Below are 115,343 nucleotides of genomic sequence, written 5' to 3' on the forward strand. Positions count from 1 at the left end.
TCGAAGATCTCGTCGTTGCGCAGCCCCTGGGACTGCAGCTCGCGATGGCGCCGGCGGACGAAGTCGCCGGTCGTCTCGTCGAAGTACGCCAGCACGTCGAGCACCACCCTGGCGGCCTCGCCGCGCTGCAGCGGTGTGCTGCGCACAAGGTGGTCCACCAGGTCTTCGTGGGGCGCGTGCGCCGGGTCGGCGCTGCGGGTAGGACGTTCGAGCACCCGTCGATACTGCGTGGCGGCGGAGACTTTCGCAAGAAACCTGCCCGATATCGGGCAAGCCCACCGGATGGCGGCCGGAAAGTGGTCTAAACCTTGACCGGATCCGAGGCGCACGGTACCCATGGTCACCGTTCGGTCGCTCCATGCCATGCCGTAGGGCTGACCCTGAAGACACGCCCTAGGTGTCCACCACCCGTGCCTCGCACGGTGCTCGCCGAAGGGACCGTCGATGAGACGACGCAGACTCCTCTTTTCGCTGCTGCTGGTCGCGGCGGCGGGGATGGGAACCGCCGCCGTACCCCCGCAGCCCGCCGCCGCCCCGGCCGCCACGCTGGACCGGGTGGTCCCCGCGCCCGCATCCGTGGTCCCGGGCGGCGCCGCGTACACGCTCGGCGAGGGCACCCGTATCCGGGTGCCCGGCAATTCGGGCGAGGCCAGGAAGGTCGCCGGCTACCTCGCGGGGCTGCTGCGGCCCGCCACCGGTTTCGATCTCCCGGTGACCACCAAGGACGGCCGGGACGGCATCGTCCTCCAGCTCGGCGGACGGGGTACCGGGAAGCTCGGCGCGGAGGGCTACCGGCTGACCTCGGGCGGCCGCTCGGTCACCATCAGCGCCGCCCGCCCGGCCGGCCTCTTCCACGGCGTGCAGACGCTGCGCCAGCTGCTGCCCGCGAGCGCCGAGCGGCGCACCGAGCAGCGCGGCCCCTGGACGATCGCCGGCGGCACGATCACCGACACCCCGCGCTACGGCCACCGCGGCGCGATGCTGGACGTCTCGCGGCACTTCTTCACCGTCGAGCAGGTCAAGCGCTACATCGACCAGCTGTCCCTCTACAAGATCAACAAGCTGCATCTGCATCTCTCCGACGACCAGGGCTGGCGGATCGCCATCAAGTCCTGGCCGAAGCTTGCGACCTACGGGGGCAGCACCCAGGTCGGCGGCGGCAAGGGCGGCTTCTACACGCAGGACGACTACCGCGAGATCATCCGCTATGCCTCCAGCCGCTATCTGACCGTCGTCCCCGAGATCGACATGCCGGGCCACACCAACGCCGCGCTGGCCTCGTACGCCGAACTCAACTGCAACGGCCAGGCCCCGCCGCTCTACACCGGCACCGAGGTCGGCTTCAGCTCGCTGTGCGTGCCCAAGCAGCGGACGTACGACTTCGTCGACGACGTCATCCGCGAGCTGGCCGCCATGACGCCGGGCCGCTACCTCCACATCGGCGGCGACGAGGCGCACTCCACCAGCCACGACGACTATGTGGCGTTCATGGACCGGGTACAGCCGGTGGTCGCCAAATACGGCAAGACGGCGATCGGCTGGCACCAGCTGACCGGCGCACACCCGGCGAAGGGCAACGTCGCCCAGTACTGGGGCTATGACAAGACCTCCGCCGCCGAACGCGCACAGGTCGCCACCGCGGCCCAGAACGGCACCCCGGTCATCCTCTCGCCCGCCGACCGCGCCTACCTCGACATGAAGTACGACAAGAACACGCCGCTGGGCCTGTCCTGGGCCGGCTACGTCAGTGTCCGGCGCTCCTACGACTGGGACCCGGGAACGTATCTGGAGGGCGCGCCCGCCTCGTCCGTTCTCGGCGTCGAGGCGCCCCTGTGGGCCGAGACGCTGTCGACGTCCGCGCACATCGAGTACATGGCCTTCCCCCGGCTGCCCGGCATCGCCGAGCTGGGCTGGTCGCCGGCGTCCACGCACGACTGGGACGCGTACAAGAAGCGGCTGGCGGCCCAGGGACCCCGATGGGACGCGATGGGCATCGGGTACTACCGCTCGCCCGAGGTGCCGTGGCCCGCGAAGTGATCTGAACCGACCGGCGCCGGACGGCGCCGGTCAGCTCCGCGCCCGGCTGACCGGCGGGCCGTGCGCGTCGGCCCGCCCGTCAGTTCGCGGGGGCAGGGGGCAGGGGGCAGGGGGCAGGGGGCGTACGTGGACGGCCGCTGCCCGGCCGGCCCGGGCGCCCCGAGCCGGCCGCGGGCGGGCGCGGGGCCCGCCCGGCCCGTCAGACGCCCAACTCCCGGGCGATCAGCATCCGCTGGACCTCGCTGGTGCCCTCGCCGATCTCCAGGATCTTGGAGTCGCGCCACATGCGGGCGACCGGGTACTCGTTCATGAAGCCGTAGCCGCCGTGGATCTGGGTGGCCTCCCGGGCGTTGGTGACGGCGATCTCCGAGGAGTAGAGCTTGGCGATCGCGGCCTCCTTCTTGAACGGCTCGCCGTGCACCAGCCGGGAGGCCGCGTCCCGCCAGGCCAGCCGCGAGGTGTGGGCGCGCATCTCCATGTCGGCGAGCTTGAACTGGATCGCCTGGTTGGCGCCGATCGGCTTGCCGAAGGCGTGCCGCTCCCCGGCGTACTTCACCGACTCGTCGACACAGCCCTGCGCCAGGCCGGTGGCCAGCGCCGCGATGGCGATCCGGCCCTCGTCGAGGATGCGCAGGAACTGCGCGTAGCCGCGGCCCTCCTCGCCCACCAGGTTGGCGACCGGCACGCGGACGTCGGAGAAGGACAGCTCGCGGGTGTCGGAGGCGTTCCAGCCGACCTTGGAATACGGGGCGGCGACGGTGAAGCCCGGGGTGCCGGACGGCACGATGATCGCGGAGATCAGCGGGCGGCCGTCGTCCTTGCGCCCGGTCACGGCGGTGACGGTGACCAGTCCGGTGATGTCCGTACCGGAGTTGGTGATGAAGCACTTGCTGCCGTTGATCACCCACTCGTCGCCGTCGCGCACGGCGGTGGTGCGGGTGCCGCCGGCGTCCGAGCCGCCGTCCGGCTCGGTGAGGCCGAACGCGCCGAGCACCTCGCCCGCGCACATCCGGGGCAGCCACTCGCGCTTCTGCTCCTCGGTGCCGAAGTGGTAGAGCGGCATGGCCCCGAGGGAGACGCCGGCCTCCAGGGTGATGGCCACCGAGGAGTCGACCCGGGCCAGCTCCTCCAGGGCGATGCCCAGCGCGAGATAGTCGCCGCCCATGCCGCCGTACTCCTCGGGGAACGGCAGGCCGAACAGGCCCATCCGGCCCATCTCCTGCACGATCTCGTAGGGGAAGGCGTGCTGTTCGTAGTACTCGCCGATCTTGGGCGCGACGACGTCGTGCGCGAACGCCTCGACCGTACGCCGGAGTTCTTCCAGCTCGGAGGGGAGACGGTGGTCCAGGGACATGGAGGTCACTCCTTGTGGGAGAGGGCGCGGACGGTGCGGGAGGGGCTCGGGCGGCCCAGGACATCGGCCATCCACACGCTGGTGGCGGTCAGCCGGCCGAGGTCGACGCCGGTCTCGATGCCGAGGCCGTGCAGCATCCACACGAGGTCTTCGGTGGCGAGGTTGCCGGTGGCGCTCCTGGCATACGGGCAGCCGCCGAGGCCGCCCGCCGAGGCGTCGACGGTGGTGACGCCGTGCCGGAGCGCGGCGAGGGTGTTCGCGAGGGCCTGGCCGTAGGTGTCGTGGAAGTGCACACCGAGCCGGGACGTGGCCACCCCCGCGTCGTTCAGCGAGGTCAGCAGGGTCTGGACGTGGCCGGGGGTGGCGACGCCGATGGTGTCGCCCAGGCTCAGTTCGTCGCAGCCCAGGTCCGTCAGCGCGCGGCACACCCGCACCACCTGGTCGACGGGCACCGGACCCTCCCAGGGGTCGCCGAAGCACATCGAGAGATAGCCGCGGACGTGCACCCCGGCGTCCTTCGCCCGCGCCACGACGGGCGCGAACATCGCCAGCGCCTCGTCGACCGTGCGGTTGAGGTTGGCCTTGGCGAAGGACTCGGTGGCGCTGCCGAACACCGCGATCCGGCGGGCGCCCAGCGCGAGCGCCCGGTCCAGGCCGCGTTCGTTGGGCACCAGGACCGGCAGCAGATCCGGGTCGAGGTCGCCCAGCTGCGGGAACAGCTGCTCGGCGTCCGCGAGTTGGGGCACCCACTTGGGGTGCACGAAACTGGTGGCCTCGACGGCCGGCAGTCCCGCGTCCGCGAGCCGGTGGATGAACTCGGCCTTGATCTCCGTGGGGACGACGGCCTTCTCGTTCTGCAGGCCGTCGCGCGCGCCGACCTCGTGGATGCGCACCCGGGAGGGCAGGCCCTCGGCGGGCATCCGCATCGGCAGTCCGGCTGCGGTCATGATGCCTTCTCCTGCTCGTCGGCGGGGCGTGCCCCGTTGTCGCCGTCGGCGCTCTCCTCGGGGGTGACGACGGCCAGGATCTGGTCCATGGCGACGGCCGTGCCCGGGGTGACGTCCAGCTCGGCGACGGTCCCGGCGTGCGGTGCGGCGATGACGTGCTCCATCTTCATCGCCTCCACCACCAACAGCCCCTGACCTGCGGCGACTTCATCGCCCACGGCCACCTTGACGACGGTGACGGTGCCGGGCATGGGGGCGGTCAGCGCGTCCACGCCGTGCGCACCGGCGGCCCCGCTCAGCGTCGCCGCCACCGGGTCGTGGTCCTGGACGTGCCAGGAGTCGCCGTCCCTGCCGAGCCAGTCGCCGCTGCGGTGGAAGGTGTGCAGCACGCCGTCCACGGTGACGCGTACGCGGTCCGCTTCGAGCTGCCCCGCCGTGCTTCCGGGCCGCACGTCGTACGCCACCGGGTCGTGGCCCGGCACCCGCAACCAGTGGCGGACGGGGGCGGGCTCGCCACCGAGCCGGAAACCGGTCGGCGCCGCGAAGGGGTCGCGCCAGCCGCCGTCGGCCACCGGCCGCTCCAGGGCGGCCTGCCGGACCGCGGCGGCCGCGGCGTACACCTCGTCCGGCACGGAGCCGTCCAGCAGCCCCGCCGCCTCCCGCTCGACCAGGCCGGTGTCCAGCTCGCCGGACACCACATCGGGGTGCGCCAGCAGCCGCCGCAGGAAACCGGCGTTGGTGGTCACGCCGAGGGTGACGGTCGAGGCCAGCGCCGCGCGCAGGGTGCGCAGCGCGCTCGCCCGGTCCGGGCCGTAGGCGATCACCTTGGAGAGCATCGGGTCGTAGAGGCTGCCGACCTCCGCGCCCTGCGACAGGCCGGAGTCGGTGCGCACCCCGCCGCCCCGGGGCTCGTGCAGTTCCAGGACCGTGCCGCCGGTCGGCAGGAAGTCGCGGGACGGGTCCTCGGCGCAGATCCGGGCCTCGATGGCGTGCCCGGTGAGGGTGATGTCCTCCTGGGCGCAGGGGAGATGCTCGCCGGCCGCCACCCGCAGCTGCCATTCCACCAGGTCGAGGCCGGTGACCAGTTCGGTGACCGGGTGCTCGACCTGGAGGCGGGTGTTCATCTCCATGAAGTAGTACGAGGCCGGGTCCTTGCCGGGGACGATGAACTCGACGGTGCCGGCGCCGCGGTAGCCGCAGGAGCGGGCCGCCTGCACGGCCGCCTCGCCCATCGCGGCCCGGGTCGCCTCGTCCAGCAGGACCGACGGCGCCTCCTCGATCACCTTCTGGTGGCGGCGCTGGAGCGAGCACTCCCGCTCGCCGAGGTGCAGGACGGTGCCGTGGCCGTCGGCCAGGATCTGGATCTCGATGTGCCGCGGGCGGTCGATCCAGCGCTCGACGAGCAGCGTGTCGTCGCCGAAGGAGCCGCGGGCCTCGCGGCGGGCGGCGGCGATCTCATCGGCGAGCAGCGCCTCCTCGCGCACCAGCCGCATGCCCTTGCCGCCGCCGCCCGCGGACGGTTTGAGCAGCACCGGCATGCCGATCTCGCGGGCGGCGGCGGCCAGTTGGTCGTCGCTCAGGCCGCTGCCGGACGAGCCGGGGACGACCGGGACGCCGGCCGTGCGGACCGTCTCCTTGGCGCGGATCTTGTCGCCCATGAGGTCGATGGCCTCGGCGGACGGGCCGATGAAGACCAGTCCGGCGTCCGCACAGGCCCGTGCGAAGCCGGCGTTCTCGGCGAGGAAGCCGTAGCCGGGGTGCACGGCCTGCGCGCCGCTGCGTGCGGCGGCCTCCAGCAGGCGCGGGACGGACAGATAGCTCTCGCCGGCCGGGGCGGGCCCGATCCGCACGGCGGTGTCGGCCTCACGGACGTGGCGGGCGTCGGCGTCCGCGTCGCTGAAGACGGCGACCGAGCGGATGCCGAGCTCGCGCAGCGTACGGATGACGCGGACGGCGATCTCGCCGCGGTTGGCGACCAGGACGGTGTCGAACATGGTGGTGGGCATTCCTTCTGTGCGCCTTCCCTCGGAGGGCTCTCTCGTGTCCGGCATCGCGCTCACATCCGGAAGACGCCGTAGCCGGGCGTGCCCAGCGGCGCGTTGGCACAGGCGGTCAGCGCCAGGCCCAGCACCTGCCGGGTCTCCAGCGGGTCGATGACGCCGTCGTCCCACAGCCGGGCGGTGGCGTAGTAGGCGTTGCCCTGGGTGTCGTACTGCTCGCGGATCGGGGCCTTGAAGGTGTCCTCGTCCGCGGCGCTCCACTCCTCGCCGCGCGCTTCGAGCTGGTCGCGTTTGACGGTCGCGAGGACGGAGGCGGCCTGTTCGCCGCCCATCACCGAGATCTTGGCGTTCGGCCACATCCACAGGAAGCGGGGGGAGTAGGCCCGGCCGCACATGGAGTAGTTGCCCGCGCCGTAGGAGCCGCCGATGACGACGGTCAGCTTGGGGACGCGGGTGCAGGCGACCGCGGTCACCATCTTCGCGCCGTGTTTGGCGATGCCGCCCGCCTCGTACTGCCGGCCGACCATGAAGCCGGAGATGTTCTGGAGGAAGAGCAGCGGGATGCCGCGCTGGTCGCACAGCTCGATGAAGTGGGCGCCCTTCTGGGCGGATTCGGAGAACAGGATGCCGTTGTTGGCGACGATGCCGACCGGGTGGCCGTGCAGGTGCGCGAAGCCGGTCACCAGCGTCTGGCCGTATTCGGCCTTGAACTCCGCGAAGCGCGAGCCGTCGACGAGCCGCGCGATGACCTCGCGGACGTCGTAGGGCGTACGGGAGTCGGCGGGCACCGCGCCGTAGAGCCCGGCCGGGTCGACCTTGGGCTCCTCGACCGGGCGCACCGTCCAGGGAAGCGGTTCGCGGTCGCCGAGGGTGCCGACGATGGTGCGCACGATCCGCAGGGCGTGCGCGTCGTCCTCGGCGAGGTGGTCGGTGACGCCGGAGGTCTTGGCGTGCACCTCGCCGCCGCCCAGCTCCTCGGCGGTGACGACCTCGCCGGTGGCGGCCTTCACCAGCGGCGGCCCGCCGAGGAAGATCGTGCCCTGGTCGCGGACGATGACGGCCTCGTCGCTCATCGCCGGGACGTACGCGCCGCCGGCGGTGCAGGAGCCGAGGACCGCCGCGATCTGCGGGATGCCGGCGCCCGACATCCGCGCCTGGTTGTAGAAGATCCGCCCGAAGTGCTCGCGGTCGGGGAAGACCTCGTCCTGCATGGGCAGGAAGGCGCCGCCGGAGTCGACGAGATACAGGCACGGCAGGCGGTTCTCCAGGGCGATCTCCTGGGCCCGCAGATGCTTCTTGACCGTCATCGGGTAGTACGTGCCGCCCTTGACCGTGGCGTCATTGGCGACGATCACCGTCTCGCGGCCGGAGACCCGGCCGATACCGGCGATCACCCCGGCGGCCGGTGCGGCGCCGCCGTACATCCCGTCGGCGGCGAGCGGGGCCAGCTCCAGGAACGGCGATCCCGGGTCCAGGACGGCGTCCACCCGCTCCCTGGGCAGCAGCTTGCCGCGTGCGGTGTGGCGTGCCCTGGCCTTCTCGCCGCCGCCCAGCCGGGCCGCCGCGAGCTTGTCGCGCAGCCGTGCCGTGAGCTCGCGGTGCGCGGCCTCATTGGCCCGCCAGGAGTCGGACGCCGGGTCGGCGGTACTCCCCAGCACCGGTGCCTGCTCCATCAGTAAGAGCCCCCTTGCTCGGTCGCCTGCCCGCGCGCCGCGGTCGGCGGCCGGGCGGGCATGCGGTTAATGGGCGTTAACTCGTTTCCTCCAGGTTAACGAGCACTAACCCGGCTGTCTACAATTGGCGGCATGAGCAATACGCACGCCCCCGCCCCGACCAGCCGCCGCGAACAGATCCTCAAGGAGGCGGCCCGGCTCTTCGCCGAGCGCGGGTTCCACGGCGTGGGCGTGGACGAGATAGGGGCGGCCGTGGGCATCTCGGGCCCCGGCCTCTACCGGCACTTCGCCGGCAAGGACGCGATGCTCGCCGAGCTGCTGGTCGGGATCAGCGAGCGGCTGCTGGCGGGCGGCCGGATGCGGATCGCCGAGGGCGGCGAGAGCCCCGAGGCGGTGCTGGACGCGCTGATCGACGGCCATATCGACTTCGCGCTGGACGACCGCCCGCTGATCACCGTCCACGACCGTGAGCTGGACCGGCTGCGCGAGGCCGACCGCAAGCGGGTCCGCCAGCTGCAGCGCCAGTACGTCGAGCTGTGGGTGGAGGTCGTGCGCCAGGTGCACGCCGGTGCCTCCGAAGCGCAGGCCCGCGCCTGCGTGCACGCCGTCTTCGGCCTGCTGAACTCCACCCCGCACCTCGGCAGGCCCGGCGCCCTCCCCGGCCGTACGGAGATGTCCCAGCTGCTGCACCGGCTGGCGCTGGGGGCCTTCGGGGCGGTGGCGGAGGTCGAGCCGGCGGGCGCCTGAAGGGGGGCGGCGGGGTGGCGCAGCTCGCACCCGCGGGCGTCCGTGACCTCTGGACAGCCATGCTGACCGGCCGGTAGCTTTCGCTGAGCAAGCGCTTAGCCGGTGCTTGGTCAGCTACCTGGAGGAGGGCGGCCCGATGCGCCGTACGGTGTTCAACGAAGATCACGAGGCGTTCCGCGAGACCATCCGGGCCTTCATAGAGGCCGAGGTCGTCCCCGTGTACGACGACTGGTACGCCGCCGGCCAGGCGCCCCGCGACTTCTACTACAAGCTCGGCGAGCTGGGCGTCTTCGGTATCCGGGTCCCCGAGGAGTACGGCGGCGCCGGTATCGAATCGCACAAGTTCGAGGCCGTGATGTACGAGGAGACCTCCCGCGCGGGCGTGTCCTTCGGCGGTTCCGGCGTGCACGTGCTGCTCGGTCTGCCGTACATCGAGATGCTCGCCACCGACGACCAGAAGAAGCGCTTCCTGCCGAAGTTCGTCACCGGCGAGGAGATGTGGGCGCTGGCGATGACCGAGCCGGGCACCGGCTCCGACGTCGCGGGCATGAAGACCACCGCGAAGCTCTCCGAGGACGGAACGCACTACGTCCTCAACGGCGCCAAGACCTTCATCACCGGCGGCGTGCACGCCGACCGCGTCATCGTCTGCGCCCGCACCGCGCCCCCGAAGGAGGACGACCGCCGCTTCGGCATCTCCCTCTTCGCCGTGGACACCAAGGCGCCGGGCTACTCCGTCGGCCGCAAGCTGGACAAGCTCGGCCTGAAGGTCTCCGACACCGCCGAGCTGGCGTTCGTCGACGTGCAGGTGCCGGTGGAGGACCTGCTCGGCGAGGAGAACAAGGGCTTCGGCTACCTGGGCCACAACCTCGCCTCCGAGCGCTGGGGCATCGCCTTCGGCGCCTACGCGCAGGCCAAGGCCGCCGTCCGGTTCGCCAAGGAATACGTCCAGGAGCGCACCGTCTTCGGCAAGCCCGTCGCCGCCTTCCAGAACACCAAGTTCGAGCTGGCCGCCTGCCAGGCCGAGGTGGACGCCGCCGAAGCCGTCGCCGACCGCGCCCTCGAAGCCCTCGACGCGGGCGAGCTGACCCCGGCCGAGGCCGCCTCCGCGAAGCTCTTCACCACCGAGGTCGCGCACCGCGTCATCGACAAGTGCCTCCAGCTGCACGGCGGTTACGGCTACATGAACGAGTACCCGATCGCCCGCCTCTACGCCGACAACCGCGTCAACCGCATTTACGGCGGCACCAGCGAGGTCATGAAGTCGATCATCGCCAAGTCCATGGGACTGTGAGCCGCCTCCGCCCCTGAGCGAAAGCACACGTACGTGAACGACGCCCTGCGGTCCCTGCTCGATCTGCTCGACCTGGAGCGGATCGAGCAGGACATCTTCCGCGGTCAGAGCCGCGCCTCGGTCGTGCCCCGCGTCTTCGGCGGCCAGGTCGCGGCCCAGGCGCTGGTCGCGGCCGGCCGGACGGTCCCCGCCGACCGGCCGCCGCACTCCCTGCACGCGTACTTCCTGCGGCCCGGCGACCCCGGCGCGCCGATCGTCTACACCGTCGACCGGATCCGCGACGGACGGTCCTTCACCACCCGCCGGGTGGTCGCCGTCCAGCACGGCCAGCCGATCTTCCACCTCTCGGCGTCCTTCCACGCCGACGAGGACGGGCTCGAACACCAGGAGCCCATGCCGAAGGCCCCCGACCCGCTGACGCTGCCCACCGCCGCCGAGATGCTGCCCCGCTACGCCGACCGGTTCGTCGAACCGGGCGTCACCACGCGGCTGCTGGAGGCCCGCGCCGCGGTCGATCTGCGCTACGTCGACGAGCCGCCGTTCGGCAGCGTCGGGCAGCCCCGCGAGCCGCGCTCCCAGGTCTGGTTCCGCACCAACGGCACCCTGGACGGCCCGGCCCCCATCGAGCGGCCGCTGCTGGACATCTGCCTGGTCACCTACGTGTCCGACATGACCCTGCTGGACTCGGTGCTGCTCGCGCACGGCCGGGGCGGCTGGGCGGTCGGGGACGTGGTCGGCGCCAGCCTCGACCACGCGATGTGGTTCCACCGCCCGCTGCGCGCCGACGACTGGCTGCTCTACGACCAGGAGTCACCCACCGCCCAGGGCGGCCGGGGCCTGGGCAAGGGCCGCATCTTCACGGCCGACGGGCACCTGGCGGTCTCGGTGATCCAGGAGGGCGTGATCCGGGTCCCGCGCGACGAGGGCTGAGGGACCCGCCAGGGGCCCGCGAGGCGCCCGCGAGGCGCCGGACGACCGCTGCGCACGCGGCTCCCGACTCTCCGTGAGGCCTTGCGCGGCCCGGCCCCGGGCTCGGGCCGGCGCGGGCGAGGCGGGGCGGCCTGACCGGGCCTGACCGGCGGGCCTGCGGGGGCGCCGGGGCCTGCGCGGGCGGCCGGCTCCGTCAGGCCAGGCCGGCGGCGTCGAGCAGGTAGGCGGTCAGCGGGTCGTAGTGGCGCGGGCTCAGGACGTGGTCGTCCAGCGGGATGGTCACCTGGAGGGTGCCCTCGGCCTCGCCCAGGAACAGCGCCGGGTCGTTGCAGTCGGCGAATCCCACCGCTTCGATGCCCCGTTGGCCCGCGCAGCCGGCCCAGCCGTGGTCAGCCATCACCAGCTCCGGCAGCGGCCGCCCCTCGCGCGCCAGACCGTCCAGGATCGCGGCCATCGGCTCGGGGGAGTGGGTGTGCCACAGCGTCGCCCCGCGCTCCAGCATCGCGACATCGGCGAACTGGAAGACCATGCCGTCGTCCGCCCGGAGCCCCTCGGGGATCACCACGATCTCGCAGCCCTTGGCGCGCAGCGCGTCCGCGGTGGCGCGGTGCACATCCAGCAGCCCGCCCGGGTGGCCGGTCGCGAAGAGCACCCGCTGCCGGTCGGCGGCGGCCTTGCGCAGCACCCCCGCCGCACGCTCCAGGGCGTCCACGGTCAGCTCGGGGTCGATGGTGTCCTGGCCCTGACGGTGGTGCGGATCGTCGTTGACGCCGCAGCGCTCGGCCATCACCGCGAGCACGTCCTGCTCGTCCGACCACCGGTCGCCGAGCTCCAGGCCGAGCCAGTAGTGGCGGTCACCGTTGGCGAGCTTGCGGTAGTGGGAGAGATTGTTCTCGCGAGGGGTGGCGACGTCACCGGCGATCCGGGTCCGCACGAGGTGGTCGACGAGTTCGGCGCGCGTGGGGGCTGCGGGTGCAGAGGCTATCGGCATAGCGCCATTGTGCCCGCCCGGATCCCCCGGGGCGCCGGAGTTCCGGAGCGCGGACACCTCCAGGAGCGGTCCTGACGGCGAGGCGGGCCCGCGTGCGGCGCGGGCGGGCACGGCAGCGAGGGCGCGGACCGGAACGGCCGCGGGGCGCGGACCGGGCCTGCGGCGGCCGGGGAGGAACGGGCGTGCGGCGGCCGGGGAGGACCTACGATCGCCGGTGAATCCCGCGGACCGGGCGCCCGCCATGGCCGCGCCGGCCCGCCGGTGATGCCGCAGCCCGCGGAGGAACCGGCGACCCGCGGATGATCCGTACGGCGCAGAGGGGGGCCGACCGGTGGGCCGCAAGGCAGCGAAGCCGCCGTGGCAGGTGCGTATCAGGGCCGCGCGAGGCGGCACGGTCACCGGAGGCGGCATTCTCTGCGCCAACGGCACCGTGCTGACCTGCGCACATGTCGTCCGGCAGTGCGCGGGGGCGGACGGCAGGGGCGGTGTGCTGGCCGACTTCCCGTTCCTGGAACGCGGCAGCGCCATCCCCGCCCGGCTCGTCCTCGCCCGCGAAGGGGCCGAGGCCGGCGCCCGGGACGACATCGCCGTGCTGCGGCCCGAACGCGTCCCGCACGGCGCCGAGCCCGCACCGTTCGCGGAGCGCCCCGCACCGGTCGGCCACACCCTCGGCGCGTACGGCTTCCCAGACGGCCACCCCGACGGGGTGTGGTCCGGCGGGCGGCTCGCTGGCCACACCGCGGGCGGTCTGCTCCAGTTCGCCGCCACCGGCCCCGAAGGCCATCCGCCGGCCCGCGGCTTCAGCGGCTCGCCCGTATGGGACGAGGACCTCCAGGCCGTCATCGGCATGGTCACCGCCGTCGACCGCCGGCCGGCACTGCGCACCGCCTACGCCGTCCCCGTCGACGAACTCCGCCGGTACTGGCCGGAGCTGGCCGACCCGTACCCGGTACGCCTGTGGGTGCACGATCCGCACGGCGGGCCGCCGCGGATGATCCCGCTGCCCACCAGGGGCCCCGGGCGCCACGAATTCTGGGTCGGCCGAGGCGACGGCACCCCCGCCGAGCCGGACATCCTGCTCGCCTCCCGGCCGCCGCATGTCGTCAGCCGCTGGCACTGCCGGCTGGCCTGCGAATTCGGCCATTGGTACGTGGAGAGCCCGGTGCCGCAGGTGACCACGTTCGTCCGGCACCGCGGCGACGACGGCCTGCGGCAGGTCCCCGAAGAGGGGCAGCTGCGGCTCCATCACGGCGACCGGGTGGCCATCCGCGCCGTCCTCTCCGCCGTCGCCGCCGCGCCCGACCGGGCTGCGGACGCGGCGCCCCGAAGGACGCTCGGCTACTGGGAGTTGGAGTTCGTCGACGACCGCCACACGATGCGGTGAGGCACGAAACGCACCCGCCGCCACCGGGGCGCGCCGACGGCGCATGTCACCTCAACCCCGCCCGAATCTCCCCTGGCCGCCCCTGAATCCACCTCGTACGGGTGACTTGGGGAACCCCGCACCGTGATCAACTCGTCATCGACGGTGACGGGACGTCGCTGCGGTGGCTTGCGCGCCGCACAGGGGAGGCGGGGAAGATGGCAAAACTGCGATCGGCATTCATCTGGTGCGGAGTGGCGGGGGTGGTCTTCGCCGTGCTCCTGGTCGCCTCGGGCGCCACCGCGATCGTGCCGCCCCTGCACCGTCTCATCGAGCACGGTGGCGCCTCTCAACTCCTCGCCACCGCGGTGCTCGCGCTCAACGGCTGGGTGCTGCTGATGCTGGCGTCGCTGGCCGTCCGCAACGGCCGGGAAGCGGGCGCCCTCGCCGTCGAGAAGGGGACGCGCTCACGCCACACCACTCCGCGCAGCGCCCGGACCGAGGTGTTCCGGACGATGGAGCAGACCCGGGATTTCCTGAGCGGCGTGACCCACCCGCTGCCGGACGCCTCGCTCGACGCGGCGGCCCGGACGCGGGCCCGGCAGTCCCTGCGGGCCCGTGTCGGCGGCCCGCCCGACCCGGCGCAGGCCGAATCGCTGCTGGCCGGCCGCTCCGCGGTCCGCGGGGCGCGCGCCGAGACCCCGTACTCCGTCATCCGCGCGCTGGTCTGGGCGCTGCCCGCACTCGGATTCATCGGCACCGCGGCCGAGATGTCGACGTCGATCCGCGGCCTGAGCGGCGCCATGCAGGGCACCTCCTCCTACGCCCAGCTGAGCGGCGTGCTGGTCTCCGACGTGATCAGACCGCTGGCCCAGGCCTTCGGCATCACGCTGTTCGCCCTCGGCAGCAGCGTCGTCTGCCATCTGCTGGTCACCTTCGTGCACACCCGCGAGGAGCGGCTGCTGCTCGAACTCGACGAGCTGGTCCTCGGCCGGCTGGCGGAGCACACCGCGCCGGCGAACCGCTCGCCGCTCGCCGACCGCGACACGGCAGCCGAAGCCGAAGCCGCGGCCGCCATGACCGCGGCCATGCGCGCCGCCACCGAGGGGATCGGGGCGATGAACACCGAGCTGGCCCGGCTCACCGCCGAGGCCGCCAAGGCCCGCCTCGAACTGAACACCGCCAAGCCCGACCGCGCCGAGGACGTCGTCCGCCGGCTCGACGTCATCGGCTCCCAACTGGCCGCCATCAACGAGGGGCTGGACCGCGAGATGGTCCTGATGCCGATGCGCCCCGGAGGCCGGGTGCCCGGCCAGGGCCCGCGGTCCGGCGGCCTGCCCGGCGGCCCCGGTGACGGAGGGCTGTGATGCGCGGCTTCGGGGGAGCCGGCGGATTCGCCGGACGGCGCGGCGGCGGCGACGGCGCGCCGGTGGAGCTGCGCTTCATCGACCTGCTGCTCATCATCATCGCCACCTTGATGTTCCTGGCCGTGCTGCTCAGCCTCGTCAGCGCCCACAATCCGGCCGGCGAGAGCCAGGCCGCCATACCGCCCGCGGTCGAAGTCGCCACCGCCAAGGCCCCGGACGCGTTGGCCGGCACCCCCTACGAACTGACGCTGGCTGCCGTCGGCGGCGTCGCTCCCTACCGCTGGGAGCGCACGTCGGGTGACCTCCCCAAAGGGCTGAGGCTGACCGAGGGCGGCGTCCTCACCGGCGAGGCCGAGCAGCCCACCGGCGCGCCCGGCACCCTCCGCACCACCGTCCGGGTGGAGGACTCCCAGGGGCGACGAGCCGAACGCACCCTGTCGTTGACGGTCCGCAGGGCCGCCGACGAGGGCGCCGAGCGGCCGCACCTGCGGGTGATCTCCAAGACCGTCGCGGTGCCCGTGGGCAAGAAGGATGAGGACTATCCCGCGCACCGCTTCGCCGCGGAGTCGGGCAGCGGCCCGTACACCTGGGCGCCCGCCGAAGCCCTTCCGGCCGGCATGAAGCTCTCCGGTGGTGGCGAGCTGACCGGCAGGCCCACCAAGGAAGGCACCTTCGACTTCGCCGTACGTGTCGAGGACTCCACCGGCCTCCAGGCCCGCCAGCAGGTGCGGCTGGTGGTCGGCCAGGTGCACCCGGAGAAGGACGACGGCCTGTGGGACGCGCCCTGGTACCTGCTCGCCCTGGCCGGCATCGGCGCCCTGGTGATCCTGCAACTGCTGAAGCTGCTGTTCTTCGGCCGTCCGTCGATGGTGACGCCGACGGTGCCGGGGGTGCTGCGACGGTGAGCGAAACGGAGCGGGACGGCACGGAGCGGACGGGCCGGTGGCCGGGCGGGAATCCGCTTCGCCGGTGTGGCCCGGCATTGCCGGTGTGGCTCCGCGCCGCGGCGCCCCGGTGAACAATGGGCGCTAGCACGGGAGTTGAGGATGGTTACGCGGGTCGGCGCGGCGACGGGCCGGGACGGGAGCGGGAGATGGGCGGCCAGTCGGGCGATCAGGCGGGCCCGCACGCGCAGTTGCGGGCAGGGGCGCGGCTGAGCACCGGCCACGAAGTGCGCGAGGTGCGCCGCGGCGGGTTCTCCGAGGTGGCCATCGTCGAGGGACGGTACGGCGAGCGGCTCGCGGTGAAGCGGATCCGCGGTGAGGTGCGCGAACGGCTGGGCAGCGCGGCCGAACAGGCATTTCTCCATGAGTGCGAGGTCGCGGTGGCCCGCCTCGGCCAGGCGCCGTGCACCGCCCGCCCCGTCCTGGCCATGCCGGCTCTCGAACAGACCGAGGAGACCGGGCCGGACCATCGGGACCAGCAGGCCGGGGACGGTGTGGTGCGGGTGTCCCTGGGGCCTGCGCTCTTCATGGACTACGTCGACGGGCCCGCGCTCACCGACCTCCTCGCCGCCGGGAGGCTGTCGCTCAGCCAGTCGGCCCTGGTGTGCGGCGGCGTCGCCGCGGCGCTCGCGCACGCCCATGCCGCGTCGGTCTGCCACCGCGACATCAAGCCCAGCAACATCCTGCTGACCAGCGCGAACGAGGTACGCCTCATCGACTGGGGCCTCAGCGGCGCCGGCGACCTCTCGGATGCCAGCACCCGCATCGAATACCTCTCCCCGCAGCGCTTCGAGCGGATGGACCTGGCCGCCCCGTCGGACGACGTCTACGCCCTCGGCATGGTCTTCCACCAGTGCCTCACCGGGCGCCTCACCGGCGGCCAGTGGCCGGTCGGCGAACCCTCCGTCCTGCGACGGGAGTTGGCCGAACGCTGCCCGGACGTCCCGGAGGGCCTCGCGCACATCGTCGTATCGATGCTCGCCCCACGCCCCGAGGACCGCCCCACCGCTCAGGCCATCGCCGGCACCCTGCTGCACGACGACATGGCCGCCACCCTGGCGGAACAGGACCTGTACCGGCCGTTCTGCGAGGGGTGCGGCTTCATCGCACCGGGTGCGGGGGCGCGTACGTCGGGCGGGGCAGGCAGGGCGGACGGCCGGGCAGGCGGCACGAACGGTGCCGTCGGCGTCTCCGCTCCGGGCACCTGCCCGGTCTGCGAGGGCGGCCTGCTACGGCGGGTGGAGCGTGATCCCCATCCGGACATGGTCCGGATCTCCGCGGGCCCCTTCCTGCACGGCCTCAGCGATTCACAGGCCCGGCATGCCCTGATCACCGCCCGGATGGCGCCGGACGACGACCAGGTACGCCAACTCACCCTCGACGGCGGCCCCCGGAAGGTGTTCTGCCGGGTCTTCGACATCGACCGCACGCCCGTCACCAACGCGCAGTACGCGGCCTTCACCGAAGCCGTGAACTACCCCGAACCGAACGGCTTCAAGGAGGTCTTGGCCGAGGCCCCCGACCACCCGGTCACCTCCGTGAGCTGGCGCGACGCGCTCTGCTACGCCCTGTGGAGCGGCAAACGGCTGCCCACCCCGCTCGAATGGGAGAAGGCCGCCCGCGGCCCCGACGACGACCGGATGTACCCCTGGGGCAACACCTTCGACCGGGCGCGCTGCTACGGCCCGCCCGGCGGCTCACGCCTGCGCGACGTTCCCACGTCCCCGGTCGGCGCCGTCCCCGAGGGCCGGTCCCCCTGGGGCGTGCTCGACATGAGCGGCAACGTCAACGAGTGGGTGGCGTCCGGCACCGTACGCGACTTCCGGGGGGTGCGGGGCGGCGCCGCCGGCGAACTGCTGGAGGTGTACGGCCTGGTCTCGTACCAGTCCCAGGCCCGCGTCGACCACGCGGCGCCCTCCATCGGCTTCCGCTGCGCCTCGGACGTCGCGCACGACACCGTGCCGTACGAGGGCCACGAGTCGTGTGAGCCCTCCGCGCCGCGCGAGCCGCCGGCGCCGCCGGCACCGTACGCGCCGGACCTCCGCCTCGTCCGGCAGTACCCCGACCCCACGCCGTACCCGGACCCCACGCCGTACCCGGGCCCCCGCCCGTACCCGGACCCCACCCCGTACTCCGGCCCGGACCCGTATCCCGGACCCGACCCTGAAAGGTATCGGCCACGATGACCGACGAGCTGCTCCGCTTCCCGCTGGACGGCGGCGGGGAGGTGACGGTGGAGGCCCGCGCGGACGAAGCGGGCATGGTGGGCGCCTCCCGCGGCGACGGCGCGATCGCCACCGGCACGTCGACCTTCAACCGCGCGCTGGACGGCGTCCGCGACGCGGCCGATGCCGCACTGCGCAGCTTCAGCACGCTCGCCCAGCGCCCGGACGAGGTGCAGATCCAGTTCGGCGTACGGCTCACCGCCGAGGCGGGCGCGGTGATCACCAAGACCGGCGTGGAAGGGCACCTCCAGGTCACGGTCACCTGGTCCGGCGGCCACCCCGGGCACCGCGGGCACGGCGAGCGCGAGCGTGCACGCGAGCGCCGGCGCCGGGGCGAGGGGGAGCCCGCGGGAGAGGAAGCAGCGGAGGACGAAGGCGACGGCGCAGGCGACGGGCAAGGAGGCGGTGCCGGCCCGGCGACGGACGAGGGCCCGCCCCCCGCCCCGACGGATGGCTGACCTCCGCTACACCCACCCCGGCCACCCCACCCCACCTCAGACGCCCTGGCCAAAGTGTCGAACGCCATCACGCCCCCACACAGAAATGTCCATGGGCGGATGCGGCCGCTGTCCCTACCCTCAGCGTCATGACCACCGCATCCAGTGAGCCCGTGGGCCCCGTCGACTCCTCCCGTATCCCGCGCTACGCCGGTCCGGCGACCTTCGCGCGGCTGCCGCGCCTCGACGAGGTGACCCGGGCCGATGTGGCCGTCGTCGGAGTCCCCTTCGACACCGGCGTCTCCTACCGCCCCGGCGCCCGCTTCGGCGGCAACGCCATCCGCGAGGCGTCCCGGCTGCTGCGCCCGTACAACCCGGCCCAGGACGCGTCCCCGTTCGCCCTCGCCCAGGTCGCGGATGCCGGTGACATCGCCGCCAACCCGTTCAACATCGACGAGGCCGTGGAGACCGTCGAGGCGTCCGCCGACGCGCTGCTCGACACCGGCGCCCGCCTGATGACCCTCGGCGGCGACCACACCATCGCCCTCCCGCTCCTGCGCTCCATGGCGAAGAAGCACGGCCCGGTCGCCCTGCTCCACTTCGACGCCCACCTGGACACCTGGGACACGTACTTCGGCGCCGAATACACCCACGGCACCCCCTTCCGCCGCGCCGTCGAGGAAGGCATCCTCGACACCTCCGCGCTCTCCCACGTCGGCACCCGCGGCCCGCTCTACGGCAAGAAGGACCTCGACGACGACGAGAAGATGGGCTTCGGCATCGTCACCTCCGCGGACGTCATGCGCCGCGGCGTCGACGAGGTCACCGACCAGCTGCGCCAGCGCATCGGCGACCGCCCGCTCTACATCTCCATCGACATCGACGTCCTGGACCCGGCCCACGCCCCCGGCACCGGCACCCCCGAGGCCGGCGGCCTCACCTCCCGCGAACTGCTGGAGATCCTGCGGGGGTTGGCGTCCTGCAACCTCATCTCCGCCGACCTGGTCGAGGTCGCCCCCGCCTACGACCACGCGGAGATCACGTCGGTCGCCGCCTCCCACACGGCATACGAGCTGACGACGATCATGGCCCGCCAGATCGCGGCGGCGCGGGGCTGACACCGGACGGGCCCCCGCCGCCGCGCCGACGGCCGTGGGGGCTCGGGGCGGTCATCTCACAGCGGGGGCCGGCCGTTGCGGGAGACGAGGTCCCAGGTGCCGTCCTCGAACTCGGTGCCGCCCAGGACGGTGTCCCATGTCTCGCTGCCGGAGGCCACCGGGTCGATGCGCGCACACCAGGAGGCCAGGACGGCCTGGGCGTCGCGGCGGTCGGCGGGTGACGGGTAGAACGTTCTGCGGAACGTGTCGAAGAGCCGCACCATGACGAAGAAGCCGGGCAGACTCCCGCCGACGAGCTCCGGCTCGGTGCCCGGGCCGGTCCGGAACAGCTCACCGGTCGTTCCGTCCAGCAGCAGCTCCGCATGCATCCAGGAGCCGACGGCGTACCGCACGGGGGTCTCGCCGTCCGGGCTGCCGAACTCCCCGCCGGCCGGGGACAGGCCGCCGGTCGTCCGGAGATGCAGAAACCCCTCGACGTCCGGCAGCCCCACCGCGGCAAGAAAGCGCCGCGCCCGCGGGTCCGTCACGCCGTCCGGGATGTCCCCCTCCGGGCGCGGACGGCAGGCCCCCGCGCCGAAGCTCTCCTCCAGCCACGCCCGGCTGCCCTCCTCGCCGCGCACGGCGGCAGCGGCCTCCGGCGGAAGATCCGGCGCGGCCGCCTTCGCATGCGGTGCGATCAACGGCGCGTCGCGCCACGCACGTTCGCCGTCAACGGCCTCCGCGGTGCCGGTGACGGCGAACAGACCGCCTTCCCCGGCCAGCACCCACACCCCGTCGATCTCCACTCCCTGCGTGAGGAACAGCGGGGGCCGGGGGCACGGAGTGAGGGGGCCGGGATCGCCGTGCTCGATGTCCCATGCGCCGTCGAACTGCTCGGCGAACGTCGCCGTTACCCCCTCGGGGACGCGGTCGCCGTAGATCCAGTCGGCTTCGTTGAGAGGCTCCGGGACAACGACGGGCTCCACCAGCCGCTCACCCGTCGCCGGATCCCACTCCTGCCGGACGTACTTGTGGTCCGGGTCCGTCGCCCTCGCGGTCGTCGCGCCCCGGGCGGTCGAGACGGCGTACTTTCCGGTGGCGCCCGGATGCGGAACCAGCGTGATCTCGTCGACCCGGCCCGCCTCGCCGTCCAGGGGCCCGAAGGCCCCGCCGGGGCGCCAGCGCGACCACACGGTCCGCCAGGGCATGCGGACACCGGATCCGCTGATCCGCGCCGCCAGTTCCGTGCGCCCGGCGCTGACCGCGGCGTGATGCAGCCAGGCCGCCCACTCGCCCTGCGTCAGCGAATCCGCGCCCCGGGCTTCGATGGCGCGGATGTCCGCCAGGAAGCCACGGTGCGACCCCGGACCGCCCTGCGGCACCCCGTCGGGGAAGGCGTAGCCCAAGGCGTCCCACACCGCCAGGGGGCGCAGGCGGGCCACCACCTCGCCCTTCAGCAGGACGTCCGGCAGCACCCCGCCGAGTACGGCATGCGCGGGCAGCGCCCGACACGCATACCGGCCCACCGGCCCCGGCCCGGCCGCCATGAGCGCTTCCACGACGCGGCATTGGGCCGCCTCGCCGAGCGGATACGCCTCCCGCCACTCCTGCGCGAGAGCGCGCGACCGGAAGGACAGCAGGATCGCGTCCGAAGACGACGCCGCGCTCCCTGCCTCCTCGCGCCGCACCGTGAGCACGCCGGAGTACTCGCTCTCCAGGGCGGCCCAGTCAGGCAGTCCGGCCCAGTCAGCCGGTCCGGTCCCTCCCGAGGGGCCCGCCGCCGCTTCGTGGAGCAACCGGTAGACCTCTTCCGGGACGTCCGTCAGCTCCGCTGCCGCCAGGATGCCGAGCGGATGCAGCCGGCCCCTGCCGGGGGGAGGCGCGGCGAGGCCGTGGTGCGGGGCACCGGGCAGCGTCACCACCCGGTCGCCCGGCCCGGGAGGGGACAAACGGTCACCGTCGCCTTCGACGGCCAGCCGGATGCGTGCATCGGGTGCCGACGAAATGAGGAAGGACAGCGCCCGGTCGATCAGACGCGGCTCCGATGAGGTGTGCGTGCGCCCGGCCCACTGGGCGTTCGCGAGCAGGACGGTGTGGTCGCCGCGCAAGGATGCGCGGAGCGCGGCCCGGCCACCCAGCAGCTCCTCCGGGCCGGGAGCGGCGCCGGCCGCTCCCCACACCCGTACGGCCACTTCCTCAGCGGTCAGGCCCAGGCAGTCCACAAAGACGGCGCCAGGGGTCCGTTCGGCGATCTCCCGCAGAAACGCAGACTTTCCCGAGCAACGCTGCCCGGTGACCCTCAACCGTTTACGGCGCCGGACGGGTAGGTCCAGCCACTCCTGGACCTGCGCCCAGGCCTGGTCGTTCTGGTAGCTCTGTTCGGGCGTCGGCGGCATTGCTTCCTCTCGGAGCCGGGGCGGTCACTCCCGGATACCGGGCGGCTTCCCGGACCCGACAGGCAGAGGGTGACCGGGCCCTTGCGGCCGCGCGGGGCGGGTTCCTGCAGCCACCGGGTCAGACGGGTGGCGAGGGAATGGCGCGACACGACGGGTCGGCTCCGATCGTTCGCGGAACCGGCGTCCCGGTGAGGGAGCACACGCTGCCATGAGCTGTTCCGGCAAGCCCAGTCTGTCACTTCACAGGTTTCGCGACCCGATTTCGCGATCCGACGGCATCGTCGAGCGAGGCGACCAGGGTGGGTCGGGGCCGTCCGGACGCGCTGGGCAAGACGCGGGCGAGGCATGCGCCGTTGCCCCGGACCCACGTCGAGTTGACCCTGTGAGAAGCCTTTTCCCGCCACCCCTCAGACGGCGTCGTGGAAGGCGGCTGTCCATGCACCGGAGGCCGTGCCCGACTCATCGATTTCTTCCAGCCTGCCGATGACGGTACGGCGAATCCGGTCTCGTTCGCCTGCGCTCGATGCCATCGTCAGCGCACACAGCGCGAAAATGTAGTGCTGCAGCATCGCGACGAAACGCCCCAGGCCGGTCGCGACGAGAGTCGCACTCTCATCCTCGCCAGACGTACCGGGCAACCTGTAGACCTTGCCGGTGGCGCCGTCCAGTGCAATCACCTCGCCGGCCCACCGGCCCACGCGATAGAAGGCGGTCTCCGTCGCGGGCTGGAGCCCGAGAATTTCCCGGCTCGGCAGTTCCGCCACCGACACAGCGGCCAGGCCGTCGTCAACCGCGATGATCTCCATCTCCGTGCTGGTGATCGCGGGCAGGCCGACCTCGGTCAGAATGCGTCGCGCATCGGGTGCGGTGAGGGCGGCCGGCAATTCCTCGTCCTGTACGCGGCGTACGGCTCGGGCTCCGAAGAGGGACTCCAGGACGTCCCGGCGCGGGGTGTCCCATCCGCCGGGCACCATGCCGTTGGTGTCACCGAAAGCGGCGAGCAAAGGCTCACCGAAAACCTGCCGCGGGCCCGTGAAATGAGCCGGGTCAGCCGGATCGATGGCAAACAATCCGCCCATTCCGTAGACGAGGACGAGGGTGCCGTCCGCGACCGGCACGGTGCCCCCGACGAACGAGGGGTCCATGCCGTCATCCACCGTGAGCCGGACCAGGGGCTGCGTCAGGCCGTTGTCCCTTCCCAGGGGCCACAGATCCTCGGACTGGCCGGCGGCGGGCACCTCCTCACTCCACGGGCCCGCGAGAAGCGTGCCGGTTGCTGCGTCCCACACGCGAAAGCGTTTGTCCCATGTTCCCTGCCCGGAAACGGCGCTACGCCCCTCCCATGTCACCTCACTGGGGCGACTTTGGGACCCAGGGGCGATGTCGGATGCACGGGTCCCGCCGGGAGGCCGCCAGTTCAGCCAACGCACCTTCCACGGCAGGGAAATGCCGGAGTCCTCCATCGCGGACGCGGTGTGAGTGTCCCCGCGGGCTGTACTCATCAGATGCAGCCAGGAGGCCCATTCGCCCTGGTCGAGCGAATCGACCCCGCTCATCCACAGGTGCGCGGCATCACCGGCCGGGCTTTCCGCGTCGATCAGCGTGTCACCCGTGCAATGCGCCGCGTCGAGCAGCGCCACCTGATCGAGGTGCGCGACCACGCTGCCGTTTCGCTGTACTTCGTCGAATGTTCCCGCGTGCACGGCGTGCATGGCCAGGCCAAGGGCGGCGTACCGGCCTGTGGCGCCCGACTGCGCCCATCCCCGCGGGTGCCGCGAGGTGGTGCTCCAGGAAAGGAGATGGTGCACCAGGTGAAGGTGGGTGGCGCGACCGCGCGAAGGATCCACGGACCGACGCAGCGCCTCCGCCACCCGCTCGTCGCGGAATGACACGAGACCGTCCGCCACCTCCAGTGTCGCGGGTACGTCCGCCGCCAGCGCCGCCAGCGTGTCCTCGTCCCTCTGCGGCAGCCCGAACCCCCGCGCGAGCTCGACCCACATGGCGAGAGGGACCTTGCGCACCTCGGCCAGCGCGAGGGCCGTCACGACCGGATCCGTCGAGCCGGCCTCACCCGCTGCTGCTCCGGTACCGCCCTCCTCGTGCGCCTCGGGCGTGATGTGCAGTGCCAGTCGGTCGCGGAGCCAGTGTTCGCCCGGGTCGGCCTCGACGACCACCTTGGCGTCGATCTTGACGGAGAGGTCACTCACCAAATCCCGTACCACCCGCCTTGGTTGCGCGGACGTGCGGGTACGGCCGGCCCGGTGGGCGTTGCACAGGACGATCAGACGGTCACCGAAATCCGCATCCTCCAATGCCTCGTCCCAGTCGGCGCGCCGCCACAGGGAATCCAGATCCTCTCCCGCCTCCGTCACGAGCTGTTCGAGGATGTCCTCCGCCGTCAAATCCGTCGCGTCCACCCAATAGACATCGGGCTCCGCGTCCCGTACCTGAGCGAGGACATCACTGCGCCCGGAGCCGGGAGCGCCGACGACCTCCGCTACGAGACGGTCATCGGTGTCATCCCGCCACCACTCCAGGATGCGGGCGACCGCCTGCTCCGACGTCATGTGCTCATAGGGGTATCGCGATTGCGTCATTGTTCCTTCTGGCGGGTGGAGACGTTTCGAAGCGGTTTACGCTACACCTTCGAGCCAACGGTGTTCCAAAGCTTCCGGACCTTGCGGATGCGCGCATCGATCTGCTTTTCGCGTTCTTTCTCCGCCTTCGTCTGGGGTACTTCCTTGTTGACTTCTGAATTGATCCTTGCCTTCTCCTCCTTGGGGAGCGCGCTGCTTTTGGGAAGCCCTTGCTTCTCCTGTTCCGCTTCCTGGGTCTTACGTGCGCTGTCCTGGCGTGATTCCCTTTCTTCCTTCCGCTGCTCAATCGCTTCCTGGTCGGCCCGGTAGGTGGTGCTGTAGAAGACAGGGGTCCCGGCGAGCCGTTCCCTGAGGAGGTTCGAGCAATTCGACCCGCCAAGGCCGCCCTTCTTGTCTCCGCAGGGCTCACGCTCGGTGTAGAGGCCGCTTATTTTGTATCCAGAACTCTCGTTTTGAGATTTCACTTGATCGATCCACTCGATCAAGTGCTTCTCCGAGTGCTTGCCGGCGGATCCCGCCTCGTTGGGGAACGAGGAGTCCACCACGTATTCGGTACCGTTCGGCCCCTGTACCTCGATGACTGCGTAATTCCTCTTGGTGAAATCAGGAAGGTGGTTTTCGACGTTACCTGAAGGCTGCTTGTTCTTTTCGGTGAGCTTGTCCAAGACCTTTTGGCCCGATTCCACGTGCTCGCGGACACCCTTGGAGCTGCCGTCCGTGGATACGGGGTGCTCGGTCACGCCGTATCCCTCATGGAAGGAGTGGCTGAGGCGGGCAAGCGTGGAGACGACCACCATGCGTTCGCCGGGGTTGAGGTTGGAGAATCCCGGGAGGGCGCGTTCCAGACCCCGGTCGTTGAAGGTGGTCGGCTTCTGGGGTGAGGCGGCGGGGTGACTGTCGTCCCCTGCGGCGACTCGTAGGACGTGCGCCAGTTCGCCGTCCTTCGCCCACTGCTGTAGGTGAGCGTCCACCCTTTCGTGGTCCGAGATGCGGTAAACCGGGCTCTTTTCGCGCACCTTTGATTGGGAATCATCTGTCGGGAGGCCACTGCGATGGGTGTGATCTGTGTCTGTCTCGCGTTCGAGACGCGGATCCTTGTCGAGAGCCGCAGGATCGTCGGTCCGGACCCGTTTCGCGGGAGGAGCGTCGCCGTCGGACTCGCTGGGGTTCTCGTGCTTTCCCTTGCCGGTGCCGGCGGGTTCGGCGGCAGGCCGGCGGTCGCCCTCGGTGCCCCGGTCGTTGTTGTCGCTCCGGTTGCCGTCGGCGGAGTTGGCGGGGGCGGGACGGCGGTCGGGGTCGAGGGGGACCGCGTGGACGCCGTTGGAGCCGTCGTGGAGGGGCTTGTCGCTGCGCTGGCCGGTCTGGGAGTCGACGTAGGTGATCTTGCCGTTGTGGTTGACGGCGTTCCAGGCGTGGGCGCGGCCGTTGGAGTCCTGGGTGATGATGACGGCCTGTGAGCCGTGGCCGGAGTCCCGGAGGTCTCTCTCCAGGCTGTTGAAGGCGTCCTTGCCGTTGCCGTAGTCGTTGAAGCGGGCGCCCAGGGTGTTCTCGATGCGGTCGCGGCCGTTGCTCTCACCGCGGTCGGAGGGGGTGCCGTCGTCGTTGGTGTCGGGCGTGCGGTGGGCGGCCGCGGTGGGGTTGCCGGCGTAGGTGTCGGCGGTGGCGAGTGCGGAGTCGACGCAGTTGTTGCTGCGGCCGGGGGCGTCGGGGCCGGGGTCGTTGATGGAGTCGACCCAGTTGCCGTCGTCGGGGTCGGGGTGGCGCTGCGGCTCGCCGTTCTCGTCCTTGGGGATCGAGTCCTCGACGTGCTGCTGGTGCTCGTCGGTCGGACCTTCCAGCCCGCCGGGACGCTCACGATTACGGGTCTCGGAGGCCGGGGCGGGGTCGTGGGCGGCGTCGGAGTCCGGGTCCGTGTCCGGGGTGGGGTCGGAGTCCTGGTCGCGGGGTGAGGTGCTTTCGTCGGTGGCGTCCGGGTGCTCGGGACGCTGGTTCGACGGATCGCTGTCGTTACCGCTGTCGGTGGCGCTGTCGTTGCCGTCCTTGTCGGGGCCGCTGTCCGCGTTGTTCCCGCTGTCGCTCTCGTTGCGGTTGTCGTTGTCGTTGTCGCTGGTGTTGCTGCTGTCCGTGTCGGGTGCGCGGTTCGAGGGACCGTCCGGCTGGTCGGGACGGCTGTCCTGGGGCCGGTCGGCTCGCGGGTCGCCGTTGTCGGTCCCCGTCGGTGCCTGGGAGGCATCCGGGGACTGATGCTGAGGCGTTTCGGGGCGGGGCGTCGTGGGAGACGACGGGGTGCCGGAATCCGGGTTCTCGCCTGCGGGGCGCTGCTGGGACGGCTGTTGGCGCGGGTCCGGGCGGTCGTTCTGCGGCTGCTGTTGCCGTGGCGGCTGTGGGCCGGTGCCGTTCGGGCGTTGCTGCGAGGGGATGCCACCGGGGCGCTCGGCGTGCGGGGTGCGGGGGTCGCCGGCGCGGGGACGCTGCTGATCCGGACGCGGTCCGTCGGGGCGGGGGGTGAAGGCGGGCCGGTCGGGGGTGCGTTGCTGGGTGCCGCCGGGGCGGGCGTTGGGCGGTGTGCCATGGGGCGGGTTGCCGGCGGGCGGGGTGGTGCTGCCGCGTGGTGGGGCGGCGGTGGGTGTGGGGGTGTCCTGCGGCGCCATGCCGGGTGCGCCCATGACGGGGCCGGCGGCCTGAGGAGAGCTTTGCGGGGCCTGCTGGGGCGAGTTGGGCGTGCTGCCGGGGGCGTTGTTCTGGTCCGCCAGGGCCGAGGGGGGAGGTGCGGTCATGGTGTCGGCGGACTGGGTGCGGACGGCGGGGTCGGCGGCGTCGTCGTCGACGGTGGGCATGGGGTCGCCGGGGGCCGGGTCGCGTTGCTGGACGGGCGGGCCGGAGGAGGGCGAGTGCTGTACGGGTGCGCCTTGGGAGGGCACGTTGGCGTGCGGCACGGAGCCGCGTCCGCCGCCGCTGTTGTTGTCGTCCCCGTTGTTGCCGTTGTTGGTGGCGTCGCCGTTGTTGGTGGGGGTGTCGGCGGTGGGCGGGTTGCCGGCGATCGGGTCGGACGGCGAGGACGGGGACGGCGGGGCGGCGTCCGGTTGTGCGGGGCTGTCGGGTGCGGGGGTGTCCGGGCGGCCCGGCGTCGGGTGGGACTGGTCCGGGCCGGGGCCGGGGCCGGAGTCAGGGGCGGGCGCGGAGTCCGGGTGAGGGGACGGGCCAGGTGTGGGGTGGGTGCTGACCTGGTCGGCGTCGGGGGTGGGGGCGGAGTCCGGGTGCGGGGACGGGCCAGGCGTGGGCTGCGTGCTGACCTGGTCGGTGTCGGGGCGTGCGGAGTCGGGGGTGTTGTCCGGTGTCGGCTGTGTGCCGACGGTGTCCGGGTCGGGGCGGGAGCCATCCGGGGTGGGGCTGGAGTCGGGGGTGTTGCCCGTGCCGGGGGTGGGGCTGGAGTCGGGGGTGTTGCCCGTGCCGGGGGTGGGGCTGGAGTCCGGGGTGCTGCCCGAGTCGGGGGTGGGGCCGGTGCCCGGGGTGTTGCCGGTGAAGCCTTCGTCGAAGGGGGAGCGCTGGTCCGGGGGCGGCAAGGGCTGCGCCTGGGGGGTGGGGCGGTCTCCGCCGTCGGTGCCGGGGGCGGCGGAGCTGTCGGAGCTGTCGGGACTGCCGGCGGAGGGCGTTGAGTCGCTGCCCGCGCCTCCTGAACCGCCGTCGTCTCCGGCGGAGTTGGTGCCGGAACCCGTACCGCCTGTGCCGCTGGTGCCGCCGCCTCCGGTGTGGGTGGGCCCGCCCGTGGTGCTGCTGCCTCCGGAGCCGGTGGAGGTGTTGCCGTCACTGCTTCCCGAGCCCCCGCTGTCGGATCCTCCACTGTCGGATCCTCCGCTGTCCGAGCTGTTGCCGGAGGTGGAGCTGTTGCCGCCGCTGCTGTCGGAGCTGCTGCTGTCACTACCGCTGCTGTCTGAGCCGCTGCTGTCACTACCGCTACCGCTACCGCTGCCGCTGCTGTCACTACCGCCGCTGTCGTTGCCGTGGCCGGCCGCGGAGTCGAGACCGCCACGGGCGTGGCCGCCGGCCCTGCCGCCGGCGCCGTCGCGGAGGGATTCGGCGAAGGTCTGGCCGGAGTTCTTGGCGGCCTCGACGCCCGCCTCGGCGCCGGTCTTGACGCTGCGGCCCACGTCGAAGCCGTTCTGCGCGCCGAAGTTCATGTTCATGCCCTGGGCGATGGCGTCGGAGATCATCGCTTCGAGGGCGGACACGGCCGGTTCCTTGAGCGTCTCGACGACGGCCTCGACGAGGGCTTCGCGGGCTTCCTTGAGGATGCGGCGGACGATGAGACGGGTGGCCTGGGTGGCGGCCGCGGCGCCGACTTCGGACAGGCCGAGGGTGAAGGGGGCCGCTGCTTGGGCGGCGATGATCTCTGCGGCAAGGATCGCCAGCTGGGCGATCACCGCCACTTTCATGCCGATGATGATTCCCGCACCGACGTCGAGGGCGATGGCGATCATTTCGGAGACGTTGCGGGCATCGTCGAGGTACCCGGAGCCGGTGCCGGAGAACTTCTCCCAGGTCTTGCTGAAGCCGTCGATGCTGTCGCCGGTGTTGGAGGACAGCACGTTTCCGGCGGCGGTGACGCCTTCGGACTGGAGTTGTTCGACGGCTGCCGCGAAGGTCCGCCACTGCTGGGCGGACTCCATCATTTTGTCTTCGTCGCCTGTTGGCCAGTCGAAGCCGAGCATCTCAAGGACCCACTCGGCCCAGTCCGGAAGCATGAGCGACATGACGGCAATCCCCCGTAGGACAGCGAAGCGATAGTGGCGAAAAGCAGTGGAGAGGCGCGGAGAGGAGAGGAGAGGAGAGGCGCGGCGAGGAGAGGGGTGGAGAGAGGCGGAGTGGAGGCAGGCGGCGCGGCGGTGGCGCAGGCGTCGCGGCAGTGGGCGGTGATGCCCGGTGCGGTGGGGCCGGTGGTCAGGCGGAGGCGGTGTTGGGGGCCTTGACGCTGGAGATGGCCTTGCTCTCGGCCTCGGCGTTGGCGATGTGCTGCTTCATGAGGGAGTCGTTGAAGTCCTCGTCGGCCTCGTGGTTTTGGGCCATGTTCTGCAGCGCGCCGCCGATTTCCTGGAGCTTGGCGGCCAGATGTCCCATCGACTCGTACATGCCGTCGCGCAGGCCTTCGTAGACGACGCCGAACTTCTCGCCGATCTCGTCGTCGCCCCACGGCGGGGTGTCCTGGCCCTCCAGGCCGGTCAGCCCCGACTGAAGCTTGTCCACCGCCGATTGGTACCGCTGCCCTACGCCGGTGAAGTCCTTCCCACCGGCCTTCAGCGACGGAATATCGGCCTGCAGCCCATCCCCAGCCATGAGTCCCCCCGATTCAAGATCCGGTCAAAATGGCGTGCGTGGTGCCAAGTCTAGGCCTGGGGCCCTATAGGGGCTCAAGGCATTGGTTGTCACAGAGACGTCACCGATGGGCCTGCCGACGGGCGGACGATGGCTCAATTTCCCCCTCACCGGGGTGAATCGGACGCGGTGTGCGGCTGTCGGGTGAGCCGGCCGCGGGGAGAGGACGTGGGGGAGGGGACGCGGTCGATGCCCCGTGCGCGCAGGGAGGCGGCCTGGGTCGGCCGTCGTGGCGCGGGGTGGCGGGCGGCGGGTCTTCGGCGGAGTTGTGTGTACGGCGAGCGCCAGGTGCGCCAGGTGCGCCGAGTGCGCCGGGTGCGCGGGGGCGTGCGGGCCGGGTGACCCCGGGCGCTACTCCTGCGGCGACTCGGATTCGAGGTTGCCGGGGTGGCCGGGGTGGCCGGGGTGGCCGGGGTTGCCGGGGTTGCCGGGGTTGCCGGGGTTGCCGGGGTGGCCAGGGGTGTTGCCGGGGGTGTCGAGGGCGCGGAGGGCGAACCACAGCTCCATGCGGACGTCCGCATCGTCGAGGTCGGTGTCCAGGAGGGTGGTGATGCGGGCGATGCGCTGGCGGACGGTGTTCCGGTGGATGCCGAGAGCGGTCGCGGTGCGGTCCCAACTTCCGTGCAGGGACAGCCAGTTGTGGAGAGTGGCGACCAGGGCCGGGGAGTCGGCCAAGGGGGCGAGCAGGGCCTGCGCGTGGCGTCGGGCATCGGTGGGGGCGACGAGGGCGGTGATGCCATGGGTGGCGGGGGCGCGATGACGTACGAGGGAGGTACGGCGGGCGAGGGCCTGGCGGAGTGCGGCAGCCGCATGGCGGTCCGCGGCCGGGAGTTCGGTGACCGCGGCAGGTTCGCTGACGCCGAGCGTCCAGCCCGGGTGAGAGGTGATCTCGTGATCGGCCGGGACCAGGGCGCAGAGCGTGGGCGTGGCCTGGGCTGAGGTGGTGGGGATCTTCGGGGGTGCTGTGGGGGTCTTCGGGGGCGCCGCGGGTGGCTGCTGGGTGCCGGGCACGTTCCGTACGGCGGTGATGAACGGTGTGCCGAGGGCGGCGGCCAGCGCCGCGGGGGATTCCGTGGTGTCGCGGCGGGGCTCGGCGTGCACGACCGTCCAGAGCCGGTGCCCGAGAAGGGGCGCGACCTCGGCGGGGCGTGCCCCGAGGAGCAGGCGGGCCAGCGCCTCGGAGTGGTCGGCGTCGGCCGGGGCGGTGGCCGTGGCCGGGCCGGTGATCAGGGAGAGGAGTACGGCGGCGACGCCCGCGATGGAATGTACCGGCGGGTCGTGGCGGTGCGCGGCGACCACCAGCGCGAGGGCCGGGTGGCCGGGGCCGCGGCCCGTGAGGGCGTACGCGGTCAGATGGGTGTCCGGGAGGGTGTCGGTGGCCGAGGACGGCCCGCCGGTGCCGACGACCTGGGCGAGGCGGGCCGCCGCTGTCCGGCAGGCGGCGTCGGGGCGGGGGCCGGCGGAGCCGTGCTCGGTGCCGTCCGGGGCGAGGAGCGCGGTCCACCCGTGGACGTGGCGTGCCAGCGCGCGGAGCACGGCGGGCGCGGGATCGGGCCGTGCGGTGGCGGCGGCCAGTGCGCGCTGGGCTTCGCCGATCCGGGTCAGTTCGCGGTGCCTGGCCTCGGTCACGGCCTGCCATACGGCGCTCTCGACGGCCGTGAACGGGGTACCGGCGGGGACCTCGACGAGCGGCAGCCCGTGCCGGTCGCAGGCCTCCACCAGGGCGCGCGGGACGGTGTCGTGCACGGGCGCGATACCGAAACCGAGGGCTGCGGCGCCGGCGGCGACGGTGCGGGCGGCGTAGCCGTCGAGGTAGGCGTCGAGGGGGGAGAGCCGCGCTCCGGGCCCGGCTTCGGATGGTGGTCCGGCTTCGGGGGTGGGCCCGGCTTCGGATGGTGGTCCGGCCTCGGACTCGGACCCGCCTTCGGGTGCGGACCCATCTTCGGATGGTGGTCCGGCCTCGGAGGTGGGCGCGGATTCGTCGGTGCGCGGGGGCTCCTTCGCCCCCTCCGGTCCGTCACCCGTGCCGACCGCTCCGCCGGTCCCTCCGCCCGCCGCCTTCGCCAGGTGAAGCCCGGCCGTCAGCAGCATCTCGCCGCCCAGAAGGTACGGCACCGGGTCGGCCATCTCGGAGGTGTGTACCCAGTGGATGACGATGCCGTCGCGCGGGCCGGCGATCTGCCGTAGGCCCAGGTCCGTGCGGGCGAGGAGCTCGGACAGCGGTACGGGCGGCGTGGACGGCGGCATCGGCCTGCCGACCGGGGTCGCCGCGGGCTGCCGGTCGGAGGGACCGGCGGGCGCTTCCGGAGACGTCGCGGAGGTCGGCGTCACAGCGGCCGGCGCCCCGGAACCCGGCGCCCCGGAACCTGGCGCCCCGGAATCCGGCGCCCCGGAATCCGGCGCCCCGGAACCTGGCGCCCCGGAATCCGGCGCCCCGGAACCCGGTGCGGCGGATGCCGGTGTGGCGGGCGTGGGCGGTGGTGTGGCGGATGCCGGTGCGGGCGGCTTCGGCGTCCGGGCGGAGTGCGGCATGTGCGGACCGTCCACTTCAGGGGAGTCGAGTGGAGGAAACGTACACTTCAGCGTTGCCCGCCCGCCTCCTAGGGTCAACCCCCGAGGCGCGACGCTCGTGCGGCGCCCGTCGCCTCCCCGTGCACACCCCGCTCTCCGCGCAGCCCCTTGCGTACCCCTCGCGCGCCACCCCACGCGCACGCTCCGCTCCTCTTCCCCCTCCCCTCATCCGTCCCCCTCCCTTATCTCCTCCCCCTGCTTCTCTCCCCTCGCTCCCCTCTCCCCCTCGGCGCAGCTGGAAGGGATGGCCCATGGCTGTCGACTACGCAGTGATCGTGCTCTATCTGGCCGGAATGCTCGCCATGGGCTGGTGGGGCATGCGGCGCGCCAAGTCCAAGAGCGACTTCCTGGTCGCCGGCCGCCGCCTCGGCCCCGCCATGTACTCCGGAACGATGGCCGCGATCGTGCTCGGCGGCGCGTCGACGATCGGCGGTGTCGGGCTCGGCTACCGGTACGGACTGTCCGGCGCGTGGATGGTGTTCACCATCGGCCTCGGGCTGCTGGCGCTGAGCCTCTTCTTCTCGGCCCGAATAGCCCGGCTGAAGGTCTACACCGTCTCCGAGATGCTGGATCTGCGCTACGGAGGCTCCGCCGGGCTCATCTCCGGCGTCGTCATGTGGGCGTACACCCTGATGCTCGCCGTGACCTCGACGATCGCCTACGCGACCATCTTCGACGTGCTCTTCGGGATGGACCGGACCCTCTCGATCGTCCTCGGAGGCGCGATTGTCGTCGCGTACTCGACGCTCGGCGGCATGTGGTCGATCACCCTCACCGACATGGTGCAGTTCGTCGTCAAGACGATCGGCGTGCTGCTGCTCCTGCTGCCGATCGCGGTGATCAAGGCGGGCGGCTTCGCCGAGATGAAGGCGCAGCTGCCCGACGACTACTTCGCGCCGCTGGGCATCGGCGGCCAGACCGTCTTCACGTACGTCCTGATCTACTCGTTCGGCATGCTGATCGGGCAGGACATCTGGCAGCGGGTGTTCACCGCGCGCGGCGACAAGGTGGCACGCCTCGGCGGCACCGCGGCCGGTACGTACTGTCTGGTGTACGCGCTGGCCGGCGCGGTCATCGGCACCGCGGCCAAGGTGCTCTACCCGCACCTGGGCAGCTCCGATGACGCGTTCGCGACCATCGTCAAGGACTCGCTGCCGATGGGCGTGCGCGGACTGGTGCTGGCGGCGGCGCTGTCCGCGGTGATGTCGACGTCCTCGGGTGCGCTGATCGCGTGTGCGACGGTCGCCAACAACGACATCTGGTCGCGGGTGAAGGCCTTCGCGGCGGCACGGAGGCGGACGGCGGATCCCGGTGCCGGTGCCGGTGCCGACGCCGATGTTGATTCCGGTGTACATGAGGCGGGGGAGGAGCGGGGCCACGACGAAGTGCGCGGCAACCGGATCTTCATTCTCCTCATGGGTGTCGCGGTCATCGTCATCGCGATCGCACTCAACGACGTCGTCGAGGCACTCACCCTCGCCTACAACGTCCTCGTCGGCGGCCTGCTGGTCCCCATCCTCGGCGGGCTGCTGTGGAAGCGGGGTACGGCCGCCGGCGCGCTCGCCTCGGTCGCGGTCGGCGGGCTGACGGTCATCGGCCTGATGATCGCGCTCGGCGTCCTCGCCAACGAGCCGATCTACTACGGGCTGATCGCCTCGCTCGTCGCGTACGTGCTGGTCAGCCTGGCCACCAAGCCCACGGACCCGGCGGTGCTCACCGCCTGGCGTGCCCGGCTGGCAGGCGACGCCCCGGGGCATGCAGCCGCCGCTTCTGACGGGACGACGGAGGGGGCGGCCGCCGCCCCCGCGGAACGCGTCTGACACGCGCCGCCCCGCCCCACCTCCGCCCCGCCCCACCTCCGCCCCGCCCCACCTCCGCCCCGCTCCACCTCCGCCCCGCTCCACCTCCGCCCCGCTCCACCTCCGTCCGCCCGCCCCGCCCTCCAGGAAGGCAGCACGCATCCCATGAGCACCACCAACCCCACGGCGACGCAGCATCGGCGCAACGGCGGTGACCTGGTCGTCGAGTCGCTGGCCGCACTCGGCGCGAGCACCGTCTTCGGGCTGCCGGGGCAGCACGCGCTCGGGGTCTTCGACGCGCTGCGCCGTTCCGCGCTGCGGTATGTCGGGCTGCGGGTGGAGAACAACGCGGGCTTCGCCGCCGACGCCTACGCCCGGACCACGCACTCGGTGGCGCCCCTGCTGGTCTCCACCGGGCCCGGGGCGCTCATGTCGCTCGCCGCGCTCCAGGAGGCGGCCGCGGGATCGGCCGCCGTCCTGGCCATCGGAAGCCAGGTGCCGCAGGCCGGGATCGGCGGCGGTCGCCACGGCTATCTGCATGAACTCACCGACCAGAGCGCCTCGTTCCGAGGGGTGGTCAAGTCCGTCCACACGGTGCGCACGGCCTCGCAGATCCCGTCGGCGGTCGCCGCGGCGTGGGAATCGGCGCTGAGCGCACCGCACGGGCCGGTGTGGCTGGAGATTCCGCAGGATGTGCTGCTGGCCCCGGTGGAGATACCGCGGGTGGGTGAACTGCCGGTGGCACCGAAGGAGTTGACGCCGCGGCCGGAGTTGATTTCGGCGGCCGCGAACCTGCTGAACCAGGCCGCGCGACCGGTGATCCTTGCGGGTGGCGGCGTCGTACGGGCCGGGGCGGAGGCGGAGCTACTGGCGCTCGCCGAGCAGCTGCGGGCGCCGGTGGCCACGACGTTCGGTGGCAAGGGTGCCTTCCCGTGGGAGCACCCGCTGTCCCTCCAGTCGTGGCTGGAGGACCGCTACACCACGTCCTTCCTGGAGGACGCGGACACGCTGCTGGTCGTCGGCTCGGGGCTCGGCGAACTCTCCTCGAATTACCACACGTTCCGGCCGCGCGGCCGGGTCGTACAGATCGAGGCCGACCTCGGCAAGCTGGAGTCGAATCACGCGGCGCTGGGCATCCATGCGGACGCCCGGCTCGCGTTGTCCGCGCTGCTGAAGGAAACGGATACGGCGGGGGTTCCGGGAGCTCTGGGAGAACGGGAACGTCCGGGAGCGACGCAGCAGCCCGAGGGCGAGGGCACGGGCATAGGGGCGGGCGAGGGCATGGGTGTCTCCCGTGCCCCCGAAGCCGACGTCGCCGACCTCCTGGCGCGCGTACGGGACCGGATCACCGGACAGCAACTCGACCTGGAGCAGCGGATCCTGGCCTCCGTGCGGGACGCGCTGCCCGATGGGGCCGTCAGCTGCTGGGACATGACGATCCTCGCGTACTGGGCGTGGTCCGCCTTCGACCCGCGGCGCCCGAACGCGATGCACTCGGCGCAGGGGGCCGGCGGTCTCGGCTACGGCTTCCCCGCGGCGCTCGGCGCGGCCGTCGCCGACCCCGCCCGGCCGGTGCTGGCGGTCTCCGGCGACGGCGGCGCGATGTACTCGATCGCGGAGCTGGCCACCGCCCGGCAGTACGACCTGCCGGTCACCTGGCTCATCGTGGACGACGGCGGGTACGGCATCCTGCGGGAATACATGACCGACGCCTTCGGCGAGGCCACCGCGACCGAGCTGAGCCGGCCGGATTTCGTGGCGCTGGCCGAGTCGTTCGGGGTGCCGGCGGTACGCACGGATGCGGAGCGGCTGGCCATGGACCTGGCGGAGGCGCTGGCCGCCCCCGGCCCGTCCGTCGTGGTCCTCCCGGCCCACCTGCGGATGTTCGCCCCCACCCACCTGCCGGAGGGTTAGACGGGCGTTCCGGGCTTCTGGGATTTGGGGTTTCCGGGATCCCTCCCTTCCGCCCTGACTCCGGCCCTCCGGCCCTCTGGCCCTCTGGCCCCTCCGGCCCTCCGGCCGGGAAGCTGTGGACGTGAGGCCGGGGGCTGGGGCCGCCCGGTGGCGGGTGCCGGCCAGGACGGACGCCTTCACCTTCCGGCCGGAGCCCCCGCGCCCCCTGCCGCCGGACCCGTCGCCACGCGGTCCGGCGCCGTGTGGGCCGTCGCCACGCCGCCCGGGATCACGCTGCCCGCTGCCGAGCTGCCCGGCGGGCCGCTCACCCGCCCCTGCAACAGCCGGGACAGCGACGCGTGGACGTCCTCGACGGAGCGGTGCGGCTGGAAGGACTGCCAGTCCAGGGCCGCCACCAGGACCATGCCGAAGAGGGCGGAGGCGGTGAGCGGGATGTCGAGTTCGTCGGTGAGTTCGCCCTCGTCCACGGCATCCCGCAGGACGGACTCGACGACGGTGAGGGCCCGGCCGCGTACCGACGTCAAGGTGGCGCGCCAGCTGCGGTTGGTGCGCCAGAGTTCGGCGGCGTAGAGCTGGGTGAGGGCGGGGGAGCGGGCGATGAAGTCCAGGCCGGCCCGGATCATCGCGTCCAGCGCGTCGACCCGGGTGCCGCCGCGCGCGGCGGTCGCCTCCGCGGCCTGCCGGAGGGAGCCGGCGAGCAGGTCGATGCCGTCCCGCAGGAGCTCTTCGTAGAGGACGTTCTTGCTGGCGAAGTTGTAGTAGACGGTGCCCTTGGCGACACCTGCGCGGTCGGCGATCTCGTCCACGGTGGTGGCGGAGAAGCCCTGTTCCGCGATGAGGGTGACCGCCGCTTCGAAGAGCTTGCGGCGGGTGGCCCCGCGACGGGGCCCGAGGCCGGGGGCGGCGCCGTCGCCGGCGCCGCCCCCTTTGCCGGAGCGGGTGCTCACAGGCTGAGCTCCGGGTGCAGGTCCTTCATCCGTACGACCTGACGGCTGCGCGCCGTCAGCGAGGTGAGCGCCAGCGCGCCCAGGGTGAAGACGGCCAGCACGATCGAGCCCTGCCAGACGATCGCCAGGTCGCCGCCGGTGATCAGGCGGCGCAGACCGTCGACGACGTAACTCATCGGCAGGAACGGGTGGATGGCGCCGAAGAACCCGGGGCTGCTCTGCACCGGGTAGGTGCCGCCGGCCGAGGTCAGCTGGAGCATCAGCACGACGAGGGTGAGCACCCGGCCCGCCGGCCCGAACTGTGCGCCGAAGAACTGGATGATGGCCGTGAAGGCGGCCGTGGCCAGTGTCAGGAAGCCGATGGTGGCTCCGGCGCGGGCCATTTCCAGGCCGAGGCCCCAGTGGAGCACGGCCATCAGGGCCAGTACCTGTATGACGCCGATGGCGAAGGCCGGCAGCCAGGAGCCGAGGGCGATCCGCCAGCCGGGGGCGCCGGCGGCCAGGGCGCGCTTGCTCAGCGGCGCGAGCAGCATGTACGCGACCATCGCGCCGACCCAGAGGGAGAGCGGGATGAAGTACGGGGCCAGCCCGGTGCCGTAGTTGGGCGCCTTGTGCAGGGACTTCGAGGCGAGCTCGACCGGGTCGGACATGACCTCGGTGCGGTGGTCGCGGTCCTTCTTGTCGTAGTCGGGGATCTTCGCGACGCCGTCGTGCAGGCCCCCGGCCAGGTGATTGGAGCCGTCCTTGAGCTTGAAGAGCCCGCCGGTGAGCTTCTCTGCGCCGTCCTTGGCGTCCCCGACGCCGTTGTGCACCTTGCCGGCGCCGTCGGCCACCTTGCCCGCGCCGTCGGCGAGGGTGCCCGCGCCGTCGGCGAGGGTGCCGAGGCCGTCGACGAACTGCCCGGCGCCGTCGGACACCTGGCGGGCGCCGGAGTTGAGGGCGTTGATCTGACGGATCGCGGTGTCCGCGTTCCCCGCGATGCCCGGAGCCTTGTCGGCCACCAGCTCGGCGCCCCGGTGCAGGTCCCGCAGCTTGCCGCGCAGCTGCTCGAAGTCCGTCCGGGCGATGATGCCGTCGACCTTCTCCGCCGCGTCGGCGGCGGCTTCGGAGCCGGCGGCTATGCCCTTCAGCTTGGTGCAGTCCTGGTCGGCGGGGGCGAGCCCGCCGGCGCAGCTCTCGTTGTAGAGCGCCCTGGCGTCGTCGGCGCTCTGGCGTGCCTGGGTGGCCGCCCGAGCGGAGTTGCCGGGGAGCTTGCCGAGGTCGTCGTCCAGCGCCTCGGTGAGGTCGGCGACGATCCGTGCCTTCGCGCCGATTTCCTTGCCGTGCTCCCGGAGGAAGGGGAGATCGCGCTCGGCGATCCCGTGGACCTTGTCGGCGAGCTGCTGGGTGCCGTCCGCGACCTGGCCGGCGCCCCGGCTGAGCTGCCTGGCCTTCGAAACGGCCTGTTCCGTGCCCTGGCTGAGCTTTCCTGCGCCGTCGCTGACGCCGCCGGCCCCCTTGCTGACGTCCCCCGAGCCCTTGTTCAGCTTGCCGAGGCCGTCGGCCAGTTCGCCGGTCTTGTCCTTGGCGGTGCCCAGGCCGTCGTCGACCTTGGCGGCGCCGTCGGCGGCCTTGGCGGTCTCGTCGTGCAGGTCGGAGAACGACACGAAGATCTTGTCGAGGAACTGGCGGGAGGACTTCGCCGACGTCTTGGCGCGGATCTCCGAGAAGACGGTCTTGGAGATCGAGCCCACGATGTAGTTGTTGGCGTCGTTCGTGCGGACCTGGAGGGCGCCGGTCTGCGGGTCGTCGCCCGAGCTGGAGACGATCCGCTTGCTGAAGTTCTTCGGCACGGTCAGGGAGAGGTAGTACGTGCCGTTCTCGACGCCCTTGGCGGCGTCGGCGGAGCTGACCTCTTCCCAGTCGAAGGTCTTGCTGTCCCGTACGTTCTTGGCGAGTTCGTCGCCCGCGGCGACCTTCTTGCCGTCGGCCGAGGCGCCCTTGTCGTCGTTGACGAGTGCCACCGGGATCTTGTCCAGGCGGCTGTAGGGGTCCCAGAAGGAGCAGAGGTACAGGGCTCCGTAGAGCAGGGGGATCAGCATCAGGGCGACGAGGCCCAGCCGGGGGAGCTTTCCCCTGCCGAAACGCCTGAGCTCAAGCGCGGCCAGTTTCGGCGAACGCATCCGCTGCTGCCTCCTTGTGGGTGTGGTTCGGGTGAGTGGTCTGCCGGGTGGCGGCCCGGTCGGTGTCCGGGCCGGTGCCGTGGGCGCCTGCCGTGCCGGGTGCGTCGGCCGGGCCGGTGCTGCGGGTGCCGGCGGACGAGGTGCGGACGATCAGTGCGTCCGCCGGTGCGTCGCTGCCCACGGCCACGACCGTGGTGCCCGCCTGTGCGAGATCGCGCAGCAGCTGCCAGGCGAGGTCGCGTTCGGCGGCGGAGAGCTTGAGGTCGACATCGTCGACGGCGAGCAGCTGCGGGCCGTGCATGACGGCGAGGGCGATCGACAGGCGCAGCGCTTCGAGACGCTCGAGGTCGCGGACGGCTGTCCGCAGGCCCTTGGGCAGCGTGTCGGGGTCGAGCCCGGCGGCGGCGAGCGCGGCGTGCACGCGGGCCCGGGTGGCGTCCTTGTGGCGGCGTCCCCAGGGCAGCGAGCCGCCGAGGGAGTTCTTCAGGCGGCGTCCCAACAGGGCCTGTTCCTTGAGGTGTTCGCCGACGGTGAGGGCTGGCTCGAGGTCGGCGACGCCCGGTACGTGCGCGAGGGCCGTACGGCCGCGCACCGTGCCCATCCGCTTGGGCAGCGGGAATCCGGCGACGGTGGCGTGGCCCTCGGTGATCCGCATCCGGCCGGCGAGGGCGAGCAGCAGGCAGGTGCGGCCGGAGCCCGAAGGGCCCTGGACGGCGATCAGCGATCCGGGATCGGCACAGACGTCGACACCTCTGAAAGCCCATCCCCGTGGGCCCTCCACTCCGATTCCCCTGGCGTTGACCGCCGCCCCCTGACGGGTGGTGTCCACAACCCCTCCTTTGTTCTGACTGGTCAGTCTAAAAGTGTGCCGTAAGTGTGGCCCTATTGACCAATCGGCGGGTATTTGGCGAGCAGGATCCGGAAATTCGTGGGAGAGAGTCCGTGACCCGGACGGGGGTGTCGACTTAAGGTGCCGTCACGGCGGGGGCCGACGTTTGTGAAGTTCACGGTGAAGTCCGTACCGCGGGACGCGGTACGGGCCGCGCCCGTATGACGGAGAGCCATGGACAATTCGGCATATCACCCCGTGGAACACCCGCCCCAGGACCCGGTGGGCCACCCCGCCAAGCCGGCCGGCCGCCGCTCACGCAAGGTGGCCGCCCCGCTCGTCGCAGGGGCCCTCGTCGCGGTGCTCGCACCCGCATCCGCCTCGGCCAGGACCGAGACGCCCCAACCCGCCCCGCCCAGCGCCTCACCGGGGTGCTCCAAGGACGGCGGCGACGGCTGGACGGCCACCTCCACCCGCATCGACCCCAAGGACAGCCACCACGCCTTCGTCGGCAACGGCTATCTCGGACAGCGGGTACCGCCCAACGGCACCGGATATGCGGCACCCGGCGGCGAGACCGGCTGGCCGCTGAAGACGCCGGCCTACGACGGTTCGTTCGTCTCCGGCCTCTACGCCAAGGGCCCCAAGGACCTCAAGGGCCGGCAGGCCATCGCGGCCCTCCCCACCTGGACCACACTCAACGTCGCCACCGGCGGCGCGCACCCCGAGACCTTCTCCTCCGCCACCGCGCCGGGCAAGATCTCCCACTACCGCCAGGCGCTCTCCCTGCGCTGCGGATTCGTCCGTACGTCGCTGACCTGGACGGCCGCCGACGGGCGCGCCACCGACCTGGTCTACGACGTGCTCGCCGACCGGAACGACGCGCACACCGGCGCCGTACGGCTGCGGATGACCCCGCACTGGAGCGGCGACGCGACCGTCACCGACGCCCTCGACGGGCGAGGCGCCCGCCGCATGGCGCAGGCCGACGACGCCGCCTCCGTCACCGGACACGGATCCGGGGCCGGCACGGGCGGGCGGGCCAGGACCGGCGGCAAGGGCACCGGCGGCACGATGGACGTCGCCTTCCGCACCGACGGGACCAAGACCGACGGCGCCGTCGCCTCCACCCTGCGCACCGGCGAGCGGGTGCACGCCGAGAAGGCCCCCAAGGCCGGGTCGGCCAAGAAGCTCAGCAACCAGCAGCAGGTGAAGTTCCCCGTCCGCAGCGGGCGTTCCTACGAGCTGACGAAGTACGTCGGCGTGGACACCGCGCTCACCTCCCGCTCCCCGCGCGCCACCGCGAACGCCGCCTCGCGCCGGGCCGCCGGCCTCGGCTGGCAGGCGCTCTACTCCCGGCACACGGCCGCCTGGAAGAAGCTCTGGCGCAGCGACATCGAGGTCAACGGGCAGCGTGAGATGCAGTCCTGGGTGCGCTCGGCGCAGTACGGGCTGCTCTCCAGCACCCGCGCCGGCAGCTCCAACAGCATCGGCCCCACCGGCCTGACCAGCGACAACTACGCCGGTGAGATCTTCTGGGACGCGGAGACCTGGATGTATCCGGGCCTGCTCTCCAGCCACCCGGAACTCGCCAAGTCGATCGTCGACTACCGCTACAAGACCCGCGCGGGCGCCCGCACCAACGCCAAGAAGCTCGGCTACGACGGGCTGTTCTACCCCTGGACCAGCGGCAGCAAGGGCGATCTGTGGAACGAGTGCCACAGCTGGGACCCGCCCCACTGCAAGACCCAGAACCACCTCATGGGCGACATCTCGCTCGCCACCTGGCAGTACTACCTCGCCACCAAGGACACCGCGTGGCTGAAGTCGCGCGGCTGGCCGGTCCTCAAGGGCATCGCCGAATTCTGGGCCTCGCGCGCCACCCGTAACGCCGACGGCAGCTACTCCGTCAAGAACGTCGCCGGGCCCGACGAATACAGCAACGGGGTCGACGACGGGGTCTTCACCAACGCCGGCGCCGCCACCGCGCTGCGGCACGCGGGCCGTGTCGCCGAGATCCTCGGTGAGCGGGCCCCGGCCTCCTGGAAGACCATCGCCGACAAGCTCCGCATCCCGCACGACGCGAAGTCCAAGGTCTTCCAGCAGTACGCCGGCTACAAGGGCACCACCATCAAGCAGGCGGACACCGTGCTGCTGATGTACCCGCTGGAATGGCCGATGACGCAGGAGCAGGGGGCCCGCACGCTCGACTACTACGCCGCGCACACCGACCCCGACGGCCCGGCCATGACGGACTCGGTGCACGCCATCGACGCCGCCGGCATCGGCGAGGCCGGCTGCTCGACGTACACCTACCTCCAGCGCGCCATCAAGCCGTTCGTCCGCGGGCCGTTCGCGCAGTTCTCCGAGGCGCGCGGCGACAAGGCCGGCGCCGACGACCCGCACGCGGGGCAGCCCGCGCAGGACTTCCTCACCGGCAAGGGCGGCTTCCTGCAGACCTTCACCCATGGCCTCACGGGCGTGCGGCTGCGCGAGGACCGGGTGCATCTCGACCCGATGCTGCCGCCGCAGCTGTCCAAGGGCGTCACGCTGCGCGGGCAGCGCTGGCAGGGGCGGACCTACGACATCGCGATCGGCGCGCACCAGACCACCGTGCGGCTGACCGCCGGGGCGCCGATGCGGATCGAGTCGCCGGAGGGCGAAAAGGTCGTGAGCCGGGGCGTGCCCACTGTGCTCAAGACCCGCCGCCCGGACCTGGCGGCGACGTCCAACGCTGCCCGCTGCACCCCGGCCACGGCGACCTCCGAGGAGCCCGGGATGTACGCGGGCGCCGCGGTGGACGGCAACTCCGCCACCGCCTGGGTCCCGGACGCGGCCACCGGCACGCTCACCGTCGACCTCGGCCGGACCACCCGCGTCGGGCAGATCACCCCGCACTGGAACGCGACCAAGCCGAAGTCCTACGTCGTGCAGGTCTCGCGGGACGGAAAGCACTGGTCGGGGACGGGATACGCCGGACGGACGCCCGCCCGGTACGTGCGGGTCGTGGTGCACGGTGACCCGGCACCGGCGGCCGACGGGAAGCCGAAGAAGCATCCGGGGATCTCGGAGCTGACCGTGCAGAAGGCGGACGCCACGGACTAGCGGAAGGACCTCACCGGCCGGAGGAGGGCCGGGACTGCCGGGCGGTTCATACGAGACCGCCCGGCAGCCGGTCGTAGGACCGGAAGGTGTAGCGCGCGGTGGCCGATATTTTGCCGTCGCCGGCGGGCGCGGGGACGCGGAGCCGCTTGCCCGCGAGCCGGTTGAGGGGCCCGCACCCGTGCACGCGGGGCGTGGCGAAGGCCTCGTCGTGCACCGCGAACTTCAGGACCGGCGGCTCCTTGGAGACCCACTCCGTGTCGCCGTCCTGGAGGAAGCGAAGCTTCACCGGATCGGCATCCGACCCGATCGCGCAGGCGCCGCCCCTGCCCTGCCCGCCCAGCAGCGGATGCAGCAGCCGGAACGTCACGTCGAGCGCCCCGCGGTGCACACCGTCGGAGTAGAAGTCGGAGAAACCGGCGTACCGCGGCTGCACCCGCAGCCCGCCGAACGGCGCCGGCGCCCCCTTCACCGCGGTCGCGGCGGAGCGCAGGGCACCGAAGACCTGGCCCTTGCTGCCGTCCGGCAGGGGCCCCTCGGAGTTGGTGACGGTCATGGGGGCGAGGGCCGGCACGTCCAGCGCGCCGATCCTGAGACCGCTGTCCATCGTGAAGACCTCACAGCGCCACTTCGCCGGGTCCGCACCCGCCGGCAGAGCAGGGCAGTCCCGGAAATCGAAGGGCGGCACGGAAGGGACGGAAGAGGAGGAGAGAGGGGAGGAAGGGGGTGGTGGGGAAGGCGCGGGTGGCACGGACGCCACGGCGGGTGAGGGAGTGAGAGTCAGCAGGGCGGCGGCCGTACCGCCGGCGAGTGCCACCGCGATGCCGCGGCGAGTCCGGATCGTCATGTGACACAGCGTGACCGCGCCGAGCCCCCGCCCCATCCGGGATGTCCCGCACCGCACCCTGATTCTCCCCGACGCCGACTCAGGGTCGACGCCCGGTTACCGGGCGAATTGTTGCAGCGGGATGAAATCCGCATGCTGCGGTGTTGGTGCTGTCCGACGAGGGATCGAGGTGCGGGAGGCATCGGGTGGCGGGGACGGACACGGCACAACAGGGCTGGGCGCGGCGGCTGACCCGCGACTGCTGGCGGTACAAGAAGGATGTGCTGCTCGCGCTGGGAGCCTCACTGGCCGGCATGGCGGTGATGGCGCTGGTCCCGCTCGTCCCGAAGCTGATCATCGACGACGTCATCGTCAAGCACGACCGCTCACTGGCCCCCTGGGCCACCCTGCTGGTCGTCGCCGCGGTCGTCGTCTACGTCCTCACCTACATCCGCCGCTTCTACGGCGGTCGGCTCGCCCTGGACGCCCAGCACGATCTGCGTACCCGGATGTTCAACGCCATCTCCCGGCTCGACGGCCGCCGGCAGGACGAGCTGAGCACCGGCCAGGTCGTCGGCCGCGCCACCAGCGACCTCCAGCTGGTCCAGGGCCTCCTCTTCATGGTCCCGATGATGATCGGGAACGTCCTGCTCTTCGTGATCTCCCTCGTCGTCATGGCGATCCTTTCGCCACTGCTCACCGTCGTCGCGCTGGCCGTCGCCCCGGCCCTGTGGTTCATCGCCAAGCGCAGCCGCGCCCGCCTCTTCCCCGCCACCTGGTACGCGCAGGGCCAGGCCGCGGCGGTGGCCGGCGTCGTGGACGGCGCGGTCTCCGGAGTCCGGGTCGTCAAGGGCTTCGGACAGGAGGAGCAGGAGACCGGCAAGCTGCGCGAGGTCAGCCGCAGACTGTTCGCCGGCCGGCTGCGGACCGTCCGCCTCAATGCCCGCTACACCCCCGCCCTGCAGGCCGTGCCCGCCCTCGGGCAGGTCGCGATGCTGGCGCTCGGCGGCTGGATGGCCACCCAGGGCGAGGTCACCCTCGGCACCTTCGTCGCGTTCTCCACGTACCTCGCGCAGCTGGTCGGCCCCGTCCGGATGCTGGCGATGATGCTGACCGTCGGCCAGCAGGCGCGCGCCGGTGTGGAGCGCGTCTACGAACTGATCGACACCGAGCCGTCCCTCAAAGAGCGCGCGGACGCCCACGAGCTGCCCGCCGACGCCCCCGCCACCGTCGAATTCGACGCGGTGACGTTCGGTTACGCCCCGCTCCACGAAGCGGAGCGGGAGACCGCCGAGGACGGCCGGGACGCGCCCGGAGCAGGCCCCGACCACCCCTCCGGCGAGCCCGTCGGCGCCGCCCCGCGCCCGGTCCTGGAGAACTTCTCGCTGCGCATCGAACCGGGCGAGACCGTCGCCGTCGTCGGCACCTCCGGCAGCGGCAAGTCCACCGTTTCGCTGCTGCTGCCCCGCTTCTACGACGTCTCCGCCGGCCGGGTGCTGGTCGGCGGCCACGACGTTCGCGAGCTGACCCTCGGGTCGCTGCGAGCCGCGATCGGCCTGGTCCCCGAGACCAGCTTCCTGTTCTCCGATTCCGTCCGCGACAACATCACCTACGGCCACCCGGACGCCACCGACGCGCAGGTGCGGGCGGCGGCCCGCGCCGCCCAGGCCGACGGCTTCATATCCGCCCTGCCCGACGGCTACGACACCACCGTCGGCGAGCAGGGCCTGAGCCTCTCCGGCGGCCAGCGGCAGCGCGTCGCACTGGCCCGCGCCATCCTCACCGACCCCCGCCTGCTGGTCCTGGACGACGCGACCTCCGCGGTCGACGCCCGCGTCGAACACGAGATACACGAGGCGCTGCGCGGCGTCATGGAGGGCCGTACGACCCTGCTCATCGCGCACCGCGCCTCCACCCTCGCCCTCGCCGACCGGGTCGCCGTCCTCGACGGCGGACGACTGGTCGACATCGGCACCCAGGCGGAGCTGGAGAGCCGCTGCCCCCTCTACCGCCGGCTGCTGACCGACCCCGACGAGCTGGGCGGCGTCGAGCACGACCCCGCGGGCGAACTGGCCGGCGCGTTCAGCGGCGAATACGCGGCGAACGGCCTGCTGGACGGCGGCCTCGACCCGGAGCTGGCCCAGGACCTGGAACCGGACCTGCCACGCGACCTGCAACAGGACCTGGAAGACGCCACGGAGCCGGGCGCCCGGCCCGCTCCCCGCAGCCCCGCACCCTCCGCGGCCGACCGCGCCCGGCCGGGCGCCGGGAGCGGCCAGGAAACCGCCCGCCCCACACCACCCCCCGGCACCGTCACCCCCGAGCTGTGGGTCCGCCGCGAGCAGGCGGCCGAGGAGGGCACCGCCGGGGCGGCGCCCGGCGCCGCAGCCGCTGCCGGGCCCGGTATCGCCGCCGCCATGGCCGGGATGCCCGCGACCCCCGAGCTGCTCGCCCAGGTCGCCGCGCTGCCCCCGGCCACCGACGCACCGGACGTCGACGAAGAGCAAGCCGTGCGCCCCGAGCGTTCCTACGGCCTGCGCCGCCTGCTGCACGGCTTCGGCGGCCCGCTGGCGTTCGCCCTCGCCCTGGTCGCGGTGGACGCCCTCGCCGGCCTGCTGGTGCCGATCCTGATCCGCCAGGGCATCGATGAAGGCGTCCGGCGCGGCGCGCTGATCGGCGTCTGGACGGCCGCCGGGCTCGCCCTGGCCGTGGTGCTCGCCCAGTGGATCGCCCAGATCGGCGCCAACCGCATGACCGGACGCACCGGCGAACGCGTCCTCTACTCCCTCCGCGTCAAGATCTTCGCGCAGCTCCAGCGGCTCGGCCTCGACTACTACGAACGCGAGCTGACCGGCAAGATCATGACCCGGATGACCACGGACGTGGACGCCCTGTCCACCTTCCTGCAGACCGGGCTGGTCACCGCCGTCGTCTCGCTCCTCACCTTCCTCGGCATACTCGTCGCCCTCCTGGCCATCGACATCCAGCTGGCCCTGGTCGTCTTCGCGACCCTGCCGCCGCTGATCATCGGCACGTACTTCTTCCGCAAGCAGAGCGTGAAGGCCTACGAACTCGCCCGCGAACGAATCAGCACCGTCAACGGCGACCTCCAGGAGAGCGTCGCCGGACTGCGGATCGTCCAGGCGTTCCGGCGCGAGGGGCGCGGCGCGGAGAGGTTCGCCGCCCGCAGCGACGCCTACCGCCAGGCCCGCGTCCGCGGCCAGTTCCTGATATCGATCTACTTCCCCTTCGTCCAGCTGCTGTCGTCCGTGGCGGCGGCACTGGTCCTGATCGTCGGCGCCGACCGCGTCGGCTCGAACACCCTCACCGCCGGCGCGCTGGTCGCCTACCTGCTCTACATCGACCTGTTCTTCGCCCCCGTCCAGCAGCTCTCCCAGGTCTTCGACGGCTACCAGCAGGCATCCGTCTCGCTCGGCCGCATCCAGGAACTGCTCCGCGAGCCGACCACGACCCCGGCCGCCGCAACGCCCCGCGAGGTACCCGCACTGCGCGGTGACATCACCTTCGACGATGTGCACTTCCACTACGGCGCGGACGACGAAGCGGGCGAACTCGCGCTGACCGGCGTCGACCTGACCATCCCCGCGGGCCAGACCGTGGCCTTCGTCGGCGAGACCGGCGCCGGCAAGTCCACCCTCGTCAAGCTGGTCGCGCGGTTCTACGACCCGTCCTCGGGCGCCGTCCGCGTCGACGGCACCGACCTGCGCGACCTCGACCTGACCGGCTACCGCCGCCGCCTGGGCGTCGTCCCGCAGGAGTCCTACCTCTTCGCCGGTACGGTCCGCGACGCCATCGCCTACGGCCGCCCCGAGGCCACCGACGCCGAGGTGGAGGCCGCCGCCCGCGCTGTCGGCGCGCACGCCATGATCGCCACGCTCGACGGCGGCTACCTCCACGAGGTCGCCGAACGCGGCCGCAACCTCTCCGCGGGCCAGCGCCAGCTGCTCGCACTGGCCCGCGCCGAACTCGTCGACCCGGACGTCCTGTTGCTCGACGAGGCCACCGCCGCCCTGGACCTGGCCTCCGAGGCCGTCGTCAACCAGGCCACCGACCGCCTCGTGGGCCGCCGTACCACCCTCGTCGTCGCGCACCGCCTGACCACGGCGGCCCGCGCGGACCGCGTGGTGGTGATGGCCGACGGACGGGTCGCGGAGGACGGCACCCACGCCCAGCTGCTCGCCCGCGACGGCCGCTACGCCGAGCTGTGGCGCAGCTTCACCGGCGAGGAGGAAACCGTCGCCGCCTGACGCTCCCGCCGCGGCGCTGCCGTCCGGCGCCGCTGCCTGACGCCTCCCGCCTGACGCCTCGTGCCTGACGCCGCCGTCCGACGCCTGGGCCGGACGGCCGAAGGGGGCTGGTGGCGGCCCCGTTGCGCCGATAGGTTCACCCCGACCTTTGACATCCCAAGGGGAGGGTGCATGCGCAAGGCCATCAGATGGCTGCTGTCGCTCGTCGTGCTCATAGGCACGGTCGGCGTCAGCGGAGCGTCGGCAGGGGCGGCCACCGCCGCCGAGCCGAAGACCAAGGACATAAAAGACCGGATCCTCGCGATACCGGGCATGAGCCTCATCGAAGAGAAGCCGGTCGACGGCTACCGCTACTTCGTCCTGAATTACACCCAGCCCATCGACCACCGGCACCCCTCCAAGGGGACCTTCCAGCAGCGGCTGACCCTGCTGCACAAGTCGGTGGACCGCCCGACGGTGTTCTTCACCTCCGGCTACAACGTCAACACCACCGCGACCCGCAGCGAGCCGACGAAGATCATCGACGGCAACCAGATCTCCCTGGAATACCGCTACTTCACCCCGTCGAGGCCGCAGCCCACGGACTGGAAGAAGCTGAACATCCGGCAGGCCGCCAATGACCAGCACCGCATCTTCAAGGCGCTGCACCGCATCTACGGCAAGAACTGGATCGCGACCGGCGGCAGCAAGGGCGGCATGACGGCGACGTACTACCGCCGCTTCTTCCCGCACGACATGAACGGCACCGTCGCCTACGTCGCGCCCAACGACGTCCGCAACGACGAGGACTCCGCGTACGACCGCTTCTTCAAGAACGTCGGCACCGCGCAGTGCCGCACCGCCCTCGCCGCCATCGAGCGGGAGGCGCTGGTACGGCGCGACGAGATGGTCGACCGCTTCAAGAAGTGGGCGGCGAAGGAGAAGCAGACCTTCACCACCGTCGGCAACGCCGACCGCGCCTACGAAGTCATGGTCACGGACCTGGTGTTCGGCTTCTGGCAGTACCAGCCGGCCGACACGGCCTGCGCGCAGGTCCCCAAGCCGGACGTCTCCACCGACGGCCTGTGGAAGTGGATGGACGAGGTCGGCGGCTTCTCCAGCTACACCGACCAGGGCATGGAGCCCTACACGCCGTACTACTACCAGGCGGGCACCCAGATGGGGGAGCCCGGCTACGGCTACCCCCAGCTCAAGGACCTGCTGAAGTACCCCGGGATCAACAACTCCCGGTCGTTCGTGCCGAAGGACATCCCGATGCGCTTCGACAAGGGCGCGATGCCCGACGTCGACCGCTGGGTGCGTCACCACGCCCACCGGATGATGTTCGTCAACGGCCAGTACGACCCGTGGAGTTCGGAGCACTTCGAGCTCGGCAAGGGCGCCAGGGACTCGTACGTGTTCACCGTGCCCGGCGGCAACCACGGCTCGAACATCGAGAAGCTGAAGGCCGCCGACCGGACCAAGGCCACCGCCGAACTCCTCGACTGGGCCGGTGTGCAGGCCCCCGGGACCGGCAAGGCCACCCCGCAGGCCCCGTACGACAAGAAGCTCGACAAGCAGGAGACCCGGCGGATGCCGATGCTCCGCCCGTAGTGGAGCGGCCCCTCGCGGGCTGATGCCGTAACGGAACGATTCCGCGGGCCTTCCCCCAGGGGAACGACGGGGCGCGCTCCCTCCGAGGGGGGAGCGCGCCCTTTCGTCGCCGCCCGCCCGCCGGCGGGCCGCGGGCCGGCAGCTCAGTACGTCAGCCCGTGGCCGATCGGGTAGAGAGCCGTGGCCGGGGCGTCGGCGCGCATCACCGGCACCGGCAGACGGCCGTCCGGCTCCCGCCGTCCGGCGATCACCCGGGCCGCCGCCCGCAGCTCCACATCCGTCCACGAGTAGCTCACCAGCGCCGCCTTGACCCCGCCCAACTGCGCGATGTCGTACGGATTGCGGACCGCCAGCTGCACCACCGGCTTCCCGGTGGCCAGCAGCGCCTCGACCAGCGTGCGCTGCCGCGAAGTGGCCGTGACGTTGTACGTGGCGACCACCACCGCGTCCCGTTCGCCGAGCGCCGCCACCGCCTGATCGATCAGCGCCTGCGTCGGCGTCATCCCGGTGGGGAGCGCGGTGGCCGTGAAACCGAGACCGGTGAGCGTGTCCGCCAGCACCCCGGTGGGCGGCCCGCCGGTGCCGGACGGCGAGGCCGCGTCGGCACCCACCACCAGCACCCGGCGCTCCCGCCGCCGGGACAGCGGCAGCACACCGCCGTCGTTGCGCAGCAGCGTGGTGGTGCGGTCGGCGATCCGGTCGGCGGTCGCGAGATGCCCCCGGGTGCCGACGACCCGGTCCACCTCCTGGTGGGTGGTGTACGGGTCGGTGAACAGCCCGCGCCGCTCCTTGAGCATCAGGATGCGCAGCAGCTTCGTCTCGATGTCGGACCAGGCCAGCTCGCCATCGGCCAGCGCCTTGAGGACGGCGCCGTGCGCGACCGCGAGGTCCGGCGGGTTGAGCAGCTGGTCGACCCCCGCCTTGAGGGCGAGGACCGGCACCCGGGCGTCGCCGTACTTCACCCGTACGCCCTCCATCCCGAGGGAATCGGTCACCACCACTCCGTCGTAGCCGAGGCGTTCGCGCAGGATGCCGGTGAGGATCGGCCGGGACAGGGTGGCGGGGTCCTCGCTCGCGTCGAAGGCAGGGACGACGATGTGCGCCGTCATGATCGAATCGATACCCGCGGCGATCGCGGCCCGGAAAGGCGGTGCGTCCAGCCGCTCCCACTCCTGCGCGGTGTGGTGGATGTACGGCAGCCCGACATGGCTGTCGGTGTCGGTGTCGCCGTGCCCGGGGAAGTGCTTGGCGCAGGACGCGACCCCGGCCCCCTGATAGCCCTTCACCTCGGCGGCGACCATACGGGCCACGGCCTGCGGATCGGCCCCGAAGGAACGGACCCCGATGACCGGGTTGGCGGCGTTGACATTGACGTCCGCGTCCGGCGCGTAGTCCTGCCGGATGCCCATCGCGTACAGCTCCTCGCCCGCGATCCTGGCCGCCGTACGGGCGTCGTCACGGGAGCCGCCCGCGCCCAGCGCCATCGCCCCGGGGAAGAGCGTCGCGGGCGCGCCCACACGAGCCACTATGCCGTGTTCCTGGTCCGTGGAGATCAGCAGCGGGACGGGGACGCGCTGCGCGGCGCCGGCCCGCTGGATGCCGTTGGACAGCTCGGCGATCTGGTGCGGCTCCCGGGTGTTGTGCGCCCAGCCGAAATAGATGATGCCGCCGACGTGGTACTTGGCGATCAGCTCGACGGCGTTGTCGACCCCGATCTCTTTCTGATTGGCCGCCACATCGGCCGCGGCGGGGTCGGTGGCGGACTCCCCGTAGATCCGCATGACGAAGAGCTGCCCGACCTTTTCCTCCGGCGTCATACGGGAGATGAGGCGGCGCAACCGGGACCGGACGGCGGCGGAGGGCGCGGGAGCGGGGGCCGACTGGTGCCCGATGCCGGTCCCCTCGGCGTGTGCGGGGGCGGCGCCCGCGGCGCAGGCGGCCGCGACGGCGGCAGCGGTGGTCAGGACGGTACGTCTGGAGTGCATGTGCGCTCCTTCCGGAGGGCTTCCTCGGCGAATTGAAGGAAACTTCCAAGGAGACACGGATAGCCGGAAAACTATTGCCGGTCAATGACCTGGCCCGCGGTGGTCCTCAGCTGTTGCGGGGCGGCCGAGGGTGTGGGAGGGGACGAAGGGCGGGCGGCGAGGGGACGGAGGCGGTCAGTGTGCCTCCGCCGGGGCGAGGAGGCGCTCGAGGTGGGCCCGGCCCGCCGCCAAGAGGCCCGGCAGCTCGGCCGCCTCCGGATACCAGCGCTTCTCGTACTCCCAGCACAGCCACCGCCCGGCGCCCAGACCATCGGCGGGCGCGGGCCCGTCGCCCAGCGAGGCCACCGCGTCGGCCAGGGGCAGGACGCCGGCACCGAGCGCCAGGGGAGTGGTGTCCTGCGCCGAGGCGACATCCTTGACCTGGACATACCCCAGATGCGGGGCCAGCGCGGCGTAGCTGTCGGCGGGCCGCTCACCGCCGAGCCAGGTGTGCAGCACGTCCCACAGCGCGCCGATGTTCCGGTGACCCACGGGGCCCAGGATGCGGGCGGCGGCCGCGCCCGTACGGTGCGAGTCGTGGGTCTCCAGCAGCACCCGGACGCCCCGCTCGGCGGCGAGCGGCGCCACCGCGCCCAGCCTGCGGGCGGCATCCGCATCCGCCTCCGCCTCCGGGCGGTCACCACCACCGGGGAAGACCCGCACGAAAGGCGCCCCCAGGTCCGCGGCGAGCAGCACCAACTCGTCCAGCTCGTGTGCCAGCTCCTCCTCGCCCGCGGCGTCCTGCTCGGCGGCGACCTGCGGGTATCCGGCGACGGCCAGGATCTCGACGCCCGCGTCGGCGAACTGCCGCCGCACCGCTGCCCGTTCCCGCACTCCGAGCAGTGGGTGCACCGGCTCCTCCGGATGGGCGCGCAGCTCGACGCCCTGGTACCCGGCGCCGGTGGCGAGCCGCAGGACGTCGGCCACCGGCAGGCCCGGCACCCCGAGGGTCGAGAAGGCGAACCGCGCCGTCGGGTGCGCCGGGCCGCCGTCCGTCACGGGTCCGGCTTCTGTCTCGCTCATCGTTCACCGCTCCTGCCATCGCTGATGTCGTCCATCCTGCTCCGTCCCCTCCGTCTGCCCTGTATGCCCCGGCGCAATTTCTTTGGTGGCGTCACAGAGGCGGCGTCACAGAGACGGCGTCACAGGGGCCGTGTCGACGGGCGGTGTCACAGGGGCAGCCGCCAGTCCTGGCCGACCAGGTCCTGACCGAAGCTGTGGTGCCCGGACTCGGCGACCAGCTCGAAGCCGGCGCGCTGATAGACGCTCCGGGCCGCACCGAGCACGGAGTTGGTCCACAGCACCAGCTCTTCGTAGCCCGCAGCGCGGGCGAACTCCACACAGGCCCCGACGAGCCGGTGGCCCACGCCGTGGCCGCGGGCGGCGGGCTCGACCAGCAGCAGCCGCAGCCGGGCGGCCCGGGGCCGGGAGTCGTGTACGCACATCACCGCGCCGACCCGCTCGCCGCCCAGCTCCGCTATCCAGGTGCGGTCCAGGGCCGGGTCGAAGGATTCGGCGTACTCCGCGACGATCCGGGCCACCAGGGCCTCGTAGCTCAGATCGAAGCCGTACTCGGCGGCGTAGAGGACGGCGTTGCGCTCCACCATCCAGCCGAGGTCCCCCGGACCGCTGGTGCGCAGGGTGACTTCCGGGGCGGCGGGGGTGGCGGGGGCGGACGACGCGGCTGTTGGCCCGGGGGGCGGGGTGAGGGTGTCCGGCGCGTCGTCGTCCAGGAGGGTGCGGACCGTACGCAGGGACGCCATGAGGCGGGACCGGTCGGCGGCGGTGAGCCGCTCCAGCAGCGACCCCACGGCGTCCTGCGAACGCTCCTCCAACAGGCCCGCCGCCTCTCTGCCGCCGTCGGTCAGCGTGATGCGCTGGCGGCGGGGATCCTGGTCCGACCGGGCACGGCTGATCAGCTCGCGGTCCTCGAACTTGCCGAGCAGACGGCTGAGATAGCCCGCGTCCAACGACAGCGACGCGCGCAGATCCGCGGCGTCCACCCGCTGGTGGTTGGCGACTTCGTAGAGCACCCGGGCCTCGGTGAGGGTGAACGGGGTGTAGAGATGCCGGCCGTAGTCGAGCGCGCCGATGAGGTTGGTGTAGAAGCGGTTGAATCTGCGCAGCTCCCGGACGGCGGGATCGGCCGGGGCGGATACCCCGTCTCCGGCCGCCGGGTCGTCCGGCACTGATGTCGTGGTCCTGGTCGGCATGACAGACCTCGCTTCATCCTTGACTGAGTCAATGATACGCGCCGGAGCCCGCATCGCGCAGCATCCATTCCGCACGCAGTGTCGCCGCGCCCCGCCCGGCGGCCTCTCCTCCGCGCCCCAACCAGGCGGCCGGCCCCGGCCCTTGCTTCCCGGCGCGACGGCCGTGCCCGCCGGCCCCGCCCCCCGGCGGCATTCCCTCAGCGCATCCCCTCAGCGCATCCCTTCAGCGCACCGCCTCGGCCGAGCCGACCTCGCCGATGGCCGGTCGCGTTGTCAGACCCCGGCGGTACGGTCAGGGCATGGTCAACGCAGGGGTGGTGGAAGGGGTCCTGGAGCGGATCACCTACGCCAATGAGGAGAGCGGCTATACGGTCGCGCGCGTCGACACCGGCCGGGGCGCCGGCGATCTCCTCACCGTCGTCGGCGCGTTGCTCGGTGCGCAGCCGGGGGAGTCGCTCCGCATGGAGGGTCGCTGGGGCTCCCATCCGCAGTACGGCAAGCAGTTCACCGTCGACAACTACACCACCGTCCTGCCCGCCACCATCCAGGGCATTCGCCGCTATCTGGGCTCCGGCCTGATCAAGGGCATCGGCCCGCGGATCGCCGACCGCATCGTCGAGCACTTCGGCACCGACACCCTCGACGTCATCGAGCAGCAGCCCCAGCGCCTGGTCGAGGTGCCGGGCCTCGGCCCGAAGCGGACGAAGATGATCGGCGCGGCGTGGGAGGAGCAGAAGGCCATCAAGGAAGTGATGGTCTTCCTCCAGGGCGTCGGCGTCTCGACCTCCATCGCCGTGCGGATCTACAAGAAATACGGCGACGCCTCCATCTCCGTCGTCCGCAACCACCCCTACCGCCTCGCCTCCGACGTCTGGGGCATCGGCTTCCTGACCGCCGACCGCATCGCCCAGTCCGTGGGCATCGCCCACGACAGCCCGGACCGCGTCAAAGCGGGCCTGCAATACGCCCTGTCGCAGTCCACGGACCAGGGCCACTGCTTCCTCCCCGAGGAGCAACTCATCGCGGACGCCGTGAAGTTGCTCCAGGTGGACACGGGCCTGGTCATCGACTGCCTGGCCGAGCTGGCCGCCGACCCGGAAGGCGTGGTCCGCGAGAAGGTGCCCGGCGGCGAGGACGGCGTGCCGGTCACCGCCGTCTATCTGGTGCCCTTCCACCGCGCGGAGATCTCCCTGGCCGGCCGGCTGACCCGGCTGCTGCGTACGGACGAGGACCGGATGCCCGCGTTCCAGGACGTCGCCTGGGACCGTGCGCTGGCCTGGCTGGCGCAGCGCACGGGCGCCGAGCTCGCCCCGGAGCAGCAGGCGGCCGTGCGCCTCGCGCTGACCCGGAAGGTCGCGGTGCTCACCGGCGGGCCCGGCTGCGGCAAGTCCTTCACGGTCCGTTCGGTGGTCGAGCTGGCCCGCGCGAAGAAGGCCAAGGTGGTGCTGGCGGCGCCGACGGGCCGGGCCGCCAAACGGCTCTCCGAGCTGACCGGGGCGGACGCCTCCACGGTCCACCGCCTCCTGGAGCTCAAACCGGGCGGGGACGCCGCCTACGACGCGGACCGCCCCCTGGACGCCGACCTGGTGGTCGTCGACGAGGCCTCCATGCTCGACCTGCTGCTCGCCAACAAACTCGTCAAGGCAGTGCCCCCGGGCGCCCACCTCCTGCTGGTCGGGGACGTCGACCAGCTGCCCTCGGTGGGCGCCGGCGAGGTGCTGCGCGATCTGCTGGCCGAGGCCGGGCCGGTGCCGGCCGTCCGGCTGACGCGGATCTTCCGGCAGGCCCAGCAGTCCGGCGTGGTGACCAACGCCCACCGCATCAACTCCGGAGTCCCGCCGCTGACGACCGGCCTGCGCGACTTCTTCCTGTTCGCCGAGGAGGACTCCGAGGAGGCCGGGCGGCTGACGGTCGATGTGGCCGCCCGCCGGATTCCCGCGAAGTTCGGCCTCGACCCGCGCAGGGACATCCAGGTGCTGGCCCCGATGCACCGCGGCCCGGCCGGTGCCGGCGCGCTGAACGGCCTGCTCCAGCAAGCCGTCACCCCCGCCCGCCCGGATCTGCCCGAGCGCCGGTTCGGTGGCCGGGTCTTCCGCGTCGGAGACAAGGTCACCCAGATCAGGAACAACTACGAAAAGGGCCGCAACGGCGTCTTCAACGGCACCGTCGGCGTGGTCACGGCGCTGGACCCCGACGAGCAGCGGCTGACGGTCCGCACCGACGAGGACGAGGAGGTCCCCTACGACTTCGACGAACTCGACGAACTCGCTCACGCCTACGCGGTGACGATCCACCGCTCGCAGGGTAGTGAGTATCCGGCGGTGGTGATTCCGGTCACCACGGGAGCCTGGATGATGTTGCAGCGCAATTTGTTGTACACCGCCGTGACCCGGGCAAAACGCCTGGTGGTGCTGGTCGGCTCCCGCAAGGCTCTGGGGCAGGCCGTACGCACGGTATCCGCCGGTCGGAGGTGTACGGCGCTCGATCACCGACTTGGCGGTGCGATGTGAGCTCGCCTCTTTCCCAATCGGGGCGAAGGGGAGCAGGATGGGCACTCAGAAGGCACTGAGTGCCGCGAACAGGCCCTATGGCCGACCCCGAGTGCACATCCAAGGTCCAAATGGGGGAAGGTATAGGCAGTCAGGGCACCTCGAAGAAGAGGCACAACGTCGGTGAGGGATGACGTGAGCGACAACTCTGTAGTACTGCGTTACGGGGACGGCGAATACAGCTACCCGATCGTCGACAGCAGCGTCGGCGACAAGGGCTTCGACATCTCGAAGCTTCGCGCCCAGACCGGTCTGGTGACCCTGGATTCCGGTTATGGCAACACCGCGGCATATAAATCCGCGATCACCTATCTCGACGGTGAGAACGGGATTCTTCGTTACCGCGGGTACCCGATCGAGCAGCTCGCAGAGCGCAGCACGTTCGTCGAGACCGCGTACCTCCTCATCAACGGTGAGCTGCCCACCGTCGATGAGCTGGCGAATTTCAAGCAGGACATCACCTACCACACCCTGCTGCACGAGGACGTCAAGCGCTTCTACGACGGCTTCCCCCGGGACGCCCACCCGATGGCCATGCTGTCGTCGGTCGTCAGCGCACTGTCGACGTTCTACCAGGACAGCCACAATCCGTTCGATGAGCAGCAGCGCCACATCTCCACGATCCGGCTGCTGGCCAAGCTCCCGACGATCGCGGCGTACGCCTTCAAGAAGTCGGTCGGCCACCCGGTCGTCTACCCGAGCAACGAGCTCGGCTACGTCGAGAACTTCCTGCGGATGACCTTCTCGGTGCCCGCCGCGGACTATGACCTCGACCCGGTCGTGGTCAGCGCCCTGGACAAGCTGCTGATCCTGCACGCGGACCACGAGCAGAACTGTTCGACCTCCACCGTCCGCCTGGTCGGCTCCTCGCAGGCGAACCTCTTCGCCTCGATCTCCGCCGGCATCAACGCCCTCTGGGGCCCGCTGCACGGCGGCGCCAACCAGTCCGTGCTGGAGATGCTGGAAGGCATCCAGCGCGACGGCGGCGACGTCGACAACTTCATCCGCAAGGTGAAGAACAAGGAAGACGGCGTGAAGCTCATGGGCTTCGGGCACCGCGTCTACAAGAACTTCGACCCCCGGGCGAAGATCATCAAGGCGGCGGCGCACGACGTCCTCTCGGCCCTCGGCAAGTCCGACGAGCTGCTCGACATCGCCCTCAAGCTGGAGGAGCACGCGCTCTCCGACGACTACTTCGTCGAGCGCAAGCTCTACCCGAACGTCGACTTCTACACCGGCCTGATCTACCGGGCCATGGGCTTCCCGACCGAGATGTTCACCGTGCTCTTCGCGCTCGGCCGGCTGCCCGGCTGGATCGCCCAGTGGCACGAGATGATCAAGGAGCCCGGCTCCCGCATCGGCCGCCCGCGGCAGATCTACACCGGCGTCGTCGAGCGCGACTTCGTCCCGGTGGAGGAGCGCTGACGGCTGACCGCCGAGCGCAGTGACCACGCCTCCGGCCCCCGCCCCTGACAAGGGGTGGGGGCCGGAGGCGTTCCGGCGGCCGTACGGCCCACAGGTCCGCGCCGGGCTGCCGCAGGGCCTCAGCCGGACGCGGCGGTCTTCAGCGAAGGCGGCAGGGCGGCGGTAGGGGCGTGAGTACCGCCTCGGAGCCGGCCGCGGTGAGCGCGGGGGCGGTCGCGGGATTGCCCAACGGGGGCTGGAGGCGCGCGGGCAAAAAGAAAGCGCCCCGCCTCTAGATCCCCCCACGGGTCCAGAGTGCAGGGCGCTTCCCATGTCCCGGGTCGGATTCCCCCCACGGGATCCGTCCGGGCGTTTCGGGTTGCACCGCGATCTGCCGGGACGCGCACATCGGGAGGGCCGCTCAAAGCTCCCCGGGCGCGTCGCCCCGGCCACGCGTAGCCGGGCACGATCCCCAAGATCAGCACGGCTTTGCAGTGCAAGCCCCGCCGGGGTGCCTGCACTGCCCGGTTAGACTCACGACCCCCCTCAATGGTTACGTTGCGATGACTGTGATCTGGGTCTCATGCCATATGAGGGCGAATGCGGTCAAGAGCCTCGATCTGGAGATCGGCTCGGTGACGTATGGGTGTTGTGTCAGATGTGAGAGTTATGTGAATGACGGCGGCCGCAGGTCGTTCGCGACCATGAGGGACGACGAAAGGCCGCCGAGCGGGCGGGATCGGTGATCACCGGGGCACGGGCACTCGCTGCCTGGCGACGCGTTCTCCAGTGCGTCGATCAGTAGCCGTAGCCGTAGCTGTAGGGCCGGCTGTGGCTGTGGCTGTGGGGTGAGCTTCTTGGCCCGCGTCGGCGCCCCTGCCCGTGCGCCCGCACCGCGCAACGCGCAAGGCGCAGGTCATCCCGCCGGTAGCGAGCTCGACCTGCGCCTGTGTCTCGACCCGCGCTTGTGTGGGGTGAGGGGTATGCCTGCCGTGGGGGTCAGGCCTGGCCCACGAGTTCGTAACCCGCCTCGTCGACGGCCGCACGCACGGCCTCGTCGTCGAGCGGGGACCTCGACGTGACGGTCACCACGCCGCTGGCCGCGGCCGCCTGCACCGAGCTGACGCCCGCGATCTCGGCGATCTCGGACTTCACGGCGCCTTCGCAGTGACCACAGGTCATGCCGGTGACCTTGTATGTCGTGGTCACCTCGCCGACCTGGACGTCGGTGGCGTCGGAGTGGCAGGAGCCTTCGGGGGTGCAGCAGGAGCTGTTCTCGGCCATGGGATTCTCCTAGTGGTGCCGGTGTGTCCGGTGGTGATGCCGATCCGCCGCAAGGCTCGGCGGCTACCGCCGTGAGATGCCCCCGGTGGTGGCCGGAGCCTTCCGGCAGCAGTCACTCTATACCCCTAGGGGGTATCAATCCAATCCCCGGCACGCCGCCCGCGCCCCGGTGGATCCGCCGTCAGGTCCGCACCCGCCACCGCACCGCGTTGCCGTGCGCCGCCCCACGCGTCAGCCTTGGACTACGGGCTCGGGGCGGATCCGAGGAGGCGGCCGGATGGACGCATTCGCCCTCTACGGCCTGCTGGCGCTCACCACTCTGCCGCCGCTGGTCCCCAATTCCGCCGTGCTTGTCACAGCCGGAGTACTCGCTTCCCAAGGCCACGCCTTCCTGCCCCTGATCCTGCTGACCGTGGCCGGCAGCGCGACGCTCGGCGATGTCCTGATGTTCCTCGCCGCACGAAGGTTCGGCGGACCGGTACGCGCCTGGATGCGGCGGCGGCCCCGCCGCAGGGCACTCCTGGAGTGGACCTCGCAACGGATCCAGCGCTACGGCCTGCCCTTCGTGATCGCCGTACGGTTCCTGCCCAGCGGCCGGATCGCCGGCGCGCTGGCATCCGGAGTGCTCCACTACCCCCTGCGCAAATACGTGATCGGCGCCGGCGTCGCCGAGGCGCTGTGGGCCACGTACTCCGTCGGACTCGGCTACCTCGGCAGTGCCGCCGCCGGCGACCCGCTCTACGCGGCCGGCATCGGAGTCGGTGTCTCCTGCGCGGTCGCCGCCGTGGGTACGGCCATCCAGTGGACGGCCCGGCGCCGCTCGCTACGGGTACCGGCCGACGGGAACGGTGGCGAAGGGGAAGCATCCGGCAGAGGCGGTGACGGCGAGGGCGGTGCCCGGGGCGACAACCCGGTGAAGGGCGAAGGGGAGGAGCGCGGGAGTGGCCCCGACGGCCCGCGAGCAAGGGCCCGGACGCCCCGGGCACTTCAGGCGCCGGTGGCCGGTGCCCAGGCCGCAGGTCTCGTTCCCCCGGCGGTCCCGCTCGTACCCGAGGTCCGGATCCCACCCGCGGCCGGCGCCCCGAGCCGCTGCTGCGGACGCGGTGACGGCGGTCGGTGAGCGGGTGGGGGCAGGCGCGGGTGGCGGGCGATTGTCAGTGGTCGGCGCTACCGTTTTTGCAGGGTGATAGGGGGAGTTGGGGAAGGGAGTTGGGGGAGTTGTCGGCGTGCGCGTGCCGCGGGGGGGCGCCCCCGTCGTTCAGGCCGGGGAACTTCCCGGCGTGGCACGGACGTCGGCCACGGCGACCGGCTGCCCTGTCCGGCGCGAACGGTCGCAGGCCTCGGCGACGTACAGCGCCTCCAGCGCCTCCGCCGGCGAGCAGGGGCTCGGCGCCCGGCCCGCCGCGACATCCGCGAAGACGCCCAACTCGCGCACGTACGCGTCGTGGAAGCGCTCCATGAACGTGGCGTACGGGCTCGCCGACCGCTGCCACGACAGCTGCGCCTCGGCCGACGGCAGCGGCGCACGGTCGTCGAGACCGACGAAGCGGGCGCCCTCGGAGCCGCACACCTCCAGGCGGACGTCGTGCCCCGCGCCGTTGTAGCGGGTGGCGGTGACGGTGGCCAGCGTGTCGTCGTCAAAGCGCAGCAGCGCGGCGCAGGTGTCGACATCGTCGCCGTCCGCGAAGAAGGAAGCCCCGCGGTTGGCACCCTGGGCGTACACCGAGACGACCTCGCGGCCGGTGAGCCAGCGGAGGATGTCGAAGTCGTGGATGCTGCAGTCGCGGAACAGGCCGCCCGAGGTGGGGATGTAGCCGGCCGGAGGCGGCGTACGGTCGCTGGTGCAGGCGCGAAGGGTGTGCAGCCAGCCCAGTTCACCGGAGTGCAGCGCCTCGCGGGCGGCGCGGTAGCCGGCGTCGAAGCGCCGCTGGAAGCCGATCTGTACGGGGACCGTCCCGGCCTGCGTCCGTTCCACCACGCCCACGGTGCCCGCGACGTCCAGGGCCACCGGCTTCTCGCAGAAGACCGGCACCCCGACGTCCAGAGCCTGGTGGATCAGCGTGGCGTGAGCGCTGGTCGCCGCGGTGATCACGACACCGTCGAGGCCGTCCGCGTACATCTCCTCGACGCTCGGGGCGGCTCGTACGCCGAGGGTGCCGGCCAGCGAGGCGGCGCGGGCGGAGTCCGCATCGGTGACCATGATGTCGGTGACGCCGGAGACGTTCTGGAGGGTCTCGGCGTGGAACGCGCCGATGCGCCCGGTGCCGATCAGGCCGATCTTCATGCGTCGGTTCCTTTCCAGGGAGAAGGCGAGTCCGGGGAGAAGGCGAGCAAGCGGAGAGAGGGCGGGGGAGAAGGACACGGGATGGATCATTGGAACGGTCCAATTGCTTGCTTCCCGGACCATGCATGTCCGGATGTCAGCATGTCAACCCTCGGGGCAGAGCTACAGGAAGGCGTCCAGGTCCGGCAGTTGTGGTGCGTGTTGACGCCTCCCCCGCCCGATGGAAGAGTCCACTGCATGGAACGGTCCAAACGGTCCAGCAGCCAGTCCCCCAAGCAGTCCGGCGAGCCGGCCGGCAAGCCGGCCGGCAACAGGTCGAACGAGCAAGGGGACGACCGGTCGGGTGGCGTACGGGGTGGAGAATCGGGAGGGGCATCCGCCGACGGAACCGTTGGCGCACCCGGCGCGGACCGGCTCCCCACGATCCGCGGTGTCGCGGAGCGCGCCGGAGTCTCCAAATCGCTGGTCTCGCTGGTGTTGCAGGGCTCGCCGCGGGTCAGCGACGCCAAGCGGCAGGCCGTATTGGACGCCATCCAGGAGCTGGGCTACCGGCCCAACGCCGCGGCCCGCAGCCTCGTGGCGCGGCGCACGCACACCGTCGGAGTGCTCCTCAACGACATGCGCAACCCCTGGTTCGTCGAGGTGCTCGACGGCCTCCATTCGCTGCTGCAGGCACACGGCCTGCAGATGCTGATGGCCGACGGGCGGCTCGACCGCCGCGCGGGACAGGACTTCGCCCGCACGTTCCAGGAGCTGCGGGTCGACGGCCTGGTCGTCGTCGGCACCCTGCCGGACACCGCCGGCCTCGCCGCGGTCGCCGAGCGACTGCCGACCGTCATCGCGGGCAACCACGGGCCGCGACTGCCGCACGTCGACATCGTCGCCAACGACGACGAGCGGGGCGCCCGGATCGCCACCGAACACCTCATCGGCCTCGGCCACCGCCGGATCGCCCATATCACCGGACAAGGCCCGGTGGGTGAGCTGCGACGGCGCGGATTCGAGGCCGCCGTCAGCGAACACGGGCTGACAGGGAGCGCCGTGGTGGAGACCGGCGACGGGACCGAAGAGGGCGGCTACCGCGCCGCCGTCCGGCTGCTCCACCCCGCAGGCGGCACCGAACGCCCCACCGCGGTCTTCGCCTTCAACGACATCTCCTGCGTCGGCGCACTGTCCGCCGCGGAGGAGCTCGGCCTGTCCGTACCCGCCGACCTCTCCCTCGTCGGGTACGACAACACCTACCTCGCACGCATCCGGCACCTCTGGCTGCACTCCGTGAACAACGCCAGCCACGAGGTCGGCCGACGCGCGGCGCGCTGCCTGCTCGATCGCCTGGAGCACCCCGACGCGCCCGCCGGTCACCAACTCGTCGCCCCCGAACTGGAGATCAGAGGATCGGCCGCCGCCCCCGGAACGAGCCCGGGAACGGCCGCGGGACCACTACTACCGGCGGATCCGGGACAGGAGGATCCGCCGGTTGACGGGTAGAGGGATAGACGGGCGCCCGGAGGGGGACGGCGGTAGGACGGTAGGCCGTATGACCGTGGCCGGTAGCTGCCCGTACGTCAGGTGGCGGGCCGGGTGCTCAGTCCGCCCGGTCGCGGCGGCCGCGATGGCCGGGCCGGCGCGCCACCCACACTCTCACGGTGTCGGCGAACCAGTACGGCTTGCCGCCCTCCACCAGATCCGGCTCCGGAAGCAACCCGTGTTTCCGATACGAGCGCACGGTGTCCGGCTGCACCTGGATGTGTGCCGCGATCTCCTTGTACGACCAGAGCCTCCGGTCGGTCATCTCTGCGCACCTCCTGAGGGCCGCGTGCAGGGCCGGCCCGGGAGGGGCGGCGGGGGGTCTGCGCGCGGCGCGGTGATCACTCACCCTGTGCCCGTTCAACGACACCGAGTGACCGACAGGGAGGGGCTGTTGATCGCCTGTGACGGAAGGCCCGCGTAATGGTGACAGTCGTGACGGCGGCGGTACGCCGGCGACCGGAGCGAGGTGCGTCGCCGTAGGGGCGACCTGGTGATCCCTTTGGTATGGCGTTGATGTGGCGCAGCCGGAAAGCGCGAGGTGGCGGGCCCTTCCCTGTGGGGACGGCCCGCCACGGGGGCACGCGTTCAGGCGCCCTGGAAGCCTTTGGGCGTCTTCGGGCGACCTTCAGGCGTGATCACGCCTGACCGGCTTCGCGGTCAGGCGTACAACGCCTTCCATGTCTTCTTCCCGACCTTGCCGTCAGCGGTCAGATGGTGCTGCGACTGGAACTTCTTGACCGCAGCCCGCGTCTTGGGGCCGAAGTAGCCCGTCACGTCTCCCCAAGGGAGGTAACGGCGGTTCGCCAGCAGGCACTGGGCCTGCGAGACGCGGGCGTTGCGCTGTCCGTAGACGGTGAGTGCGGTGCCGTTGTAGTAAGCGCAGGCAGCCCTGGGGCCGGCGGCCCCGTCGTGCCCCGCTGCGGGACTGCCGGCCGACGCGGCCCCGGTGAGCAGGCCCGCGGTGAGCAGGCCCGCGGTCGCGGTCAGGACGACCGTGCGCCGTACGGCATGGCTGAGAATGTGGGCATTCACGAATTCCACCGTTTCCCCCGTTGGATGTGAACTGTTCGTCGGAAGCATCCCGCCGGCCCGCCAGGCGCACGGTCCGCTGGGTGTGCTTCCCCCCGTGCCGACGGGCCGAGGGCCGTGTGCAGTTCCCGGGCCGGGCGGAACTCGTACACCTGGCCCATGGCCCGTCAGCGCGTCGCCGTAGCGGTCTTGCGTAGTTCGTCCTCCAGGTCCTCCAGCGCCAGGCCCTTGGTCTCCGGCGCATATCGCTTGCAGAACAGCAGGGAAAGGACGCACATCACGCCGAAGAACCAGAAGGTGACACTGGCGCCGACCACGTCGAGAAGCACCGGAAAGGCCAGCGCGACCGCGAAATTGACCAGCCACATCACGAACACCGCCGCACCCATGGCCAGTCCGCGGACCTTCAGCGGGAACATCTCGGCGAGCAGCAGCCAGACCCCGGTGTTCAGCGTGGCCTGCATGAACGCCATGTAGAGAACCATCAGGCCCAGGACGAGACAGCTGACGGCGGTGGAGTGCGGCAGGCGGAACGACGCACCGAGCAGCGCCAGGGACACCGTCATACCGGCCAGGCCGGTGATCAGCATGGGCCGCCGGCCGACCCGGTCGATCAGCGCCATCCCGATCGCCGTGGCGACGACGGACACAGCGCCGACGGCGATGGTCGCGGTGATCGAGGCATGGGTACCCAGCCCGGTGGAGGCGAGGATCTTGGGCGCGAAATAGATGACGGCGTTGACGCCGGTGATCTGCTGCACGATCGCCAGACCGATGCCGATGAGCAACAGCCGCCGTACCCACGGGGTGCGCAGTTCCTGCCAGGCGCCGCGCCGCGCGTCCGCCTCCAGGCTGCGCGCATGGTCGATACGTGCCAGCTCACCGGCCACGTCCTCGGCGGGGAGCGTACGGCGCAGCACCCGCGCCGCGTCCTCGGTGCGGCCCTTGCTGATGTACCAGCGTGGGGTGTCGGGCAGGAAGAAAAGCCCCACGAACAAGGCCACGGCGGGCAGCGCCGCCAGGCCCAGCATCCAGCGCCAGGCCTCCCATTGGGCCAGCACAGCGTTGATCAGATACGCCAGCAACTGACCGCTGACGATCATCAGGGAGTTGAAGGAGACCAGCCGGCCGCGGATATGCTGCGGCGCGATCTCCGAGAGGTACAGCGGAGTGATCACGGAGGCGCTGCCCACGGCGAGGCCGAGGGCGAAGCGGGCCACGGCCATGAAGGGGACGGCGGGCGACAGCGCCACGGCTATCGCGCCGCCTATGAACACGGCGCCCGCCCACAGCAGGGAGTTGCGCCGCCCCAGGGTGTCGGACATCCGGCCGCCGGCCAGCGAGCCGAAGGCCGCGCCGATCAGCAGCGCGCTGGTGATGATGCCCTCACTCAGGGAGGTGAGCCCGAAGTGGCTCTCCATGAAGGGGAGGGCGCCGGAGACCACTCCGGTGTCATAGCCGAACAGGGCACCGCCGAGGGCGGCGATGGCAGCGATGCCGACGATGAATCGCTTGGCGTGGCGGGCCCCTTCGCTGTCGCGCGGGCCGGCGGACGCCGCCTGGCTGGTCGGAGCGGCCATGGTCAGCTCCAGTTCGCCTGGACGTAGGTGTCGATGGTCTCGCGCATGAAGCGTGAAGAGTCCTTGGCACGGTCCTCCCAGGCGAACACGGAGGAGACCAGGGTGCCGTCGAAGCCGTTGGCGGCCAGCTCGCGGAACAGCTCGTCGAAGTCCACCTCGCCCTGTCCGATGTCCAGGTGCTGGTGGACCCGTACGGCGGAACCCGGAGGGTTGACGATGTAGCGCAGGCCGGAGGAGCCGGTGTGGTCGAACGAGTCGGCAAGGTGCACGGCGGTGGTCAGCGCACCGGCGTGCCGCAGGATGCCGGGCGCGTCATTGCCCTGGTGGAAGGTGTGCGGGGCGCAGTACAGGAACGAGACCAGCGGGGAGTTGATACCGCGGATCAGGTCGACGGCGGCATGGCCGTCCTCGATGAAGTCGTCCGGGTGCGGTTCGAGGGCGAGGGTGATGCCCTCCCGTTCGAAGAGCGGCAGCAACTCCTCCAGGGACCGCCAGAACTGGCCCTCGCTGCGGTCTGCCTTCTCGGGGCGGCCGTTGAACTCCGAGTTCATCGTGTCGACGCCGAGGTCAGCGGTGACCTGTATCGCCCGCTTCCAGTAACGGACGGCTGCCTGCCGCTCCTCCTCATCGGGCGAGGACCACTTGTAGAGGGGCAGCACGGAGGACACGCCGACCCCGGCGGCGGACAGCGCCTTGCGGAAGGCGGCGACGGTCCCGTCGTCGATCCGCGGGTGCAGAAAGAACGGGTTGACGTCGTCGCGCGGCGACAGCTCGATCCACTCGTACCCCAACTCGGCGACCAGTGCGGGAAGTTCGAGGAGGGGCACATGACGGAACATGTAGGGGTCAAGAGCGATGCGCATGTACGGGAGGGCCTTTCGGTGGGTCACGAGGGGGCGGCCTCGTCGAAACGGCACTTGGGGGGAGGGAGCGAGGGGAGAGGGGAGGGGAGGGAGGGGCGCGGCTGAGCGGCAGGCGGGTATGCGGGCCAATGGGTCAGCGGGCATGTGGGCAGGTGGGCGTACCGCGCGGCGTACACCTCAGGCGTGCAGCTGCCTCCGGCGTACAGCCAATTCAGGCGTACAGCGCGGGGCGTGCGATCAGCTCGACGGTGACGCGCTCGCCGGAGGCCTGTGCGAGGACGCCGGCCTCGCACACCGCTGCGGCGGCGTAGCCGTCCCAGCAGCTGGGGCCCTCCACCTCGCCGCGCCGGGTGGCATCCACCCAGCGCTGCACCTGCCGGTCGTAGGCCTCCTCGAACCGCTCGACGAATCCGGGGGTGATGGAGCCGCCCCAATGGCCCGCGGTGTTCACGAAGACGCCGCGGTCGTCGCCGATCCGGGCGGTACCGCCCTCGCAGACCGCCTCGCAGCTGACCTGGTAGCCGAAGCCGCAGTTGACGAAGAGTTCGGTGTCCACCACCTGGCCGGCGGTGGTCTCGAAGAGGATCAGCTGCGGGTCGCTGAGACCTTCGGGGGCGTTGCCGGTGGCTGCCGGACGCAGCACGCGGACGGCGGTGATCTCCTCGTCCAGCAGCCAGCGGGTCACATCGATCTCGTGCACCACCGAGTCGTGGATCATCATCGCGTTGGTGAATCCGGGCGGGGTGTCGGCGTTGCGGTGCTTGTTGTGCAGCATCAGCGGACGGCCGTACGCGCCCCGCTGCAGCAGGGACTTGAGCGCGAGGTAGTCGGCGTCGTAGCGGCGCATGAAACCGACCTGGACGCGGCGGTGGCCGAGCTTCTGCTCCGCCTCCAGGACGCGCAACGCGGAGGCCGGGTCCGGGGTCAGAGGCTTCTCGCAGAGCACCGGCAGATCGCGCGCGAAGGCGTCGAGCAGCGTCGCTTCGTGGGCCGGCCCCGGTGAGGCGATGAGTACGGCGTCGACCGCGGGGTCGTCCATGGCGGCGGCCGGGTCGGTGTACGGGGTACAGCCCTCGATGCCGTCGGCGAGGTGCTTGACCCGGTCCGCGTCGATGTCGACGACCGCTGCGACCCGGGCGCCGCTGATCACGTCGTTGATCCGGCGCACGTGGTCGGCGCCCATCCGGCCGGTGCCGATAACGGCCACGCCGAGTGTGTCCTGCGAAGTCATGTGGTCCTCAGGCCCTTCCTTGTAAGGGAGTTCCGCTACGGAGAGTGTGCTGTACTCTGGAACCGATTACTCTCTGTAATCGTTGCCGGGGTGTGGAGGAGGCGTCGAGAGGCAGGCGAGGGAAGCGTGGGGGAGGTGCGGAGGGCGAGGAGGGGTCAGGGCCCAGGGGTGGCTCAACGCGGACCGTGGGTGGCTCACGCGCCGCAGGAGCTGAGGAAGCGGCGGGTGCGCTGAGCGATGGGGAACGGCTGGTCGGGCGGGCACGGGTACATGTCCTGCTCGACGATGGCGAAAAGGTCGACGTTCAGCTTCTGGGCCGCCTCCAGGACGGGCGGCAGTGCGGGCAGACCGAGCGGCGGCTCGCACATCACGCCCTGCTTGACCGCGGGCCCGAAGGGCGTGCCCTTGGCGACGACGTCGGCCAGGATGTCCGGGTCGACCTGCTTGAGGTGGAGGTAGCCGATCCGCTCGCCGTAGGTGCGGATGAGCTTGACGTTGTCGCCGCCGCAGTAGGCGTAATGGCCGGTGTCCAGGCAGAGGTTGACCAGGTCGGAGTCGGTGCCGTCGAGGAAGCGCTCGACGTGCTCCTCGGTGTCGATGTGGGTGTCGGCATGCGGGTGCACGACGATGTCGAGGCCGAAGGTGTCGCGGACCTGCTTGCCGAGCCGCTCCATCCCGGTGGTGAGGTGCTTCCACTGCTCGACGGTCAGCTCGCGCGGCTCGATCTCCTCGGCGGTCTTGTCGTCCCGCCAGAAGGAGGGGATGACGACGAGGTGCTTCGCGCCCATCGCCTTGGTGAGCGTGGCGACTTCGGAGACGTGCGCCCAGGTCTTGTCCCATACGGCGGGGCCCTGGTGCATCGAGGTGAAGATCGTGCCGGCCGAAACCTTCAGGCTGCGGGGTGCCAGCTCGTCGCGGAGGACGGCGGGGTCGGTGGGGAGGTAGCCGTACGGGCCCAGCTCGATCCACTCGTACGCGGCCTCGGAGACCTCGTCGAGGAAGCGCTGCCAGGGGACTTGTTGTTCGTCGTCGGGGAACCAGACCCCCCAGGAGTCGGGTGCGGAACCGACGCGAATCCGGTCCAGAACGGGCGCAACGGCACGGGGTGCGGACATGCTGCGGCTCTCCTCTCGCCGGTCGGCGGTGACCGGGAGGCGCTGTGGTGGGTTGTGGGGCACAGCCTCTCTGCAGCCCCGAGGAGTGTCAAGACTTCGTCCTGACATAAGGACTTAAGGACTTTGTAACCCATGGGTAGGCCGAGCGGTGCCGCCTTTCGGGTGTCCGGTGGGGTGGAGTCGGGGGGTTGGGGGGAGGGTCGGACGTGAGCCTGAGGTGGGATTCGAGGCCGGATTCGGGGTCGTTCGGGGCCGGGTTCGGGCTGGGTTGGTCGAGGGCGACCGGGGCGTGCGCCTGGGGTTGATTGGTGCGGCGAGGTGGTGCTGGGGGCTGTCGGGTGCTGCTGGATGGTGCCGGAAGGTGCTGGAAGGTGCCGGAAGGCGCCGGAAGGTGCCGGGTGTTGATGGGTGGCGAGATCCGGCTCGCCCCTTTTTCTGAGCCCCTCACCCTCGGGCCCCCGGCCCCACCCCGACCCCCAACTCCGCCCCGACCTCCGACTCCGCCCTGGCCCCCGGCCCCACCCCGACCCCCAACTCCGCCCTGACCCCCAACTCCGCCCCGACCTCAGGCTCCGCCTCCCCCCCCGGCCCCGCCTCACCCCTCCCGAGACCGTCCGACGTCAGAATGTAAGGACAAACTGTTGACAGGGTCTGACCTGTCCGGTTAGACCTGTGCCCAGCGACGCATGGCTGCACGCTCCGTACCCGCTGTACACGCTCTACTCGCCGCAGTTGCCGTACCCGCCGTACCCGCCGTACCTGCCGCACCCGCCGCGCCGGCCGAACCGAAGGGGCCACATGACCCAGCCGTACGACCTGATCACGATGGGCCGCATCGGAGTGGACATCTACCCGCTGCAGACCGGCGTGCCGCTGGCTCAGGTGGAGACCTTCGGGAAGTTCCTCGGCGGCTCCGCCACCAATGTCGCGGTCGCCGCCGCCCGGCTCGGTCGCCGTTCCGCCGTCATCAGCCGCACCGGGAGCGACCCCTTCGGCGACTACATCCACCAGGCGCTGCGCGACTTCGGCGTCGACGACCGCTGGGTGAGCCCGGTGGACGCCTACCCGACGCCGGTCACCTTCTGCGAGATCTTCCCCCCGGACGACTTCCCGCTCTACTTCTACCGCCGCCCCAAGGCCCCCGACCTGGTCATCCGCCCCGAAGAGCTGGACCGGGACGCCATTCGCTCCGCCCGTATCTTCTGGATCACCGGCACCGGGCTGTGCGAGGAGCCCAGCCGAAGTGCCACCCTCGCCGCGCTGGAGGCCCGTGCCAAGGCCGGCCCGACGGTCTTCGACCTGGACTGGCGGCCGATGTTCTGGGGTGGTGAGGGCGGTGCCTCCGGGGACGGCGGTGCGTCCGGTGACGCCGCGATGACCACCGCGCGCCCCTTCTACGAAGCGGCCCTGCGGCACGCCACCGTCGCCGTGGGCAACCTCGACGAGGCCGAGGTCGCCACCGGGCTGCGTGAACCGAAGGCCTGCGCCCAGGCGTTGCTGGACAAGGGCGTCGAACTCGCCGTCATCAAGCAGGGCCCCAAGGGCGTGCTCGCCGTGCACCGCGACGGCCGCACCGCCGAGGTCCCGCCCACCCCCGTCGAGGTCGTGAACGGCCTGGGCGCCGGCGACTCCTTCGGCGGTGCGCTCTGCCACGGCCTGCTCAACGGCTGGGAACTGGAGCCGATGATGCGTTACGCCAACGCCGCCGGCGCCATCGTCGCCTCCCGGCTCGCCTGTTCCTCCGCGATGCCGACCACCGACGAGGTCGACGCGTTCCTCGCCGGCCGATGAGGTGGCCGGTCCGCCTCCGCGGCCCCGAGGCCTCGGTACCGCCGACCCGGAAGTCCCGAAGCCGGCCCGGCAGCCCCGAAGCCAGTTGCCCGGCCGCCTCCCCCCGGCCCGTAGGCCCGAAAGCCCGTAAGTCCGCTGCCCGGCCGTCCGAACGCCTGCCGCCCGGCCCGGCACACAAGAAGGTGAGTGACACCTTGACCACTCGGATCAGTGACCTCTCGACGCTGCGGGCACGGCATCCCGAAGCCGTCGCCGAGGCCGCCGCCCGCCGCGTCCGGCGGCCGCTCATCGGCGACAGCGGCCGGCTGATGATCGTCGCCGCCGACCACCCCGCGCGCGGGGCGCTCGCCGTCGGTGACCGGCAGCTCGCCATGGCCAACCGCCTCGACCTGCTCGAACGCCTGGTTCTGGCGTTGTCGCGGCCCGGTGTGGACGGCGTGCTGGCGACTGCCGACATCCTGGAGGACCTGCTGCTGCTCGGTGCTCTCGACGGCAAGGTGGTGATGGGCTCGATGAACCGTGGCGGCATCGCCGGTGCCTCGTTCGAGATGGATGACCGTTTCACCGGCCACCGCCCGCAGGACATCGCCCGGCTCCGCTTCGACGCCGGCAAGCTCCTGCTGCGCATCGACTACGACGACCCCGGCTCGCTGACCACCCTGGAGGCCACCGCCCGCGCCATCGACGCGATGGCGGGGCTGGAACTGCCCACCTTCGTCGAGCCGTTCCTCTCCCGCCGGGTCGAGGGCAAGGTCCGTAACGACCTCAGTCCCGACGCCGTCACCCGTTCCGTGGCCATCGCCTCCGGCCTCGGCGGCACCTCCGCCTACACCTGGCTGAAACTGCCGGTGACCGAAGACGCCGACGCGATGGCCCGGGTCTGCGAGACGTCCACGCTGCCGACCGTGCTGCTGGGCGGCGACATCGGCCGGACGGTCCAGGATCAGGAAGCGGCGTACGAGAAGTGGCGCAAGGCGCTGCGGCTGCCGACCGTGCAGGGGCTGGTGGTGGGCCGCTCGCTCCTCTATCCGGCCGACGGCGATGTCGCGGCCGCCGTGGACACCGCAGTAGGCCTTCTCTGATCTGACCGGTCGCTTCCGGACGTCCGCAACCGACCCGCCCTCCCCGTAACCGACCCGGACGTCCGCAACCGACCCGCCCCCCCGCAACCGACCCGGCCCCCCGTAACTGACCCGCCCCCCCCGTAACCCGCCCCGCCGCCCCGCCGGCCGAATCGCCGAACCGCCGAACCGCCGAACTGTCAGTGGTGAGTAGGAGACTTGCAGTCATGAACGCTGATTTCCATGTCAGGGCCGGGGACGCCGCCGCAGGCCCGTACGCCCTCGACATCGCCCCGGAGCGGGCCGGCTGGGGATACTCCTCGTTGCGCGTCCTGGACCTGCCGCCCGGCGGTCACCACTCCTTCGCCACCGGCGACAGCGAATGGATCGTGCTGCCCCTGAGCGGGGGCTGCGCGGTCAGGACCGACGGTGCGGACGGCGAGGCGTTCGAACTGACCGGCCGGGAGAGCGTGTTCAGCGGGGTCACGGACTTCGCGTACGTGCCGCGCGACGCCCATGTGCAGATCTCCAGCGGCGCCGGCGGCCGCTTCGCGCTCACCGGCGCCCGCTGTGAGCGCAGGCTGCCCGCCCGTTACGGCCCGGCGAGCGGCGTCCCCGTCGAGCTGCGCGGCACCGGCAACTGCTCCCGCCAGGTCAACAACTTCGGCGCCGCGGGCGTCTTCGCGTGCGACAAACTCATCGCGGTGGAGGTGCTCACCCCCGGCGGCAACTGGTCGTCCTACCCTCCGCACAAGCACGACGAGTGCCGCCCCGGCCAGGAGTCGGAGCTGGAGGAGATCTACTACTTCGAGATCGAGCCCGCCCACGGCACCGAAGGCGTCGGCTACCAGCGCGTCACCCCGTCCGGACACGGCCACGGCACGGACGTCCTCGCCGAGGTCCGCGGCGGCGACGCCGTCCTCATCCCGGACGGCTGGCACGGCCCGTCCATCGCCGCCCCCGGGCACGCCATGTACTACCTCAACGTCATGGCCGGCCCCGGCGAGAAACGCGAATGGCTGATCTGCGACCACCCCGACCACGGCTGGATCCGCGACACCTGGCCCGACCAGCCCGTCGACGCCCGCCTCCCCCTCTACGCAGCGCCCGCAGGAGACGCCCGATGACCCACTCGCACCCCACCCGGCGCCTTACGGTCGCGCAGGCCCTGGTGGAGTTCCTCGCCCACCAGTACACCGAGCGGGACGGCCGCCGGCACCGGCTGGTCAACGCCTGCTGGGGCATCTTCGGCCACGGCAACGTCGCCGGTATCGGGCAGGCCCTGCTGGAGTCCGGCGGCGCCCTTCCCTACCTCCAGGGCCGCAACGAACAGGCCATGGTGCACGCCGCCGTCGGGTACGCCCGCCAGTCCGACCGCCTCTCCGCACACGCCGTCACCACCTCCATCGGCCCCGGCGCCACCAACCTCGTCACCGGTGCCGCCCTCGCCACCGTCAACCGCCTGCCGGTCCTGCTGCTGCCCGGCGACACCTTCGCCACCCGCCCCGCCGATCCGGTGCTCCAGCAGCTCGAAGTCCCGTATGCCGGCGATGTGTCGGTCAATGACGCGCTGCGCCCGGTGTCCCGCTACTTCGACCGCGTCGGCCGCCCCGAGGCGCTGATCCCGGCTGCCCTCCAGGCGATGCGGGTGCTCGCCGATCCCGTCGACACCGGCGCCGTCACCCTCGCCCTGCCGCAGGATGTCCAGGCCGAGGCCTACGACTGGCCCCAGGAGTTCTTCGCCGACCGCGTCTGGCGGGTGCCCCGCCCCGCCCCGGACACCGACGCCCTCGCCGAAGCGGTGCGCGCCGTCCGCACGGCCCGCCGCCCGCTGCTCGTCGCCGGCGGCGGCGTCCACCACAGCGAGGCCGAGGACGCGCTGCGCGCCTTCGCCGACATGACCGGTATCCCCGTCGCCTCCACCCAGGCGGGCAAGGGCGCCCTGCGCCACGACCACCGCGCCGACGTCGGCGGCATCGGCCACACCGGCACCGCCACCGCCGACGCGCTGGCCCGGGAGGCCGACCTGATCATCGGCGTCGGCACCCGCTACACCGACTTCACCACCGCGTCCGCCACTCTCTTCGCCGCCCCGGACGTGCGCTTCGTCAACCTCAACATCGCCGCCTTCGATTCCCACAAGCTGGGTGCGGCCTCCCTCGTCGCCGACGCCCGCAGCGGACTCGAAGCGCTCACCGCCGCGCTCGCCGGACACCGGGTCGACGCGGCCTACGAGCAGGCTTATGGCGTGGCGAAGGCCGAGTGGGAGGCCCGCGTCGACGCCGCATACGCCGCTGGCGACGAGGGGGCCCGGCCCTCGCAGACACAGGTCCTCGGCGCCCTGGATTCCGTCGTCGACGACACCGACGTGATCATCAACGCCGCCGGTTCCCTCCCCGGTGACCTGCACAAACTCTGGCGCGCCCGGTCCCGCAGGCAGTATCACCTCGAATACGGCTACTCCTGCATGGGCTATGAGCTGCCCGCCGCGATCGGTGTCCGGCTCGCCGCTCCCGACCGGCCGGTGTGGGCGCTCGTCGGCGACGGTACGTATCTGATGAACCCCACGGAGATCGTCACCGCGGTCCAGGAGGGCATCAACATCAACCTCGTCCTCCTCCAGAATCACGGCTATGCCTCCATCGGAGGCCTCTCCCAGCAGACGGGCGGTGAGCGCTTCGGCACGGACTACCGCTTCCGCGCCAAGGACGGTACGTATACGGGCGAACCGCTGCCCGTCGACCTCGCCGCCAACGCCGCCTCGCTCGGCATGCACGTCCTCCGCGCGGCCACGGTCGGTGAGCTGCGGGCCGCGCTCACCGAGGCGCGCGGCACGAACCGCCCCACATGTGTCTATGTCGAGACCGAAACGGCTGACACTGTGCCGGGCGCGCCGGACGCCCAGGCCTGGTGGGATGTACCTGTTGCCGAGACCGCGACGCGGCCGGCGGCGGTCGCCGCCCGTGAGACGTACGACCGGCATGCCGCAGGCCGCCGCCGCCACCTCTGACCCCGGACCGCAGTCGTCACCCGCTCGTAGTCGTCACCCAGAAAGGCCCCCTCGCATGAAGACCCTCAGCCACTGGATCGGCGGTAAGCCCGTCGAGGGCGTCTCCGGCAACTTCGGCCCGGTGTTCAACCCGGCCACCGGTGCCCAGGAGAAGCAGGTCGCGTTCGCCTCCGTCGAGGAGGTCGACGCCGCGGTCGGCGCCGCCAAGGAGGCGTTCCGTACCTGGGGCGTCAGCTCCCTGGCCGCGCGCAGCTCGGTGCTGTTCAAGTACCGCGAGCTGATCGACGCGCACCGCGACGAGATCGCCGCGCTGATCACTGCCGAGCACGGCAAGGTGCATTCCGACGCGCTCGGCGAGGTCGCCCGCGGTCTGGAGATCGTCGAGCTGGCCTGCGGTATCGCCGAGAAGCTCAAGGGTGAGCTGTCCACCCAGGTGTCGACGCGGGTGGATGTCTCCTCGATCCGCCAGTCCCTGGGTGTCGTGGCCGGCATCACGCCGTTCAACTTCCCCGCGATGGTGCCGATGTGGATGTTCCCGCTGGCCGTCGCCTGCGGAAACACCTTCGTCCTCAAGCCCAGCGAGAAGGTGCCGTCCGCCGCGTTCAAGCTCGCCGAGCTCGCCTCCGAGGCGGGCCTGCCCGACGGTGTCCTGAACATCGTCAACGGTGACAAGGTCGCCGTCGATGCCATCCTGGAGCACCCGGACATCGCCGCTGTCTCCTTCGTGGGCTCCACCCCCATCGCCCGTTACATCCACACCACCGGTACGGCCAACGGCAAGCGGGTGCAGGCGCTGGGCGGCGCGAAGAACCACATGCTGGTGCTGCCGGACGCCGACCTGGAGCTGGCCGCGGACGCCGCGATCAACGCCGCGTACGGTTCGGCCGGTGAGCGCTGCATGGCGATCTCCGTCGTCGTCGCCGTCGGTGACAGCGCGGACCCGCTGATCGGCAAGATCAAGCAGCGCGCCGACAAGCTGCGCATCGGCCCCGGCGACGACCCGGCGTCCGAGATGGGTCCGCTGATCACGAAGGTGCACCGCGACAAGGTCGCCTCCTACGTCGAGGGCGCGGCGGCCCAGGGCGCCGATGTCGTCATCGACGGCACGGGCTTCACCGTCGAGGGCTACGAGGACGGCCACTGGATCGGCGTCTCGCTCCTGGACAACGTCACGCCCGAGATGGACGCCTACCGTGACGAGATCTTCGGCCCGGTGCTGTCCGTCGTCCGCGTCGAGACCTACGACGAGGCCATCGCCCTGATGAACGCGTCGCCGTGGGGCAACGGCACCGCGATCTTCACCCGGGACGGCGGCGCGGCCCGCCGCTTCCAGCTGGAGGTCGAGGCGGGCATGGTCGGCGTGAACGTCCCGATCCCGGTGCCTGTGGGCTACCACTCCTTCGGTGGCTGGAAAGACTCGCTCTTCGGCGACCACCACATCTACGGCAACGACGGCGTGCACTTCTACACCCGCGGCAAGGTCGTCACGACCCGCTGGCCCGACCCGTCCGACGGCGGCATCAACCTGGGCTTCCCCAGCAACCACTGAGCTGCCGGGGCGTCTGACGCTCTCCCGCCGCCTCTGCCGAACCCCCTGCCGACGTCCGCCGGCGGGGGGTTCGGGCGTTGGGGGCAGGGCGGAGCTCCGGGGGATCCGTACGGCGGCTGCGGGGCTGACCGTGACCGAAAACCGTTGCTACGGTGCTTCATTGCGGATGTCACGACACAGGCGGGGGACGAAATGCCACGAAGTATGGCGCTGGCCAAGGGCGCGCGGATCACCGGCGGGGTGTGCTGTCTGCTCTTCTTCTTCTACGTCGTCTACTGGCTGGTCGTCGACCTGTCCGAGTTCGGTCCCGCGGACCTCCTCGGCAGTTGGTTCGGGGAGAAACCCTTCGGCCGCAACCAGGTCACCAACCCGTTCCATATCGGCCTCGCCGTCGTCCAGTTGGCGGCGTGCTGGACGGCCTTCGCGGGGAAGAGGGTGGCGGGCGGTCTGCTGGCCGTCGCGACGACGTTCACCTTCGTCACCGTCCTGCAGGCCATGGTGGGCACCGGCAGCACCACCGATATGACGCATTTCTTCCGCATCCCCGTGGAGGTGGACGCGCCGACGTTCAGGGACGTGTTCTTCAGCACCCTGGTGCTGGTCCCGCTGGCCTTCCTCGCCGGCCTCGTCCTGCTGTGCGGGAACCGTTCCTGGCCGCGGGCCCGGCCCAGTGAGCCGCCGATGCGGCCGACCCGGTCCGGCGGTGCGGTGGCCGGGGTGATCCTCGGCGCGCTGGCGCTGGCCTTCGCGGCGTGGAATCTCTATGTGCTCGTCCAGGGCGAACTCAGCAACCTGGGGTTCTTGTACGCCGGCCTGGACCGCGGGCTCGGTTCCCTGCTGGACGTCACCCAGGGCGCGTTCTCGGTGGTGCTGTTCGTGCTGTGCGCGGTGGCGGCGCTGTGCGGCCTGACACGCAGCAGCGCGGCCCGTGGGCTCGCCATGGGTCTGGCGATGCTTCTGCTGCCGTACTCCCTGATCCAGCTGATCGCCATGATCAACGCCGGGGTGCTGTTCGACTTCCCCGAGCCGATGCCGGGCTTGGTGATCCTCGGCCATATCGAGGTCTTCCTGGGGGTGTTCGGTTCGGTGGCGCTGCTGTTCCTGATGGGCCGCGGCGAGCCGGTCGCCCCGGGCTGGCAGCCGCCCGCGCAGCTGCCGACGTACACCGCCCCCGGTTTCGCGCCGCCCGGCCCGCAGGGTCCGCCCCCGGCCGGCTGGCAGCAGCCGGGCCCGCCGATGCCCCCGCACGGTTCGCCGATGCCTCCGCCGCCGGGCAATCCACCGCCCCCGCAGGGGGGTTTCGGCCCGCCGCAGTATTAGGCAGCCCTGTCGGCCGGGCCCGCCCGACCGGCGCCGGTCGGGCCCTGGCCGTCTGTCTCAGGCGCGCTGGGTGGCGAACGGGCCGCCGGCGGCGAAGGCCCGCTCGGCGAAGCGTTCGCCGATGCGCAGGTGGGTCGCGGCGTCCGGGTGGAGCTGGTCGGGCAGCGGCAGTTCGGCGAAGTCGGCCTCTCCGTAGAGCTCGCGGCCGTCGAGGTAGTGCAGGTTCGGGTCGTCGGCGGCCCGCTGCTTCACGATGCGGTCGAGTTCGTCGCGGATGACGGAGAGCGTCAGTTTCCCGGCGGCCCGTTCCGCGGGGTCGCCCATGGCCCGGAACCGGAGCTGTCCCTCGCCGATGTTGCTGAAGTCCGGGGCGCCCGGGCCGGGGGTGTCCTCGTGGATGGGGCACAGGACGGGCGAGACCACCAGCAGCGGGAGGGTGGGGTGTCCGTCGCGGATGGTGTCGAGGAAGCCGTGCACGGCCGGGGCGAAGGCGCGCAGCCGCATCAGGTCGAGGTTGACCAGGTTGATGCCGATCTTGACGCTGATCAGGTCGGCGGGGGTGTCCCGCAGGGCGCGGGCGGTGAACGGGTCGAGCAGGGCGCTGCCGCTCAGGCCGAGGTTGATCAGCTCCACGCCGCCGCGGGCGGCGGCCAGCGCCGGCCAGGTGGTGGTGGGGGTCGCGGCGTTGGAGCCGTGGCTGATCGAACTGCCGTGGTGCAGCCACACCCTGCGGTCCCCGGCGGGCGCCGGCTCGACGGGGGCGTCGGTGCGCAGGGCGACCAGCTCGGTCTTCTCGTTGTAGGGCAGCCAGATCTCGACGTCCTTCACCCGGTCGGGCAGGCCGGCGAACCGTACGGTGCCGACCGGGCCGGGCCGGGTCTCCGCGGACCCGGTGGTCATGTCGACCGTCAGGACGTTGCCGCCGTTCGCGTCGGCCTGCCCGGCCAGGCGGCCGTCGACGAGCAGGTCGTATACGCCGTCCGGGCGGGGCGGGGCGCCCCGGTAGGCCATCTTGGTGCGGAGCGTGTCCAGCTCGATGGCGGTCGCCCGGGTCCGGAACACCAGCCGCACGCCGGAGGGCTGGGCCTCGGCCATGGCCAGCTGGCCGTCGGTGCACTGTGCGCGGGCACGGGCCGGCAGCCGGTGCGGCAGCACGCCCTGCTCGGTGTGCTCCAGGTCGAGGGCGCCGCGCAGGAGGCCCGCGGCGACGGGCGTGGTGATCCAGTCCGTTGCCGGGGCGGACGGGCCGGGGGCGGGATCGTGCTGAGAAGCCATGGCCTCAGACTGTCAACCGGATTCCTGATCCGCATCCGGTTTTCGCCCGGCCCGCCCCGGGCGACGGGCCGGGGGACGCCGCGCTCGCCGGTTGATACGCTGCGCCGGCGCGCGAGCGACGCGCCGCTCCACTCTTGGTCATCCGCCGCCGGCCCGTTCGGGATCAGCGCGCGTGATCGGCCCCGTGGCAAGGGAGGTTGATGAATATGGCCCGCCAGGCGATTCCTCAGCATGCCCGTGTCCGGGCCGCCTGATCCGACCCGCGGCCCGGTCGTCCCGAACGACCAGGAGTGTCGAGTGTTTTCCTGCTTTTCCCTGACAGGCGCGGACCTGACGACCGACCGTCTCGTGCTGCGGCCGTGGTCCGACACCGAGACCGCCGCCGTCCTCGCCGACCTGCGGCCCGCGCACTGGGCGGCGGACTTCCCCGCCGAGGGTGACCGTGTCATCGCCGGATTCGTCGCCGGGACGCCCCACGCGCGGGGCGAGTTCGGCCAGCGGCAGATCATCGAGCGGGCGAGCGGCCTGGTGGTCGGCGCGGTCGGCCTGTTCTGGCCGCCGGCCGACGGCTGCCTGGAGATCGGCTACGGCGTGGTGCCGTCCCGGCGCGGCCGCGGCTACGCCACCGAGGCGGCGCGGGCCCTCGTGGAGTTCGCCCGCACCGCGCCCGGTGTGCACACGGTCTGCGCGCGAGTGGACGTGTCGAACCCGGCGTCGGGCCGGGTGCTGGAGAAGGCCGGGCTGGAGTGCCGGGGCAGCGACGGGGAGCAGGCCACGTTCCGTACGCCGGCGCCGCCGGGACGGTGACCGGCCTCCGGTAGCGGCCCGGCCGGCCGCGCGGCCCGTACCGCGGACGCGGTACGGGCCGCGCGGACCCTACTCCACCGGGAGGCGGGGCGATTCCGCCCGGGGGACGGCCCGCCCCGTCCGGTGCGTCCCTAGGATTCGGATATGGAACTCCGACTGCGCGGGCGGCGCCTTTACGCGACCGTGGGCGCTCTGGCCGTACTCATAGGGGGCGGCACCTGGGCGGCCGCCTCCTCGGACGCGGCGCCCGCCGTGCACCGCGAGGACCGGGCCCTGACGATGCCCGACAAGCCCGGCGGCAAGAAGGACGTCCGGATCGACACCTCCTTCTTCACCGGCGCGGGCAGCGGCCGGCGGCCCGCCGTCCTGCTCGGCCACGGCTTCGGGGCCAGCAAGGCCAACCTCCGCGGCCAGGCCGAGCAACTCGCCAGGGACGGCTACGCGGTGCTGACCTGGTCGGCGCGCGGATTCGGCGGTTCCACGGGCAAGATCGGGCTGAACGCCCCGGACGGTGAGGTCGCCGACGTCAGCCGGCTGATCGACTGGCTGGCGAAGCGGCCCGAGGTGCGGCTCGACAAGGCGGGCGACCCGCGCGTCGGCGTCGCCGGGGCCTCGTACGGCGGCGCGATCTCGCTGCTGGCGGCCGGGCACGACCCGCGGGTCGACGCCATCGCCCCGCAGATCACCTACTGGAACCTCGCCGACGCGCTGTTCCCCCACGGCGTGTTCAAGAAGCTGTGGGCCGGGATCTTCTTCACCACCGGCTCGGCCGGTGCCCCCACATCCACCGCGGCCGCCCCACCGGCGACGGCCGGCGGCTGCGGCAAGTTCACGCCGGAACTCTGCGCGATGTACCAGCGGGTCGCCGTCGCCGGCAAGCCCGACGCCGCGGCCCGCGAGCTCCTCCAGGAGCGCAGCCCGTCCGCCGTCGGCGACCGCATCAAGGTGCCGACGCTGATCATGCAGGGCCAGACCGACTCGCTGTTCCCGCTCGGCCAGGCCGACGCCATCGAGAAGGCGGTCCGCAAGAACGGTGCGCCCGTCGACGTCGACTGGATCGCCGGCGGCCACGACGGCGGTGACCGCGAGACGGCCCGCCTCCAGGCCCGTACGAAGAGCTGGTTCGACCGGTATCTGAAGGACGAGAAGGGCGCGGACACCGGGCCCGCCTTCCGCATCAGCCGCAGCGGCGGGGTGGATTCCACCGACGGCGCCGTGCGGCTGCGGGGCGCGAGCGGCGACCGCTACGGCGGCCTGGACAACGACCCGCGGCGGGTGAAGCTGGCCGGCCGCGAGCAGCGCTTCGGCAATCCGGCCGGTGCCGGGCCGCCCGCGATCTCCGCGGTGCCCGGCGTCGGCGCCCTCGGCAACCTCTCCTCCCTCGGGGCCTCCGGGCTCTCCCTCGACTTCCCCGGCCAGTACGCCCGCTTCGACTCGGCGCCGCTGGCCCACGCCACGCACCTCACCGGCAGTCCCCGCGCGAGCGTCCGGGTGCGGTCCACGTCCCGGGACGCGGTGTTCTTCGCCAAGGTCTACGACGTGGGCCCCGACGGACGCCGGCAGACCCTGCCCTCCCAGCTCGTGGCGCCCTACCGCGTCAAGGACGCCCGGGACGGCAAGACCGTGCGGATCCAACTGCCCGCCGTCGACCATGACTTCGCCGCCGGTCACCGCATGCGGCTGGTGCTCTCCGCCACCGACCTCGCCTACGCCTCACCCACCGAACCCGCCACCTACACCGTCTCCCTCCAGGGCGGCGCCCTGTCCGTGCCGACCGCGCCCCGGGTGCAGAGCGCCGCCGTTCCGCTGCCCGCCTGGACCTGGGGCCTGCCCGCCGCGGGCGCGCTGATCGCAGCGGCGCTGCTGCTCACCGCCCGCCGCAGGGCCGCGGCGCCCGCCCCCGACCCCGAACTCGCCGACGTACCCCTCCAGATCACGGACCTGAGCAAGAAGTACGCCGGGTCCGCCGACCGGTACGCCGTGCGGGAGGTGTCCTTCCGCGTGGAGAAGGGGCAGGTGCTGGGGCTGCTCGGGCCCAACGGCGCCGGGAAGACGACCACGCTGCGGATGCTGATGGGCCTGATCCGGCCCGACGACGGCGAGATCCGCATCTTCGGGCACGCGATCCGGCCGGGGGCGCCCGTGCTGTCCCGGGTCGGCGCGTTCGTGGAGGGCGCGGGCTTCCTGCCGCACTTGTCCGGGCGCGCCAACCTCGACCTGTACTGGCAGGCGACGGGCCGCCCCGCCGCCGACGCCCACATCGACGAGGCACTGGAGATCGCCGGCCTCGGCGACGCCCTGCAACGCGCCGTCCGCACCTACTCCCAGGGCATGCGCCAGCGCCTGGCCATCGCACAGGCCATGCTCGGCCTGCCGGACCTGCTGATCCTCGACGAGCCCACCAACGGCCTCGACCCGCCGCAGATCCGCGAGATGCGCGACGTCATGATCGGCTACGCCGCCGCCGGACGCACCGTCATCGTCTCCAGCCATCTGCTGTCCGAGGTCGAACAGAGCTGTACGCACCTGGTCGTCATGGACCGCGGCCGGCTCGTCCAGGCCGGGAAGGTCGCCGAGATCACCGGCTCCGGCGACACGCTGCTGGTCGGCGTCGCGGGCGTCACCGACGGCGCGGAGCTGTCCGACGCGCTGGTGGAGAAGGCCGGCGCACTGCCCGGCGTGGTCTCCGCGGTCCGCGCCGACGAGGGCCTGCTGATCCGCGTCGCCGACCCCGCCGGCACCCCGCAACTGCTCGCCGACCTCCTCCGGCTGGAGATTCCCGTGGACCGTATCGGCCCGCACCGCCGCCTGGAGGACGCCTTCCTCACCCTGATCGGAGGGGACGCCCGATGACCGCCTCCGCGACACCGGCGCCCGCGCCCGCACCGGCGCAGCCGTCACCGCCCGCCGCCCCCGGATACCGCCCGCGCCGCACCCTCCCGCTGCGCGTCGAGGCGCTGCGCCAGCTCAGGCGGCGCCGCACCCTGGTGATCGGCGCCATCCTGGCGCTGCTGCCGTTCGTGCTGGTCGCGGCGTTCGCGATCGGCGGTGATCCGAGCAGCCGCGGCAGCGGCCGCGTCACGCTGATGGACACCGCCACGGCGTCCGGCGGCAACTTCGCCGCCACCGCCCTCTTCGTCTCCGCCGGTTTCCTGCTGGTCGTCCCGGTGGCGCTGTTCTGCGGTGACACCGTCGCGTCCGAGGCGAGCTGGTCCTCGCTGCGCTATCTGCTGGCCGCGCCGGTGCCGCGGGCCCGGCTGCTGCTGAGCAAACTCACCGTCGGGCTGGTGTTCAGCGCGGCGGCGATGGTGCTGCTGCCGGTGGTGGCGCTAGGTGTGGGCACCGCCGCGTACGGCTGGGGCCCGCTGCAACTGCCCACCGGCGGGGCCCTGTCCGCGGGGGATGCGGTGCCGCGGCTGGCGGTCGTCGTCGGCTACATCTTCGTCAGCCAGCTGGTCACCGCGGCGCTCGCGTTCTGGCTGTCGACGGTGACCGACGCGCCGCTGGGCGCGGTCGGCGGCGCCGTCGGCCTCACCATCGTCGGCAACGTCCTCGACCAGGTCACCGCCCTCGACAACTGGCGGGACTTCCTGCCCGCCCACTGGCAGTACTCCTGGGCGGACGCCCTGCAGCCCCGGATGGAATGGGCCGGCATGATCCAGGGCTCGGCGGTCTCGGTGGCGTACGCGCTGGTGCTTGTCGCGCTGGCGTTCCGCGGCTTCGCGAAGAAGGACGTGGTGTCGTGACGGCGGGGGCCCGGCGGGCGCGGACGGCCGGGCGGTGACGGACAGCGCGGCGGCGGGGCCGGTGACCGCGCGGCTCGATCTGCTGCCGCTGCGGGAGGAGGATGCGCCTCAGATGGCACGGGTGCTCGCCGATCCGGCGCTGTACCTCCACACCGGTGGCGCCCCGCAGCCGGAGGACGCGCTGCGGGCCCGCTACCGGCGGCTGGTCGCCGGCTCGCCCGATCCGGCGGTCCGCTGGTGCAACTGGCTGCTGCGGCTGCGCGCGGAGGACCGGCTGACCGGCTGTGTGCAGGCCACGATCGCCGCCGGGCAGGCCGAGCTCGCCTGGGTGGTGGGCACGCCGTGGCAGGGCCGCGGGCCGGCTTCCGAGGCCGTGACGGCACTGGCCGCGACGCTGCCGGACGCCCCCTACGGGGTGACCCTTCTCCTCGCGCACATCCACCCCGGACACCACGCCTCGGCCGCCGTCGCCACCGCGGCGGGCCTGCGCCCCACGGCGGCCCGGCGGGACGGCGAGGTGCGCTGGGAGCGGCGCGTCGCACCCCGCGCCGGGCGGTGACCCGGGGCTCCGCCACCGGGATCAGGTGCCTGCCGCGGACGGGTCCCGCCGCGGCGAACGGGCGAACATCGGTCCCCGGCCTCCGGCACCGCAACCATTTGGCGTGGCCGGATGTCTCCCTCACCGAAGACCGGTTGATACGCAGAAGCTCGCTTCGCTCCGGAACACCCGAGAAGCCCGCTTTCTGACCATAAGGCCGATAGCGGCCCCGTTGATGTGTTCACTGCCGGAAGGTGAGGACTCCCATGCCCCGCACGCTCCTGCCCCGCACGCTCCGTACCGCTTCACGTCACGCCACGCTCGCCGCTGCCTGTGCCGCCGCGCTCGGCCTGACCCTGTCCGTCGCCGCCGCCGGGTCCGCCGCGGCCGTCCCGCACCCGCCGCAGTCGGCCGCCGCCGCGCACACCGCCGGCTCCGACCCCAACGGCCGGCACACCGCCACCGAGATCCGCCGCTTCCTGACCGGCTTCTACGGCCACCACGGCCCGACCAACTGGGCCCGCGCACACCAGGTCTCCGACTACCTCAAGGACCGCGCCGAACACACCGAGGGCTACGACCTCCTGCTCTGCGCCCAGAACACGCCACGCGAGATCTCCATCGGCAAGGTGACCACCGCGCAGTCCGCGGGCGTCGGCTGGGCGACTGTCACCACCATCTGGGACGGCAAGGCCCGCGGCACCTTCACCGCCTACGTGGACCTCGACTCCGACCCCATCGCGCTGCAGGACGTCAACTGCCCGCAGTGACCGGGCGGGTGTCCGGCGCGCCGGTGGCGCGCCGTCCGGGGCCGGCCGCGCTCAGGCGGTCGGCCCCTGCATGTGCGCGCTGACCCACCGCAGCGTCCCGGCGCCCAGTCCCCGCACGTAGGTCCGGGCGCTGTGCGTCCCGCCGGGCACGATCTGCAGCCGCGTCCGGACCGGCCCGTGCCCGTATTGGGCGATGAACCTCCGGACCTTCGGCAGCACCGTCGCCTCCTTCGAACCGTCCTGGAACGCCAACAGGACCTGCGGCCCGCCGCGCGCGATCAGCCGGCGGGCCAGCACCTCGGGATTGTTCGCCCGCTTCTGTGCGTCGTGGCCGTCCCACAGTGGGGAGTCGGGCACGATGTCGGGCCCGCTGGCGATCGCGACCTTGAACGTCCCCGGGTGCTGCAGCACGGTCTTCAGCGCCGCGAACCCGCCCGACGACGAGCCCATCACCGCCCAGGCGTCGCGGGTGCGCAGGGTGCGGAAGTTCTGCCGTACGAGGTCGGGCACGTCCCGGGCGAGCCAGGTCCCGATCCGCGGCTGCCCCGGGATGTCACTGCCGTCGTAGTACTGCCTGTTGTCGGGATTGAGCACCGGCATGACGAGGATGAACGGCAGGCTGCGGCCGTCCTTCGCCCACTGGGCGAGATGCTCCTCCAGCCCGGGGGTGGCGCCCGTCCAGTAATTGACGGGGTAGCCGTACGAGCCGGGCAGCGCCTCCATCACGGGGAAGCCCTTGTCCGCGTTCCGCTTCTCGTAGTACTCGGGCGGCGCCCACACCCACACCTTCCCCGTGAAGCCCGATTTCGGGCCGTGCAGGGTCGTCACCCCGATCGGGGTGTTGCGGCCCGCGCCGCCGACCCGGCGCAGCTCGCCGAAGCTGATCGGACGGGTGGGCTGCGACACCAAGGACCGCTGTCCCGGCGCCGGGGAGTGCGGCGCGGCGCCCGCCCCGGCGTCGCCGAACCGGACCCGTACGGGGGAGGCGTGGCCGGCGCTGACCCCGGTGGCGGGGCCGGGTCCGGCGGCGCCGCAGCCCGCCGTGCAGAGCAGAACAGTCAGGGCGATCAGCGTGACCACCGGGGTGAACAGGGCTTTGTGCACGGGTCCTTCTCCTTGCCGAACGTGCCGGACGACGTCCCGGCCGGTCAGCAAGAGGGGGCCGTGGCGGGCCCGGTTTCCCCTCCGGAGTGTCAGATTGCTCGCACCGTACGGTGCCGAAACCGGGCAACCCGCCCTGACCTGTGTGGTTTACGCACACCAGGAGTCCGTTTTACCGTCATTTTCCCGGCGCCTGTCCCGGCTTCCCCCGGCAGGCACCGCCTCCCGGAACCCCGCGCCCCCAGGACAAACGGCAGCGCCCATTCCGGAACACCCGGCCGCCGACCGTATTGTTCCGGGTATGACCTGGTCGCGTGCGCTGAAGGAGACCGCCCGTTCGGGGCTGACCATCGAGCGGACCAAACTCACCCCGCTGATCGCCGTACGCGGCTCCGTCGGCGTCGCCATCGTCATCGGCCTGTGCCTCTGGCTCGGCAACCCCGGTCTCGCGGTCTCCTCCGCCTTCGGCGCGTTCGCCTCCGGCATCGTCACCTTCCAGCGCAGCATGCGCCCCCGCCCGGTCCTCGCCCTCGCCGTCGCCGGCGGCCTCGCCGTCTCCACCTTCCTCGGCTACCTCGTCTCCGACCACATCGTCGCCTTCCTCCTGCTCATCGCCGGCTGGACGTTCCTGTCCGGCATGGCCTGGGCGATCGGCCCGGTCTCCGGCCTCGCCGGCACCCAGACCGTGGCGATCATGCTGGTCACCGTCACCCTCCCGACGTCCGTACTGGGCGCCCTGGAACACGCCGCGCTGATCGCCTTCGGCGGCCTCGTCCAGGCCACCCTCATCGTCGTGTTCCCCGTCCGCCCCTGGGGCGTCCAGCGCGACGCGCTCGCCGACGCCCTGGCCGCCGAAGCGGACTACGCCCGGCGGCTGCGGCACGACCCCGTCGCCCCGTTCGACCCGGCACCCCTGATGGACGCCCGCCTCGCCTCCGCCGTGACCCCGCGTCAGGCCAAACGCCGCCCCGTCCAGCTGCACGGCCCCCGCCACCTCGCCGAACAGGTCAGGCCCGTCCTCGCCTCGCTCGCCGACCCCGTCGTCGGCGCCCCCCTCGAAGGGCCCGAACGCGACCGGGCCCGCGACCTGCTGCACGCCGCCGGCACCGTCCTGGACGCCGTCGCACACGCCGTCCGGCACGCCAGCCCCGTCCGGCTCCCGCCCGAAGCGATGGCCACCCTCGAAGTCCCCGAATCCGGCCCGATGCTCAAGGGCGCCGCCCGGCGCTCCGCGTACCGCCTGATCTCCCTGCTCGCCGACGCCGTCGAACTCACCGACGAACCCGTCCAGGCCACCCGCCCCACCACCGAAGCCGAACGCGGCCACCTGCTGCGCCCCAGCGTCCCCAAACTCATCCCCGTCGCCCTGCGCGCCCTGCGCCGCGAAGCACGCTGGTCCTCGCTCATCCTGCGGCACGCCCTGCGGGTCTGCGCCGTCGCCTCCGCCGGCTATCTGCTGGGCACCGCGCTCCCGTTGGGCCACGGCTACTGGGTGCCGCTCACCTCCGTCATGGTGATGCGCCCCGACTTCGGCCAGACCTACTCCCGCGGCGTCGCCCGCTTCAGCGGCACCCTCGTCGGCGTCGCCGTCGGCGGCGGCCTGATGGCCCTGGCCCACCCCGGCCTGTACGTCAGCGCCGGACTCGCCGTCATCTGTGTGCTGCTCATGTACCTGCTGATGCGCACCGGCGTCTCCGTCACCTCCGCCTGCGTCGCCGCGTACGTCGTCTTCCTCCTCGGCATCGCCGGTGAGGGCTGGGAGCAGACCGTCCAGGAACGCGTCGTGCTCACCCTCGGCGGCGGACTCCTCGCGATGCTGTCGTACGCCCTGTTTCCCGCCTGGGAAACCCCCAAGCTGCGCGACCGCCTCGCCGAATGGCTGGAGGCCAACGGCCGCTACGCGCTGGCTGTCTTCGACCTGCACGGCCGGCCCGCCGAACGGCGCCCCCGCCAGGTCCGCGAGGCCCTCCTCGACTCCCGCGCGGCCCGCGCCGCCTGGGAGGAGAGCGAGGACCGCGCCGAGAAGGAACCCGTACGCCACCGCGGCCTGTCCCTGTCCGCCGCCACCTCCGCCCACACCGCGCTCGCCACCATGGGCCGGGTCGCCATGCTCCTGGAGGCCCACCTGCCGCCCCGGGACGCCGAGCCGTCGGCCGGCGCCACCGCCTTCGCCTTCGAACTGCGCGTCTCCCTGCCGGACGCCACCCAGGCCGTCCGCGACCGCGAGGAACTCGACTGGAGCGAACTGCGGGCCGTATGGGAGCGGTGGGACGCGGAGGACGAGAGCCAGGGCGTCGCCCTGCGCGGCGCCGACCTGCTCCTCGACGCCCTCGACGACCTCGCCCAGGCCCTGTCCCGCGGTCCGGGCGGCCGCAACCGGGCGGCCCGCGGAACCCAGGGAAGCAGCAGCCGCTGAGCGCCACCCCGCCCCGCCCCACCCCACAGCTGCCCCGGAGCCACTCCCCAGCTACTCGCCGGCACCTTCCGGGAACCAATCCGGGCTCCCGGGAGTCTAGATAATTGCCCGCAATTGACGCCTTTGGTAAGCCAATGGTGCCGTCCGGTCCGCGATGTCCCAGGACCCCGGCTCCCGCAGGGGGCCACTCACCCAGTCGAGAGAGAGCAAACGAACTCCCCATGGCGTCCAGCACTTCGTCCGGTACGTACGACATAGGCATCGACCTCGGCACCGCCAACACCCTTGTGTACGCACGCGGCAAGGGCGTGGTGCTGAACGAACCGTCCGTCGTCGCCGTCAATGCCGCAGGCGACGTCATCGCCGTCGGAGCGGAGGCGAAGCGGACCATCGGCCGCACCCCCTCCGGGATCACCGCGATGCGCCCCCTGCGGGAAGGCGTCATCGCCGACTTCGACGCCGCCGAACAGATGCTGCGCGCCCTGATGAAGAAGGCCCTCCCCAGCAGCCGCCGCTTCGCCAGGCCACGGGTCGTCATCTGCGTCCCGTCCGGCATCACCGGCGTCGAACGCCGTGCGGTCATCGACTCCGCCAAGGGCGCCGGGGCCCGCGAGGTGCACCTGATCGAGGAGCCGATGGCCGCGGCCATCGGTGCCGGACTCCCCGTCGACGAACCGGTCGGCTGCATGGTGGTCGACATCGGCGGCGGCACGACCGAGGTCGCCGTCGTCTCCATGGGCGGCCTCGTCACCGCCCAGTCCGTACGCGTCGCCGGCGACGCCCTGGACACCGCGATCACCACGTACGTCAAGAAGAAGCACAACCTGGCCATCGGGGAGCGCACCGCCGAGGACATCAAGATCGCCATCGGCTCGGCGGCCTGGACCCCCGTCGACGTCGACGAAGAGGGCGAGCCCCGACGCCGCCCCTCCTACACCGTCCGCGGCCGCGACCACGTCAGCGGCCTGCCCCGGATCCAGGAGATCACCGAGGAAGAAATCCGCGAGGCCCTGGCCGAACCGGTCGACGCCATCGTCCGTGCCGTGCACCGCACCCTCGACGCCTGCCCGCCGGAACTCTCCGGCGACATCATCGAGCAGGGCATCGCCCTCACCGGCGGCGGCGCCCTGCTGCGCGGCCTGGACCTGCGGCTGCGCCAGGAGATGGGCGTCCCGGTGACGGTCGCCGACCAGCCCCTGGACTGCGTGGTCAACGGCACCGCCAAGTGCGTCGACGAATTCGCCTCGCTGCACGGCCTGCTGACGGGCGCGAAGGAGCAGCCCCGCAGGACGGTCCGCCTGTAACGCCTCGGGGCCTGCGCGCAGCTGCCCGACGGCGGCAGCGGCAGCGGCGGCGCGGCGCGGCCGGTCGGCGGGGGACGCCGGGTCGTTGATCGGCGGCTGCTCGGTGTGGCTCGGTGGTTGCTGGGTGAGTCTTCACCGGTTGCTCGATGGTCGCTCACCGGTTGATCGATTGGTTGCTCACCGGCTGACGCGTGGCCGCGAGGTACAGGCAAGAGGCAGCAAGAGGCACAGCAAGAGCCACAGCAAGAGCCACAGCAACAGGTCCTGCCGCTCACTGCGCTGTTCACTCCCGGGCCCAGCCCCGGCCGTCAGGTTCGGACGCCGTCGCCTGACTGCCCGCGGGAGATATGGACCTCCAGGCCGTCCAGGATGCGCTCCAGCCCGAATTCCCACGCCTTGTCGCTCCCGGCCCCCGTGGCGGTGGACGCGACGGCGGCAGTGAGGGCCGGGAAGCGGTCGGAGCGGCCGACGAGCAGCTCGTTCAACGCCGCGCTCATGACCTGTTCGGGCGTCTTCGCCGCCGCGCTGCCCAGCCCCATCGACACCGACACCTGGGCGATGGCCCGGATATGGCCGGTCACCACCACCACGGCGTCCAGCTGTTCGCCACCGGTGAGACCCGTGCCGGCGAGAGCGGCAACGGCGCGCTCGGTCCAGCCGAGTTCATTGGGGCCCATGACGCGGGGCCCGGTGGCCGCCTCCAGGAGCCACGGGTGCCGACCGAACACCGCAGCCAACTGCCCGGCCCATTCGTGCAGCGCACTCCGCCAGGGTGCACCTGCTGCGCTCGCCGGCGGTTCGCCCATCGCCGTGTCGATCATGAGCGCGACCAGCTCGCTCTTGCCGGGGACATAGCGGTACAGGGACATCTTGGTGAAGTCGAGCTCCCCGGCGACCCGTTGCATGGAGACCGCGGCGAGCCCGCCGATATCGGCGAGCGCGATGGCCGTACGCGTGATCCGATCGAGGCTCAAGGCCGGCTTGGGGCCACGACTGGGCCGCTCCCGCCCGCCCCACAGCAGCGCAACGCTGCTCGCCTGATCCCCGAACACGCTGCTCTTCTCGTCACCAGACACCCGCACATCCTAAAACTGTGTCCGGGGTATACGTGACTGCGTCCATCGGATACAGTTCTCTGTGCGAGCCTGCTCGTGACCGACGAGCAGATGAGGGGCTGCACGAAACAGGGGGATGAACGCCATGCGCGAAGTGGGGAATCCGAGTTCCGCGGGCGCTGCGGGCGCCACGGGAGATCGGCGGCGGACGGTGCTGATCTCGGGCGCGAGCGTGGCCGGCCCGGCGCTGGCCTACTGGCTCGCCCGTCATGGCTGGCGGACCACCGTCATCGAGGTGGCTCCCGCCCTGCGCGGCGGCGGTTTCGCGGTCGACTTCCGGGGCGCCGCGCATCTGGCCGTGCTGGAGCGTATGGGCATCCTCGCCGGCGTCAGAGAGCACCGCACGACCGGCAGCCCCCTCACCTTCATCGACGCGCAGGGCGACGAAATAGCCACCCTCCCTGAGGAGTTCGCCGGCGGCGATCTGGAGATCCTCCGCTCGGACCTCTCCCGCCTCCTGCACGACCACAGCCGGAAGGGCCATGGACCGAGCGGCGCAGCCTCCACCACGTCCACCGCCCCCGAGTACGTCTTCGGTGACTCCATCGCCTCCCTGACCGAGACGGACGACGGCGTGCACGTCACCTTCGAGCGGGGAGCGCCGCGCACCTTCGACCTGGTGGTCGGCGCCGACGGCCTGCACTCCACCGTACGGAGACTGGCCTTCGGCCCGGAGAAGGAATTCGTCAGCCACCTCGGCTACTACGTCGCCGCCTGGGATCTGCCCGCTGGGGCAGCAGACCTCGCCGTCCGACCGGTGGGCTACGGCGAGCCGGGCCGGCTGGCGAGTGTCGGCCGTATGGCCCGCCGGGAGGGCGAAGCAGGCTACGCGGGTGAGGTGTTCTGCGTCTTCGCCTCAGCCGAGCTGGATTGCGACCGACGCGACATCCATGCGCAGAAGAAGGCGATAGCCCAGGCATACGAGGGGGCGGGCTGGCGGACGCCGGAATTGATCGAGACATTGTGGGGCGCCGATGACTTCTACTTCGACTCCATAAGCCGGGCCGATGTCCCCCGTTGGTCCACGTCCATGGGCCGGATCGTCCTCCTCGGCGATGCCGCGTACAGCGCGACGGTCGGTGGCATGGGCACGGGCGCGGCGATCGTCGGGGCATACGTCCTCGCGGGCGAGCTGGCGGCCGCGGGTGGCGAGGCCGGTGCCGATATCGAGGGCGATGCCGATGGTGAGGGGGAAGGCGGTACAGGTGGTCACCGGGAGGCCTTCGCCCGTTATGAACGGCGGATGCGTCCCTACGTAACGGCGTGCCAGGAAGGCGGCGCGGGGGTTGGCGCGTTCATGGCCCCGCCCACCCAGGAGGCAATCGACGCGCGCAACGCCGCCCTCAACGACCCGGCCACGATCGCGGCCATCCTGGAAGGAGGCACGGAACTCTCCGCAGCCATCACGCTGGAGCCCTACCCCGAGTTGATGGGGTGACGGGGGATGGGGGACGTGCGGCGACGGGGGGGCGCGGTGAGGGGTGACGGGGGCGGGGCGACGGGGTGATGGCCCGACCGGGAGGGTCTGGCGGGGCGGGATGCCGGCGGGGTGAGGGCCGGCCGGGTTGGGTCCCGGGGTGGGTCCCCCCGGGGTTGGGGTCCAGGGGGTGGGGTCCGGTTGGGGCCCGGCGGGGCCCGGCAGGGCGATGGGCGAGGGCGAAGCGAGAGCAGGTCTGACCTGCGAGAGCTGGTCATACCTGCGAGAGCTGGTCAGACCTGCTCGGTGAGGGGGTGGGGCGGGGGGGGGAGGGGGAGGCGGGTGCGCTGTGACGGGGTGGCGGGATGTGAAGTGCGGCGCGGGTGCAGGCGCGCCGCACTGCGGGCGGGGGAGCGGCAGGCGGGGGAGCGGTGGGCCGCACCCGCTCGGCAGGGTGCGGCCGGGGGGTTCCGGTGGGCGGTGACGCGGGGGGGATTCAGCGCGAGGTGAGGCGGCTGGGGCTGATGCGTCGCGGGGCGTGACACGTGGCGGAGCCTGACACATGGCGGGGCGTTGGGGCGTGACGGGCGTGACGGGCGGGCCGGGCGTGACGGGTTTCCCTCGCCCGAACTCTCCGCCCGACGCTCCGCCCGAGGTGCGCGTATCCCCCTTCTCGCTGCCCGCCCGATCAGCCCACCTTTCGCCTGCTTACGCCCCTTTCCGCGTGAGATGTCCTCCCTCTCGCGCCACCCGTGCCTGGTGTCACAGGGTGCGCCGGTCCGGGGGGGGGGGGTGAGCGCGGCCGATAGTGGCCCTGTGTGCGGCCGGTCACCCTCCCCGCCGCCCGGCCCGCCGTGAGGCCGCGCCCCCGCGGTCGCGCCACCCGGCGGCGAGCCGTGGCCACCCTGTCGGCGCCCCGGAGCCTCCCCGGCCGCGACCTGCGACGGCCGGTGATGGCCGGCGATGGCGGTGGTGGCTGCTCCCCCCCCAGGTCCGGGTCGCGGATCTTCTCTCGTTCGGTGGATTGGGATCGCGATCAATGGGCACGCGGACCGGGGTGACGCGTGACGTCATGCTGTGGCACCCTCGATCGCGAACCGTAACTTGAGCTATCGATAGTTTTGCTATTGCTTTGCTGTCGTGAGAGATGTTGGGTGGCCCGATGGCTGAAGTGTCGCTGTTTCTCCGCGAGTACGCCCGGACGCGACGGGACGTCGGGGCGATCGCGCCGAGCAGTTCCCGACTCGGCAGGGCTCTCACCCGCTACGTGATTCCCAGCCCCGGAAGTTCACGCGCGGTGCTCGAAGTGGGCCCCGGCACCGGAGCGGTGACCCGCCACATCGCCGGTTCCATCGGACGGCTGGACACCCTGGACCTGGTCGAGGCCAACCCGCGCTTCGCCGACCTGCTGCGCGGCGCCTACGGAAGCGACCCGAGGCTGCGATTCCGTACCGGCCTGGTGCAGGAACACGACCTGGGGAGCTACGACACGATCGTGTGCGGCCTGCCGTTCGCGAACTTCGACGCCCACACGACGGAAGACATCTTCAGCCGGCTGCTCGGTGCCCTGCGGCCCGGTGGCACGCTCTCCTTCTTCGGATACGTCGGCGGGGCCACGATGCGCCGGACGCTCGCCAGGGGCCCGGCGCGTGAACACACCCTCGACGGCCAGAACGTCCTGCGGCGCATCCTGCACCGGCACGCCTTCCGCAGCGAGTCCGTACTCGGCAACCTGCCGCCGGCCCGCGTGCACCACCTCGCGCCGGTCAGCGACCCCGTACACGCCGACTGAGCCGGACCCTGCCTGCCAACTGCCCCTCCCCCTCCCCCTCCCCCTCCCCCTGCCCCTGGCGCTGTCTCGCCCGGGCCGCCGGTCTTGGCTACCGCGCCTCCGGCTGCGTTCTTCGGGAAACGTCCTCCTGCGCGATCCGGCGCAGCGCGGCCATCGCGGCGTCGCCCAGCAGAGTTCCGAGCACCGTGCCCTCGACCTTGCCGTCGCTGCTCGGTGCGCGGGCGATGACACCCAACTCCGCGGGCGCCAGCGTTCCTGCCGCGTCCGCGTACAGGTCGAGCAGTCCGAGCAACTCGCCCTGGTCCAGGTCGCGGTAGGTCGCCACGATCTGGACCAGCGTCTGCCGGCCCGGATTCTCGGGCTTGACCGCCCAGCCGTGCCGGCCCACCAGCTCCTCGACCTCCTGCTCGGCGCTTACCCACTTCTCGTCGTCGCCCGGTTCGGGGGTGGAGCGGCTGACCGCGGACTGGGCGGTGCCGAGCATGCTGTGCACCGAACGTCCGGGGGAGTCGACCTCGGTGAGCACCTCGCCCGCCGCGGCGATCGACAGGCCGCCGACGTCGATCAGTGCGCGGATCAACTTCAGCCGCCGCACATGTGATTCGGCGTACTGGACCTGGTTCGGACCGGTGCGTTCGCCGGTGGGCAACAGGCCTTCGCGGGTGTAGTACTTGATTGTCGGAACCGAGACCCCGGATTGCCGCGCCAATTCGCCGATACGCATACCCCGAGGGTAGCGGTCGGTCGGGATCCTCCTGTTCCCGCCCCTTCAGCGCGTTCGTATTCCCGTTTCCGTGTTCAGGACCAGAGAGGGCGCTCAGGATCAGAGTTCTGGCAGGTGGCCTCCCGGTTCACCGTTCCCTCTGCCTCTACCTCCACTTTTACCTCTACCTCCGCCTCTCTCTGACCCCCTCTGCTCTCTCCGCTTCTCTCCGTCGTCCGTGCGTTCCTGTCCATACGAATCCGCGCGGTGGAAACCGTTCCAGCGCGGTGGAAAGGGTGGAGCGCGGTGGAACCCGAGAGAGGTAATGAAGAGAGGCGAGTGGGTGGCGAGTTCCGTAGTTGCCGTCGTGCGGGGACTGGCGGGCGGTCGGGCGCGGCGGACCCGCGGCGGATCCGAGGCGGATCCGCTGCGGACCGGAGGCGGACCCACCGTGGAGTCCGCCCCGCTTGCCCGCGTGCCCGCCTCCGATACCGACGCCGGCCGTCCGCACGACGCCGCGTCCCCAACTCGCCATCGGAAGGCACATGTTGAGGTGACCCGCTACGCGCGGCCGGGCCGCCGGCCGTAGAATCCGTCCGAGCGAGAGAGGTGGCGAATGGTGATCGCGGGGGACATCACGGTCGTCGTGCAGGATGACGACGCGGACGATCAGGCTCTGGACGAGCTGACGGGCCAGCTTCACGAGGAGTTGCTGCTGCTCGACCTGCCGGACGTCGTCCGGCCGAGCGGGCCGGGGGCCGACGGCGCGAAGAGCGGCCTGTTGCCGTCTCTGGCGACGTTGGTGGTCAGTGGAGGGTTTTCGGTGGCCGTGCTGCGGTCGCTGACGCTCGTGGTGCGGGAGTGGATGAAGCGCAGCGGGGCCCGTAAGGCCGTGCTGGTCAGTGGTGAGCACCGGCTGGAGATCGAGGCTGCCTCGAAGAAGACCCAGGACGCGGCGGTGGACGCCTGGATCCGGGTGCTCTCCGCCGGCGGTGCGGCTCCGGCGGGTCCGGGGCCCTCCCCGCAGGCGTTGGCGCCGGCGGATCCCGCGTCTCCGGGGGGCCCGAGCGGAGGCTCCTGATGCCAGGCCGAGACCCCGCCGAGGATCGGCTGCAACGGCGGGAAGCGACAGCGGACATGAGGCTCCGGTGGCACCGCCTGGTGGACCGGCGACGACGTCCTGCCCGTGCCGCGCGGTGCGGTTCCCGTGCGGCGTGCCCCGGGGGAGGTCGTCGTGGGTGACCGGCGTGCCCTTCTCGTGGCCACCGAGCGGTATCTGGACCCGTCCCTTCCGCATCTGCGTTCTCCCGTCCACGACGCCCGGAAGCTCGCCGCGCTCCTGGAAGACCCGGATCTGGGGCAGTTCGATGCGGTGCAGGTACTGATCGATGAATCGAAGGCCGTCATCGAGGAGGCGGTCGAGCGTCTCTTTCAGGACCGCGATGTCGATCTCGCGCTCGTCTACCTTTCCTGCCACGGACTGAAGGACAATCGGGGCCGGCTGCATTTCGCCACCGTGAAGACCAGCCGCGAGATGATGCGTGCCAGTTCGGTGTCGGCGGAATTCATCAAGGAGTCGATGGAATACGGCCGGGCGAAACAGAAGATCGCCCTGCTGGACTGCTGCTTCTCCGGCGCCTTCGGGAAGTCGAAAGGCGCCACCGTCTCCGTCGATGATCTTCCGCAGCAGTTCGTGGACCAGCGGGGCAGTTATGTGATCACCGCCTCCAACGCCGTACAGGAAGCGCAGGAGGACGAGAGCGCGACGGGCGGTGCGACCGAGTGGAGTTCGGTCTTCACCCGCTCGGTGATCCAGGGCCTGACCACCGGGAAGGCCGACCTGGACGAGGACGGCTGGGTGACGGCGCAGGAGCTCTACCAGTACGTCGCCGATCTTGTGGGCCGCACCCACGACCAGAAGCCCACCTTCTTCGGCAGTGACATCCAGGGCGGCAGCCGGCTGCGGTTGTCGAAGGCGGCGCCGCACGCGCACCGCCCGTTCCCCGGGCTGGTGGAATCGGACGGCCCGTCCCCGCGTTCCACCATGGACCAGTTGCTGCCGCCGATCGTGGTGACCGAGCAGCGCGGCCTGTCGGCCGAGGAATGGCGCGACAGCGGCCGGCTGATCACCCCGGTCGGGCGGTCCCACCGGGCGGAGGGGCGCAGGGTCCAGACGCACTGTGTGGATCTCTCCGGCGGAGCGGGTCACGTCGCGGTGGCGGGCGGCCCGCGCAGCGGCAAGACGTTGCTGCTGCAGACCCTCGTCACCTCGCTCGCCCTGACCCACACCCCCGCCGAGGTCGAATTCCACTGCATCGACTTCGGCGGGGGCGGCCTGCGGCGCCTCGCCCATCTCCCGCACGTACGCGGCATCGCGGGCCGCCGGCACCCGGACGACGTGCACCGGATGGTCATGCACGCCGTCGCGGTCAACACCCGGCGCGAGAGCGACTTCGCCCGCCTGCCGTCGATCGATTCCATCGAGGCCTACCGCGGTGCGCGGGCCCGCGGTGAGCTGGCCGACCAGCCGGTGGGCGATGTGTTCCTGCTGGTGGACGGCTGGTCCGAATTCGCCGAGAACCACCATGACCTGTCGTTGGCGGTGAGCGCGGTCGGTGCCACCAGCCTGCGGCACGGCGTGCACATCGTGGTGAGCACGCCGCAGTGGTCCGCCCTTCCCCGGCAGTTGCTGGAGGTCATGCTGACCCGGTTCGAGCTGGCGCTCAGCTCCCCGGACGACTCGATCGTGCACCCCGATCTGGCCGCCCGTCTGACGCCCGCCACTCCGGGGGTGGCGCTGTGCAACGACCGCGCGGAGAAGCGGTACGTGCACATCGCGCTGCCCCGTACGGACGGGGTGGTGGCGGTGGACGACCTCGCGACGGCCGCCGCCGCCCTCGGCAGCCGCGCGCGGGGCGGCTGGGCGCGGCTCGCCGCCGAAGAGGCGGCCCTCGTGGTGCCCGCAGCCCGTGAGGAGCTCCGGTTCACGGATCTGCTGGAGATCGGCGACGCGGCATCCGTCGACGTCGCCCGGACCTGGCGGCGCCGGACGCCGGCCGAGCGGCTGCGGGTGCCGATCGGCGTCGACGGAGACGGCCGGCCCGTCCTGCTCGACCTCAAGGAGGCCTCGCAGCAGGGGATGGGCCCGCACGGCCTGTGCGTCGGCGCGACCGGTTCGGGAAAGTCGGAGCTGCTGCGCACCCTGGTGCTGGGCCTGGCGGTCACCCACTCCTCGGAGACGCTCAACTTCGTGCTGGCCGACTTCAAGGGCGGCGCGACCTTCGCCGGTATGGCGGAGCTGCCGCATGTGGCGGCGGTGATCACCAATCTGTCCGACGATCTGGCCCTGGTCGACCGGATGGGCGACTCGATCACGGGCGAGCTGCAGCGCCGCCAGGAACTGCTGCGCTCGGCCGGCAACTACGCCAACATCACCGACTACGAACGGGCGCGCGCTTCGGGCGCCCCGCTGGAATCACTGCCGTCCCTGGTGATCGTGGTCGACGAGTTCAGCGAACTGCTCACCGCGAAACCGGACTTCATTGAGATGTTCACCCAGATCGGCCGCATCGGCCGTTCGCTCGGTGTGCACATGCTGCTGGCCTCCCAGCGCCTCCAGGAGGGCAGGCTGCGTGGCCTGGACTCCTATCTCTCGTATCGGATCGGGCTGCGGACGTTCTCGGCCGAGGAGTCGCGGGCCGCGATCGGCGCCCCCGACGCGTATCACCTGCCGAGCACGCCGGGCTCCGGCATCCTCCGGCACGACACGGACACGATGGTGCAGTTCAAGGCTGCCTACGTCTCCGGTCCGCACCTGGCGGACGCCCCCGACGGCGGCCCGGAAGGCGCTCCCGGCGAAGGTGCGGAGCCCGGTGCGTCGGCCGACTCCGTCCTGGACGTCATCGTCCGGCAGATGCAGGGGCAGGGCCGGCCGGCCCACCAGGTGTGGCTGCCGCCGCTGGGCGAGTCGCCGTCGCTCGACGAGCTGCTGCCCCTGCTCGCGGTCACCGAGGAACGCGGCCTGCACGCGACAGGGTTCGACGCCATCGGCCCTCTTGTGGTGCCCGCCGCGATCGTGGACAAGCCGTTCGATCAGCGCCGCGAGGTGATGTACCTCGACTTCTCCCTCTCGGCCGGACACGGCCTGGTCGTCGGCGGCCCCCAGTCCGGTAAGTCGACGGCGATCCGCTCGGTCATCTCCTCCTTCGCCCTCACCCACACCCCGCGCGAAGTGCAGTTCTACTGCCTCGACTTCGGTGGCGGCGGACTGCTGTCGCTGGAGGGGCTGCCGCATGTCGGCGGGGCCGTCTCCCGGTTGGACCCCGAGAAGATCCGGCGCGCGGTCGCCGAGGTCGTCGCTGTCCTCGACGAGCGTGAGGAGTACTTCCGCACCCACCACATCGACTCCATGGCCACCTACCGCCGGCTCCGTGCCGCAGGCCACCACTCCGAACAGCGGTGGGGCGATGTCTTCCTGGTGATCGACGGCTGGTCCCGCTTCCGTACGGAATACGAGAGCCTCGACCCCGTCATCCTCGACCTCGCCGCCCGCGGCCTCGGCTACGGCATCCACCTCATCATCGGCGCCGCCCGTTACGCCGACCTCCGCCCCACGCTGCGCGACCATCTCCTCAACCGCGTCGAGCTGCGTCTGGGCGACCCGATGGAGTCGGAGATCGACCGTCGCAAGGCGGACAACGTCCCCGCCGGCCGCCCCGGATGCGGCCTGTCGCCGGAAGGGCTCAGCTTCCGCGCGGCCCTCCCGCGGCTGGACGGCCGAGGCGGTGCCGGTTACCGGCAGGGGGCGGCCGGGGCCGGTGTGTCCGCTCCCGGCGCGATCGGTGCCGGGGCGGGCGACCCGACGTCGATCGGCGACGGGGTGAGCGACCTGGTGTCGGCGGTGCGCGCGAACTGGCAGGGCCCCAGGGCACCCGAGATCCGCGTGCTGCCGAAGCTCCTGCACGTCAACGAGCTGCCCCCAGCGGGCACCCACCCGCAGCGCGGCATCCCGATCGGCGTCGACGAGGCGACGCTGTCCCCGGCGTTCATCGATTTCGAGACCGACCCGCTGCTGGTCGTCTACGGCGAGGGCGAATCGGGCAAGACCTCGCTGCTGCGTCTCCTGGCGCAGCAGATCGCCGAGCGCTACCCGCCGGACAAGGCACTGCTGCTGGTCTCCGACTACCGCCGCTCGCTGCTCGGCAACATCCCGGCGAGCCATGTGTCCCACCACTGCGCGGCGTCCTCGCAGTTGCAGGAGGCCATCTCCGGTCTGGCGGGTTCGCTCGGCCGGCGGATGCCCGGTCCGGACGTCACTCCGGAGCAGCTGCGCAACCGCAGTTGGTACGACCTGCCGGACGCGTTCGTCCTCGTCGACGACTACGACCTGGTGGCCACCAGCAGCGGCAACCCGCTCCAACCCCTGCTGGAATACCTGCCGTTCGCCCGTGACCTGGGCCTGCGGCTGATCCTGGCGCGCAGCACCGCGGGCGGCGGCCGGTCCCAGTACGAGCCCGTCATGCAGCGCACCCTGGAACTCGGTGCGCAGGGCCTCCTCCTCTCCGGTGACCCGGCCGAGGGCGGCCTGGTGGGCAACGTCCGGCCCCGCCCCCTCCCACCGGGCCGCGCCACCCTCATCACCCGCAGACGCGGCAGCCAACTGATCCAGACCGGCTGGCTCCCCGCCAACTGACCGCTCGGCTCCCCGCCACCTGACGGCGGGAGAGCGGCAAACGGCGGCCCGGACCGGACGGGGGGCCGATCCGGGCCGGCACCAGCCGTTGTGGTTCCGGGTGGCTACTTCGCCATCAGGACGCTGTCGATGATGTGGACGGTGGCGTTGGAGGTCTGGACGTTGCCGCAGACGACGTGGGCCGAGTCGTCGACCCTGTACGCCTCACCCGAGCCGGAGGTGGTGAGCTTGGTCTTCGCGAGTGTCTGGTACGAGCCGTTGGCCAGCTGCTTCGGGGCGATCTTCTGACCGACGACGTGGCCCGTGAGGATCTTGGTGAGCGTCGCCTTGTCGGCGAGGACCTTGTCCAGCTGTGCCTTCGGGATCTTGCTGAAGGCGTCGTTGGTCGGCGCGAACACGGTGATGTTCTTGGCGCTGTTGAGGGTGTCGACCAGACCGGCCTTCTTGACCGCGGTGACCAGCGTCGACAGGGCCGGGTTGTGGGAGGCGGCGGTGGCGACCGGGTCCTTGGCCATGCCGTCGAAGCTGCCCTTGCCGCCCTTCGGGACGGTCGAACAGGCCGGGCCGAACGGCGTGGCCATGGTGTCCATGCCGTCGCCGGCGTTGCCGTCCTGGGAGGGCTTGGCCGGGGCGGACGACTGGGCGTCGGACGCCTTGTCCTTGCTGTCGCTGCCGCTGGAACAGGCGGCCAGCGAGATCGGCAGCAGGGCGACCGCGGTGATCGCGAGGGCGGTGCGGCGGAAGCGAAGAGTGCTCACGGTGATTCTCCAAAGTGCATGCGAAGGAAACTGGACAGAACGAAAGACAAGGGAGGGGCGGGAGGGGGAGGGGACAGGTCCCGTCCGGTGATGGGTCATCAGGTCACGGTGACCACCACCGAGTGCCGTCCGGAGGCGCCGTCGGGGATGGGGCGGGCCCGTTTGTCCGTCTGCGTGTAGCCGGTGCGGTCGGTGGCCCGGACCTCAAGGGTGTGGGTGCCGGACGTGGCGGGCCATTCCCAGGACCACTGCCGCCAGGTGTCGAGCGGCCCTTCCGTGGCCGGTTCGGCACGCTGCCAGTCGCCGCCGTCCACCTGGACCTCGACCCGTTCGATGCCCTTGTGCTGCGCCCACGCCACCCCGGCCACGATGACGGTGCCGGCCTTGATGTTCGCGAAGGGCTTGGGGGTGTCGATGCGGGACTCGGTCTTGATGGGGGCCTCGCGGGCCCAGTCGCGCTTGACCCAGTAGGGGTCGTACGCGTCGAACGTGGTCAGTTCGATGTCCTGGATCCACTTGCAGGCGGAGACATAGCCGAAGAGGCCGGGGACCAGCATCCGGACCGGGAATCCGTGCGCGAAGGGCAGCGGCTCGCCGTTCATGCCGACGGCGAGCAGCGCGTCCCGCCCGTCCATCACGCTCTCCACCGGGGTGCCGAGGGTCATGCCGTCCACGGAGCGGGCGACGAGCTGATCGGCGGGGCCGCCCTTCGACGGCGGCCGCACGCCGGCCTCGCGCAGCAGTTCCGCCAGACGTACGCCGAGCCAGCGGGCGGAACCGACGTACGAGCCGCCGACCTCGTTCGAGACGCACGTCAGGGTGATGTCGCGCTCGACCAGTCGCTTGCGCAGCAGCTCCTGGAAGTCGAGGGTGAGCGGCTTGGTGACGCCCTTGCCGTGGATGCGCAGCTTCCATCTGCCCGCGTCCACGCGGGGGACGGTCAGGGCGGTGTCGACACGGTAGAAGTCACGGTTGGGGGTGGTGAACGGACTCAGCCCCGGCAGCCGCAGGTCCACGCCGCGCGGCAGTCGGGGCGCGGGGGAGTCGGGCGGCGGCAGGGTGAGGGTGGCGCGGGACGCCGCGGCCTGCTCCGCATCGCCGGCGTTCAGCCGGCGGCCGAGGACGCCCGCTCCGGTCGAGGCCGCCGCCACGGCGACCGTACCGATGACGAATCCCCTGCGGTCGACGCCGGATCCGCCCGTCGCCGCTTCGCGCGGCCCGGCGGGTGCGGTGACACGTCCGGCGAGGAACCAGAGCACGGCGGCCGCGAGAAGGCCGCCCACCAGGGAGGGGACCGCGTCCGGGAAGCCACCGGAGTCCGGCCGTCCGGTTGCCGCGACGGCGCCGACGACACCGAAGAGCAGCACACCGGCCGATGCCGAGCGCCGGAACCGCGGTGCCAGTACGCCCAGGGCCATCGCCAGGAGCGCGAGCACCACGAGGATGCCGAGTTGGAGGACGAGTTTGTCGTGGGTGCCGAAGTGCCGGATCGCCCAGTCCTTGACAGCGGCCGGCGTCCGGTCGATGGCCGCCCCGCCCACCGCGGTGACGGGGCTCGCCTCGGGCCGTACCGCCACGGACACCAACTCCGCGACAGCCAGCGCCGCGTAGCCGGCGACCAGGCCGCTGCATGCGCCCAGTGCCGTGCGGAGGACTGTGTTCCGTCGCGTGCTCATGGCCGGTATTCGGAGCACCGGAGGGAGCGGATTGGTCCGACGTCAAGGATTCCCCCGCCCGGGTCACCCGACCGGCCCGCGGTCCCCGCCGGGGAGAGAATCCAGGCCGTGCGCACGGCTCTGCCCTGCGTACGCCGCGACACCCCGCCCTTGGATCGCGTCGGTGGCGGCGGTGGGCCGGCCGCCGCGGCAGCCGCCAGGACCGGGGCGGTTGAGGAACACCCGCCCCGGCACACGAGGGTGGGACCCCGCCAGGAGTCCCACCCACCTTGGGTCATGTGGCAAGGGGCCGTACGACGGGGCTCAGAAACGGCCCGGGGCACGCTCCGGGAGCGGAGAGCCGGGGAACACGTCCCGCTTCTGCTTCTTCCGTGCCTCCTCGTTCGAGGCGGCCGTCGCCCGGCAGGTCACGTCCTTCGCCGGGAGCTTGCCGGTGAGCAGGTAGCCGGTGACCGTGCCGTCCGTGCACGCGTTGCCGTTCGGGTAGACGCCATGGCCCTCGCCGCCGAGGACGGTGACCATCTTCGAGCCCTTCAGGTCGGCGTGCAGGGCCTGACCGCTGGGCAGCGGGGTCTGCGGGTCCCACTCGTTCTGGACGACCAGGGAGCCGGCCTTGTTGTTCACCTCGGTCGCCGGTTCCGCGGACCTGTCCCAGAACGCGCAGGGCTTGATGCTGGACGCGAAGTCACCGTAGAGCGGGTAGCGGCCCTTGTCCTCGATGGCGTCCCGCCGGTAGCTCTGGGGATCGCGGGACCACGCGGCCGAGTTGTCGCCGCACACCACGGCCCAGAAGCTCGCCGTCATGTTGTCGGACGGCACCTCGGCGGCGGCGCCTGCCCTCCCGGGCCGCTCGGATCCGGCGAACGCCGAGAGCTTCTTCGCGGAGGCGGGCTTACCCTCCGCGGCCTTCTTCAGCTCCACGACCCCCTCGGTCGCGGCCTTCGGACCGAAGACCGCCCCGCGCATACCGCTGCGGATGTCATCTCCGGTGTTCGGCTGCCCCTCCACCTCGATGGGCGACTCGTCGGCCTGCGCGACCAGCTCCCAGAAGGTCCGGTCGACCTTCTTCGGGGTGTCACCGAGGCCGTACTTCTCCGAACGCTCGGCGGCCCACTCCGTCCACCGGTCGAACGCGGGCTCGGCGCCCTCCGCCCACCACTGGATCATCCCTCGCCAGGCGCGCGCCGGATCGACCGCGCTGTCCAGCACGAACCGGTCCGCCCGGCCCGGGAAGAGCTGGGTGTAGACGGCGCCCAGGTAGGTGCCGTACGAGACGCCCATGTACGAGATCTTCTTCTCACCGAGGACCGCCCGGAGCAGATCCATGTCCCGCGCGGTGTTGCGCGTGGTGATGTGCGGGAGCACGTCGCCCGCCTTCTCCTTGCACTTCTTCGCGACGTCGCGTGCCCAGGCGACGTCCTTGCCGAACGTCTCCTCCTTGTACGGCCGCAGCCAGTTCTCCTCCTCCGGCACCAGATCGCAGGAAACCGGGCTGCTCTTTCCCACACCGCGCGGGTCGAAGCCGATGAGGTCGTACTTCTGCTGCGCGGACTTGGGGAGCCTCTCCCGCATCGCCATCGGCATGTAGAGCCCTTCCCCTCCCGGGCCGCCGGGGTTGGACAGCAGGACGCCGTGCCGCTTGCCGGGCGCGGTGCTCTTGATCCGGGATATGGCCAGGTCGATCCGCTTGCCCCCGGGAGCCCGGTAGTCCAGCGGGACCTTGATCGTGGCGCACTCGAACTCCGCCGGGGAGTCGGCGTCACACCGCTTCCACTGCGGCTTCTGCTTCACATAACGGTCCAGCGTGCCCTTGGCGGCTAATGAGGAGGCGGCCGACGGGTCGGCGGCCGGAGCGGCGGCGGCCGTCGAGGTGGCGAGCGCGGGAGCCAGCAAGGCCGTGACACTCACAGCCAACAGGGGCCCGAGACTTCGTCTCTGCACGTAATCGTTCCTTCCGGTCTCATGTTCGGACAGGAACGATCATTCAGGTGGCGCACGTCGCAAACATCAGCCGAGCGGCCCCAACTCCCCTCCGTCTTGGGAGTGATGCCACGGCCGCACATGATTCCCTGGACGTAGGGGACGGGCGCGAGGCGCACCCGCTACACCGCCCTTCATCACCCGCCCCAGACGGCCAGAAGCACGGGCTCCGCGCATCCAGTGACACGCAACGCGTCGAGGACTGCCGGTTCCTGTCGAGGACCTCCAGTTCCTCCAGCGCCTCCCGTTCCTCCAACTGCCCTGGGGACGAAGCGCCGCCCTGATGCCTGGCGAGCCGGGCGGCCACCGAAACCCCGCCCGGACCGGCGCCGGCTGGGCGGTCCCGGCTGATCCGGCCCGCTCCGCGACAAGAGCGCCAGGGTCAGGAAACTGCCTCTGAGCAGCAAAAAGACCCTCCTGGAGGAGGGTCTGGCGTGAGCGCCCCCGGCAGGACTCGAACCTGCGGCCAAGTGCTTGGAAGGCACCTGGTGTGACGGCGATCAATGCGGCACTGTGCTGCACAGGTGCGTTCATCTCCCTGGCCGCCGGTGCGATTTTCCAGGTTTTCGGGAAGTTCCGTCGGAGCGTCCTTGAGTAGACGCCCTCTCGGTCCGAACCGACCCGAGGCGGCCGGCCCGTCTGGGTTCTGTCCGGCGGATCATGGAGGAAGCCGGAGTCAGGACCAGGACCAGGACCGGAGCCGGATCGCGGCGAGGGTGGCGCCGGGTTCTCCTCTCGTTTCGACCTCACACGGATCTGGCCCAGGAGCAGGGCACGAGGGATGGCTGAGGTGCCTTCGGGGAAGGGATTGTCGCGTTCGACGTGGCCCACCGTCCGGTAGAACCGGCAGTCGCCCCCACCGGACCCCGGGTCCCGGGCCCCGAGCACGTCCCTTCCCTCCGTAACGCCGAGCGAAAGGCTTCCCTTGCGCGCTCAGAATCTGACGGTACGCGGGCCTTCCCCCACCGTGTTCGAGCGGTTTCCCGTCCTCCGGCGGGGGCTGGACCGGCTGGAGCGGAGGCCCACCGCCTTCGGGCTGTTGATGTGGGCCGCCGGCCTTGCCCGGCCGGTCTTTCTGGACCATGTGTTCACTCCCGATCCGCGTGCCGAACTCAGCGCGGTTCGGGCGCTGTTGGAACAGAATCGCGAGCGGTACACGGAGCGGCTGAGCGGCTTTCTCGAACATGCCGATCTGCTCGCTCGTATCCCACTGCGCGGAGTGGAAAAGGCGGCCACCGCCTACTGGGGCAACACCTGGCTGCCGCCGCTGGACGCGCTCTCCCTCTACGGCATGCTCGCCGACTGCAAACCGGCCCGGTATCTGGAGGTCGGTTCGGGCAACTCCACCAAGTTCGCCCGCCGGGCCATCTCCGATCTGGGTCTGGACACCCGGATCACCTCGATCGACCCGGAGCCGCGGGCCCATGTCGACCGTCTTTGCGACGAGGTCGTCCGGGTGCCGCTCCAAGACGCGGACCACGCGGTCTTCACGGAGCTGGAGGCGGGCGACATCCTCTTCCTCGACGGCTCGCACCGGCTCCACATGGGCTCGGACGTGATGGTCTTCTTCTTCGAACTGCTCCCACGGCTCAAACCCGGTGTGCTGATTCAGGTCCACGACATCATGCTTCCGGCCGACTATCCCGCGTCCTGGCGGTGGCGGTTCTACTCCGAGCAGTACTTGCTGGCCGCACTGCTCACCGCGGCACCGGAACGGTTCGACGTCCAGCTGCCGAACGCTTTCGTCCACGCGGACCCCGAACTACGCGAGGTCCTGGGCCCCCTCTGGCGCCGACTCGGAGTGACCCGGCATTTCCGCCCCGCGTCCTTCTGGTGGCGCCACCAGGGCTGACGGCACGAGACCGTAGGCGGGCAACTTGCCGTACTCCGGGGGGCATGCCCGCTCGGCCTGCGGCCGTGAGCTCCGAGTGAGGCAAGGAGCCGCGCCGGGAGCCGGGCCTGATCCCGGCTCCCGGCGGCTTGCCGGGCCGGCTCGACGGCCGGCACCTCGACCGCCGGCAAGGCCCCCGCGCGTGCTGTGGCCCACGCCTACGCGCTCTCACCACGGGGGAGCCAGTCCACGGACGAGGTCGAGGGGGAGCTCGCCCGCGTGAGCGTGAGGACGCCCACAAGGCCGCGCCTCGCGGGCGGTGTTCGCGAGTCCGTTCACGGCCTCTCGCGGTCCGGATCCGGCCGTTGTCGCCCGCCAGGCCAGGGGGCAGCCCGGCCGTCTGCCACCATGAACTGCCCGGTGACCGGCCGCGGAGAAGGGCAGTCCCGCCCATGTGGCCGCGAGATGATCGCGATGTGAAGGAGTGCCTCGATGACCACAGGTCGGGTCAGTTCGGCCGTTATGGCTCATCCCGTGCGCAGGGTCCAGGCTGAGGAGTTGAGCTCCCGCCTCGGTCTGGGGGGCCTGGCCCTGGATCCGGATCCTGACGGTGCCCCCTCGGCGTTACGGACGGCGTTGGTGGCCTGGGCCGCCGTATCCGAGGCGGCCACGCACCACCTGGTGGTTCAGGACGATGTGACCGCCCCGCCCGAACTGCTCGGCCTCGTCGCTGCGTCGGCGGCGCGGTTTCCGGACGACGCGTTGATCTTCTACACGAACTGGCACGCGCGCAATGGCGCGGCATCCCGGCTCGCCGCGCTCGCTGGGGCGGGCTGGGTGCGCGCCGTACCGGAGGAATTCGCGCCGACGCTGGCCATCTGCCTGCCCACCGGCAGGGCTGAGGACTTCCGTCACTTCGCCCGGGGCAGTTCGGAGCGGCATGACGATGAGGTGATGGCCGCCTTCTTGCGCAAGGTGGGGAGGGCCGGCCTGCTGGCCGTGCCCAATGTCGTCGAGCACATCGGCACCAGCTCGATCAACGGCCATGCGTCACAAGGGATCCGGCGGGCCGCCTGCCCGGTCGGCGCCGCGGATGCCCGCCCGCTGCTCGGCCACGGGTGGGTCCTGGAGGAGCTGGACTGGCTTCCGTACATGCGGTACGGCGAGGGCTATCTGCGGCCGGCCGGGCAGGAGAACGCCGCCGAACCACTCCGGCACACCCGGTGGGCGGACGCGTTGCCCGGCACCGGTCTCACAGAGGGGCAGCTGCGCGACATCGCGCAGCGCAACTGCCCCACGGACATGGCGGACGCGGTGGGCAGTGCCTACGGTGCGGCGTTCGCGGCGGAGCTGTGGATCCACTGTCTGCTCCTGGGCAGACAGGCCGAGGACGCCGCCCGCCGGCACTCGGCTCGGACGGGCACCCGGCCCGAGGCCGGTCCCGCGGCCGTGCGGCTGCGCGATGCGGCCCTGTCGACGGTCGGCCTGGCGGGGCTGCCGCCCGAGCGGCGTCCGGACGTGCTCCCGGCGCACGCCGAGCTGCTGACGGCGTACGCCTGGAGCGCGGTCAGATGCGGGAGTCTGTTGCTGGATCCTGCTGCCGCACCTCGTGCGTGATCCAGACGCACGGCTCCCAATAGGCACCCCGGTCCGTCCCGTGGTCGATACGCAGGGTGTCCAGCCCACCCGGGAAGACGTAGTCCCCGTCGTCGGGAAACGCCATTCCGGTCCACGCCTCCCATTCGGCCACCGTGCCGGTGATACGTGACGAGTGGGCGACGGAGGCGGCGATCGCCCCGCCGAGCCGTACCTGGGTGCGGACCCAGGGGTCGAAGGGGGAGCCGTCGGTGCGGGTCCAGGCCGCGTACCGCTCGATGGGGATGAGCGGATAGCGGTCCTTCCAGGTGGGGCGGACCGGCACGATCACATGGTCCAGGCCGTCGGCTCGGGCCAGGTCCACCATCTGGTTCAGCAGGAGCTTGGAGAGCCCTTTTCCCTGGTGCGCGTGCGGGATCTCAATTCCCAGGGCACACAACGCAGTCGGATCGGCTCCGGAATCGTGGTCGCGAAATGCTGCCGCGATCGACTCGTCGAGCCCGGTGCCCAGACCTTCGGGGGTGCCGTCCCAGGTGCGGGGGAGTGCCCGTCCGGCACCGAGGATATCGTCGTTCTCCTCGTCGTACAGAACGAATTGATACTCCGGCAGATCGTCGAAGAGGCGCGTCCAGTAGTCTCCGTTGATATCGCCGTGCAGGTTGTATTCCGGGATCACTCCGGCGAAGAGTTCGGGGATGCGGTCCCAGAGTTCGGGGCGTTCCGAGTGACGCACCATAATGACGGTCATTGCCTACCCTTTCTGCCGTGCCGGGGTGCGGGTAGGAAGATCAGGAGGGGGAGACGGCTTCCCAGATGACGACGATCGGAATGCCGTCCCAGGCGGCGCGGGCGGCGTCCGAGATGGATTCCTCATAGCCGCCGGGAGCCAGTCGTCCGTTGAAGACGGGTTCGAAACAGGACCGTACGGAGAGTCCCGCCGAAGCGAAGGCGTTCAGATAGCTGCTGGGCAGATGTACGTGGTTACGCACGAATGCCAGCCGGTCGGAGCCGTGCACGAACAGGCACTGGCCTTGCAGCGAGATGACGAACGGGTGCATATCGGTGATGATGACCCGGCCGCCTGGCCGGACGACGCGGGCCAGTTCCGCGATTCCCGCGTTCAGGTCCGGCAGATGCGTCATGGCGAGGGCGCAGACCGCGAGGTCGACGGAGTCATCGTCCAGCGGCAGTTGCTCCAGGCGTCCTTCGCGGTACTCGGCGTCCGGGGCGTTGTGGCGGGCCTTTTCGAGCATCTCCGGTGACTGGTCCACCCCGATGGTGCGGTAGCCGCGGGCCGTCAGGGCCGCAGTCTGCCGTCCCGTTCCGCAGGCCGCGTCGAGGGCTGTGCCCACCGGGCCCTTGTCCAACAGCCCATGGACCACGGGCTCCTCGACCTCGATGTAGGAGCTCGGCAGGGAGTCGTAGACGGCGGACCACGACGCATAGCCGGCCGCAGCGTCGAGCTCGCTCACGGCTGCCCCGCCGTCCGGAAACTCCGTCCCCTGACCGTTGGCGAACTTACGGATCTCCGCCACCCGTTCTTCCAGGAACTTCTCGTCCCCGCTCATGGCGTGACGCAGCAGAGCCAGACCCTCAATGCCCAGAACGAGTTCCCGAACCCGGAATTCACTGTCCATCGATACCCCTCGCGCAGAGTAGCTGTTTGCCGTCCCCGCCGCACTACCCTCACGGCCGTGCAGGCAGTCGCGCGGATTCCTCCTTGTCCGGAATTCGCTGAAAGGCGGCCGGTCTCACCGGCCCCATTGTTGTGGACTGCCGCATCGCCTAGCATGACGCGCCGAGAAGGGGCCGCAGCAGGATTCTGTAAGGCGAGGGGCGGGAGTGCGCATGATCGAAGGATATGTGGGACGGGAAAGCGTTATGGCCGGGAAGGTTCTGCTGCTCCATGTCTCCACGGACGCCCCCGAATTCTGTGTCCGCTTTTACCGACTCGGCAGCGAACTGAACTTGGTGGCGGAGTCCGGCCCCTTTCCGGGAGTCTTACGGACCGCGCCACCGCATCCCGACGGAATCGCCGAGCACGCCTCGCCCGCCGTGGATTGGAACTGGCCGCCCTGCCACGTGCCGATACCCGACGACTGGCAGCCGGGTGTCTATCTCGCCCATTTCATCGAAGGCGAGGGCCACGCGGCGAAGGCCGCGCCACTCCTCGACAACTCCGGAATCGAGGGGTTCGGGCGCGAGTTCTTCATCGTCCGCCCGCGCCGGCCCGCGCTCACCTCCCGCATTCTCTACAAGAAATCGACCTTCACCCGCCACGCCTACAACCGCTCGGATCGCGCGGATCTGCGGCGCGCCAGCAGCCTCTACGACAACCCGGTGTATGAAGCGGGCGGAGGCGGCCGGCCGCGCGGCCACCGGCTCAGCATGCACCGGCCCGGCGGCGTCATCGACCTCGCCTACTGGGACGCCCCGTTCATCGCCTGGCTGGAGCGCACCGGCTACGACGTCGAATACTGCACCGACCTCGATCTGCACGAGGACCCGGACCTGCTCACCCCGTACGACCTGCTGCTCAGCGTCGGGCATGACGAATACTGGAGTACGGCGATGCGCGAGCAGGTGACGGCGTTCGTGCGCGCGGGCGGGAACGTCGCGTTTCTCAGTGCCAACACCTGCTGGTGGCGGGTCCATCTGACCGACGGGAACACCGCGTTCGTCACGGACACCGATCACCAGGTGGGGGACACCTACCCGCACTTCCCGGCTACGGACCTGTGGTGGCCGAAGCAGCCCGACGGCGTCGGCGCACCCGAGAACAGCCTGACCGGGGTCAGCCTGCGCAACGGCGGTATGTGGCCGGGAGAGTGGCCGGGCGACCGGCCACGGGCGGGATATACGGTGCAGCACGCCGATCACTGGGTCTTCGAGGGGACCGGACTGCGCGACGGGTCGGACGGTGGGATCCCGGACGCGCTCGGCGCCGGAACCGCGTTGATCGGCTACGAATGCGACGGCGCTGCCTTCGTTCGCGACGCCGCCGGCACCGCCCGCGCCACAGGTGTGGACGGCACCCCGGACACTTTCCTCATTCTCGGCATCTACCTCCTGGATCCGGTGAACGAGGACTTCCACCATCTCAAGTGGGGACATTGGAACTGCCCCGCGCGTGAGCCGGCCGCCACCGGCCCGCGCGCAGCCACCATGGGGCTCTACACCACCTCCGGTGGCACGGTGTTCACGGCCGGGACCACTGACTGGCCGGTCGTCTGCGGCCGGGAACTGGACGCAGGCGTCGTCCGCGTGACCCGCAACATCCTGGACCGCCTTGGCGGCCCGGCTACAGCAGGCCGATGACTTCGTGCAGCGTGGTGATCCGCGCGGCCCGCTCCGGAACCGGCGGGGCCACGCCCTCGACGGCCCGGTCCGCACGCCACAGATGCGCGGCCCGCATCCCGGCCGCCAGTGGGCCCAGGACATCCGATGCCCACATGTCCCCGACGAACAGGGACTGTTCGGGGCGCAGGCCGCAGCGGTCGAGAACCGCGCGGTAGATGAGAGGGTGCGGCTTGCGCGCACCGGCACGGGCGGAGGTGACCGCCACCTCCACCACATCCGCCAGGCCGACGTCCTCCATCGCCCGGTCCAGGTCCCAGAACCAGTTCGAGCAGACCGCTACCGTCACTCCCCGCGCCCGCAGTTCGGCCAGCACATCGAGCACATCGTGGAAGAGCGCCAGCCGTAGATCTTTCATCGCCCGGTCGATGTCGGCGGCCAGGCCGTCCACCTCGCCCGCCGGCACCCCGCAGGCGCGTGCCCGCTGCCTGAGACGGTCCAACTCCCAGGCCCGATAGGTCTCTTCACTGGTGGACTGTGCCGAGTGGCACTCACCGTCCGGTGGCCCGACCGCCCACTGGTCGCCCCATTTCTCCCCCGCCTCGGTCAGGCCCTTGCGGGCGAAGACCGATCGGTGGCTGGGCGGCCAGGGCGGCACCATGCGGACGAGCGTGCCGTAGAAATCGAAGATCACTCCCCGGACGTCCGCAGGCCGCCCGGCCGCCATGCCGCTCAACGGTTCCTCAGAACCGTCCGTGCCGGCGGGGGAAGTAGTCCTGCAGTTCCCCTTCGCGCTCGATGTCGACGGTTGCGCAGTGCAGTCCGCCGCCGAACGGTCCCACCGCGCGGAACGGCACCGGCACCACCTCGAATCCGTACGAGACGAGCTGGTCGGACAGCGGCCCTTCCTTCTCCTCGACGCACAGCGTGTTCTCGTCGAGGTTGAGCATGTTCCCCGCCAGCCACGGGCTGCAGTACGACAGCTTCGGCGGGTGCTCCCAACTGGCCGGCTGCACCGCCTCCACGATCTCCCAGTCGTTGAGCTTGAAGAACGCCATCAGCTCGGCGTCCGCCAGCCGCTCACCGCAGTGCAGCACCAGACCGGGCCGCAGCGGTACCCAGGTCGCATCGATATGCAGCGGGTGGGTGTTGGTCGAGGTCACCGCGTGCACCCGGTGGTCGGGGAAGTGGCGCTTGAGCCAGTCGTATCCGGTGCGGTTGGTGACGAACGACAGCTGGACGAAGAGGTCCTTGCCGAAGCGGGCCACATCGGCCGCGTCGAACAGCGGCTCGGCCTCGGTCAGCACCAGGTCATAGTCGCGCACCCGAGTCAGCTGCTCTTCGGTGGAGAGGTTGTTGTAGGTGTCCCAGAAACCCGGGTGGTACGAGGCATCTGTCAGACGTGGCTTGGGGGCCGCCTCCCAGCGCATGTTCCGGTCGCTGTCGAACAGCTTCTGTAGCAGGGGCCGATAGCAGAGGTACTCGTACCAGCGGCTGCGGTAGGACATGGTGGCTTCGAGGACCTCGTTGCCGACCGTGAGGAGCAGGTCCCGGGGCGGCATACAGCCGGACATCGAATCCTGGGTCCAGTCGGGCGTGCTGACCTGCTGGCTGAAGTCGACCGGTGCCGGGCGGTCGACTCTGATGCCGCGCTGGGTCAGCATCGCGGCGAAGGCGTCCAGCTGCTCATTGGCCTCGGCGGTCATCTCGGCAGGCATCGCGCCGTACGTCCCCAGCGGGAAGCCGTCATCGGGGAAGTCCCGTCGCACCGCCGGCTCGGGCGCCTGCACGACCGCGTTGTCGGCCCGTCCGACGACGACGTGCCGCAGGGGATCCCAGCCGTTCCATGCGTTGACCTTCACCGGCCGTGTGTCCGGATCTGCGCTCGGCGTGCCGTACTCAGTCACGTGCGGGCCCTTCGATAGGGGACGTGGGAGACACCCGGGCAAAGCTGAGGCAGCGGGGGCAGCAGCGTCAAGGGCGGATCTTTTGTGCACCGCAGGGTTTGCGTCAATCCGCCGTCGGCGCAGGAGTGCACCTGCCGCGTTCGGAACGGCTTCCAGCCTCGGCGTCCGAGACTTTCCTTTCTCCGGGTGATCATTTTCGGTGGCCGGACTTTCTGGCCGGAAAGCTTCCCTTGGGTAGATTGCCCGGTCGTGGGGGGGTAGATAGGCACCCGGTTCCGATAACCCGGACGGAGGAGACCATGGCGGAGCGCATCTCCCGGTATGGCTCGGTATTGGTCGGCGTTGCATTGCTCGGGTCTCTGGTCGGCTGTGGCTCCGGCGGTGACGGCAAGCGGCTTCCCGCGGCGGAGCGTTCCGGCGATCTGACGGTCTGGCTCACCGTGGACGCCCAGGAGAGCTGGCCGGGTCTTGTCTCCACGGTCAACAAGCGCTTCCACAAGAAATACCCGAAGATCAATATCAAGGTGCAATATCAGCAGTGGACCAGCAAGAACCAGAAGATCGATGCCGCGCTCTCCGGTCAAGATGTGCCGGATGTCGTCGAGATGGGAAACAGCGAGACCACGAATTACATCGCCAATGGCGCCTTCGCGGCCGTGGACCCGGCGAAGTTCGACCATTCCAAGGAGTGGCTCGGCGCGCTCAAAGACGCATGCCGGATGGACGGGAAGACGTACTGCGTTCCCTATTATGCGGGTGCCCGGGTGGGGATCTACCGCACCGACCTGCTCAAGAAGGCCGGTGTCGACCATGCGCCCCGCAGCTATCCCGAGCTGATCGCCGACCTCGACAAACTGAAGCGGAAGTTCGGCGCCAAGGACAAGAACTTCTCCGCCTTCTACATGCCCGGCCGCTATTGGTCTGCAGCTATGGCATTCGTGAAGGACGCGGGCGGCGAGATGGCGGTCGAAAAAGACGGCCGCTGGCAGGGCGCGCTCTCCTCTGCCCGGTCCATGGCCGGACTGCAGTCCTGGCGGGACCTCCTCGACACCTACTACGCCGGCGACCGCTCCAAGGACAACGGCGACGAACCGGCGGTGGTCGGGCAGGGCCGGGTCGGCATGTTCTACGGCAACACCTGGGAGGCCAAGGCCGCCACGGACAGCCGGTCCGGTGGCGATCCGGCGCTCCGCGGGCGGTTCGCCACCTTCGCCTTCCCCGGCCCTTCGGGCAAGCTGCTGCCGCCGTTCTTGGGCGGCTCGACGCTGGCGATTCCCGCCAAGTCGAAGAACCAGGACCTGGCCGGAGAGTGGATCAAGATGTTCACCTCTCCTACGTCACAGCGCCGCCTCATCGCCGCCGACACACTGCCCAACAACACCTCTCAACTGCGGGAAGTGGCTGCCGACGGCGTCAACGGCCCGGCCGCGCAGGCCGCCGAGCGCGGCTGGGTCACTCCGCTTGCCCCCGGCTGGGGAGCGGTGGAGAAATCCAACATCCTGCAGGAGATGCTCCAGGACATCGCGACCGGCAAGCAATCGGTGCGGGCCGCCGCGCGGGCCGCCGACCGGCGTATCGACGCGGTGATCAACGAGAACTGAGAGCGACGCGGGCGTCAGGACGGCGGTGCAGGCCGCGTAGGACATTTCGAGGAGTACGCACGCCATGGAAACCGCAGATCCGCCGCGCCCGAAGACGGCACCGCCGGGACCGGGCGCATCCGCAGGCCGACTGCGTGCGCAGGCCGGCCCCGGCGCACGGGGCTCTCTGCGCGCCGCCAGGCGGGTCGCACTGCCCTACCTGCTGATCGCGCCGACCGTCCTCGCGCTCGCCGTCGTTCTCGGATATCCGCTGGTCGACCTGTTGTTGCTGTCCTTTCAGGACATGACCCGCAAACAGCTGTTCGCCGGCACCGCGCCGCCTTGGACCGGCCTTGACCAGTACCGGACGATCCTTTCCGATGGCTTCTTCTGGGACGTCGTCGGCCGCACCGCGCTGTTCACGG

The 115,343-nt window shown here is 71.5% G+C and carries 77 protein-coding genes, 1 tRNA gene and 2 pseudogenes (2 of these 80 only partly in view); 41 read left to right on the forward strand and 39 right to left on the reverse strand.

All coding sequences use genetic code 11. The annotated features are described in order from the left end of the window. Positions 1 to 215, reverse strand: partial view of a hypothetical protein gene (locus ACIRQ7_RS28430; RefSeq protein WP_401469897.1) — the 5' portion only. Its footprint begins 85 nt before the window's first position; the window shows 215 of its 300 coding nt (coding positions 1-215); the start codon lies at positions 213 to 215; its stop codon lies off the left edge, out of view. 229 nt (positions 216 to 444) lie between these two features. On the opposite strand from ACIRQ7_RS28430, the gene ACIRQ7_RS28435 reads away from it, so the two are divergent. Next, a complete protein-coding gene (locus ACIRQ7_RS28435; RefSeq protein WP_404265491.1) occupies positions 445 to 2,037 on the forward strand; it encodes a beta-N-acetylhexosaminidase in 1,593 nt (530 codons plus the stop codon). A 199-nt stretch (positions 2,038 to 2,236) separates the two neighbouring features. Here the strand turns inward: ACIRQ7_RS28435 and ACIRQ7_RS28440 are convergent, their stop codons facing one another. Genes ACIRQ7_RS28440 through ACIRQ7_RS28455 form a run of 4 tightly spaced genes read right to left on the reverse strand, consistent with a single transcriptional unit; the run spans position 2,237 to position 8,011 of the window. Beyond that, positions 2,237 to 3,391, reverse strand: coding sequence for an acyl-CoA dehydrogenase family protein (locus ACIRQ7_RS28440; RefSeq protein WP_401469902.1), 1,155 nt, complete (start codon positions 3,389 to 3,391; stop codon positions 2,237 to 2,239). A gap of 5 nt (positions 3,392 to 3,396) precedes the next feature. Continuing rightward, positions 3,397 to 4,338: a hydroxymethylglutaryl-CoA lyase gene (locus tag ACIRQ7_RS28445; RefSeq protein ID WP_404265492.1), complete on the reverse strand. Its 942-nt coding sequence runs from the start codon at positions 4,336 to 4,338 to the stop codon at positions 3,397 to 3,399. Then, positions 4,335 to 6,344, reverse strand: coding sequence for an acetyl-CoA carboxylase biotin carboxylase subunit (locus tag ACIRQ7_RS28450; protein ID WP_404265493.1), 2,010 nt, complete (start codon positions 6,342 to 6,344; stop codon positions 4,335 to 4,337). The genes ACIRQ7_RS28445 and ACIRQ7_RS28450 overlap by 4 nt, the downstream gene beginning before the upstream one ends. A gap of 50 nt (positions 6,345 to 6,394) precedes the next feature. After that, on the reverse strand, positions 6,395 to 8,011 hold the full coding sequence (locus ACIRQ7_RS28455) for a carboxyl transferase domain-containing protein (RefSeq protein WP_401469911.1): 1,617 nt from the start codon (positions 8,009 to 8,011) through the stop codon (positions 6,395 to 6,397). A 132-nt stretch (positions 8,012 to 8,143) separates the two neighbouring features. Here ACIRQ7_RS28455 and ACIRQ7_RS28460 point away from each other — a divergent pair, with 132 nt between their 5' ends. The 3 genes from ACIRQ7_RS28460 to ACIRQ7_RS28470 all read left to right on the forward strand — a co-directional run bounded on the left by ACIRQ7_RS28460 (position 8,144) and on the right by ACIRQ7_RS28470 (position 10,982). Then, positions 8,144 to 8,758 (forward strand): TetR/AcrR family transcriptional regulator, encoded by a 615-nt coding sequence (locus ACIRQ7_RS28460; RefSeq protein ID WP_401469914.1) that lies wholly within the window; start codon positions 8,144 to 8,146, stop codon positions 8,756 to 8,758. Between the two features lie 136 nt (positions 8,759 to 8,894). Further along, on the forward strand, positions 8,895 to 10,052 hold the full coding sequence (locus ACIRQ7_RS28465; RefSeq protein ID WP_404265494.1) for an acyl-CoA dehydrogenase family protein: 1,158 nt from the start codon (positions 8,895 to 8,897) through the stop codon (positions 10,050 to 10,052). A 33-nt stretch (positions 10,053 to 10,085) separates the two neighbouring features. Further along, complete coding sequence (locus tag ACIRQ7_RS28470; protein WP_401469920.1) at positions 10,086 to 10,982, forward strand: acyl-CoA thioesterase; 897 nt, start codon at positions 10,086 to 10,088, stop codon at positions 10,980 to 10,982. Between the two features lie 193 nt (positions 10,983 to 11,175). On the opposite strand, the gene ACIRQ7_RS28475 is transcribed toward ACIRQ7_RS28470, so the two are convergent. Continuing rightward, positions 11,176 to 11,973, reverse strand: a complete 798-nt coding sequence (locus tag ACIRQ7_RS28475; protein WP_404265495.1) for a phosphatase — start codon at positions 11,971 to 11,973, stop codon at positions 11,176 to 11,178. Between the two features lie 331 nt (positions 11,974 to 12,304). On the opposite strand from ACIRQ7_RS28475, the gene ACIRQ7_RS28480 reads away from it, so the two are divergent. From ACIRQ7_RS28480 to speB, 6 genes are all read left to right on the forward strand, one after another. Next, positions 12,305 to 13,357 carry a trypsin-like peptidase domain-containing protein gene (locus ACIRQ7_RS28480; protein WP_404265496.1) on the forward strand — a complete coding sequence of 351 codons (1,053 nt, stop codon included), beginning with the start codon at positions 12,305 to 12,307 and terminating at the stop codon, positions 13,355 to 13,357. 197 nt (positions 13,358 to 13,554) lie between these two features. Further along, on the forward strand, positions 13,555 to 14,703 hold the full coding sequence (locus tag ACIRQ7_RS28485) for a hypothetical protein (RefSeq protein WP_404265497.1): 1,149 nt from the start codon (positions 13,555 to 13,557) through the stop codon (positions 14,701 to 14,703). Continuing rightward, positions 14,703 to 15,608 (forward strand): Ig domain-containing protein, encoded by a 906-nt coding sequence (locus ACIRQ7_RS28490; RefSeq protein ID WP_404265498.1) that lies wholly within the window; start codon positions 14,703 to 14,705, stop codon positions 15,606 to 15,608. The genes ACIRQ7_RS28485 and ACIRQ7_RS28490 overlap by 1 nt, the downstream gene beginning before the upstream one ends. Positions 15,609 to 15,796: 188 nt before the next feature. Continuing rightward, complete coding sequence (locus tag ACIRQ7_RS28495; RefSeq protein ID WP_404265499.1) at positions 15,797 to 17,833, forward strand: SUMF1/EgtB/PvdO family nonheme iron enzyme; 2,037 nt, start codon at positions 15,797 to 15,799, stop codon at positions 17,831 to 17,833. Further along, entirely contained in the window at positions 17,830 to 18,330 is a 501-nt protein-coding gene (locus tag ACIRQ7_RS28500; protein WP_404265500.1) for a CU044_2847 family protein, read from the forward strand. Before ACIRQ7_RS28495 ends, ACIRQ7_RS28500 begins: the two co-directional genes overlap by 4 nt. A 128-nt stretch (positions 18,331 to 18,458) precedes the next feature. Beyond that, positions 18,459 to 19,427, forward strand: a complete 969-nt coding sequence (gene speB, locus ACIRQ7_RS28505) for an agmatinase (RefSeq protein WP_404265501.1) — start codon at positions 18,459 to 18,461, stop codon at positions 19,425 to 19,427. 56 nt (positions 19,428 to 19,483) lie between these two features. On the opposite strand, the gene ACIRQ7_RS28510 is transcribed toward speB, so the two are convergent. The 6 genes and pseudogenes from ACIRQ7_RS28510 to ACIRQ7_RS28535 all read right to left on the reverse strand — a co-directional run. Then, positions 19,484 to 21,802 carry an SUKH-4 family immunity protein gene (locus tag ACIRQ7_RS28510; protein ID WP_404265502.1) on the reverse strand — a complete coding sequence of 773 codons (2,319 nt, stop codon included), beginning with the start codon at positions 21,800 to 21,802 and terminating at the stop codon, positions 19,484 to 19,486. A gap of 407 nt (positions 21,803 to 22,209) precedes the next feature. Then, positions 22,210 to 24,369: an SUKH-4 family immunity protein gene (locus ACIRQ7_RS28515; RefSeq protein WP_404265503.1), complete on the reverse strand. Its 2,160-nt coding sequence runs from the start codon at positions 24,367 to 24,369 to the stop codon at positions 22,210 to 22,212. Between the two features lie 71 nt (positions 24,370 to 24,440). Beyond that, entirely contained in the window at positions 24,441 to 29,150 is a 4,710-nt protein-coding gene (locus tag ACIRQ7_RS28520) for a toxin glutamine deamidase domain-containing protein (RefSeq protein WP_404265504.1), read from the reverse strand. Between the two features lie 187 nt (positions 29,151 to 29,337). Then, positions 29,338 to 29,730 carry a hypothetical protein gene (locus tag ACIRQ7_RS28525; protein ID WP_404264286.1) on the reverse strand — a complete coding sequence of 131 codons (393 nt, stop codon included), beginning with the start codon at positions 29,728 to 29,730 and terminating at the stop codon, positions 29,338 to 29,340. 390 nt (positions 29,731 to 30,120) lie between these two features. Further along, positions 30,121 to 32,016, reverse strand: a complete 1,896-nt coding sequence (locus ACIRQ7_RS28530) for a helix-turn-helix domain-containing protein (RefSeq protein ID WP_404265630.1) — start codon at positions 32,014 to 32,016, stop codon at positions 30,121 to 30,123. A gap of 106 nt (positions 32,017 to 32,122) precedes the next feature. Beyond that, positions 32,123 to 32,260, reverse strand: a pseudogene (locus ACIRQ7_RS28535) (pentapeptide repeat-containing protein); the annotation flags it as partial. 331 nt (positions 32,261 to 32,591) lie between these two features. Between ACIRQ7_RS28535 and ACIRQ7_RS28540 the strand changes: the two are divergent. Both ACIRQ7_RS28540 and ACIRQ7_RS28545 read left to right on the forward strand, forming a co-directional pair. Further along, positions 32,592 to 34,160 carry a sodium:solute symporter gene (locus ACIRQ7_RS28540; protein WP_404265505.1) on the forward strand — a complete coding sequence of 523 codons (1,569 nt, stop codon included), beginning with the start codon at positions 32,592 to 32,594 and terminating at the stop codon, positions 34,158 to 34,160. Positions 34,161 to 34,304: 144 nt separating this feature from the next. Continuing rightward, positions 34,305 to 36,053 carry a thiamine pyrophosphate-binding protein gene (locus ACIRQ7_RS28545; RefSeq protein WP_404265506.1) on the forward strand — a complete coding sequence of 583 codons (1,749 nt, stop codon included), beginning with the start codon at positions 34,305 to 34,307 and terminating at the stop codon, positions 36,051 to 36,053. A gap of 299 nt (positions 36,054 to 36,352) precedes the next feature. Here ACIRQ7_RS28545 and ACIRQ7_RS28550 read toward each other — a convergent pair. The 3 genes and pseudogenes from ACIRQ7_RS28550 to ACIRQ7_RS28560 form a co-directional block, all read right to left on the reverse strand. Continuing rightward, positions 36,353 to 37,000: pseudogene (locus ACIRQ7_RS28550) on the reverse strand (TetR/AcrR family transcriptional regulator); the annotation flags it as partial. Then, positions 36,997 to 39,162: a YhgE/Pip family protein gene (locus ACIRQ7_RS28555; RefSeq protein ID WP_404265507.1), complete on the reverse strand. Its 2,166-nt coding sequence runs from the start codon at positions 39,160 to 39,162 to the stop codon at positions 36,997 to 36,999. The pseudogene ACIRQ7_RS28550 and the gene ACIRQ7_RS28555, both read right to left, overlap by 4 nt. Continuing rightward, the gene (locus ACIRQ7_RS28560) at positions 39,134 to 39,991 is read right to left on the reverse strand and encodes an ATP-binding cassette domain-containing protein (protein ID WP_404265508.1); all 858 of its coding nucleotides are present in this window, start codon (positions 39,989 to 39,991) and stop codon (positions 39,134 to 39,136) included. The genes ACIRQ7_RS28555 and ACIRQ7_RS28560 overlap by 29 nt, the downstream gene beginning before the upstream one ends. 234 nt (positions 39,992 to 40,225) lie before the next feature. On the opposite strand from ACIRQ7_RS28560, the gene ACIRQ7_RS28565 reads away from it, so the two are divergent. Continuing rightward, on the forward strand, positions 40,226 to 43,096 hold the full coding sequence (locus ACIRQ7_RS28565; protein WP_404265509.1) for a discoidin domain-containing protein: 2,871 nt from the start codon (positions 40,226 to 40,228) through the stop codon (positions 43,094 to 43,096). Between the two features lie 46 nt (positions 43,097 to 43,142). On the opposite strand, the gene ACIRQ7_RS28570 is transcribed toward ACIRQ7_RS28565, so the two are convergent. Further along, positions 43,143 to 43,940 (reverse strand): hypothetical protein, encoded by a 798-nt coding sequence (locus tag ACIRQ7_RS28570; RefSeq protein WP_404265510.1) that lies wholly within the window; start codon positions 43,938 to 43,940, stop codon positions 43,143 to 43,145. A 185-nt stretch (positions 43,941 to 44,125) separates the two neighbouring features. Between ACIRQ7_RS28570 and ACIRQ7_RS28575 the strand changes: the two genes are divergently transcribed. Continuing rightward, positions 44,126 to 48,187 (forward strand): ABC transporter ATP-binding protein, encoded by a 4,062-nt coding sequence (locus ACIRQ7_RS28575; RefSeq protein WP_404265511.1) that lies wholly within the window; start codon positions 44,126 to 44,128, stop codon positions 48,185 to 48,187. 171 nt (positions 48,188 to 48,358) lie between these two features. Beyond that, positions 48,359 to 49,780, forward strand: a complete 1,422-nt coding sequence (locus ACIRQ7_RS28580) for a S28 family serine protease (RefSeq protein WP_401469987.1) — start codon at positions 48,359 to 48,361, stop codon at positions 49,778 to 49,780. Between the two features lie 143 nt (positions 49,781 to 49,923). Here the strand turns inward: ACIRQ7_RS28580 and ACIRQ7_RS28585 are convergent, their stop codons facing one another. From ACIRQ7_RS28585 to ACIRQ7_RS28595, 3 genes are all read right to left on the reverse strand, one after another. Then, on the reverse strand, positions 49,924 to 51,765 hold the full coding sequence (locus tag ACIRQ7_RS28585; RefSeq protein WP_404265512.1) for a glycoside hydrolase family 3 protein: 1,842 nt from the start codon (positions 51,763 to 51,765) through the stop codon (positions 49,924 to 49,926). Between the two features lie 174 nt (positions 51,766 to 51,939). Then, entirely contained in the window at positions 51,940 to 52,827 is an 888-nt protein-coding gene (locus ACIRQ7_RS28590) for a sugar phosphate isomerase/epimerase family protein (RefSeq protein ID WP_404265513.1), read from the reverse strand. A 146-nt stretch (positions 52,828 to 52,973) separates the two neighbouring features. Continuing rightward, the gene (locus ACIRQ7_RS28595; protein ID WP_404265515.1) at positions 52,974 to 54,017 is read right to left on the reverse strand and encodes a GNAT family N-acetyltransferase; all 1,044 of its coding nucleotides are present in this window, start codon (positions 54,015 to 54,017) and stop codon (positions 52,974 to 52,976) included. Positions 54,018 to 54,316: 299 nt separating this feature from the next. On the opposite strand from ACIRQ7_RS28595, the gene ACIRQ7_RS28600 reads away from it, so the two are divergent. Beyond that, positions 54,317 to 56,527 carry an ATP-dependent RecD-like DNA helicase gene (locus tag ACIRQ7_RS28600; protein WP_404265516.1) on the forward strand — a complete coding sequence of 737 codons (2,211 nt, stop codon included), beginning with the start codon at positions 54,317 to 54,319 and terminating at the stop codon, positions 56,525 to 56,527. A gap of 174 nt (positions 56,528 to 56,701) precedes the next feature. Beyond that, positions 56,702 to 57,991 (forward strand): citrate synthase, encoded by a 1,290-nt coding sequence (locus tag ACIRQ7_RS28605; protein ID WP_401470002.1) that lies wholly within the window; start codon positions 56,702 to 56,704, stop codon positions 57,989 to 57,991. Between the two features lie 978 nt (positions 57,992 to 58,969). Here ACIRQ7_RS28605 and ACIRQ7_RS28610 read toward each other — a convergent pair. Beyond that, positions 58,970 to 59,254 (reverse strand): heavy-metal-associated domain-containing protein, encoded by a 285-nt coding sequence (locus ACIRQ7_RS28610; RefSeq protein ID WP_404265517.1) that lies wholly within the window; start codon positions 59,252 to 59,254, stop codon positions 58,970 to 58,972. Between the two features lie 277 nt (positions 59,255 to 59,531). Here ACIRQ7_RS28610 and ACIRQ7_RS28615 point away from each other — a divergent pair, with 277 nt between their 5' ends. Then, entirely contained in the window at positions 59,532 to 60,374 is an 843-nt protein-coding gene (locus tag ACIRQ7_RS28615; protein WP_404265518.1) for a DedA family protein, read from the forward strand. A gap of 138 nt (positions 60,375 to 60,512) precedes the next feature. Here the strand turns inward: ACIRQ7_RS28615 and ACIRQ7_RS28620 are convergent, their stop codons facing one another. Beyond that, on the reverse strand, positions 60,513 to 61,538 hold the full coding sequence (locus ACIRQ7_RS28620; protein ID WP_404265519.1) for a Gfo/Idh/MocA family oxidoreductase: 1,026 nt from the start codon (positions 61,536 to 61,538) through the stop codon (positions 60,513 to 60,515). Positions 61,539 to 61,775: 237 nt separating this feature from the next. Between ACIRQ7_RS28620 and ACIRQ7_RS28625 the strand changes: the two genes are divergently transcribed. Continuing rightward, positions 61,776 to 63,026 carry a LacI family DNA-binding transcriptional regulator gene (locus ACIRQ7_RS28625; protein ID WP_404265520.1) on the forward strand — a complete coding sequence of 417 codons (1,251 nt, stop codon included), beginning with the start codon at positions 61,776 to 61,778 and terminating at the stop codon, positions 63,024 to 63,026. Positions 63,027 to 63,123: 97 nt separating this feature from the next. Here ACIRQ7_RS28625 and ACIRQ7_RS28630 read toward each other — a convergent pair whose 3' ends face one another. The 6 genes from ACIRQ7_RS28630 to ACIRQ7_RS28655 all read right to left on the reverse strand — a co-directional run bounded on the left by ACIRQ7_RS28630 (position 63,124) and on the right by ACIRQ7_RS28655 (position 68,886). Beyond that, a complete protein-coding gene (locus tag ACIRQ7_RS28630) occupies positions 63,124 to 63,330 on the reverse strand; it encodes a helix-turn-helix transcriptional regulator (protein WP_401470017.1) in 207 nt (68 codons plus the stop codon). A 395-nt stretch (positions 63,331 to 63,725) separates the two neighbouring features. After that, entirely contained in the window at positions 63,726 to 64,100 is a 375-nt protein-coding gene (locus tag ACIRQ7_RS28635; protein ID WP_404265521.1) for a peptidoglycan-binding protein, read from the reverse strand. 164 nt (positions 64,101 to 64,264) lie between these two features. Then, positions 64,265 to 65,677, reverse strand: coding sequence for a sugar porter family MFS transporter (locus ACIRQ7_RS28640; RefSeq protein ID WP_404265522.1), 1,413 nt, complete (start codon positions 65,675 to 65,677; stop codon positions 64,265 to 64,267). Positions 65,678 to 65,679: 2 nt separating this feature from the next. Continuing rightward, positions 65,680 to 66,540 carry a sugar phosphate isomerase/epimerase family protein gene (locus ACIRQ7_RS28645; protein ID WP_404265523.1) on the reverse strand — a complete coding sequence of 287 codons (861 nt, stop codon included), beginning with the start codon at positions 66,538 to 66,540 and terminating at the stop codon, positions 65,680 to 65,682. A gap of 211 nt (positions 66,541 to 66,751) precedes the next feature. After that, entirely contained in the window at positions 66,752 to 67,771 is a 1,020-nt protein-coding gene (locus tag ACIRQ7_RS28650) for a Gfo/Idh/MocA family protein (protein ID WP_404265524.1), read from the reverse strand. 194 nt (positions 67,772 to 67,965) lie between these two features. Next, positions 67,966 to 68,886 (reverse strand): sugar phosphate isomerase/epimerase family protein, encoded by a 921-nt coding sequence (locus ACIRQ7_RS28655; protein ID WP_404265525.1) that lies wholly within the window; start codon positions 68,884 to 68,886, stop codon positions 67,966 to 67,968. Between the two features lie 798 nt (positions 68,887 to 69,684). On the opposite strand from ACIRQ7_RS28655, the gene iolC reads away from it, so the two are divergent. The 6 genes from iolC (at position 69,685) to ACIRQ7_RS28685 (ending at position 77,617) form a co-directional block, all read left to right on the forward strand. Next, a complete protein-coding gene (iolC, locus tag ACIRQ7_RS28660; RefSeq protein WP_401470034.1) occupies positions 69,685 to 70,677 on the forward strand; it encodes a 5-dehydro-2-deoxygluconokinase in 993 nt (330 codons plus the stop codon). 194 nt (positions 70,678 to 70,871) lie between these two features. Further along, entirely contained in the window at positions 70,872 to 71,759 is an 888-nt protein-coding gene (locus ACIRQ7_RS28665) for a deoxyribose-phosphate aldolase (RefSeq protein WP_401470037.1), read from the forward strand. Positions 71,760 to 71,965: 206 nt separating this feature from the next. Continuing rightward, complete coding sequence (gene iolB / locus ACIRQ7_RS28670; RefSeq protein WP_404265526.1) at positions 71,966 to 72,865, forward strand: 5-deoxy-glucuronate isomerase; 900 nt, start codon at positions 71,966 to 71,968, stop codon at positions 72,863 to 72,865. After that, positions 72,862 to 74,748, forward strand: coding sequence for a 3D-(3,5/4)-trihydroxycyclohexane-1,2-dione acylhydrolase (decyclizing) (gene iolD, locus ACIRQ7_RS28675; protein WP_404265527.1), 1,887 nt, complete (start codon positions 72,862 to 72,864; stop codon positions 74,746 to 74,748). The genes iolB and iolD overlap by 4 nt, the downstream gene beginning before the upstream one ends. Before the next feature lie 55 nt (positions 74,749 to 74,803). Then, positions 74,804 to 76,297, forward strand: a complete 1,494-nt coding sequence (locus ACIRQ7_RS28680; protein WP_401470046.1) for a CoA-acylating methylmalonate-semialdehyde dehydrogenase — start codon at positions 74,804 to 74,806, stop codon at positions 76,295 to 76,297. 192 nt (positions 76,298 to 76,489) lie between these two features. Continuing rightward, on the forward strand, positions 76,490 to 77,617 hold the full coding sequence (locus ACIRQ7_RS28685) for a hypothetical protein (RefSeq protein ID WP_404265528.1): 1,128 nt from the start codon (positions 76,490 to 76,492) through the stop codon (positions 77,615 to 77,617). 57 nt (positions 77,618 to 77,674) lie between these two features. Here ACIRQ7_RS28685 and ACIRQ7_RS28690 read toward each other — a convergent pair whose 3' ends face one another. Continuing rightward, a complete protein-coding gene (locus ACIRQ7_RS28690; protein ID WP_404265529.1) occupies positions 77,675 to 78,892 on the reverse strand; it encodes a GDSL-type esterase/lipase family protein in 1,218 nt (405 codons plus the stop codon). A gap of 297 nt (positions 78,893 to 79,189) precedes the next feature. Between ACIRQ7_RS28690 and ACIRQ7_RS28695 the strand changes: the two genes are divergently transcribed. The 5 genes from ACIRQ7_RS28695 (at position 79,190) to ACIRQ7_RS28715 (ending at position 84,753) form a co-directional block, all read left to right on the forward strand. Next, positions 79,190 to 79,699 (forward strand): GNAT family N-acetyltransferase, encoded by a 510-nt coding sequence (locus ACIRQ7_RS28695; protein WP_404265530.1) that lies wholly within the window; start codon positions 79,190 to 79,192, stop codon positions 79,697 to 79,699. Between the two features lie 144 nt (positions 79,700 to 79,843). Then, the gene (locus tag ACIRQ7_RS28700) at positions 79,844 to 82,552 is read left to right on the forward strand and encodes an alpha/beta fold hydrolase (RefSeq protein WP_404265531.1); all 2,709 of its coding nucleotides are present in this window, start codon (positions 79,844 to 79,846) and stop codon (positions 82,550 to 82,552) included. Continuing rightward, on the forward strand, positions 82,549 to 83,445 hold the full coding sequence (locus tag ACIRQ7_RS28705; protein ID WP_404265532.1) for an ABC transporter permease: 897 nt from the start codon (positions 82,549 to 82,551) through the stop codon (positions 83,443 to 83,445). Before ACIRQ7_RS28700 ends, ACIRQ7_RS28705 begins: the two co-directional genes overlap by 4 nt. Positions 83,446 to 83,479: 34 nt before the next feature. Then, positions 83,480 to 84,004, forward strand: a complete 525-nt coding sequence (locus ACIRQ7_RS28710; RefSeq protein ID WP_404265533.1) for a GNAT family N-acetyltransferase — start codon at positions 83,480 to 83,482, stop codon at positions 84,002 to 84,004. Between the two features lie 245 nt (positions 84,005 to 84,249). Next, positions 84,250 to 84,753, forward strand: coding sequence for a hypothetical protein (locus ACIRQ7_RS28715; RefSeq protein ID WP_404265534.1), 504 nt, complete (start codon positions 84,250 to 84,252; stop codon positions 84,751 to 84,753). 51 nt (positions 84,754 to 84,804) lie between these two features. Here the strand turns inward: ACIRQ7_RS28715 and ACIRQ7_RS28720 are convergent, their stop codons facing one another. Further along, positions 84,805 to 85,857 (reverse strand): alpha/beta hydrolase, encoded by a 1,053-nt coding sequence (locus ACIRQ7_RS28720; protein ID WP_404265535.1) that lies wholly within the window; start codon positions 85,855 to 85,857, stop codon positions 84,805 to 84,807. Positions 85,858 to 86,155: 298 nt separating this feature from the next. On the opposite strand from ACIRQ7_RS28720, the gene ACIRQ7_RS28725 reads away from it, so the two are divergent. Both ACIRQ7_RS28725 and ACIRQ7_RS28730 read left to right on the forward strand, forming a co-directional pair. After that, positions 86,156 to 88,270, forward strand: coding sequence for an FUSC family protein (locus ACIRQ7_RS28725; RefSeq protein ID WP_404265536.1), 2,115 nt, complete (start codon positions 86,156 to 86,158; stop codon positions 88,268 to 88,270). Positions 88,271 to 88,491: 221 nt separating this feature from the next. Continuing rightward, entirely contained in the window at positions 88,492 to 89,574 is a 1,083-nt protein-coding gene (locus ACIRQ7_RS28730) for a rod shape-determining protein (RefSeq protein WP_401470075.1), read from the forward strand. A gap of 308 nt (positions 89,575 to 89,882) precedes the next feature. Here ACIRQ7_RS28730 and ACIRQ7_RS28735 read toward each other — a convergent pair whose 3' ends face one another. Next, on the reverse strand, positions 89,883 to 90,650 hold the full coding sequence (locus ACIRQ7_RS28735) for a TetR/AcrR family transcriptional regulator (protein WP_404265537.1): 768 nt from the start codon (positions 90,648 to 90,650) through the stop codon (positions 89,883 to 89,885). 124 nt (positions 90,651 to 90,774) lie between these two features. On the opposite strand from ACIRQ7_RS28735, the gene ACIRQ7_RS28740 reads away from it, so the two are divergent. Both ACIRQ7_RS28740 and ACIRQ7_RS28745 read left to right on the forward strand, forming a co-directional pair. Then, the gene (locus ACIRQ7_RS28740) at positions 90,775 to 92,127 is read left to right on the forward strand and encodes an FAD-dependent monooxygenase (RefSeq protein WP_404265538.1); all 1,353 of its coding nucleotides are present in this window, start codon (positions 90,775 to 90,777) and stop codon (positions 92,125 to 92,127) included. Between the two features lie 1,141 nt (positions 92,128 to 93,268). Beyond that, positions 93,269 to 93,898 carry a class I SAM-dependent methyltransferase gene (locus ACIRQ7_RS28745; RefSeq protein ID WP_404265539.1) on the forward strand — a complete coding sequence of 210 codons (630 nt, stop codon included), beginning with the start codon at positions 93,269 to 93,271 and terminating at the stop codon, positions 93,896 to 93,898. Positions 93,899 to 93,986: 88 nt separating this feature from the next. Here ACIRQ7_RS28745 and ACIRQ7_RS28750 read toward each other — a convergent pair whose 3' ends face one another. Then, positions 93,987 to 94,622, reverse strand: a complete 636-nt coding sequence (locus ACIRQ7_RS28750; RefSeq protein ID WP_404265540.1) for a MerR family transcriptional regulator — start codon at positions 94,620 to 94,622, stop codon at positions 93,987 to 93,989. 595 nt (positions 94,623 to 95,217) lie between these two features. Here ACIRQ7_RS28750 and ACIRQ7_RS28755 point away from each other — a divergent pair. Then, positions 95,218 to 95,682 (forward strand): hypothetical protein, encoded by a 465-nt coding sequence (locus tag ACIRQ7_RS28755; protein WP_404265541.1) that lies wholly within the window; start codon positions 95,218 to 95,220, stop codon positions 95,680 to 95,682. A gap of 153 nt (positions 95,683 to 95,835) precedes the next feature. Next, positions 95,836 to 100,293: a type VII secretion protein EccCb gene (gene eccCb / locus ACIRQ7_RS28760; protein WP_404265542.1), complete on the forward strand. Its 4,458-nt coding sequence runs from the start codon at positions 95,836 to 95,838 to the stop codon at positions 100,291 to 100,293. A 104-nt stretch (positions 100,294 to 100,397) separates the two neighbouring features. Here eccCb and ACIRQ7_RS28765 read toward each other — a convergent pair whose 3' ends face one another. From ACIRQ7_RS28765 to ACIRQ7_RS28780, 4 genes are all read right to left on the reverse strand, one after another. Further along, on the reverse strand, positions 100,398 to 101,051 hold the full coding sequence (locus tag ACIRQ7_RS28765) for a fasciclin domain-containing protein (RefSeq protein WP_404265543.1): 654 nt from the start codon (positions 101,049 to 101,051) through the stop codon (positions 100,398 to 100,400). Between the two features lie 98 nt (positions 101,052 to 101,149). Further along, positions 101,150 to 102,727, reverse strand: a complete 1,578-nt coding sequence (locus ACIRQ7_RS28770; RefSeq protein ID WP_404265544.1) for a molybdopterin-dependent oxidoreductase — start codon at positions 102,725 to 102,727, stop codon at positions 101,150 to 101,152. Between the two features lie 303 nt (positions 102,728 to 103,030). Continuing rightward, positions 103,031 to 104,668 (reverse strand): alpha/beta hydrolase, encoded by a 1,638-nt coding sequence (locus tag ACIRQ7_RS28775; protein WP_404265545.1) that lies wholly within the window; start codon positions 104,666 to 104,668, stop codon positions 103,031 to 103,033. A 478-nt stretch (positions 104,669 to 105,146) separates the two neighbouring features. Then, a tRNA-Ser gene (locus ACIRQ7_RS28780) sits at positions 105,147 to 105,235 on the reverse strand. Positions 105,236 to 105,632: 397 nt separating this feature from the next. On the opposite strand from ACIRQ7_RS28780, the gene ACIRQ7_RS28785 reads away from it, so the two are divergent. Further along, positions 105,633 to 106,559: a class I SAM-dependent methyltransferase gene (locus ACIRQ7_RS28785; RefSeq protein WP_404265546.1), complete on the forward strand. Its 927-nt coding sequence runs from the start codon at positions 105,633 to 105,635 to the stop codon at positions 106,557 to 106,559. Positions 106,560 to 107,072: 513 nt separating this feature from the next. Further along, complete coding sequence (locus tag ACIRQ7_RS28790) at positions 107,073 to 108,155, forward strand: hypothetical protein (protein ID WP_404265547.1); 1,083 nt, start codon at positions 107,073 to 107,075, stop codon at positions 108,153 to 108,155. On the opposite strand, the gene ACIRQ7_RS28795 is transcribed toward ACIRQ7_RS28790, so the two are convergent. Together ACIRQ7_RS28795 and ACIRQ7_RS28800 are read right to left on the reverse strand one after the other, a co-directional pair. Beyond that, a complete protein-coding gene (locus ACIRQ7_RS28795) occupies positions 108,106 to 108,882 on the reverse strand; it encodes a GNAT family N-acetyltransferase (RefSeq protein ID WP_404265548.1) in 777 nt (258 codons plus the stop codon). The two genes, ACIRQ7_RS28790 and ACIRQ7_RS28795, sit on opposite strands and share 50 nt — an antisense overlap. A 40-nt stretch (positions 108,883 to 108,922) precedes the next feature. Further along, complete coding sequence (locus ACIRQ7_RS28800; RefSeq protein ID WP_404265549.1) at positions 108,923 to 109,771, reverse strand: class I SAM-dependent methyltransferase; 849 nt, start codon at positions 109,769 to 109,771, stop codon at positions 108,923 to 108,925. 244 nt (positions 109,772 to 110,015) lie between these two features. Here ACIRQ7_RS28800 and ACIRQ7_RS28805 point away from each other — a divergent pair, with 244 nt between their 5' ends. Then, on the forward strand, positions 110,016 to 111,452 hold the full coding sequence (locus ACIRQ7_RS28805; protein ID WP_404265550.1) for a N,N-dimethylformamidase beta subunit family domain-containing protein: 1,437 nt from the start codon (positions 110,016 to 110,018) through the stop codon (positions 111,450 to 111,452). Here ACIRQ7_RS28805 and ACIRQ7_RS28810 read toward each other — a convergent pair. Continuing rightward, positions 111,436 to 112,158, reverse strand: a complete 723-nt coding sequence (locus ACIRQ7_RS28810; protein ID WP_404265631.1) for an HAD family hydrolase — start codon at positions 112,156 to 112,158, stop codon at positions 111,436 to 111,438. The two genes, ACIRQ7_RS28805 and ACIRQ7_RS28810, sit on opposite strands and share 17 nt — an antisense overlap. A 16-nt stretch (positions 112,159 to 112,174) precedes the next feature. Further along, the gene (locus ACIRQ7_RS28815) at positions 112,175 to 113,293 is read right to left on the reverse strand and encodes a serine/threonine protein kinase (RefSeq protein ID WP_404265551.1); all 1,119 of its coding nucleotides are present in this window, start codon (positions 113,291 to 113,293) and stop codon (positions 112,175 to 112,177) included. Positions 113,294 to 113,637: 344 nt separating this feature from the next. On the opposite strand from ACIRQ7_RS28815, the gene ACIRQ7_RS28820 reads away from it, so the two are divergent. Further along, positions 113,638 to 114,939: an extracellular solute-binding protein gene (locus tag ACIRQ7_RS28820; RefSeq protein ID WP_404265552.1), complete on the forward strand. Its 1,302-nt coding sequence runs from the start codon at positions 113,638 to 113,640 to the stop codon at positions 114,937 to 114,939. 64 nt (positions 114,940 to 115,003) lie between these two features. Beyond that, a protein-coding gene (locus tag ACIRQ7_RS28825) for a carbohydrate ABC transporter permease (RefSeq protein ID WP_404265553.1) crosses the window boundary here: on the forward strand, positions 115,004 to 115,343 show its 5' portion. It continues 662 nt past the right edge of the window; 340 of the gene's 1,002 nt are visible here — the first part of the coding sequence; its start codon is at positions 115,004 to 115,006; its stop codon lies off the right edge, out of view.

It is taken from the genome of Streptomyces sp. NPDC101393 (assembly GCF_044767385.1).
In the GTDB taxonomy this organism is placed as follows: Bacteria; Actinomycetota; Actinomycetes; order Streptomycetales; family Streptomycetaceae; genus Streptomyces.

Excerpts from the sequence above, each read along its gene's own strand:
- ACIRQ7_RS28490 (WP_404265498.1), top strand. The coding sequence starts at position 14,703 with ATGCGCGGCTTCGGGGGAGCCGGCGGATTCGCCGGACGGCGCGGCGGC.
- ACIRQ7_RS28530 (WP_404265630.1), bottom strand. The coding sequence starts at position 32,016 with ATGCCGCCGTCCACGCCGCCCGTACCGCTGTCCGAGCTCCTCGCCCGC.
- ACIRQ7_RS28820 (WP_404265552.1), top strand. The coding sequence starts at position 113,638 with ATGGCGGAGCGCATCTCCCGGTATGGCTCGGTATTGGTCGGCGTTGCA.
- iolB (WP_404265526.1), top strand. The coding sequence starts at position 71,966 with ATGAACGCTGATTTCCATGTCAGGGCCGGGGACGCCGCCGCAGGCCCG.
- ACIRQ7_RS28700 (WP_404265531.1), top strand. The coding sequence starts at position 79,844 with ATGGAACTCCGACTGCGCGGGCGGCGCCTTTACGCGACCGTGGGCGCT.
- speB (WP_404265501.1), top strand. The coding sequence starts at position 18,459 with ATGACCACCGCATCCAGTGAGCCCGTGGGCCCCGTCGACTCCTCCCGT.
- ACIRQ7_RS28465 (WP_404265494.1), top strand. The coding sequence starts at position 8,895 with ATGCGCCGTACGGTGTTCAACGAAGATCACGAGGCGTTCCGCGAGACC.
- ACIRQ7_RS28615 (WP_404265518.1), top strand. The coding sequence starts at position 59,532 with ATGGACGCATTCGCCCTCTACGGCCTGCTGGCGCTCACCACTCTGCCG.
- ACIRQ7_RS28715 (WP_404265534.1), top strand. The coding sequence starts at position 84,250 with ATGCCCCGCACGCTCCTGCCCCGCACGCTCCGTACCGCTTCACGTCAC.
- ACIRQ7_RS28640 (WP_404265522.1), bottom strand. The coding sequence starts at position 65,677 with ATGGCCGCTCCGACCAGCCAGGCGGCGTCCGCCGGCCCGCGCGACAGC.
- ACIRQ7_RS28740 (WP_404265538.1), top strand. The coding sequence starts at position 90,775 with ATGCGCGAAGTGGGGAATCCGAGTTCCGCGGGCGCTGCGGGCGCCACG.
- ACIRQ7_RS28435 (WP_404265491.1), top strand. The coding sequence starts at position 445 with ATGAGACGACGCAGACTCCTCTTTTCGCTGCTGCTGGTCGCGGCGGCG.
- ACIRQ7_RS28800 (WP_404265549.1), bottom strand. The coding sequence starts at position 109,771 with ATGGACAGTGAATTCCGGGTTCGGGAACTCGTTCTGGGCATTGAGGGT.
- iolC (WP_401470034.1), top strand. The coding sequence starts at position 69,685 with ATGACCCAGCCGTACGACCTGATCACGATGGGCCGCATCGGAGTGGAC.
- ACIRQ7_RS28685 (WP_404265528.1), top strand. The coding sequence starts at position 76,490 with ATGCCACGAAGTATGGCGCTGGCCAAGGGCGCGCGGATCACCGGCGGG.
- ACIRQ7_RS28610 (WP_404265517.1), bottom strand. The coding sequence starts at position 59,254 with ATGGCCGAGAACAGCTCCTGCTGCACCCCCGAAGGCTCCTGCCACTCC.
- ACIRQ7_RS28445 (WP_404265492.1), bottom strand. The coding sequence starts at position 4,338 with ATGACCGCAGCCGGACTGCCGATGCGGATGCCCGCCGAGGGCCTGCCC.
- ACIRQ7_RS28580 (WP_401469987.1), top strand. The coding sequence starts at position 48,359 with ATGCGCAAGGCCATCAGATGGCTGCTGTCGCTCGTCGTGCTCATAGGC.
- ACIRQ7_RS28520 (WP_404265504.1), bottom strand. The coding sequence starts at position 29,150 with ATGTCGCTCATGCTTCCGGACTGGGCCGAGTGGGTCCTTGAGATGCTC.
- ACIRQ7_RS28555 (WP_404265507.1), bottom strand. The coding sequence starts at position 39,162 with ATGCGTTCGCCGAAACTGGCCGCGCTTGAGCTCAGGCGTTTCGGCAGG.
- ACIRQ7_RS28725 (WP_404265536.1), top strand. The coding sequence starts at position 86,156 with ATGACCTGGTCGCGTGCGCTGAAGGAGACCGCCCGTTCGGGGCTGACC.
- ACIRQ7_RS28645 (WP_404265523.1), bottom strand. The coding sequence starts at position 66,540 with ATGCGCATCGCTCTTGACCCCTACATGTTCCGTCATGTGCCCCTCCTC.
- ACIRQ7_RS28650 (WP_404265524.1), bottom strand. The coding sequence starts at position 67,771 with ATGACTTCGCAGGACACACTCGGCGTGGCCGTTATCGGCACCGGCCGG.
- ACIRQ7_RS28540 (WP_404265505.1), top strand. The coding sequence starts at position 32,592 with ATGGCTGTCGACTACGCAGTGATCGTGCTCTATCTGGCCGGAATGCTC.
- ACIRQ7_RS28600 (WP_404265516.1), top strand. The coding sequence starts at position 54,317 with ATGGTCAACGCAGGGGTGGTGGAAGGGGTCCTGGAGCGGATCACCTAC.
- ACIRQ7_RS28630 (WP_401470017.1), bottom strand. The coding sequence starts at position 63,330 with ATGACCGACCGGAGGCTCTGGTCGTACAAGGAGATCGCGGCACACATC.
- ACIRQ7_RS28805 (WP_404265550.1), top strand. The coding sequence starts at position 110,016 with ATGGCCGGGAAGGTTCTGCTGCTCCATGTCTCCACGGACGCCCCCGAA.
- ACIRQ7_RS28705 (WP_404265532.1), top strand. The coding sequence starts at position 82,549 with ATGACCGCCTCCGCGACACCGGCGCCCGCGCCCGCACCGGCGCAGCCG.
- ACIRQ7_RS28500 (WP_404265500.1), top strand. The coding sequence starts at position 17,830 with ATGACCGACGAGCTGCTCCGCTTCCCGCTGGACGGCGGCGGGGAGGTG.
- ACIRQ7_RS28810 (WP_404265631.1), bottom strand. The coding sequence starts at position 112,158 with ATGGCGGCCGGGCGGCCTGCGGACGTCCGGGGAGTGATCTTCGATTTC.
- ACIRQ7_RS28485 (WP_404265497.1), top strand. The coding sequence starts at position 13,555 with ATGGCAAAACTGCGATCGGCATTCATCTGGTGCGGAGTGGCGGGGGTG.
- ACIRQ7_RS28570 (WP_404265510.1), bottom strand. The coding sequence starts at position 43,940 with ATGACGATCCGGACTCGCCGCGGCATCGCGGTGGCACTCGCCGGCGGT.
- ACIRQ7_RS28440 (WP_401469902.1), bottom strand. The coding sequence starts at position 3,391 with ATGTCCCTGGACCACCGTCTCCCCTCCGAGCTGGAAGAACTCCGGCGT.
- ACIRQ7_RS28455 (WP_401469911.1), bottom strand. The coding sequence starts at position 8,011 with ATGGAGCAGGCACCGGTGCTGGGGAGTACCGCCGACCCGGCGTCCGAC.
- ACIRQ7_RS28595 (WP_404265515.1), bottom strand. The coding sequence starts at position 54,017 with ATGCCGACCAGGACCACGACATCAGTGCCGGACGACCCGGCGGCCGGA.
- ACIRQ7_RS28515 (WP_404265503.1), bottom strand. The coding sequence starts at position 24,369 with ATGACGTCGGAGCAGGCGGTCGCCCGCATCCTGGAGTGGTGGCGGGAT.
- ACIRQ7_RS28460 (WP_401469914.1), top strand. The coding sequence starts at position 8,144 with ATGAGCAATACGCACGCCCCCGCCCCGACCAGCCGCCGCGAACAGATC.
- ACIRQ7_RS28755 (WP_404265541.1), top strand. The coding sequence starts at position 95,218 with ATGGTGATCGCGGGGGACATCACGGTCGTCGTGCAGGATGACGACGCG.
- ACIRQ7_RS28590 (WP_404265513.1), bottom strand. The coding sequence starts at position 52,827 with ATGAGCGAGACAGAAGCCGGACCCGTGACGGACGGCGGCCCGGCGCAC.
- iolD (WP_404265527.1), top strand. The coding sequence starts at position 72,862 with ATGACCCACTCGCACCCCACCCGGCGCCTTACGGTCGCGCAGGCCCTG.
- ACIRQ7_RS28655 (WP_404265525.1), bottom strand. The coding sequence starts at position 68,886 with ATGTCCGCACCCCGTGCCGTTGCGCCCGTTCTGGACCGGATTCGCGTC.
- ACIRQ7_RS28795 (WP_404265548.1), bottom strand. The coding sequence starts at position 108,882 with ATGACCGTCATTATGGTGCGTCACTCGGAACGCCCCGAACTCTGGGAC.
- ACIRQ7_RS28510 (WP_404265502.1), bottom strand. The coding sequence starts at position 21,802 with ATGCCGCCGACGCCCGAACAGAGCTACCAGAACGACCAGGCCTGGGCG.
- ACIRQ7_RS28625 (WP_404265520.1), top strand. The coding sequence starts at position 61,776 with ATGGAACGGTCCAAACGGTCCAGCAGCCAGTCCCCCAAGCAGTCCGGC.
- ACIRQ7_RS28770 (WP_404265544.1), bottom strand. The coding sequence starts at position 102,727 with ATGAGCACGCGACGGAACACAGTCCTCCGCACGGCACTGGGCGCATGC.
- ACIRQ7_RS28585 (WP_404265512.1), bottom strand. The coding sequence starts at position 51,765 with ATGCACTCCAGACGTACCGTCCTGACCACCGCTGCCGCCGTCGCGGCC.
- ACIRQ7_RS28745 (WP_404265539.1), top strand. The coding sequence starts at position 93,269 with ATGGCTGAAGTGTCGCTGTTTCTCCGCGAGTACGCCCGGACGCGACGG.
- ACIRQ7_RS28545 (WP_404265506.1), top strand. The coding sequence starts at position 34,305 with ATGAGCACCACCAACCCCACGGCGACGCAGCATCGGCGCAACGGCGGT.
- ACIRQ7_RS28620 (WP_404265519.1), bottom strand. The coding sequence starts at position 61,538 with ATGAAGATCGGCCTGATCGGCACCGGGCGCATCGGCGCGTTCCACGCC.
- ACIRQ7_RS28525 (WP_404264286.1), bottom strand. The coding sequence starts at position 29,730 with ATGGCTGGGGATGGGCTGCAGGCCGATATTCCGTCGCTGAAGGCCGGT.
- ACIRQ7_RS28680 (WP_401470046.1), top strand. The coding sequence starts at position 74,804 with ATGAAGACCCTCAGCCACTGGATCGGCGGTAAGCCCGTCGAGGGCGTC.
- ACIRQ7_RS28750 (WP_404265540.1), bottom strand. The coding sequence starts at position 94,622 with ATGCGTATCGGCGAATTGGCGCGGCAATCCGGGGTCTCGGTTCCGACA.
- ACIRQ7_RS28730 (WP_401470075.1), top strand. The coding sequence starts at position 88,492 with ATGGCGTCCAGCACTTCGTCCGGTACGTACGACATAGGCATCGACCTC.
- ACIRQ7_RS28450 (WP_404265493.1), bottom strand. The coding sequence starts at position 6,344 with ATGCCCACCACCATGTTCGACACCGTCCTGGTCGCCAACCGCGGCGAG.
- ACIRQ7_RS28690 (WP_404265529.1), bottom strand. The coding sequence starts at position 78,892 with ATGGCTTCTCAGCACGATCCCGCCCCCGGCCCGTCCGCCCCGGCAACG.
- ACIRQ7_RS28565 (WP_404265509.1), top strand. The coding sequence starts at position 40,226 with ATGGACAATTCGGCATATCACCCCGTGGAACACCCGCCCCAGGACCCG.
- ACIRQ7_RS28495 (WP_404265499.1), top strand. The coding sequence starts at position 15,797 with ATGGGCGGCCAGTCGGGCGATCAGGCGGGCCCGCACGCGCAGTTGCGG.
- ACIRQ7_RS28475 (WP_404265495.1), bottom strand. The coding sequence starts at position 11,973 with ATGCCGATAGCCTCTGCACCCGCAGCCCCCACGCGCGCCGAACTCGTC.